69 protein-coding genes and 1 riboswitch are annotated in these 82,472 nt (G+C 72.6%); of the genes, 29 read left to right on the top strand and 40 right to left on the bottom strand.

Features of this window, described 5'->3' with window-relative positions:
• The first annotated feature begins 108 nt into the window (after positions 1-108).
• A complete protein-coding gene (locus ABZ860_RS23320; RefSeq protein ID WP_357223553.1) occupies positions 109-270 on the top strand; it encodes a hypothetical protein in 162 nt (53 codons plus the stop codon).
• Positions 271-297: 27 nt separating this feature from the next.
• Here the strand turns inward: ABZ860_RS23320 and ABZ860_RS23315 are convergent, their stop codons facing one another.
• From ABZ860_RS23315 to ABZ860_RS23280, 8 genes are all read right to left on the bottom strand, one after another.
• On the bottom strand, positions 298-1,044 hold the full coding sequence (locus tag ABZ860_RS23315; protein ID WP_357223551.1) for an SDR family oxidoreductase: 747 nt from the start codon (positions 1,042-1,044) through the stop codon (positions 298-300).
• A complete protein-coding gene (locus ABZ860_RS23310; RefSeq protein ID WP_357223549.1) occupies positions 1,044-2,525 on the bottom strand; it encodes an FAD-dependent oxidoreductase in 1,482 nt (493 codons plus the stop codon). Before ABZ860_RS23310 ends, ABZ860_RS23315 begins: the two co-directional genes overlap by 1 nt.
• Before the next feature lie 11 nt (positions 2,526-2,536).
• Positions 2,537-3,451, bottom strand: coding sequence for a VOC family protein (locus ABZ860_RS23305; protein WP_357223546.1), 915 nt, complete (start codon positions 3,449-3,451; stop codon positions 2,537-2,539).
• 156 nt (positions 3,452-3,607) lie between these two features.
• Entirely contained in the window at positions 3,608-3,946 is a 339-nt protein-coding gene (locus ABZ860_RS23300; protein WP_357223543.1) for a TraR/DksA family transcriptional regulator, read from the bottom strand.
• The gene (locus ABZ860_RS23295) at positions 3,933-4,766 is read right to left on the bottom strand and encodes a rod shape-determining protein (RefSeq protein ID WP_357223541.1); all 834 of its coding nucleotides are present in this window, start codon (positions 4,764-4,766) and stop codon (positions 3,933-3,935) included. The genes ABZ860_RS23300 and ABZ860_RS23295 overlap by 14 nt, the downstream gene beginning before the upstream one ends.
• Positions 4,763-5,122, bottom strand: a complete 360-nt coding sequence (locus ABZ860_RS23290; protein ID WP_357223538.1) for a TraR/DksA C4-type zinc finger protein — start codon at positions 5,120-5,122, stop codon at positions 4,763-4,765. The genes ABZ860_RS23295 and ABZ860_RS23290 overlap by 4 nt, the downstream gene beginning before the upstream one ends.
• 8 nt (positions 5,123-5,130) lie before the next feature.
• Positions 5,131-5,304: a hypothetical protein gene (locus tag ABZ860_RS23285; protein WP_357223536.1), complete on the bottom strand. Its 174-nt coding sequence runs from the start codon at positions 5,302-5,304 to the stop codon at positions 5,131-5,133.
• A 183-nt stretch (positions 5,305-5,487) separates the two neighbouring features.
• Positions 5,488-5,859 carry a hypothetical protein gene (locus tag ABZ860_RS23280; protein ID WP_357223535.1) on the bottom strand — a complete coding sequence of 124 codons (372 nt, stop codon included), beginning with the start codon at positions 5,857-5,859 and terminating at the stop codon, positions 5,488-5,490.
• A gap of 218 nt (positions 5,860-6,077) precedes the next feature.
• On the opposite strand from ABZ860_RS23280, the gene ABZ860_RS23275 reads away from it, so the two are divergent.
• Positions 6,078-6,524: a hypothetical protein gene (locus tag ABZ860_RS23275; RefSeq protein ID WP_357223532.1), complete on the top strand. Its 447-nt coding sequence runs from the start codon at positions 6,078-6,080 to the stop codon at positions 6,522-6,524.
• Between the two features lie 33 nt (positions 6,525-6,557).
• Positions 6,558-8,804 carry a protein translocase subunit SecD gene (gene secD / locus ABZ860_RS23270; protein WP_357223529.1) on the top strand — a complete coding sequence of 749 codons (2,247 nt, stop codon included), beginning with the start codon at positions 6,558-6,560 and terminating at the stop codon, positions 8,802-8,804.
• A 60-nt stretch (positions 8,805-8,864) separates the two neighbouring features.
• Here the strand turns inward: secD and ABZ860_RS23265 are convergent, their stop codons facing one another.
• Positions 8,865-9,587, bottom strand: a complete 723-nt coding sequence (locus tag ABZ860_RS23265; RefSeq protein WP_357223526.1) for a GH25 family lysozyme — start codon at positions 9,585-9,587, stop codon at positions 8,865-8,867.
• Between the two features lie 12 nt (positions 9,588-9,599).
• Positions 9,600-9,744, bottom strand: a riboswitch (cyclic di-AMP (ydaO/yuaA leader).
• Between the two features lie 351 nt (positions 9,745-10,095).
• Here ABZ860_RS23265 and uppS point away from each other — a divergent pair.
• Both uppS and ABZ860_RS23255 read left to right on the top strand, forming a co-directional pair.
• On the top strand, positions 10,096-10,821 hold the full coding sequence (uppS, locus tag ABZ860_RS23260; protein ID WP_357223524.1) for a polyprenyl diphosphate synthase: 726 nt from the start codon (positions 10,096-10,098) through the stop codon (positions 10,819-10,821).
• On the top strand, positions 10,818-12,296 hold the full coding sequence (locus tag ABZ860_RS23255) for an oxygenase MpaB family protein (protein WP_357223521.1): 1,479 nt from the start codon (positions 10,818-10,820) through the stop codon (positions 12,294-12,296). The genes uppS and ABZ860_RS23255 overlap by 4 nt, the downstream gene beginning before the upstream one ends.
• Before the next feature lie 33 nt (positions 12,297-12,329).
• On the opposite strand, the gene ABZ860_RS23250 is transcribed toward ABZ860_RS23255, so the two are convergent.
• The 7 genes from ABZ860_RS23250 to ABZ860_RS23220 form a co-directional block, all read right to left on the bottom strand.
• A complete protein-coding gene (locus tag ABZ860_RS23250) occupies positions 12,330-13,514 on the bottom strand; it encodes an acyl-CoA dehydrogenase family protein (protein ID WP_357223518.1) in 1,185 nt (394 codons plus the stop codon).
• Positions 13,515-13,522: 8 nt separating this feature from the next.
• Positions 13,523-14,545 carry a 4-hydroxy-2-oxovalerate aldolase gene (dmpG, locus tag ABZ860_RS23245; protein WP_357223516.1) on the bottom strand — a complete coding sequence of 341 codons (1,023 nt, stop codon included), beginning with the start codon at positions 14,543-14,545 and terminating at the stop codon, positions 13,523-13,525.
• A gap of 11 nt (positions 14,546-14,556) precedes the next feature.
• Positions 14,557-15,450, bottom strand: coding sequence for an acetaldehyde dehydrogenase (acetylating) (locus ABZ860_RS23240; RefSeq protein ID WP_357223513.1), 894 nt, complete (start codon positions 15,448-15,450; stop codon positions 14,557-14,559).
• Between the two features lie 19 nt (positions 15,451-15,469).
• Entirely contained in the window at positions 15,470-16,273 is an 804-nt protein-coding gene (locus tag ABZ860_RS23235; protein WP_357223511.1) for a 2-keto-4-pentenoate hydratase, read from the bottom strand.
• Positions 16,274-16,381: 108 nt separating this feature from the next.
• Positions 16,382-17,425: a ferredoxin--NADP reductase gene (locus tag ABZ860_RS23230; RefSeq protein WP_357223508.1), complete on the bottom strand. Its 1,044-nt coding sequence runs from the start codon at positions 17,423-17,425 to the stop codon at positions 16,382-16,384.
• Positions 17,426-17,445: 20 nt separating this feature from the next.
• Entirely contained in the window at positions 17,446-19,119 is a 1,674-nt protein-coding gene (locus ABZ860_RS23225) for an FAD-binding protein (RefSeq protein ID WP_357223506.1), read from the bottom strand.
• Positions 19,116-19,982 (bottom strand): alpha/beta fold hydrolase, encoded by an 867-nt coding sequence (locus ABZ860_RS23220; protein ID WP_357223503.1) that lies wholly within the window; start codon positions 19,980-19,982, stop codon positions 19,116-19,118. Before ABZ860_RS23220 ends, ABZ860_RS23225 begins: the two co-directional genes overlap by 4 nt.
• 232 nt (positions 19,983-20,214) lie before the next feature.
• On the opposite strand from ABZ860_RS23220, the gene ABZ860_RS23215 reads away from it, so the two are divergent.
• Entirely contained in the window at positions 20,215-20,787 is a 573-nt protein-coding gene (locus tag ABZ860_RS23215) for a flavin reductase family protein (RefSeq protein ID WP_357223501.1), read from the top strand.
• An 83-nt stretch (positions 20,788-20,870) separates the two neighbouring features.
• On the opposite strand, the gene ABZ860_RS23210 is transcribed toward ABZ860_RS23215, so the two are convergent.
• Positions 20,871-21,761, bottom strand: a complete 891-nt coding sequence (locus tag ABZ860_RS23210) for an IclR family transcriptional regulator (RefSeq protein WP_357223499.1) — start codon at positions 21,759-21,761, stop codon at positions 20,871-20,873.
• A 242-nt stretch (positions 21,762-22,003) separates the two neighbouring features.
• On the opposite strand from ABZ860_RS23210, the gene ABZ860_RS23205 reads away from it, so the two are divergent.
• Positions 22,004-22,930, top strand: a complete 927-nt coding sequence (locus ABZ860_RS23205) for an aminoglycoside phosphotransferase family protein (protein ID WP_357223497.1) — start codon at positions 22,004-22,006, stop codon at positions 22,928-22,930.
• Between the two features lie 133 nt (positions 22,931-23,063).
• Positions 23,064-24,749, top strand: a complete 1,686-nt coding sequence (locus ABZ860_RS23200; protein WP_357223495.1) for an alpha/beta hydrolase — start codon at positions 23,064-23,066, stop codon at positions 24,747-24,749.
• Here ABZ860_RS23200 and ABZ860_RS23195 read toward each other — a convergent pair.
• From ABZ860_RS23195 to ABZ860_RS23185, 3 genes are all read right to left on the bottom strand, one after another.
• The gene (locus ABZ860_RS23195) at positions 24,735-25,325 is read right to left on the bottom strand and encodes a TetR/AcrR family transcriptional regulator (protein ID WP_357223493.1); all 591 of its coding nucleotides are present in this window, start codon (positions 25,323-25,325) and stop codon (positions 24,735-24,737) included. The two genes, ABZ860_RS23200 and ABZ860_RS23195, sit on opposite strands and share 15 nt — an antisense overlap.
• A gap of 58 nt (positions 25,326-25,383) precedes the next feature.
• Positions 25,384-26,643, bottom strand: a complete 1,260-nt coding sequence (locus ABZ860_RS23190; protein WP_357223491.1) for a C39 family peptidase — start codon at positions 26,641-26,643, stop codon at positions 25,384-25,386.
• Positions 26,644-26,723: 80 nt separating this feature from the next.
• Positions 26,724-27,887: an acyl-CoA dehydrogenase family protein gene (locus tag ABZ860_RS23185; RefSeq protein WP_357223488.1), complete on the bottom strand. Its 1,164-nt coding sequence runs from the start codon at positions 27,885-27,887 to the stop codon at positions 26,724-26,726.
• 38 nt (positions 27,888-27,925) lie between these two features.
• Between ABZ860_RS23185 and ABZ860_RS23180 the strand changes: the two genes are divergently transcribed.
• Positions 27,926-29,014 carry an acyl-CoA dehydrogenase family protein gene (locus tag ABZ860_RS23180; protein ID WP_357223485.1) on the top strand — a complete coding sequence of 363 codons (1,089 nt, stop codon included), beginning with the start codon at positions 27,926-27,928 and terminating at the stop codon, positions 29,012-29,014.
• Between the two features lie 35 nt (positions 29,015-29,049).
• Here the strand turns inward: ABZ860_RS23180 and ABZ860_RS23175 are convergent, their stop codons facing one another.
• Positions 29,050-30,228 carry a steroid 3-ketoacyl-CoA thiolase gene (locus tag ABZ860_RS23175; protein ID WP_357223483.1) on the bottom strand — a complete coding sequence of 393 codons (1,179 nt, stop codon included), beginning with the start codon at positions 30,226-30,228 and terminating at the stop codon, positions 29,050-29,052.
• Positions 30,229-30,496: 268 nt separating this feature from the next.
• Here ABZ860_RS23175 and ABZ860_RS23170 point away from each other — a divergent pair, with 268 nt between their 5' ends.
• Together ABZ860_RS23170 and ABZ860_RS23165 are read left to right on the top strand one after the other, a co-directional pair.
• On the top strand, positions 30,497-31,339 hold the full coding sequence (locus ABZ860_RS23170; protein ID WP_357223480.1) for a D-alanyl-D-alanine carboxypeptidase family protein: 843 nt from the start codon (positions 30,497-30,499) through the stop codon (positions 31,337-31,339).
• A gap of 181 nt (positions 31,340-31,520) precedes the next feature.
• A complete protein-coding gene (locus tag ABZ860_RS23165; protein ID WP_357223477.1) occupies positions 31,521-33,098 on the top strand; it encodes a M28 family metallopeptidase in 1,578 nt (525 codons plus the stop codon).
• 77 nt (positions 33,099-33,175) lie between these two features.
• Here the strand turns inward: ABZ860_RS23165 and ABZ860_RS23160 are convergent, their stop codons facing one another.
• Positions 33,176-33,793, bottom strand: coding sequence for a lytic polysaccharide monooxygenase (locus ABZ860_RS23160; protein WP_357223565.1), 618 nt, complete (start codon positions 33,791-33,793; stop codon positions 33,176-33,178).
• A 294-nt stretch (positions 33,794-34,087) separates the two neighbouring features.
• Positions 34,088-35,014 carry a DMT family transporter gene (locus tag ABZ860_RS23155; RefSeq protein WP_357223474.1) on the bottom strand — a complete coding sequence of 309 codons (927 nt, stop codon included), beginning with the start codon at positions 35,012-35,014 and terminating at the stop codon, positions 34,088-34,090.
• Between the two features lie 152 nt (positions 35,015-35,166).
• Here ABZ860_RS23155 and ABZ860_RS23150 point away from each other — a divergent pair, with 152 nt between their 5' ends.
• The 12 genes from ABZ860_RS23150 to ABZ860_RS23095 all read left to right on the top strand — a co-directional run bounded on the left by ABZ860_RS23150 (position 35,167) and on the right by ABZ860_RS23095 (position 46,342).
• Positions 35,167-35,772, top strand: coding sequence for a TetR/AcrR family transcriptional regulator (locus ABZ860_RS23150; RefSeq protein WP_357223472.1), 606 nt, complete (start codon positions 35,167-35,169; stop codon positions 35,770-35,772).
• The gene (locus tag ABZ860_RS23145; RefSeq protein ID WP_357223469.1) at positions 35,769-36,920 is read left to right on the top strand and encodes an FAD-dependent oxidoreductase; all 1,152 of its coding nucleotides are present in this window, start codon (positions 35,769-35,771) and stop codon (positions 36,918-36,920) included. The genes ABZ860_RS23150 and ABZ860_RS23145 overlap by 4 nt, the downstream gene beginning before the upstream one ends.
• Before the next feature lie 83 nt (positions 36,921-37,003).
• A complete protein-coding gene (locus ABZ860_RS23140; RefSeq protein ID WP_357223467.1) occupies positions 37,004-38,335 on the top strand; it encodes an MSMEG_0569 family flavin-dependent oxidoreductase in 1,332 nt (443 codons plus the stop codon).
• A gap of 17 nt (positions 38,336-38,352) precedes the next feature.
• The gene (locus ABZ860_RS23135) at positions 38,353-39,180 is read left to right on the top strand and encodes an amidohydrolase family protein (RefSeq protein ID WP_357223464.1); all 828 of its coding nucleotides are present in this window, start codon (positions 38,353-38,355) and stop codon (positions 39,178-39,180) included.
• Between the two features lie 37 nt (positions 39,181-39,217).
• The gene (locus tag ABZ860_RS23130; protein WP_142562294.1) at positions 39,218-39,733 is read left to right on the top strand and encodes an MSMEG_0572/Sll0783 family nitrogen starvation response protein; all 516 of its coding nucleotides are present in this window, start codon (positions 39,218-39,220) and stop codon (positions 39,731-39,733) included.
• Positions 39,734-39,737: 4 nt separating this feature from the next.
• Positions 39,738-40,802, top strand: a complete 1,065-nt coding sequence (locus tag ABZ860_RS23125) for an MSMEG_0568 family radical SAM protein (protein WP_357223461.1) — start codon at positions 39,738-39,740, stop codon at positions 40,800-40,802.
• Positions 40,803-40,808: 6 nt separating this feature from the next.
• Positions 40,809-42,230, top strand: a complete 1,422-nt coding sequence (locus ABZ860_RS23120) for an MSMEG_0567/sll0787 family protein (RefSeq protein WP_357223458.1) — start codon at positions 40,809-40,811, stop codon at positions 42,228-42,230.
• The gene (locus ABZ860_RS23115; RefSeq protein ID WP_357223456.1) at positions 42,227-43,069 is read left to right on the top strand and encodes a carbon-nitrogen hydrolase family protein; all 843 of its coding nucleotides are present in this window, start codon (positions 42,227-42,229) and stop codon (positions 43,067-43,069) included. Before ABZ860_RS23120 ends, ABZ860_RS23115 begins: the two co-directional genes overlap by 4 nt.
• Entirely contained in the window at positions 43,066-43,902 is an 837-nt protein-coding gene (locus tag ABZ860_RS23110) for a carbon-nitrogen hydrolase family protein (protein WP_357223453.1), read from the top strand. Before ABZ860_RS23115 ends, ABZ860_RS23110 begins: the two co-directional genes overlap by 4 nt.
• Positions 43,899-44,981, top strand: a complete 1,083-nt coding sequence (locus ABZ860_RS23105; protein WP_357223451.1) for an MSMEG_0565 family glycosyltransferase — start codon at positions 43,899-43,901, stop codon at positions 44,979-44,981. The genes ABZ860_RS23110 and ABZ860_RS23105 overlap by 4 nt, the downstream gene beginning before the upstream one ends.
• Positions 44,982-44,990: 9 nt before the next feature.
• Entirely contained in the window at positions 44,991-45,617 is a 627-nt protein-coding gene (locus ABZ860_RS23100) for an HAD family phosphatase (RefSeq protein WP_357223449.1), read from the top strand.
• Complete coding sequence (locus ABZ860_RS23095) at positions 45,617-46,342, top strand: VOC family protein (RefSeq protein WP_357223446.1); 726 nt, start codon at positions 45,617-45,619, stop codon at positions 46,340-46,342. The genes ABZ860_RS23100 and ABZ860_RS23095 overlap by 1 nt, the downstream gene beginning before the upstream one ends.
• A 7-nt stretch (positions 46,343-46,349) precedes the next feature.
• Here the strand turns inward: ABZ860_RS23095 and ABZ860_RS23090 are convergent, their stop codons facing one another.
• The 4 genes from ABZ860_RS23090 to ABZ860_RS23075 form a co-directional block, all read right to left on the bottom strand.
• Positions 46,350-46,925, bottom strand: coding sequence for an NAD(P)H-dependent oxidoreductase (locus tag ABZ860_RS23090; RefSeq protein WP_357223444.1), 576 nt, complete (start codon positions 46,923-46,925; stop codon positions 46,350-46,352).
• A gap of 140 nt (positions 46,926-47,065) precedes the next feature.
• Positions 47,066-48,349 (bottom strand): MFS transporter, encoded by a 1,284-nt coding sequence (locus tag ABZ860_RS23085; protein ID WP_357223442.1) that lies wholly within the window; start codon positions 48,347-48,349, stop codon positions 47,066-47,068.
• A gap of 366 nt (positions 48,350-48,715) precedes the next feature.
• Complete coding sequence (locus tag ABZ860_RS23080; RefSeq protein ID WP_357223439.1) at positions 48,716-49,855, bottom strand: acyl-CoA dehydrogenase family protein; 1,140 nt, start codon at positions 49,853-49,855, stop codon at positions 48,716-48,718.
• Positions 49,852-52,713, bottom strand: a complete 2,862-nt coding sequence (locus tag ABZ860_RS23075) for an indolepyruvate ferredoxin oxidoreductase family protein (protein WP_357223436.1) — start codon at positions 52,711-52,713, stop codon at positions 49,852-49,854. The genes ABZ860_RS23080 and ABZ860_RS23075 overlap by 4 nt, the downstream gene beginning before the upstream one ends.
• 798 nt (positions 52,714-53,511) lie before the next feature.
• Here ABZ860_RS23075 and ABZ860_RS23070 point away from each other — a divergent pair.
• Complete coding sequence (locus ABZ860_RS23070) at positions 53,512-53,991, top strand: Lrp/AsnC family transcriptional regulator (RefSeq protein WP_357223433.1); 480 nt, start codon at positions 53,512-53,514, stop codon at positions 53,989-53,991.
• Here ABZ860_RS23070 and ABZ860_RS23065 read toward each other — a convergent pair.
• The 5 genes from ABZ860_RS23065 to ABZ860_RS23045 all read right to left on the bottom strand — a co-directional run bounded on the left by ABZ860_RS23065 (position 53,966) and on the right by ABZ860_RS23045 (position 60,428).
• The gene (locus tag ABZ860_RS23065) at positions 53,966-55,504 is read right to left on the bottom strand and encodes a protein kinase (RefSeq protein ID WP_357223562.1); all 1,539 of its coding nucleotides are present in this window, start codon (positions 55,502-55,504) and stop codon (positions 53,966-53,968) included. The genes ABZ860_RS23070 and ABZ860_RS23065 overlap by 26 nt on opposite strands.
• Before the next feature lie 114 nt (positions 55,505-55,618).
• Positions 55,619-57,328: a hypothetical protein gene (locus ABZ860_RS23060; RefSeq protein ID WP_357223431.1), complete on the bottom strand. Its 1,710-nt coding sequence runs from the start codon at positions 57,326-57,328 to the stop codon at positions 55,619-55,621.
• A 27-nt stretch (positions 57,329-57,355) separates the two neighbouring features.
• Entirely contained in the window at positions 57,356-58,162 is an 807-nt protein-coding gene (locus tag ABZ860_RS23055; protein ID WP_357223428.1) for a carbohydrate ABC transporter permease, read from the bottom strand.
• Positions 58,159-59,142 carry a sugar ABC transporter permease gene (locus ABZ860_RS23050; RefSeq protein ID WP_357223425.1) on the bottom strand — a complete coding sequence of 328 codons (984 nt, stop codon included), beginning with the start codon at positions 59,140-59,142 and terminating at the stop codon, positions 58,159-58,161. Before ABZ860_RS23050 ends, ABZ860_RS23055 begins: the two co-directional genes overlap by 4 nt.
• A 14-nt stretch (positions 59,143-59,156) precedes the next feature.
• Entirely contained in the window at positions 59,157-60,428 is a 1,272-nt protein-coding gene (locus ABZ860_RS23045) for a sugar ABC transporter substrate-binding protein (protein WP_357223423.1), read from the bottom strand.
• A gap of 399 nt (positions 60,429-60,827) precedes the next feature.
• Between ABZ860_RS23045 and ABZ860_RS23040 the strand changes: the two genes are divergently transcribed.
• The gene (locus ABZ860_RS23040; RefSeq protein WP_357223420.1) at positions 60,828-64,385 is read left to right on the top strand and encodes a LamG-like jellyroll fold domain-containing protein; all 3,558 of its coding nucleotides are present in this window, start codon (positions 60,828-60,830) and stop codon (positions 64,383-64,385) included.
• An 82-nt stretch (positions 64,386-64,467) separates the two neighbouring features.
• On the opposite strand, the gene ABZ860_RS23035 is transcribed toward ABZ860_RS23040, so the two are convergent.
• Positions 64,468-65,046, bottom strand: a complete 579-nt coding sequence (locus tag ABZ860_RS23035; RefSeq protein ID WP_357223417.1) for a helix-turn-helix domain-containing protein — start codon at positions 65,044-65,046, stop codon at positions 64,468-64,470.
• Positions 65,047-65,247: 201 nt separating this feature from the next.
• Here ABZ860_RS23035 and ABZ860_RS23030 point away from each other — a divergent pair, with 201 nt between their 5' ends.
• The gene (locus ABZ860_RS23030; RefSeq protein ID WP_357223414.1) at positions 65,248-66,681 is read left to right on the top strand and encodes an MFS transporter; all 1,434 of its coding nucleotides are present in this window, start codon (positions 65,248-65,250) and stop codon (positions 66,679-66,681) included.
• A 27-nt stretch (positions 66,682-66,708) separates the two neighbouring features.
• A complete protein-coding gene (locus ABZ860_RS23025) occupies positions 66,709-67,596 on the top strand; it encodes an oxidoreductase (RefSeq protein ID WP_357223411.1) in 888 nt (295 codons plus the stop codon).
• A gap of 13 nt (positions 67,597-67,609) precedes the next feature.
• Here the strand turns inward: ABZ860_RS23025 and ABZ860_RS23020 are convergent, their stop codons facing one another.
• From ABZ860_RS23020 to ABZ860_RS22990, 7 genes are all read right to left on the bottom strand, one after another.
• Positions 67,610-69,304, bottom strand: coding sequence for an AMP-binding protein (locus ABZ860_RS23020; protein WP_357223408.1), 1,695 nt, complete (start codon positions 69,302-69,304; stop codon positions 67,610-67,612).
• A gap of 59 nt (positions 69,305-69,363) precedes the next feature.
• Positions 69,364-70,635 carry a TIGR02679 family protein gene (locus ABZ860_RS23015; protein WP_357223406.1) on the bottom strand — a complete coding sequence of 424 codons (1,272 nt, stop codon included), beginning with the start codon at positions 70,633-70,635 and terminating at the stop codon, positions 69,364-69,366.
• Entirely contained in the window at positions 70,632-75,068 is a 4,437-nt protein-coding gene (locus ABZ860_RS23010) for an SbcC/MukB-like Walker B domain-containing protein (RefSeq protein ID WP_357223403.1), read from the bottom strand. The genes ABZ860_RS23015 and ABZ860_RS23010 overlap by 4 nt, the downstream gene beginning before the upstream one ends.
• Positions 75,065-76,498, bottom strand: coding sequence for a DUF2398 family protein (locus ABZ860_RS23005; RefSeq protein WP_357223400.1), 1,434 nt, complete (start codon positions 76,496-76,498; stop codon positions 75,065-75,067). The genes ABZ860_RS23010 and ABZ860_RS23005 overlap by 4 nt, the downstream gene beginning before the upstream one ends.
• The gene (locus tag ABZ860_RS23000; protein WP_357223398.1) at positions 76,495-78,051 is read right to left on the bottom strand and encodes a TIGR02677 family protein; all 1,557 of its coding nucleotides are present in this window, start codon (positions 78,049-78,051) and stop codon (positions 76,495-76,497) included. Before ABZ860_RS23000 ends, ABZ860_RS23005 begins: the two co-directional genes overlap by 4 nt.
• Before the next feature lie 502 nt (positions 78,052-78,553).
• The gene (locus tag ABZ860_RS22995) at positions 78,554-79,414 is read right to left on the bottom strand and encodes a haloalkane dehalogenase (protein ID WP_357223395.1); all 861 of its coding nucleotides are present in this window, start codon (positions 79,412-79,414) and stop codon (positions 78,554-78,556) included.
• Positions 79,415-79,544: 130 nt separating this feature from the next.
• Positions 79,545-80,360 (bottom strand): NAD(P)H-binding protein, encoded by an 816-nt coding sequence (locus ABZ860_RS22990; RefSeq protein ID WP_357223393.1) that lies wholly within the window; start codon positions 80,358-80,360, stop codon positions 79,545-79,547.
• Between the two features lie 320 nt (positions 80,361-80,680).
• Between ABZ860_RS22990 and ABZ860_RS22985 the strand changes: the two genes are divergently transcribed.
• Together ABZ860_RS22985 and ABZ860_RS22980 are read left to right on the top strand one after the other, a co-directional pair.
• Positions 80,681-81,622 carry a sugar ABC transporter permease gene (locus ABZ860_RS22985; protein ID WP_357223390.1) on the top strand — a complete coding sequence of 314 codons (942 nt, stop codon included), beginning with the start codon at positions 80,681-80,683 and terminating at the stop codon, positions 81,620-81,622.
• A 37-nt stretch (positions 81,623-81,659) separates the two neighbouring features.
• Positions 81,660-82,469: a carbohydrate ABC transporter permease gene (locus ABZ860_RS22980; protein WP_357223388.1), complete on the top strand. Its 810-nt coding sequence runs from the start codon at positions 81,660-81,662 to the stop codon at positions 82,467-82,469.
• Positions 82,470-82,472 lie beyond the last annotated feature (3 nt).

Raw genomic sequence — 82,472 nt, 5'->3', positions numbered from 1 at the left:
ACAACCGCAGCCGCCAGTCGGGCCGCTTGTCGGCGACGATCGCGAAGGCCCGCACGAGCCGGTCGTACGACTTGCCGATCGGCCTCGCGCAGGAAGCTCGCGGGAGCGTTGCTCCCGGAGATCGACGAACTGATCGTCAAGGGCCACCCGGTCGTGGCCGGCGACGGGATCTCCGCGTTCACCGGGGCCTTCCGCCCCACGCTGTTCACTCCGGTGCGCAGTCGTTCCTTCGGCAACGGCGCCACCGTCACCTGGTGCGACCGGACATGACCGGCGTGACCGGGGCCGGGACGGCGGTCAGCTGTGCGAGCCGCCGTCCACGCGAACCTCGACGCCGTTGAGGTAGGCGCCGTCCGCCGAGGCCACGTACGCGATGGTCCCGGCGATGTCCTCCGGGCGGCCCGGCCTGCCCCAGAGGGGAAAGGTGCGCGCGTACCAGGACGTGTCCACGCCCGCGAACGTCTTCCGGTCGGCGGTCAGCGGCGTGGCGACCCCTCCGGGCGAGACCGGGACGACGCGGATCCGCCGCGACGCCAGCTCGGCGGCGAGGCTGATCGAGAACGACAGCAGCGCCCCCTTGGACGCGGCGTAGCCGGTCATCCACGGGTGCGCCTTCGTCGCCGCCGTCGAGGTGACGTTCACGACGACCCCGGTGCGGTCCGGGACGTGGGGCAGCACCTCCCGGCAGAACACGACCGGCGCGAACACGTTGACCGCGAAGATGTCCCTGTAGTCGTCGAGCCGCACCGACTCCATCGGAGTGACCCGCAGCACTCCGGCGACGTTGGCGAGCACGTCCACCCGGCCCAGGCGGGCGACGGCCGCGGCGGCGGCCGACACCACCGCCTCCTCCTGCGCCAGGTCGGCCTGATGAGGGACGAACCGGTCCGTCCCCGCCAGTTTCCCGGTCTCCGCGAGCCCGTCCTCGTCCCGGTCCACCGCGAACACCGTGGCGCCCTCGGCCAGCAGCCGCACGGCGGTCGCCCGGCCGATGCCGGACGCCGCCCCGGTGAGCAGCACGTTCTTGCCGTCGAACCGGTTCATCACGCCTCCTTGGCGACTGCGCGGCCGGCGCGGCGGCCGAAGAAGGTGCCATCGCCAAGAGAGGTGCCGCTGACATAACCCTCGCCGTGGATGCCGGAGGAGGCGCGTCCCGCCGCGTACAGGCCGGGGATCGGCCGTGCGGACTGGTTCAGCACCTCGCCGTCCACGGTCGTGCGCAGGCCGCCGAGCGTGAAGCCGGCGGCGCCGGTCCCCCTGCCCGCGCTGTCGCGGTCGCCCATGCCGAATCCCAGGCGCGGATCGGCGGCGGCGAACGGCCCCTTCAGCGGGCGCAGCCACTTCGGGTCCTTGTGGAAGTAGGGGTCCTCGCCGCGCTCGGCGTGCCGGTTGTAGACCGCGACGCTGTCCTCCAGCGCGCCCGGCGGCATGCCGAGCGACTCCTCCAGCTCGGCGAGGGTCTCGGCGACGAAGACCGGGCGCACGCCCCACAGGTCCCGTGCGGGGATGTCCTCGTAGCCCTCCTCGTCGGTGATCGCCCAATAGGGCCCGGGCTGGTGCCGTACGGCGGCGACGCTGAACAGGCCGGGGTAGACGTCCTCGTTGATGAAACGGCGGCCGAGGCCGTTCACGAGCATGCCGCGCACCAGCATCGCGGGCAGCGCGGTCATGGCGATCTGGACCTCGCCCATGCGGCGGGTGGCCGCGCCCAGCGCGGTGGCCATGCGGATGCCGCCGCCGTCGTCCAGGCCGTCGCTGACCTTGCCGTGCCCGAGCAGCACGGGCGCGTGGTCGGCGAGCATCTCCTCGTTGTCGACGAACCCGCCGGTGGTCAGCACCACTCCCCTGCGGGCGCGATAGGTCACCTGCTCGCCGTACCGGCGGGCCACCGCCCCGGCGACCCGGCCGTCTCGGTCGACCACGAGGGTGGCGGCGCGGGTGTCGGCGTGGCAGGCGGCTCCGGCCGCCCGCGCCGCCTGCGCCAGCGTGTCCATCAGCAGCCGGCCGCCCCAGCCCTCGACGGCGGGGCGGTGGCCGCGCGGCACCGGCCGCGCGACGGTGTTGTACGGCCAGGCGTTCTCCCCCAGCCACATCAGGCCGTCGGCTGTCGGGGGCATCCAGCTCGGCGCGTCGAACAACGACGCGTTGAACGGCACGCCCCTGGCCCGGAACCACTCGAAGTGCTCGACGCTGCCCTCGCAGTAGAGCCGCAGCTTCTCCTCGTCGGCGTGCGGGCCGAGCGCCGCCGCGAGGTAGGCGAACATGTTGCCCGGGTCGTCCTCGAACCCGCAGGCCCGCTGGATCGCGGTGCCGCCGCCGAGGTACAGCTCGCCGCCGGACAGCGCGGACGATCCGCCCGGCCCGCCCGCGCGCTCCAGCACCAGCACGTCCGCGCCCGCCGTGGCGGCCTCGTACGCGGCGGCCGCGCCGGCGCAGCCGAAGCCGACGACGAGCACGTCGCACTCGTGGTCGAACGCCGCGACGGAGGCCACGGGAATGGGCTCGACCGACGGCCGGGGAGTCATCGGCGGCTCGCTCACTTCTTCGGCACGAAGGTGGCCAGCGGCTCGGAGCCCGACCAGTCGTGGCCCCAGTAGCTGTCGGCGGTGATCTCCTCGGCCGTGTAGTACGTCTCGTCGACGAGCATGCCGTCGGTGCCGTACTCGATGTCCCAGCCGCCGGGGGCGCGGACGTAGAAGGACACCATCTTGTCGTTGGTGTGCCGGCCGAGGGTGGAGGAGATCGAGAAACCCGACCTGCGCACCCGGTCGAGCGCCGTGCCCACCGCGTCGAGGCTGTCCACCTCGACCATCAGGTGCACCAGGCCGGGGTCGCCGGCGTACCCGGCCGGGCAGATCGCGAGGCTGTGGTGACGCTGGTTGACGCCCATGAAGCGCACCCGCCGGTACGGCGGCTTCCCGCGGCCCATCTTGATGGCGCCCCGGGGCAGGAAGCCGAGCACCTCGGTGTAGAAGGAGACGGTCTCGTCCATCGCGGTGGTGGGCACCACCACATGGCCCATCCCCTGCGGGCCGGTGACGAAGCGCTGGCCGAGACCGGTGACGACCGGGCTGTGGTCGAGCACGGGGCCGAAGAAGACCTCGGCGGGAACGCCGGCGGGGTCGGTGAAGGCGATGACCGCCTCGGCGTCGCGCTCGGCGGACTCCTCCTCCGACAGCACCTTCACCGGTGTGCCGGACGCCTCGACGGCCCGGCCGACGGCGGCGAGCGCGAACTGGTCGCGCACCTCCCAGCCGACCGCGAGCACCCGGTCGGCGTCGCCGGGCAGCACGATGAGGCGCGCGCGGCGCTCGTCCATGCGCAGGTAGAGACCGCTCTGGTCCGGCCCGGACCCCTCGGCGAAGCCGAGCCCGTCGATGAGGAGTTCGCGCCAGCGCCCGATGTCACGCGTCTGGACCTTGAGGTAGCCGAGTCCTCGGATCTGCGTCACGTGTGCTCAGTCCAATCTGCCGGTCGGGGGGGCCGAGCGTCGATCCCACCGTGGCAGAGCCCGCGCCCGGCCGCCCCCGCCCCTCCCGCTGAGTGAGAGTCCCCGGCGGGCCCGCTCCGCACCGGCGGGCGGTGGCGGAGCGGGCGTGCGCCGGCCTCAGCGGGTCTCGTGGCGGCGCTGGCAGGCGATGCAGTAACGGGCCATGGGCCGGATCTTCAGCCGGCCGAACGGGATGACCGCGGTGCAGTCGGCGCATCGGCCGTAGCTTCCCTCCTCGATCCGCTCAAGTGCCTTGCGCAGCTCGGCGACCGCCCGCTCGGTGGCGGCGACGTCGGCGAGCAGGGCGAGCCTGGCGGTGTCGTCGTTGCCGCCGTCGACGGCGGCCCGCAGGTCGCGCAGCTGCACCTCGCGCCACTGGAGCTGCTCCTCCAGGTCGGCGCGCATCGCCTGCGTCTGCGGCTCGCTGATGGCGGTGAACTCGTCACTGGTGGTCATCGTCGACGTCCTTTCGTCCGATGGCAGAGGTGCCGGGAGTGCGGTGCTCGACCGTGGGCAGCAGGCAGGCCAGCCCTCTGACGGTCGCGTTGGCGGGATCGGGAGCGGGGCTGACGGTGATCCGCAGCTCCGCGCAGAGCCTGCGGGCCAGCTCCGGGTCGCGGGCGCCGCCGCCCGTGATCAGCAGGCCCTGCTGCCGGGCGGTGGCCCGCAGGGCGGCGGGAATGCGCGCGATCAGGTCGGCGACCATCGCCACGACGCGTTCCCGCGCGTACGGCGGGCAGCCGGTGCCCTCCGCCGGGTCGCCCACGGCGACCTGGACGGCGCCCGCGTCGGCGATCTCACCGGCGCGGATGACGACGGCCTCGGCGATGCCCGCTCCGGCGTCGAGCAGGAGCCGGGGTCTCGGGTCGGCGATGTCCACGCCGCAGCCGATCGCCGCGGCCAGCGGTTCCTCGACCATCGTCACCCGGCAGCGCGCGGCGCTGCTGACCGCCGCGTACGCGGCTCGCCGGTCCAGTCGCGAGGCCGCGACGGGCACGCCGAGCAGGACGTGGTGCAACGGCGGGTGCCGCTCGGTCACGGCGTCGCCCAGCGTCGTGCGGACCAGCCGGGCGCATCCCGGCATGTCGGCGACCATGCCGTGCCGCACCGGCCACTGGCGGGCCGTTCCCGGACCGCCGCACGCCGAAGGCCGCTCCTTGATCGCCGTGCTGCCGGACAGCAGCAGCCGGATCCGCGCGGTGCCGAGGTCGAGGGCCAGGGCCGTTCCCCCGCCTCTCCTCCCGTTGACACCGGGCATGCCGGTCGTGATCGTCATGCCGTCAACCGGGTCTCGCCGGCGCAGACGGCGCACAGCTGCACCTGCGGCGCGAGCCGGAGCCGGTCGAGCGGCAGGAACGCCTCGCATCGGGTGCAGGTGCCGTAGAGGCCACGATCCATCCGCTCCAGCGCCGCCTCGATCGCGGCGGCGTCGAGACGCGCCTGCCGTACGCGCGCGGCGGACGGACGGGCCCGGGCGGCGGACGGCGCCGCGTCGTACGGATCGCACAGCCGGGCCAGCTCGGCCCGGGCGGCGTGGAGCCGCTCCTCGAGCAGCATGCGCAGCTCGGACAGCTGCGCCGTGTGACGCCGGCACTCCTCCATGAGGAGGCGCGGCGACCTGATCTCTGCCATAAGCGGCATCACTCCAGGTGAGGGATGATGTGGCGCGCGAGCACGCGCGCCTCGGTGCACCGGTGCCGGTGCACGAGACGAGTACGCGGGGCGGGCCCGCGTGCGATGGTGGTGGTCAAGGGCTCGGAGAGCGGCCCCGCGGCGGCGCGCGCCACGACCGCCGGGGCGCGACGGGTGGTCACGCCGCCGGGCGACCGGGACGGTATGGCAGGGTGCGGTGCGCCAAAGCGGGCACCGCGTCACCGGTGGCGTCGCCCGGCGCGCCGGGCCGGCATGGCCGGAGACAGGGCCGGGGACGGGTCAGGCGCGCGACGACGAGGACCGGGACGATGCCGCGGATCCGGCGCGCTCCGAGCGAGCTCGGGTCACAGAGCCTGTGGCGGGCTGCGCGAGCCGGCGGTGCGATGCCCGGTCTGTTGCGGGCTGAGAACGATGTCCTCGTGGTGCCGGGCGTGCACCGGCGCGGAGACGGGAGCCGCCGGCGCGGCCGCCGCGGTGCGCGGCCGGAACGGGAACGGCAGATGCTCGGGACCGGCGGCGCCCGTCGGCAGGGTCGCCGACTGCGGCGTCCACGCTCCCGGCGTCCACACCTCGGCGGCGGCCTGCGGCGCGCGCTGGGCGGGATCGCCGCCATACCAGGCGGGCGTGGATGCGACCAGCGCGAGGGCGAGCATCAGCAGGCCCACCACCAACGTGAAGGCGGTGGACCCGCACGTGCCACGTCGTGAGGTCGCCATGAGACCGACCATAACCCACCTTCGCGAAACGGTCATCTGCGTTTCCCGTTGCCCGTTTCTCCCTATCGGTCCCTGCCCGATTTCCGCCATTCGTTGTCCGTACCCGTTCCCCGGTGCGGTTCCCCGTCCGCCCGGGTGCGTTTTCCGTTCTCCCTTTCAGTGCTACGGCGTGCGGCACCCGCAGGCGTGACTCGGTACGGTGGCCGGGAGACCGGGTCTTGTGGGAGGGAGGGAAGACGCGTGCGACACAGCTGACCGCCGCGCTGCTGCTCCTGCTGCACGCGATCTTCCTGACCTCCGGCGGCGTGCCGGCGTCCGCGTCCACGGTGGGAACGCCGTATCGCCCTGCCGTCCTCCATACGAGCCTTCACCAGGGTCCTCACCTCGCCGCGGGCCGTCCGGCGGCGGGAGAAGGCGCCCGGCTCACGGACACCCGGACATGCCCTCCGGCGCACGCGACGCGGCCGGCCCAGGGCGACCCGCCCCGGGTCCAGGCGGGCGCGGGCGGCCCCGGCGTGTCCGGCGGGCCGGTCGTGCTGCCCAACCCGGCGGCGCCGCCCGGCGGCACCCGGGTCACCCGGGCCGGGCCGCACCACGACGGCCTGCCCGCCCAGTGCCCGCGCCGGGCCGCCACGGCCCGCGCTCCTCCCTCCACGGCGTACTGAGACCTTTCCCACTCGTACGCCTGTGGAGGCTTCATGTCCCGTGCGCCCCTGTGGCGCGCGGTGGCGGCGCTCGCCGTCATCGCGACCTCACTTCTGCTCGCCCTCACCATGGCCCCGCGCCTCGGCCTCGACCTGCGCGGCGGCACCCAGCTCGTCTTCGAGACGAAGGACTCTCCCACGGTCGAGGCGGACGCCGACGCCACCGACCGTGCCCTCGACGTGCTCCGGCGCAGGGCGGACGCCCTCGGAGTCGTCGATCCCACCCTGGTCCGCTCCGGCGAGAAGCGGATCATCGTCGAGCTGCCCGGCGTGCTCGACCCGCGCGAGGCCGCCGCGGTCATCGGCAAGACCGCCCAGCTCAACTTCCATCCGGTGCTCGGTCCCGCGGAGGCCGGCGACAAGGACGCGATCGCCGACGAGAGCGGCCAGAAGCTGAAGCTCGGGCCGGTCGCGCTCAGCGGGGCCGGCGTCACCGACGCCGCCGCGCGCACCGACCCCCAGATGGGGCCCGGCTGGTTCGTCACGATCGACTTCAAGGAGCCCGGACCCTGGCGGGAGCTGACCGGGACGGCGGCCTGCGCCCCGGTCGGCGACCACAAGCGCCGCGTCGCCATCGTCCTCGACAACGAGATCATCTCCTCGCCGCAGGTGGACGAGTCGATCGCCTGCGAGGCGGGGATCCCCGGCGGCACCACGCAGATCACCGGGTCGTTCACCGCCCAGGAGGCGCAGAACCTCGCGGTGCTGATCAAGGGCGGCTCGCTTCCGGTGCCGCTGGACCTGGTCGAGCAGCGTACGGTCGGCCCGACCCTCGGCGCCGACGCCATCGCGGCGAGCGCCAAGGCCGGCGTCGTCGGCGTGATCTTGACCGCGGTGTTCATCGGCGTCGTCTACAGGCTGGTGGGCGTGCTGGCCGCGGTCGCGCTCGCCTGCTACGGCCTGATCTCGTACGCCGGGCTCGTGGCCATGGGAGCCACGCTCACGCTGCCCGGCCTGGCCGGGTTCGTCCTGGCGATCGGCATGGCGGTGGACGCCAACGTGCTGGTCTTCGAGCGGGCCAGGGAGGAGTACGGCGAGGCGCCCCGCCGGGGCCTCAAGGCGGCCCTCGACCGGGGCTTCAAGAACGCCTGGAGCGCGATCGCCGACTCCAACATCACCACCCTGCTCGCCGCGGGGCTGCTGTTCTGGCTCGCCTCCGGACCGGTGAAGGGCTTCGGGGTGACGCTGGCCATCGGCGTGCTCGCCTCGATGGTCTCGGCGATGCTGATCACTCGGGTGCTCACCGCCGCCCTGATCGGCAGGCTCGGCCCCCGGGCGTCCGGCATCGGCTCGATCGGCCGGGTCAGGACCTGGCTGACCCGGCGCGACCCCGACCTGATGCGCGGCAGGCGGCTGTGGCTCGCCGTCGCGGCCGGGCTGCTCGTGCTGGCGGGAGCCGGACTGGTCACCCGTGGGCTGAACTACGGGGTCGAGTTCACCGGCGGCCGGATCGTCGAGTTCGGCACGAGCAGACCCGTCGATGTCGCCACGGCGAGGCAGGCGGTGGCGGACGCCGGGTTCCCCTCGGCCGTCGTGCAGCGATCGGACGACGCGATCTCGGTGCGTACCGGGCAGATCAGCGCCGACGACGTGGTGCGCATGGAGGAGGCGCTCGACCGGCGCGTGGGCGAGGTCGCCAAGCAGCGCGACGAGCTCATCGGGCCGAGCCTCGGCGAGGAGCTGCGCCGCAACGCGCTCATCGCGCTCGCCGTCGCGCTCGCGGCGCAGCTCGCCTACCTGGCGTTCCGGTTCCGGTGGACGTTCGGCGCGGCGGCCGTGGCGGCGCTGTTCGTGGACGCGGCCGTCGTCGTCGGAGCGTTCGCCTGGATGGGCAAGCCGATCGACGGGGTGTTCCTGGCCGCGATGCTCACGATCATCGGCTATTCGGTCAACGACAAGGTCGTGCTCTTCGACCGGGTGCGCGAGCTGTGGCCGGTGCGGCGCGGGGAGCCGTTCGGCCGGGTGGTGAACACCGCGATCCTGCAGACCGTGCCGCGCACGGTCAACACCGGGCTCGGTGCGCTGTTCATCCTGGCGGCGCTGGCGGTGTTCGGCGGCGACTCGCTGCGCGACTTCGCCGTCGCCCTGCTGATCGGCATCGTCGTGGGGACGCTGTCGTCGTCGTTCGTGGCCGGGCCGGCGGCGATCGCGCTGGAGAGGCGCAACACCCAGCCGCCACCGGCTCCCGCCGCCCCGCGTGCCAGGCCCGCGCGGCGCGACGGCTCCGGCGCGGTGGTCTGACCGACCCGATCCGCCGGCATGGCCCCGGGGCGGGGACGTCCCCGCCCCGGGGCCGTGCCGCTACGGCCGTCCGAGCGCGCGCAACTGGGCGGGCGTCAGCGCGGAGACGTTCTGGTCGATGGGCGAGTCGGTGTACTGGTGGATCGCCCAGGACTTCCAGTCGGCGGGCGGCGTGATGTCGCCCGGGGCCTTGCTGTAGTGGGCCACCCAGAGGGGGTACTGGCCGAGGCCGCGGCCGTACTTGTCCGCGAAGTTCCAGCCGCTGTAGAACATCGGCCTGGTGCCGGTCTTGGCCGTCACGTACTCCAGCCAGGTCTTGGCCCACGTGTTGACGTGCTCGACGGACTGGCCGTCGGTGGCCTCCAGGTCGAGGACCAGGATGTCGCCCGGCTTGCTCGGCTGCGAGTTCACCACCTTGAGGAAGTGGTCGGCCTCGGCGATGGGGTCGTTGGAGGGATGGGCGAAGTGGTAGACGCCGCGGACGATGCCCTTCTTGGCCAGCTCCTGCCAGTGCCGGGGGAAGGACGAGTCGACCCAGGAGGTGCCCTCGGTGGCCTTGATGAAGCCGAACTGCGCGCGGCTGTTCATCCAGTCGTGGTCGGCCTCGTAGCCGGAGACGTCCTGGCCGTACGTGTGCGGGTTCGCGTAGGCGGGAGCGGGCAGGGCGACGGCCGCCGTGACGGTGGCGGTGGCGGCCGAGACCGCGAGGGTCGCCGCCACGAGGGTGGAACGCAGACGCCGGCGGGAGGGCAGGCTGCCGAGGGAGAGCCGATGGGTGGACATGTCGGGGTTGACTCCTTGCTTCCATGCCGCCTACCGGGTTAGCTGACGGGTTCGGGCAGGAAGTGCCCTACGGGCGCATCTGGGGGTCTGCGCGCCGATTCACCCCGAGAGAGTGGGTCCCCGGCTCCACGTGACGCGGATTCGGCGGCCGCGCGATCACCGCGCGGTCCGGGCAACGACACGGCAAGGGATATGACGGCGGAAGTCGGCCGGTACCCATGCCGTGTCCCCTAAAGGTACACACACCACCAGAATGGTGTAAACGGTACAAAACACGTCTTTACCTGGGCTGCTACCACCCCCGATCGCCCCGCCATGGGCCGAGTCCCGTGATCCTCTCCACGCGAAGTAAGGGCCGTGGCTACTAACGGTAAGTATCCATTCGGACACGTGTTGTGACAGGGTCGTCGCCGAGGGGGTCCTAAGACCCCGCGACGGTCTCGGAAAGGGTGTGAATGGGAGTCTTCCGCCGCGTCCTCGCCGCCTGCCCGACAGCCCTCACGGCGGAGTGAGAGGCATCCCCCGTCACGTGGCGTGCGTCATGGACGGGAACGGCCGGTGGGCCGCACAGCGGTCACTGCCCCGCACCGAGGGGCATCGGGCGGCCGAGGCCGCCGTGATCGATGTCATCGAGGCGGCCCATGCGGCGGGCGTCGAGTGGCTGAGTCTGTACGCCTTCTCCACCGAGAACTGGCGGCGCCCGGCCGCCGAGGTCGACCTCCTGCTGCGACTGGTGCGGCGCGCGATCCGCAAGCACGCACTGTCACTGCACACACGCGGAATCCGCTGCCGGTTCCTCGGGGTCGCCGACCCGCGGATCCCGCCCGCGCTGGCCAGGGACATCGCCGACCTGATGGCGCTGACCCGCGACAACCGGCGGATGACGTTGACGGTGGCGTTCGATCACGGCGGCCGCCGCGACATCGTCGAGGCCGCCCGGTCGCTGATCCGCGACGGGGTGCCGCCCGAGCAGGTCACCGAGGAGAGTTTCGCCCGCCGTCTGCCCCACCCCGACATGCCGGAGGTGGACCTGGTCATCCGCACCTCCGGAGAGCAGCGCATCTCCAACTTCATGCTCTGGCAGGTGGCCTACGCCGAATGGGTCTTTCCCCAGGTGCTGTGGCCGGACTTCCGGGCCGGGCACTTCTGGGAATGCCTGGAGATCTACCGGCGGCGCGACCGCCGGTTCGGCGCCGTACAGGCACCGGCCCCGACAGGAAAGGGATGTCAATGAGCGACGCCGCAGCCGCGGGACCCGACGCCGATCCGCTCGGCCCGGGATCGATGCTCCACCGGTTGACCCGGCAGACGCGCTGGGGACTGGTGGCGACCCGGGCGATCGTCCTGGAGGCCGCGCACCCGCAGATCGGCGCCGCGCTGATCACCAACTCGACCTTCGTCGCGCACCCGTGGAGGCGGCTGCGCAACACCGTGCTCAGCGCACAGCGGATGGTCGACCCCGACCCTCGGGTGCGGCAGCGGGAGGCGGACCGGCTCAACCGCCTGCACGCGCGGATCACGGGCACCGACGCCGAGGGCCGCCCGTTCAACGCCGCGGACTCCGAGGCGCGCGCCTGGGTGGTGGCGACGCTGTTCGAGTCCGCGGTCACGATGTGCCGGCTGAGCGGCGAGTCCCTCGACGGCCCCGCCCTGGACCGGCTCTACGCCGAGTTCCAGGCGTTCCTCGCCCTGATGGACCCCTACGGGGGCAAGCTTCCGCCCACGCTGCGGGAGTTCTGGCGCTACTACGCGTCGGCAGAGGAGCGGCTGGAGAACACCGAGGCGGTCCACGTCATCCTCGACCGCCTGTTCGCGCAGGTGCCCGCTCCCCCGCTGCTCCGCGACCGGCCGGCCGTGTGGGCGGCGGGCAGGGCGCTCGCCGGTCCCGCCGCCAGCGCGATCGTCGTGGCGTCGCTGCCCGAGTCGCTCCGCGCTCGCCTGGGGCTCGCCGAGTTGCCGGGCACGCGCACGCTGATGCACGCCGCCTACCTGTCCACCAGCCTCGCGACGCGTCTGCTGCCGGAGGCGTGGACACGGCTCGACACGGTCATGACCATGCTCGACCCGGCGTACACGCCGCAGCAGCGAAACGGCGACTCGCCGGCAGGGCTGCACGGGCTGACCGCGCTGACGGGGCTGCGCCGTGGTGTCGCGAAAGCCGGGGCGCTCCTGCGCCTCCTCACGCCCGATGCGGATACGGCGACGGCGACGACGGCCGACTCGACGGTGCGCTCCGCCTCGCGGTTCTTCTCCGAGGTCCTGGACCAGACCGGCGACGGCCACCTCGACTGGCCCGACCTCGCCGCGATGGCCCGGGAGATCGCCTCCCGTCTCGACGTGGACACCCAGGACGAGGACCGGCTGTTCGCCGCCTTCGCCGAGTGGTGGCGCGAGCTGCAGAAGGAGCTGGACACCGACGGCGACGGACGCATCACCGGCCACGAGTACGCCGCGGCCGCCGCCGCCATGGCCGGGCCCGCCCTCATCAGGATCGCCGAGGTCCTGTTCGACGTCACCGACACCGACGACGACCAGGTCATCGACGCGCGGGAATACCGGGCCCTCTTCCGCACGGCGTTCGACCACGACCCGGGCGGCGGCGACGCAGGCGAGCGGCTGACCCGGGGCGAGTTCGTCCGCCGGTTCCTGAGCTTCATGGCGGGCCGCCGGCACTCCGGCGCCTACGACCAGTTGTTCGCCCAGGCGTGACGGCATCGCCTCCGGCGCGAAGCGCGACCGACGTCAGATCATCGAGCGCATCGGCCCGTGCGGCGGCTCGATGCCGAGCTGGGTCAGCGCGGAGACGTGGAACACCGCCCCCGGCACGTGGATCGCGTGGGCCAGGCCGACGTGGGCGTCCCGCCAGAAGCGCTGGATCGGGTTGTCCACCCGCATGGCGTTGCCGCCCGACCGCGCCACGATCTCGTCCATCGCGCGCACCGCGCGCCAGGCCGCCTGGACCTGGGTGCGGCGGCCGACGGCGCGCTCGTCGAAGGTCACCTCACGGCCGGAGGCAACGATGTCGTACATGCGTGAGGCGTTGTCGAGCAGGGCCGCCCGCGCCGCCGCGATGTCGGCGGCCGCCTCGCTGATCGCGTACAGGACGTAGGGGTCGTCCTTGATCCTGGTGCCGGTGATCTGCACGCGGCCCTTCTGGTACGCCAGGTGGTGGGCCAGGGCGCCCTCGGCCATGCCGATGACCGAGGCGGTGATGCCGAGCGGGAACGCCGCGGAGAACGGCAGGTGGTAGGTCGGGTTGGTCAGTCCCGCTTCCTTCGCCTGGCTGCCGTCCACGACCTTGTTGAACGGGATGACCCGATAGCCGGGGACGAACGCGTCGGTGACGATGATGTCCTTGCTGCCGGTGCCGCGCAGGCCGACGACGTTCCAGGAGTCCTCGACGATCTCGTAGTCGGACCGGGGCAGGATGAGGTGCAGCGAAGCCGGCGGCTGGGCCATCGCGCCCTCGGCGTCGCCGAGCAGGCCGCCGAGGAAGATCCACTCGCAGTGGTCGGTGCCCGAGGAGAACTGCCAGCGGCCGTTGAAGACGTAGCCGCCGTCGACCGGCCGGGCGATGCCCATCGGCGCGTACGGCGAGGCGATCCAGGTGTCCTGGTTCTCGCCCCAGACCTCCTGCTGCACCCGCGGGTCGGCGAACGCCATCTCCCACGGGTGGATGCCCACGACCCCCGCCACCCAGCCGGTCGATCCGTCCAGGCCGGCGATCTTCATGATCGTCTCGGCGAAGTCGCGCGGGTGGAACTCGAAGCCGCCGTGGGTCTTCGGCTGGAGCATCCGGATGACGCCCGCCTCCCGCAGCACCTTGGCCGCCTGGTCGTCCAGCCGGCACAGCGCCTCGTTGGAAGGGCCGAGCGCGCTGATCTCGTCGGCCCGCTGGATGATCGCTTCGAGTACCGCATTGGCCATGGCTGATCTCACTTCTTCGCCGCGAGGGCGACTGCGATTTCGATGAGCTGGTCTTCCTGCCCCCCGACGAGCTTGCGGCGCCCGGCCTCGATGAGGATCTCGGCGCCGGACACGCCGTACTTCCTCGCCTGACGGTCGGCGTGCTTGAGGAAGCTGGAGTAGACGCCGGCGTAGCCCATCGTCAGCGACAGCCGGTCGAGCAGGCACTCGCCGTCCATGATCGGACGGACCACGTCCTCCGCGGCGTCGATGATCTTGAGGGTGTCGATGCCGGTGCGGATGCCGAGCTTGTCGGCCACCGCGGCGAAGGCCTCGACCGGCGTGTTGCCGGCGCCGGCGCCGAACCTGCGGGTGGAGCCGTCGATCTGCAGCGCGCCCGCGCGGACCGCGATGACGGAGTTGGCGACGCCGAGGCCGAGGTTCTCGTGGCCGTGGAAGCCGACCTGGGCGTCATCCCCCAGCTCGGCCACGAGCGCGGCGATCCGGTCGGCGGTCTGCTCCAGGATCAGCGCCCCGGCCGAGTCGACGACGTAGACGCACTGGCAGCCGGCGTCGGCCATGATCCGGGCCTGCCGGGCGAGGACCTCCGGCGGCCGGCTGTGCGCCATCATCAGGAACCCGACGGTCTCCAGGCCGAGCTTCCTGGCCAGCCCGAAGTGCTGGACGGAGATGTCGGCCTCGGTGCAGTGGGTGGCGATCCTGCAGACGCTCGCGCCGTTGCCGGCGGCCTCGCGGATGTCGTCCTGCACCCCGAGGCCGGGCAGCATCAGGAACGCGATCTTCGCGCGCTCGGCCGTCGCCACGGCCGCCTTGATCAGCTCCTGCTCCGGGGTGTGGCTGAATCCGTAGGTGAACGACGAGCCGCCGAGCCCGTCGCCGTGCGTCACCTCGATGACCGGCACGCCCGCGTCGTCCAGCGCGGCCACGATCGACCGCACGTGCTCGACGGTGAACCGGTGCTGCTTGGCGTGCGAGCCGTCCCGCAGGCACGAGTCGGTGACCCTGATGTCGAGGTCGGCGCTGTAGGGCATGGTCGATCTCCTTATGCCTGGATGCGCTGCGCGAAGCCCTCGCCGACCTTGGTGGCGGCGGCCGTCATGATGTCGAGGTTGCCGGAATAGGGCGGCAGGAAGTCGCCCGCGCCCTCGATTTCCAGGAACACGGCGACCCTGGCGAGCCCCCCGCTGACCGCCGTCGGGTCGTCGAATTGGGGCTCGGTCCGCAGGCGGAATCCGGGCACGTACGACGCCACGCTCGCGACCATCTCCCTGATCGACGCGGCGATCGCGTCGCGGTCGGCGTCGACGGGGATCGCGCAGAAGATCGTGTCCTGCATGAGCATCGGCGGCTCGGCCGGGTTGAGGATGATGACGGCCTTGCCCTTGGCGGCGCCGCCGATCGTCTCGATGCCGCGCGCGGTCGTCCTGGTGAACTCGTCGATGTTGGCGCGGGTGCCCGGGCCGGCCGACGGCGAGGCCACGCTGGCCACGATCTCGGCGTACGCGACCTCGGTGACCCGCGAGACGGCGTGCACGATCGGGATGGTCGCCTGGCCGCCGCAGGTGATCAGGCTGACGTTGGGCGCGTCGAGGTGGGCGCCGAGGTTGACCGCGGGCACCACGGCGGGCCCGAGCGCGGCCGGGGTCAGGTCCACCGCCTGAATGCCCAGCTCGCGATAGCGGGGCGCGTTCTCCCGGTGCACGGACGCCGAGGTCGCCTCGAAGACGATGTCGGGCCGCACGTCCTGCGCCAGGAGCCGGTCCACGCCCTCGGCCGAGGTGATCAGTCCCCGATCGGCGGCCCGCTTCAGCCCCGGGCTGTCGGGGTCCACGCCGATCATCCAGCGCGGCTCGATGTGCGCCGAGCGCAGCAGCTTGTACATCAGGTCGGTCCCGATGTTGCCCGAGCCGACGATCGCGGCGGTCGCCTTACTCATGGGAGTCCTCTTGTCCGGATCATTCGAAGCGCGCGGACACGGAGCCGAGCCCGGTGAACTCGGCGCGGAAGACGTCGCCGGGGCGCACGTCCACGGCCCTGGTGCAGGACCCGGGAAGAACGACGTGCCCGGCCTCGAGCTTGACCCCGAACGAGGCGACCTTCCTGGCCAGCCAGGCCACCGCGGTGGTGGGGTTCCCGAGCACCGCGCTCGTGTTGCCCCGGGTGATCTCGCTGCTGTCGTCGAAGGGGCCCTCACCGGAGTAGAGCACCGCCTCGATGTCCGTCAGGTCGAGCCCCTCCGGACGCACCCGCGCGTCGCCGAGGATCACCCCGGCCGAGGACGCGTTGTCGGCGATGGTGTCGGCCAGGCGAATCCGCCAGTCCCTGATGCGGCTGTCGATCAGCTCGATGCTCGGCACGACGTACTCGGTCGCGGCGAGCACGTCCTCCTCGGTGCAGCCCTCGCCGGGCAGGCTCGCCCCGAGCACGTAGCCGATCTCCAGCTCGATCCGGGGGTAGCAGTACCGCCCCGCCTCGATCGGCACGTCCTGCGACAGCACCATGTCGTCGAGCAGGTGGCCGTAGTCGGGCTCGTCCACGCCCATCATCTGCTGCATCACCGGGGAGGACAGCCCGACCTTGTGCCCGTACACGCGGGCCCCCGCCGCCAGGCGCCTGCGGATGTTCGCGAGCTGGATCTCATAGGCGTCCACCACGTCGATGTCCGAGTGGGTGTCGGTCAGCGGCTCGATCGGCGCCCGGTCCCGCTGGGCCGCCCGCAGCCGCCCGGCCACGTCCGCCCGCAGCACCTCGTCCAGCATCCCGTCCTCCTGAGTTCTCCGAGCGCGGATGGTCAAAGGGTCGCGTCACGGCCGCCGCGGCGCCCGCCCGCCTCCCGCTCAGTGGGAGCGCAACGGTTGTGCGCGAGGTCAGCCGTCGTAGGTGACCTTGAGCCGGTCGCTCAGCGGGATCGCCTGACAGGCCAGGATCAGCCCGTCGGCGAGGTCCCGCCGGTCGAGCACCGTGTTGCGCTCCAGCTCGACCTCACCCTCCAGCAGCACGCAGGCGCACGCGCTGCACGACCCCTCGCGGCAGGAGTACGGCGCGTCCAGCCCGGCCTCCAGCAGCACGTCGAGCAGCTTGCCGCCTCGCGGCCAGGCCAGGGTCCGCGTCTCGCCGTCGAGCTCGACCTCGACCGTGCTGGTGGGCCCGGAGGTGTCGAGCACGACCTCGGTCTCCGCGAACGGGTCGCCGGCCGGCGACTCGAACCGCTCGACGTGGACGCGCTCCGGCGGCGTCCCGTGCCGGGCCAGGACGTCGACTGCCAGGTCCATGAACGGCCCGGGGCCGCAGACGAACGCCTCCCGCCCGGCGTACGGCCGGGTCAGGCCGGCCAGGCCCGCCGCGGTCGGCAGGCCCTGCACCGACTCCAGCCAGTGGATCACCGTCAGCCGCTCGCCGTGCCCGGCGGCCAGCGCGACCAGCTCGTCCCGGAAGATCACCGAGTTCTCGTCCCGGTTGGCGTAGACGAGCACGACCGAGCCGGTCCCGCCCCGCAGGCACGACTTGAGTATCGACATCACCGGTGTGACGCCGCTGCCGCCCGCGAGCAGCAGCAGGTCCTCGTCGAGCGAGGCGGGGGTGAACAGCCCCGAGGGCCGCAGCACCTCCAGCACGTCGCCCTCGGTGACGTTGTCGCAGATCCAGTTGGACCCGTAGCCGCCCCGGGTGCGCTTCACCGTCACCTTGAGCTTGTCGTCGCACACGGGCGAACTGCTCAGCGAGTAGCAGCGCGCCGCGCCCTCGGGCCGCGTGGTCGGCACCCGGATCGTCAGGAACTGCCCGGGTTTGTAGGTGAGCCTGGCCGCGTCTCCCCCGGCGGGCTCCAGCACGAGCGAGTGGGCCTCGGCGGTCTCCCGGATCACCTCCACCACCCGCACCCTGAGCGATCGCGGCCGCGTCGTCTTTCCCACAGTTGGTTCTGCCACTGCGGTCACGTCCTGGCCGTGCTCGTCTTACGCGCGCGAAGGGCCGCGTGCCGCGCGGCGATGTAGCCGAAGACGATGGACGGGCCGATCGTGGCCCCCGGGCCGGCGTACTCGTTGCCCATCACCGACGCCGAGGTGTTGCCCGTGGCGTACAGGCCCTCGATGGGCGCGCCGTCGGCCCGCAGCACCCGGCTGTGCTCGTCGCACACCAGGCCCCCCTTGGTGCCGAGGTCGCCCACCTCGATCCGGAACGCGTAGTAGGGCGCCTCGTCGATCACGTCCAGGTTCGGGTTCTTCAGCGTCGGGTCGCCGTAGTAGCGGTCGTAGGCGCTGTCGCCGCGACCGAAGTCCAGGTCCTTGCCCGCGCGGGCGAAGCCGTTGAAGCGCTCGACGGTCCCGGCAAGCGCGTCCGCCGGGACGCCGATCTTGTCCGCGAGCTCGGCGAGGGTGTCCGCCCGGAACGCGATGCCCTGGTCGTAGAACTCCTGGGGGATCGGCATGCCCGGAAGGATCTGCGCGAAGGGGTAGCGCGCCCGCGCTTTTGCGTCCATCACGAACCAGGCGGGGACGTGCCCGCCGGCCAGTTGCTCGTGCACGAAGTTCACGTACGGCGCGGACTCGTTGGCGAACCGCCGCCCGTCCCCCGACACGATGACCGACGGCGGGATGCACCGCTCGGACACCAGCGGGATCGTCGCCCCCGCCGGGTGCCGTACGGCCGGCATCCACCAGGCGTCGTCCATCAGGTCGAGGGCCGCGCCCAGGCGCTCCCCGGCCAGGATGCCGTCGCCGGTGTTCTCCCGCGCGCCCATGCCGAAGTCGGGCCTGGCGCCCTCTGGCAGAAACCTCTCACGCAACTGGGGGTTGTGGTCGAAGCCGCCGGTCGCCAGCAGCACGCCGTACCGGCCGCGGACGCGGATCGTCCTGCCCTCGCGCCGGGCCACGATGCCGGTGACCACCCCGTTGTCGTCGGTGACGAGGTCGGTCATCGGCGTCTTCAGCCACAGCGGGACGCCCGCGTCCTTGAGCGCCATCCGCAGCCGCGCGACCAGGGCACGCCCGCCGGTGGCCATGTGACGGCGGCGGATCACGTTCGACGACACCCGCCAGGCCGCGACGACCGAGGCCCAGCGGCCGCGCCAGGTGCGCTTGACCATGGCCAGGTCGCGATAGTCCTTCGCCGTGATCCACAGGCCGAGCGGGCCCTTCATGCTGTTCGGCCGCTGATACCTCTCGTCCTCGCCGAGTTTCCGGGTGTCGAACGGCAGTGCCTCGATCGACCGGCCGAGCGGCCGGCCTCCCTCGTACTCGGGGTGGTAGTCGGCGTAGCCCTTCACCCAGAAGAACCGCATCCACCTGCTCTTCTCGAGCAGTTCCATCGCCGCCGGGCCGTTGTCGACGTACGCGTCCAGCCGGGCGGCCGGGACGCGGCCCTCGGTCAGCAGGTCGAGGTAGCGCCGGATCGACTCGCGGCTGTCGTCGTGCCCCCTCGCGCGCAGGGTCGGGTTGTTGGGAATCCAGATCCCGCCGCCGGAGATGCCGGTGCTGCCGCCGAACTTGGCACCCTTCTCGACCACGACGCACGACAGCCCGCTGTCGTGCGCGGTCAACGCGGCGGCCATGCCTCCGCCGCCGCTGCCGACGATGACGAGGTCGAACTCCTCATCCCAGCCGGTCACCGCTCGTCCTTCCTGGTGAGGAAGGCCAGCACGACGCTCTCCCACGCGGCTTTCTGCTCGATCATCACCCAGTGGCCGCAGTCGGGGAACACGTGAACCTCGACGTCGGGGATCGTCCGCATCGGCAGGAGCGCCATGTCGACGGGGCTGACCCGGTCGTCGCGGCCCCACGTGATCAGCGTCCTGGCCTTCAGCTGGTGCAGCATCGCCCAGTAGGGCGGGGCGTCCGACGTCGCGGCCGCCTTCTGACCGGCGGCGAAGGCGGCCTTGCCGTACATCCGGCGCGCGGCGGCGAGCGTCTCCGGCTCGGTGGCCAGCGCCCAGCGCTCCTCTATCAGCTCCTCGGTGACGAGGGCCGGGTCGTACACCATGGAGTGGAGCCACTGGACGAGCCGCTCACGGGTGGGCTCCTCGGTGAACTCCATCAGGAGCTTGAGGCCCTCGCCGGGCGAGGGGCTGAAGAGGTTGCGGCCGATGCCGCCGATGGTGACGAGCCGGCCGATCCTGTCGGGGTGGGCGAGCGCCACCTGCGTGCCCACGATCCCGCCCATCGAGTTGCCGATCACGTCGGCCTGCCGGAGCCCGAGCCCGTCGAGGAAGCGGATCACCGCGCCGTTCGCCGCGAGCATCGGATGCCGGTCGGTCGGGTCGCTGACCCCGAATCCGGGGAACTCCAGCACCAGGCAGCGGAAGTGCTCGGCGAACGTCGCCAGGTTGCCGCGATAGTTGCGCCAGCCGGTGACCCCGGGCCCCGATCCGTGCAGAAGCACCAGCGGCGGGCCCTGTCCGGCCTCGTGGTAGCGCAGCACACCCTGGTCGGTCGCGAGCTCCCGCAGGGTCGACTCGTAGGTCAGCTCCGTCATCGTCCGTCCCGGGTCGCAGGAGTGTCGGATTCCGTGACGCTAACTGGACAGGCGCCGCGAACAGGACGATCATCCCGATGAGCGAGACCCGGGCGGGCGGGCCCGGTGACCTGCTCGGACCGTGACCCCGCCCGCGCGCGGCTTCCGTTGACCGGGATCCCCGTGCGATCCGCCCACGAGGGGGTTTGTAAGTTCGTTACCTGAGGCACCGACACGCACGCGAGGTGAGTCCATGACCGCTGCACCCGCCGACCCCGAGTTCACCGAGGTGGCGCCTCCGACGCCGGCCGAGTTCCGGCGCGCGCTGGGCATGTTCGCGACCGGCGTGACCGTGGTCACGGGCCTCGACGACGGCGAACCGGTGGGCTTCGCCTGCCAGTCGTTCGCGTCGGTGTCTCTCGAACCGCCGCTGATCCTCTTCTGCGCCGACCACAAGGGCCGTGCCTGGCCGCGGATCAGGAAGTCGGGCCGCTTCTGCGTGAACGTCCTCGGCGAGGACCAGGTCGACATCTGCGGCCGGTTCGGCTCCAGCAAGGGCGCCAAGTTCGCGGGACTCGACTGGGACCTGTCGCGATGGGGCACTCCGGCGTTGCGGCAGGTGCTGCTGCGCGTCCACGGCGAGGTGCGCGACGTGCACGTCGCCGGCGACCACGACGTGATCATCGGCCACGTCCACGAGCTCGAACCCGTCGACACCGAGCAGCGCCCGATGCTGTTCTTCCGCGGCCGCTTCGGAATGGAGCAGGACGACCAGGCCGCCGCGCTCGGCCCCAACCTGTGGGGCTGGGGCGACCACTGGGGCTGAGCGCCCGCCTCCCCTCCTAGTGCGTGGGCATGCTCTGCCCATGACCGCGAGGGTGGTCATGGGCTGGTGAGCAGCGGGCCGGTTCAGAGCCAGTCGCCGTTCTGGCCGGCGGCGAGCAGGCGGTTCATGGTCTCGGGGGACCAGGTGCGGTCCGGAACGCGATGGACGGCCCGGGACCTGCGCCTGGAGCCCAGGCCGGGGAAGAGAGCGAGCGAGACCTGCCGCGCGGCGTCGACCACGAGCGGGGCGACCTTCTCCAGCGGCGTGCGGGCGTCGCCCACCAGGGAGATGCCGGCCACCGGCCCTTCGTGGCCGCGCACGGCCGCGGCGACGCAGGAGATGTCGGGGAAGCACTCCCCCCGCTCGAAGGCGAGCCCGCGGCGCTGCCGGATGCGGTTGAGCTCCTGGTGCAGCGTGCCGATGTCGCCGATCGTCCGGTTGGTATGGCGGCTGATGTGCCCGTCGATCAGCGCCTCGACCTGCTCGGGCTCCAGCCAGGCGAGGATCGCCTTGCCGAGCGCGGTGCAGTGGGCCGGGGCCCGTCCGCCGACGCGGGAGGGCACCGACAGGGCGAACCGGCCGCCGACCTTGTCGAGGTAGAACACCTCGGCGCCGTCGAGCACGGCGAGGTGGACGACCATCCCGGTCCTGATCTGCAGGTTGTGCAGCAGCGGCGCGGCGGCCTCCCGGATCTCTCCGTGGCTGCCGTCCCGGCCGCCGAGCCCGAGCGCCCGCTTGCCGAGGCTGTAGCCGAACGAGGTGTGGTCCAGCCAGTTCAGCCGTACGAGCTGGTCGAGGATGCGATGAGCCGTCGAGCGCGGGAGGTGGGTGCGGCGGGCCACGTCTTCGAGTGTGAGACGGGTGGAGCGACCGGTGAACGCGTCCATGATCAGCGTCATCCGCTCGACCATCGACAGCGGCAGCTCTCGTGGAGCGGGCGCCGTCGCCTCGTGCTCGGCACGGAGAGCGGTCATCACACCTCCCAAAACTGAAATGAATTCTTACTTCGGAATGTAGCAACGCATCATGACTCCGGAAAGGGGAGGAAAGGCATTCCCGTCTGTCGTCGCGTGTCCGGTTCCGGTCGGCGACTTCGAGGTTCTCCAGCCGCGCCAGGACCCTGGGTAGGGTGAGGGAATGCTTTGACGCCTGCCCGTTGATCGGGCCCCTCCGCGGTTCTCCTTCGCTCATCCACGGCTGACTCGAAGGAGAATCAATGACGACCTCATCCCGCATCGAGGTTCCCGCCGCGTTCGCCGCCTCCTACGGCGCGCGGGGCGCCGAGGAGCGCGCCTGGATCGCCGGGCTGCCCCGCTTGGGCGGCGAGTTCCTGGAACGCTGGGGGCTGCGGCCCGACGGCCCGGCGGCCCACGGCATGGCGTCGCTGGTCCTGCCCGTGCTCCGGGCCGACGGCACACCGGCCGTGCTCAAGCTGCAGCGGCTCCGGGAGGAGACCGCCGGCGTGGCCGCCGGACTGCGGGCGTGGAACGGCGACGGTGTCGTGCGCCTGCTCGACCATGACGAGCGGAGCGGCACGCAGTTGCTGGAACGGCTCGACGCCGCCCGGCCCCTGTCGTCGGTGGCCGACGACGTCACGGCCCTGCGGATCCTGGCCGAGCTGCTGGCCCGCCTGACCACGCTGCCCGCGCCCGAAGGCGTGCGGGGGCTGGCCGGGATCGCCGCCGCCATGCTCGACCAGGTCCCGTGGGCCGTACGCGCACTGCGCGACCCGGACGAGCGGCGGCTGGTGCGCGTCTGCGCGTCCGCCGTGACCGAGCTGGCCGGCGAGCCCGGCGACCGGCTGCTGCATTGGGACCTGCACTACGACAACGTCCTCGCCGGGGAACGGGAACCGTGGCTCGCCATCGACCCGGAACCGCTGGCCGGCGACCCCGGATTCGAGCTGCTGCCCGCCCTGGACAACCGGTGGGACGAGGTCGCGGCCACCGGTGACGTCGCCCGCGCGGTGCTGCGCCGCTTCGACCTGCTGACCGAGGTCGTCGGCCTCGACCGCGAGCGGGCGACCGGCTGGACCCTCGGCCGCGTGTTGCAGAACGCGCTGTGGGACGTCGAAGACGGCAAGACGGCACTGGACCCGGTGCAGGTCGCCATCGCCACGGCCCTGCTCACCCGCCGGGGATGAGCCGGACCTGTCAGGGGCTGCCGGGCGGCTTGCTCCAGCCACCCACGCCGTGACCTTTTCGTGACCTTGATAGCCTGCCTGCTCCGTAGGCCATCGGAGCAGGCCATCGGACGGTGCGTGGATCGGGGACCTGATGGGGGAAAGACGGCGGCTGCGTCTCAACGCGCCGCTGGACACGACCGGGATCGTCCTGGCCGCCACCTTCTTCTCCCTGTCCCTCACGCCGTCGCTGCTGCCCCGCCCCTGGACGCTGCAGGGGATCATCGCGGGCGTGCTCACCGCCACCGGTTACCTGGCGGGGGTGCTGGCCGCCGCACTCGTACGCCCGGCCGCGGCACGGATCCCGGCGCGGTGGCGGGCGGCGTGGCGCCGCAAGGGACGGCGGCGGGCCCGGCGCCTGGTCGCGACGTTCGGCTGCGGTCTCGGCGCGGCCTCGCTGGTCCTGGGCGTGCGCGCGCAGCGGGACATCTACGTGCTGATGGGACTGGACCCGCCGGAGCGACTCAACTACCTCGGCGTCCCGCTGATCGCGGCGGCCCTGTTCCTCGCCCTGCTGGCCGCCGCCCGGGCGCTGCGGATCGCCGCACGGGCGCTGGGCCGCTTCCTCGGCCGGTGGTTCCCCGCGACGGCCGCGCAGTTCGCCGCGGGACTCGGGGTGGGCGTGCTGGCCGTCTTCCTGACCGACGGGATCCTCACCGAGGCCCTGCTCAAGGGGGCCGACCACAGCTTCGCCGCGATCAACACCGAGACCGCCCCCGGCGTCACCCCGCCGGCGGCCGCCACCCTGTCGGGCGGCCCCTCCTCGCTGGTCTCCTGGGCGTCCCTCGGCCTGGAGGGCCGGGCCTTCGTCGCGGACGCGCCGACGGTGGGCGAGCTGAGCCGCTTCAGCGGGCGGCCCGCCGTCTCGCCCATCCGGGTCTACGCGGGGCTCGACTCCGCGGCGACCACACGCGAAAGGGCCGCGCTGGCCGTACGGGAACTGGAGCGGACCGGCGCGTTCGGCCGCAAGGTGCTCTGCGTGATCACGACGACCGGCACCGGCTGGGTGGACCCGCAGGCGGCGGCCGCCCTGGAGTTCATGTACGGCGGCGACACCGCGCTGGTCTCCATGCAGTACTCCTACCTGCCGAGCTGGCTGTCGTTCCTGGTGGACCGCGAGCGGGCCATGGCGGCCGGGCGCGAACTGTTCGACCAGGTGTACGCGCGCTGGTCGGTGCTGCCCGCCGCGCACCGGCCCGAACTGCTGGTCTTCGGGGAGAGCCTGGGGGCGTTCGGCGCGGAGTCGGCGTTCGGCGGCGACCGGGACCTGCGGGAGCGCACCGACGGCGCGCTGTTCGTGGGGCCGCCGGACAGCAGCGCGCTGTGGCGGCGGATCGTCGACGGCCGCGATCCGGGCAGCAGGGAGGCGCTGCCCGTCTATCGGGACGGCGAGACCGTGCGCTTCGCCAACCGCCCCTCGGACCTGAACCTGCCCGCGTCACCCTGGAACGCGCCGCGGGTCGTCTACCTCCAGCATCCCTCCGACCCGATCGTGTGGTGGACGCCCCGGCTCGTCCTCGCCCGGCCCGACTGGCTGGAGGAGCGGCGCGGCGACGACGTGCTGCCCTGGATCCGGTGGTATCCGTTCGTGACGTTCTGGCAGATCACCGCCGACCTGGTGTTCTCCCTCGACGCGCCGCCCGGGCACGGCCACGACTACGACGGCGAGGTGATCGCCGCGTGGGCGCGGATCGCGCCGCCGGACGGGTGGGACGACGCCCGGACCGCGGCGCTGACCACGCTGCTCGCGACGCGTACGTCCGGGTCAGACGCGCAGTGAGTCGAGCCAGCCGATCAGCCGGGCTCCCTCGCGCGTCATGATCTGGGGGTCGCGCAGGGCGTTGGCCAGCAGCGACATGCCCTGGTAGGCGCCCACCAGGGTCAGGGCGAGGCCGTCGGGCTCGGGCAGGCCGAGCTCGCGGAACTGTCGCTCGACCCAGTCGAGCAGCAGCCGGATGACCTTGCCCGCCTCCGCGTCCAGGCCGCCCTCGTCACGTTTGTCCAGCTCGGCGGCGAGCGTGCCGGTCGGGCAGCCGTACCGGGCCGCGAGGTCGCGCTGGCCGACCCACGTCTCCACGAGGCCCTTGAGCCGCTCCCGGGGGTCCGGCAGCCGCTCCAGCCGTTCGGTGAGGTCCCCCAGGTGGCGGGCGTGCTCGGCCAGCGCGGCGGCGACGAGCTCGTCCTTGGTCTTGAAGTAGTAGTACACGTTGCCGACCGGGACGTCGGCGGCGCGGGCGATGTCGGCGATGGTGGTGCGTTCCGCGCCCTGCCGGTGCACCACCTGCGCGGCGGCGGCCATGAGCCGCTGCCGCTTGGCGCTCGCGGCCCTCACCCGGGCACTGGTCGAGTCAGTCACCTGACTGACTATAGGAGGGCCGGGCCCGCGCCGTACACGGCCGGGCCCGGCGCGACCTCTACCAGTTGGCCGGCAGTCCCGGTGTGGTGGGGGGCAGGGGGCGGTTCTTCGGGTGGATGACGTACACGATCCCGCCGCTGCCGGTGCTGCGCAGCCAGACGTTCTCGAAGTTGGCCCGCGGGTAGACGTGGCGGACCGCGTCGTTGTCCGGGGAGGCGGGGTCGTTGGCGATCACGTCGCCGTCGGCGGTGAAACCGATGATGACCATGAGGTGGCCGTTGGTGCTGTATCCGGCGCCGGGCAGCTCCTCGGCCTTGAACGACTGCGAGGTGACGACCGGGATGCCGGCCCTGATCAGCCGCTCCATCTCGGTCAGCGAGCGGAGCCGGGTGACGAACCCCTCAAGGCCGTACCGTCCGGCGTACGCGGCGTTGAACGGCCAGTTGCCCGCCCCCTCGTAGGCGTAGTCGTAGGTGTATCGGGCGGCGTAGTCGACCTCGGGGTTGGGGTCGGAGGGGTCCACCCAGGCGGTGTCCTGCTTGCTGGGCCACTTGCCCCAGTAGCCGAGGACCATGGTGGTCGAGGTCGGGCTGCACCAGGCCTCTCCCCCGCCGTCCCACTCGGGGTAGTGGCCCTCGTGGACGTTCTGCGAGCGGCGGGGCACCGGCAGCTCGACGCCCCAGGCGATGCCGCCGGGGCTGACCGGGACGGTCGCCCGGTCGGGCACGGCGGAGGCCATCGCGCCGAGCGTGCGCACGACCGGGGTCACGGCCGAGCCCGGAGCGCGATACAGCGTGACGCGCAGCTGGTAGGAGGTGATCGCCTTGCCCGCCGCGGCCACGAACGTGTCCACCGAGACGGTGCCGTCGGCGTCCCGCTGCCCGGACAGCGACGTGCGGAGGATGTCCTCGTCGCCGTACGCCCAGCGGCCGAGCACGTACCACTTCGTCTGCCCGGCGGGGTGACGGCCGCGCATCTCGACCTGCAGCCAGCTGCCGGCGGGCACGTCGGCGTTCCAGGAGGCCACCAGCTCGGTGGCGGCGAACCCGATCGGCTGCTCGGGGCCGGTCCACCGGGCGTACTCCCAGGTCTTGGTGCCGAGCGCGTCGGTGTAGGAGATCGTGCCCTCGGGGGCGGCGATGGACAGGGTGCTGCCCGCCTTCACGCCCTCCCGAAGGCCGGGGCCGAAGTGGGCCCGCTGGTAGACGACGTCGACGGCGGACGGCGGGGGTTTGGTCACGGCCTCGGCGGCCGTGGAGGTGATGGTGAGGGATGAGGTCATCAGAAGGGCGGACAGGAACACGGTCAGCACGCGCATGGCTCACCTCGGGGTCTCGTCGGCGCCCTCGACGGTAGAGACCCCGCCCCGCCCGGCACATCGGCAGGAATACGTATCCGCTACCGGGGTTCGCGGGGCAGGCCGAGCACGCGCTCGCCGATGATGGTGCGCTGGATCTCGTTGGAGCCCGCGTAGATGGTGTCGGACCGGGAGAACAGGTAGAGCCGCTGCGCGTCGCTCAGGTCGTACGGCGGGCCGTCGGCGACCATGCCGGCCGCGCCGAGCACGTCCATCGCCAGCTCGCCGAGCTCGCGGTGCCACACGCCCCACACGAGCTTGGAGATGGACGACTCCGGGCCGGGCGCGCCCGCCGCGATGCCGGCCATCGTGCGGACGGCGTTGAGCCGCATGACCTCCAGGCCGATCCAGGAGCGGACGAGCCGGTCGCGCAGCAGGGGGTCGTCGACCGCGCCCGTCCTGCGGGCCAGCGCGATGATCGCCTCCAGCTCGCGGCGGAAGCCCACCTGCCGGCCGAGCGTGGCCACGCCGCGCTCGAAGCCGAGCGTCGCCATGGCGATCTTCCAGCCGTCGCCGGGCGCGCCCACGATGTTCGCGGCGTCCGTCACCGCGCCGTCGAAGAACACCTCGTTGAACTCGCTCGTCCCGGTCATCTGGACGATGGGCCGGATCTCCACCCCGTCCTGCCGCATGGGCACGAGCAGGTAGGACAGGCCCCGGTGACGCGCGGAGCCCGGCTCGGTGCGGCAGACCGCGAAGCACCAGTCGGCCTCCATGGCCAGGGAGGTCCACACCTTCTGGCCGGTGACCCGCCAGCGGCCGCCGTCCAGTTCGGCGCGGGTCTGCACGCCGGCCAGGTCGGAGCCGGCGTTCGGCTCGGAGTAGCCCTGGCACCACAGCTCCCGGCCGGCCACGATCGGCGGCAGGAACCGGGCGCGCTGCTCGTCGGTGCCGAACGCGATGATCGTCGGGCCGAGCAGGTTCTCGCCGATGTGGCCGACCCGGGCGGGCGCGCCGGCCAGCGCGTACTCTTCGTGGAAGACGACCTGCTCCTCGACGCTCGCGCCCCGCCCGCCGTACTCCTCGGGCCAGCCCAGACAGGTCCAGCCGGCCTCGGCCATACGCCGTTCCCAGGCCAGCCGCACGTCGAACGCCTCGTGCTCGCGGCCGGGCCCCCCGAGCCCCCGGGCGTGGGCGAACTCGCCCGACAGGTTGTCCTCCAGCCAGGCCCGCACCTCTGCCCTGAACGTCTCGCTCCCGCTCACGCCTGGCACTCTACCAAACAGTTGTTAGAATGATCGCCATGTTCACCACCGAGGAGCAGGAGGAGCTGCGGCGCACCGTCCGCGCCCTGCTGGAGCGCAACCCCCCCGCCCGCCCGGCGCCCGACGCGACGCCGGAGTACGACGAGACCGTCTGGCGGCTGCTCGCCGGCCAGGTGGGGGCCTTCGGCCTGGCCGTCCCGGAGGAGCACGGCGGAGCGGGCTTCTCCTATGCCGAGACGCACGTGGTGTGCGAGGAACTGGGCCGCGCCCTCGCCGCGGTGCCCTACCTGGGCTCGGCCGTCCTCGCCGCCGGCGCCCTGCTGGCGTGCGGCGCGACCGGCGACCTGCCCGGCCTCGCCGACGGCACCCGCGTCGGCGCGCTGGCCTGGGCCGAGGGCGGGACGTGGGACCCGGCGGCGATCCGCGCGCACGTGGCGGACGGCCGGCTCACCGGCGTCAAGGAGCACGTGCTCGACGGCGCGCGCGCCGACCTGTTCGTCGTGCCCGCCGCCACTCCCGAGGGCGGTCTCGGCCTGTACGCCGTCGACGCCGGCGCCCGGGACACGGCGGAGGGGAGCGTCAGGGTCGAGTCGCTGGTCACGCTGGACCGGACCCGGCCGCAGGCGCGCGTGGTCTTCGACGGCGCCCCGGCGCGGCTCCTGACCGCCGACGGGCACCGCGTGCTGGAGCACCTGCTCGCCGTCGCCGCGACCGCGCTGAGCGCGGAACAGCTCGGCGGGGCGTCGCACTGCCTGGAGATCACGCTGGAGTACGTGAAGACCAGGGAGCAGTTCGGCCGCCCGATCGGCTCGTTCCAGGCGGTCAAGCACCGTCTGGCCGACCTGTACGTGCTGGTCGAGTCGGCCAGGTCGGTCAGCTACGACGCGGCCCGCGCGCTCACCGAGGACGCCGCCGACCTGCCGGTGCGGGCCGCGGCGGCGCAGGCGTACTGCGCCGAGGCGTTCTCCACCGTGGCGGCCGAGACCATCCAGCTGCACGGCGGCATCGGCTTCACCTGGGAGCACGAGGCGCATCTGTACTTCAAGCGGGCTCACTCGGCGGCGAAGCTGTTCGGCGACGCCGCCTGGCACCGCGCCCGCCTCGCCCCCGCCGTCCTCGGCGGCTGACCGGCTCGTCCGCCGCCAGGGCGACGAACCGCGCCTCAGACCCGCTGGAGGATCGCGCCGGTGGCCAGCGCGCCGCCGGCGCAGATGGCGACCATCGCCGTCTCCTGGTCGCGCCGCTCAAGTTCGCCGATCGCCGCGGCGATCAGGCGGATGCCGGTCGCCCCGACCGGGTGACCGATCGCGATCGCGCCGCCGTTGACGTTGAGCCGGTCCTGATCGACGCCGTGGACCTGCGCGAACGACATGGGGACCGAGGCGAACGCCTCGTTGACCTCGAACAGGTCGATGTCGGCGATCTTCATGCCGGTGCGGGCGAGCAGCTTCTCCGCCGCCCTGACCGGGCCGTCGAGCAGGAACTCGGGCTCCGCCCCCACCAGGCACTGGGCCACGATGCGGGCGCGCGGGCGAATCCCGAGCTCACGGGCCCGCTCCTCGTCCATGAGCACGGCCGCGCTCGCGCCGTCGGAGATCTGCGAGGCGGTGCCCGCGGTGTGCAGGCCGCCGTCCAGGATCGGCTTGAGACCGGCCAGCGCCTCCATGCTGGTCTCGCGCAGCCCCTGGTCCTTCGCGACGGTCGTGGGTCCCGCGCCGCCGGAAGGGCCGCCGGACGGGCCGCCGGACAGGCCGGCGGGCACGGTCACCGGGATGATCTGCCCGTCGAACCTGCCCTCCGCCCACGCCCGCCCGGCGCGTTCCTGGGAGCGGAGCCCGAAGGCGTCGAGCCCCTCGCGGGACAAGCCCCTGCGGCGGGCGATCCGGTCGGCGGCCACGTACTGGGCGGGCATGTCGCGGTCCCAGGAGTCCGGCCTGGGCCTGCCCACGCCCTCGCCGATGTTGGCCCCGAGCGGCACCCGCGACATGACCTCGACGCCGCAGGCCAGGCCGGCCTCGATCACGCCCGCCGCGATCTGCGCGGCGATCAGGTGCACCGCCTGCTGGGCCGACCCGCACTGGCTGTCGATGGTGGTGACCCCGGTCTCCTCCGGCAGGCCCGCGTGCAGCCAGGCCGTACGGGTGACGCTGCCGGCCTGCTCCCCCGCCTGGGTGACGCAGCCGCCGACGACCTGCTCCACCAGGTGGGGGTCGAGGCCGAGGCGCTCCAGCGCCCCGCGTTGCGCCACGCCGAGCAACTCGGCCGCGTGCAGTCCGGAGAGCCATCCGCCCCGGCGCCCGAACGGCGTCCGCGCGGCATCGACGATGACCGGAGTTCCCATGCGCTCTCCCGTTCTCGTGTCGGTGTCGCCGTCATGGTGGCCCCCGCCCCGCGGCCGGCGGAGCGCGGTCCCGGTCAGCGGAACGGCTGCGACGGCGGCCGGCGGAGCCGGATGACGTCGCGGATTATCCAAAAAGCTCCCTGAAACCTCTTAAGTCACATGAGTCCGCCCGCTTTGCCGACATTTTGCGAACTTTCGTCTTAAGAGTCCGAATAACCATGGCACCCTGATTCGCATGTTCGCTCGGAAGCTTTCTCTTGGTGTCTCCATGGCCGCCTTTGCCCTGGTCACGGGGGTGGCGTCGCCGGCTCTCGCCTCTCCCGCCCTGGCCGCCCCCGGCCCGGCGCAGGCCCTTTCGACCCATGCGTACGCCGCGCCGCACGTGCACGGCCGGGCCGTCTATCTGTGGGACGCCACGACCGGGCAGGACCTGCTGGACAAGCGCGCCGGTGAGCGCATGCCGGTCGCCAGCCTGACCAAGATCATGACCGCGTACATCGTCCTGCGGGAGGCGAACCTCGACGACGAGGTGACGATCAAGCAGCAGGACGTCGAGTACGCCTGGGACAACGACGGCTCGACGGCCGACCTCGAGCCCGGCGACACCCTGCCCGTCCGCGAACTGCTGTACGCCCTGCTGCTCCCCTCGGGCGCGGACGCGGCCCACGCCCTGGCCCGCGTGTACGGCCCCGGCGTGCCCGGTTTCGTGGACAAGATGAACGCCACCGCACGCGAACTCGGATTGAACGACACCCTGTACGTCAACGCCGACGGGCTCCCGACATCCCGCGGCGACGGCTACTCCACGGCGCGCGACCAGGCCAGGCTCGCGGAGATCGCGCTGCGGAACCCGGTCTTCAAGAAGGTCACCTCGACCAGCGAGCACTCGACCGAGGACGGCCGGTACGACTGGTACAACACCAACCACATGCTCGGCCTGCCGGGCGCGATCGGCGTGAAGACGGGCTCCACGAACGCCGCCGGGTTCTGCCTGGCGTTCGCCGCCGACCGGGACGGCCACCGGCTGATCGGGATCATCCTCGGCGAGGACGTGGCCAGCCGCCGCTGGGACACCGCCGAGACGCTGCTCGACTGGGCGACCGACCGCTGAGTCCGCGTACGGCCCCGCGAAGGCTCGCAGACGAGGCGAGGCGCGTGCGCGCAATACCCGGGCGGGCCAGAAAACAGGGCCTTTCCGGATCGGTCAAACCCGGTTAGGTTCGCGATCAGTGTCCATCGGGGGCCTGACTGCTGGACCGTTCGGACCGTCATTGGACCCGAAGGAGAGCCCAATGCGCGCCTCGCTCGGCATGCGGGCCGCCGTCGCCACCGCGGCGTCCGCCCTCGTGCTTCCCCTCCTGCCGGCCGCGCCGGCGAACGCCGACCCCGACCCCGCCCAGATCGCGCAGACGGTGGTCGCGTCGGCGGTGAAGAAGCACCTGCGCACGCTGCAGGACATCGCGAACGCCAACGGCGGCACCCGCGCCGCCGGCACTCCCGGTTTCGCCGCCTCCCGCGACTACGTCGCCGGGGTGCTGAAGAAGGCCGGCTACACGGTGAGCCTGCAGGAGTTCGACTTCCCGTTCTTCCGGGAGAACTCCACCGCGGTCCTGCAGCGGACCGCGCCCTCCCCCAAGACGTACGCGCCCACCCCGCCGGACGGCAGCAGCGTCGGCGACTTCGCCACGATGACCTACTCGGGGTCGGGAGACGTCACCGGAGCCGTCCGGAACGTCGACCTCGTGCTGCCTCCGGGCCCCACGCCCAACACGTCGAGCTCCGGCTGCGAGGCCGCCGACTTCACCGGCTTCCCGGCGGGCGCCGTCGCGCTGGTGCAGCGCGGCACCTGCACGTTCCAGGTGAAGGCCGAGAACGCGCAGGCCGCGGGCGCGTCCGCGGTGATCATCATGAACGAGGGCCAGCCCGGGCGCACCGACACCCTGCAGGGCACGCTGGGCGAGCCCACCGTGCACATCCCCGCCGTGGGCGTGAGCTTCGCGGTCGGCCAGGAACTGTCCACCGCCGGGACGTCCGTGCGGGTGAAGACCGACACCATCAGCGAGATCCGCACGACCCACAACGTGATCGCCGACTCGCGGTGGGGCGACCCGAACAAGGTGGTGCAGCTCGGGGCACACCTGGACAGCGTGCCGGCGGGGCCGGGCATCAACGACAACGGCTCCGGCAGCGCGGCGATCCTGGAGGTCGCCACCGCGTTCGGCAGGATCCCGACCAGGAACAAGCTGCGTTTCTCCTTCTGGAGCGCGGAGGAGCTGGGCCTGCTCGGCTCCGAGCACTACGTCGCGAGCCTGTCCCCCGCCGACCTGGCGAAGATCAAGCTGTACCTGAACTTCGACATGGTCGCCTCCCCGAACTACGCCCTGAAGATCTACGACGGCGACGACTCCGACGCCACCGGCGCAGGACCCGGCCCCGAGGGCTCCGACGAGATCGAGAAGCTCTTCGAGAAGTACTTCGACACGCTCCGTCAGGGCCACAACGGCACCGACTTCGACGGACGGTCGGACTACGGGCCGTTCGTCGACGCCGGGATTCCGTCCGGCGGGACGTTCACCGGCGCCGAGGGCGTCAAGACACCCGAGGAGCAGGCGATGTTCGGCGGCACCGCCGGCCAGGCGTACGACTCCTGCTACCACCAGGCGTGCGACACCATCGCCAACATCAGCGACAGGGCGCTCGCGCTGAACACCGGCGCGATCGCCACCGCCGCGGCCGTCTACGCCTTCAGCCGCGACCTGCCCGGTCCGGACGTCCGCGGCACCACCGCGGCCGCCGCGCGCACCACCGCGGCCGGCGCCGGGTCCGCCGCGGCCCATGTGGGCGAGGCGCACGGCGCGCCCGCTCGGTGATCCCGCGCTGATCGGCATGCGGTAGCCGTACGCGAGCCCCGCCGGAGGACGTCCGGCGGGGCCCGCCTCCGGGGGCGTCAGGCCGTGAAGTTCACATCGCTGCACAGGAAGTACGCCTGGTCCATGTGCGAGGCCTGCCAGATCGTGAAGACGACGGCCCGGCCGGTGCGCCCGGACGTGCTGACGTTGATCGAGTAGTTCTGGCTGGGGCCGTACCGCCCGGTCTTGGTCAGCAGCTGCAGGTCGTTCCACGTCAGGGCCTGCCGGGTCGGGTCGAAGCCCGGCCGTGTGACGTAGACCAGGAAGTAGTCGGCGCCGTGGCTCGCCTGATCGTAAAGCTTGACGGTGAAGCTGTTGCGGATGTTCGTCGTCTTCCACGCGCCGACCGCGTCGAGCGAGTTGTAGCGGCCGCTTTCCGCGTGGCCGCCGCTGCACAGCTGGCCGTTCGGGATGGCGGCCTGGAAGTTGCCGCCGAGGCCGTTGCGGTAGAGGCCGTTCCAGTTCCACATGGCGTTCGGGTCGGCCTGCCACGCCTGCCAGCACATCGGGTCCTGCTGGGCCATGGCCGGGTTCTGGAAGTCGCTGCCCCAGCGCTGCCAGCAGCCGTAGTTGCGGGAGGCCGGGTCGACGACCGAGCCGTGGGCGAAGGCCGCGCCCGCCCAGGTGGTCAGGCAGGCCGCGGACGCGGACAGCAGGGCCGTGAGGCGAAACGCCCAGCGGCGGACGCGGGGACGTGAGTGGGTGTGCACTGTTGGGTCTCCATCTTCCGGTGGGGGGTTCCGGGCCAGATGGGGAGCGCTCCCGAAGGTTGCTGCGATCGTAGCTGACATGCGGGCGTCGGCAACCCTGACATGTCGAGTCGGAACTCCGGTGCGGGCCGGCCCGTCCCGGCGCGGCTCCCGGAGCGTCGGTCCCGACCTGGTCGTTCTTCCGGCGCGAGGGCCGCCGGTCGGCACCCCCGATGTCGTGTATTTTTCAGGCGCTCGCTTTCACATCCGGCCCTGCGTGGCCTGCTGCCCCTGCTCCGACTTGGCCAGGAACGGCGAGCGGCCGAGGATGACGATGCCCACCACGAGCGCCACCAGGCCGCCGACCTCCCCCGCGAGAGCCGGGGGATCGACACGCAGACGCTCGCCGAAGATCGCGACTCCCAGGACGATGCCGACGATCGGCTCGGTCGCGGTGGTGGCGGGCAGCGAGATCCGCAGCGGCGCGGCGTCGAAGGCGCTCTGGTTGAGCAGGATGCCGGTCCCCGCGATCACGGGCAGCAGATAGGGCTCCCAGGAGGTGAACAGTGCCGCCGGCCCCTGCGCCAGGGTCAGCAGGGACCCGCGGGTCAGCGCGTCCTGGAGGCCGTACAACGCTCCCGCGGCCGCGGCGAGCAGCATCGCCTTGGTCTGCAGGGGCGCCCGCAGCGCCACGGCGACCATGCCCGCGGCCACTCCCGACACGACCAGCACGGCGATCCACACCGCGGAGCCCGACGCCGGCATCCCTCCGCCCTCCGGGCGGCCGGCCAGGAGGAAGGCGGCCACGCCGCCGCTGACCAGCACCGCGCCCAGCCACTCCGCCGCGCCCAGACGCTCCTTGTAGAACACGGCCGCCGCGGCGAGGGCGAAGATGAGGTTGGTCGCCAGAAGCGGCTCCACGGTGGCCACGTCGGCACGCCGCAGGGTCAGAGCCCCGAGGACCTGCCCGCCGACCATCGTGGCGATCCCGGCCAGCCACACCGGCTTGCGCGCCAGGTCGAGCAGCAGGCGCACGTGCAGCATCTCGCCCAGCGGCTCGGTGTACGCGACGTGCTGCTGCGCGACCCAGCCCAGACCGAGGAGGGCCGCGGCCGCCAGGCCGAGAACCACCGTGACGATCACGGCGGCACGCCGCCCACCGGAGCCCTCGGCATCATGATCGGTCACTCCCCTCGGCGGCCGGGTCTCCCATGTCTCCGCCATCCCCCGCGACGGCGGCCTCATGTCCGGTGCTATGGTTTTGGGCAATCGTCCAAGTCGATCGCCCAAGGCGTCTGACCAAGGCGGTCGTACGAGAACCGAACGGAGCATGTGGGGAGATGGCGGAGGCGTCCGCGGACCGGGGCAGGACCACACGGCAACGGCTGCTCGGCGCGGCGGCGGCCCTGATCGCCGAGGCGGGCTGGAGCGGCGTCAGCACGCGGATGGTGGCCGAGCGGGCCGGGGTCGCCCCCGGAGTCGTGCACTACCACTTCGCGTCGCTGCCCGACCTGCTGATCGCGGCCTCGACCGGGGTCGCGCGCGCGATGCTGGAGGAGCTGACCGGGCGGCTCGGGGAGCAGCCCGACCCCGAGACCGGCGTCGAGTGGCTGCTGGGCGAGCTGTCCCGCTACACGGGAACCGACCCCGCCTCGCTGCTGATCGTCGAGATGTACCTGGCGGCCGCCCGGCTGCCCGATCTGCGCGACCTGCTACAGGAGATCGTCGCCGACTCTCGCGACCGCGTCGCCGCGTGGCTGCGCGAGCGCGGGAGCTACTCCGGCCGCCCCGGCGACGCCGAGGCGGCCGCCGCGGTCCTCGTCGCGGCGGTGGACGGCCTGGTGCTGCAGCGCGGGCTCGACCCCTGTCTCGACCTCACCGCTCTGGCCGGGCCGCTGCGGGCGATGGTGCGTAGGGACGGACACGAGGAGGGTGGAGGAACATGAGAGCGATCGTCTGCGGCGCCGGGATAGCCGGGACGGCCCTGGCCTGGCACCTGGAACGCGCCGGCTGGCAGGTCGAACTGGTCGAGCGCGCCCCGGCGTTCCGCGCGGTCGGATACATGATCGACTTCTACGGCCCCGGGCTGGAGGCGGCCGGGCGGATGGGGCTGCGCCCCCGGCTGGAGGAGGTCCGCCACCCCGTCCACGAGATCGGCTACGTCGACGGCTCCGGACGGCAGACCAGCCGCCTCGCCGTCACGGCGGGATTCGCCGAGGTGGTCAGCCTGCTGCGGGGCGACCTCGCCCGCGTGCTCGCCGAGCAGGTGCGCGCACCGGTCCGGTACGGCACGACGATCGCGGCCGTCAGGCAGGACGACGGGGGCGTCGAGGTCGAGCTGACCGACGGCACCCGGCACCAGGCCGACCTGCTGGTCGGCGCCGACGGCGTGCACTCACGGGTCAGGGAGCTGGTCTTCGGCCCCGAGGAGCGCTTCGTCCGCTATCTCGGCCATCACGTGGCCGCGTACGTGGTCGAGGACGAGGACCTCAGCCGGCGGATCGGTCCGCGCTACCGCATGCTGACCGTGCCGCATCTCATGGCCGGGGCCTACGCGGTGGGCGGCAATCGGCTCGCCCTGCTGTTCCTGCGCCACGAGCCCGACCCCGCCGTCCCCGCCGATCCGGCCGCCTCGCTGCGCCGGCACTTCGGGCGCCTCGGCTGGATCCTGCCCGAGGTGCTCGGCAGGTGCCCGCAGCCGCCGGAGCTGTACTACGACCAGGTGACGCAGGTCGAGGCGCCCCTCTGGAGCAGCGGCCGCGTGGTCCTGCTCGGCGACGCCTGCCAGGCGGTCTCCCTGTTCGCCGGGCACGGCGCGTCCCTCGCGGTGGCCGCGGCGTGGGTGCTCGCCGGCGAGCTGCGCGCGGCCTCCTCAGGCGACCCGTCCCCCGCCCTCGACCGGTACGCGGCGCGCATGCGGCCGGTCGTCGCCGACGTCCAGTCCTTCGGCCGCCGCTTCCTCCCCTGGATGGCTCCGTCCAGCCGCCTGCGCATCACGGCCCGCGACTGGCTGCTCCGGCTGGCCTCCCTCCCCGGAGCCGACCGGCTCTTCATGAACAATCTCAGCCCCGGCGGCCACCGCCTCATCAGCTGACGGATCGCGGGGTGACGTACCGGTAACGGATTTTTATTCCGGATGCCGTGGTCTGGTAATCGGGGCGGATTGAAGTGGCCGTCATGCAATCGGCGGCAGAAACCTGCATACCGCGGATCGCCGGAGTCCACTACCCGGTCGCGGTCGTCGGCGGCGGCCAGGCAGGGCTGTCGGTCAGCCACTGCCTGGGCCGGCGCGGCATCGAGCATGTCGTCATCGAAGCGCGGCGGATCGGCCACGAGTGGCGCGAGCGCCGCTGGGACTCCTTCTGTCTGGTCACCCCCAACTGGCAGTGCGACCTGCCGGGCTTCCCCTACCGCGGGCCCGACCCCGACGGTTTCATGGTCCGCGAGGAGATCGTCCGCTATCTGGAGGACTACGCCGCCTCCTTCGGGCCCCCGCTCGCCGAGGGCGTGCGCGTCACCCGCTTACGGAGGGCCGCGAGCGGGACGTTCGCGCTCTCGACCACCGCCGGGGACCTCACCGCCGACCAGGTCGTGGTGGCCACCGGCCCCTATCACGCGGCCGCCGTCCCCCGGCCGGCCGAGCGGCTGCCCGCGGGGATCACGCAGATCCACTCCTCGCGGTACCGCCGTCCCGCCCAGCTTCCCGAGGGCGAGGTCCTCGTGATCGGCACCGGGCAGTCGGGCTGCCAGATCGCCGAGGACCTGCATCTGGCCGGCCGCCGGGTCCACCTCGCCGTCGGGAGCGCGCCCCGGGTCGCCCGCTTCTACCGGGGCAGGGACTGCGTGGCGTGGCTGCACGACATGGGCCACTACGCCAGGAGCATCGACGAGTTCGACGACGCGGACGCCGTACGCCTGCGGGCCAACCACTACGTCACCGGGCGCGACGGCGGGCGCGACATCGACCTGCGGGCCTTCGCCCGCGACGGGATGCGCCTGTACGGCCGGCTGACCGGCGTGACCGGCACGACGCTGGAGTTCGCCGCCGACCTGAAGGACAACCTCGACCGGGCCGACGCGGTGGCCGAGGGGATCAAGGACGCCATCGACGCGTACATCGCCGCGCGCGGCATCGACGCCCCCGGCGAGCCCCGCTACGTGCCGGTGTGGGAACCGGGCGAGCCGGTACGCGCCCTCGACCTGGCCTCGGCCGGGATCACCTCGGTCATATGGGCGACCGGGTTCACCCGCGACCACCGCTGGATCGAGATCCCCGCCTTCGACGGCCGGGGCTATCCGATGCACTGGCGCGGCGTGACGAACTGTCCTGGGCTCTACTTCCTCGGGCTGCCCTGGCAGCACACCTGGGGCTCCGGCCGGTTCGAGGCGGTGGGCCGGGACGCCGAGTTCCTCGCCGGCCACATCGAGGCGTCCCGGCGGCTGGCCGACGTCTGCGGCGCGCTCACCGGCGCGCCCGCCGAGCTCTCACCCGCGCTGCCGGTCGGGTGAGTCCCATGGTCCACGACATGACCCGCGGCATGGTCTTCGACGCCCACCGGCACATCGGCGTGCTGCCCGCCCATCCCTTCTACGGCGGCCCCGCGGTGAGCCCCGACGTCACCGCGCGGGCCACGGTCAAGCAGCTGATCGCCGACCTCGACGCGGAGGGCACGGAACGCGCGCTGGTGCTGCCCAACTACGGCGTGCCCGACCCGGCGGTCGCCTTCGCCCTCAACGACCTCGTCCTGGAGGCGGCGCAGGCCGACGACCGGATCCGCGCCGGGCTGTGGGTCTCGCCGCTGCCCCGCGACGCGGAACGCACCGCCGGCGCCCTCGCCCTGGCGGGAGAGCGGGGCGTCCGGGCGCTCAAGCTCAGCTTCCTGCTCGGCGGGCGGCCCACCGACCCCGCCTGCCGTCCCGGCCTCGACCGGATCTTCGTGGCGGCCGAGCGCCACGGCCTGGTCGTCCACGTCCACACCTCACCCGGCGCCGCCTCGGACGTCGACGAGGTCGGGCACCTGGTCGAGTGGTACGCCGACCGCGTGCCGGTGCACCTCGTGCACTTCGGCGGCGGGATGAGCGGCCACATCAAGCTCGCCGGCTCCCGGTTCTTCGACTGGATCGCGGCCGGCAAACGCGTCTACACCGACCTGTCCTGGGCCATCGGCTTCGCGCCCTACTGGCTGGCCCGGGAGATCGAGCGGCGCGGCCTCGGGCACGACCGCGTGCTGTTCGCCAGCGACCAGCCGTGGGGCGACTTCGCGGGCGAGCACGCCCGGATGCGCGCCGCGGCCGGGGACGGGGAGCTGGGCGCGCTCGTCTTCCGCGGCACCTTCGCCTCCCTCTACGACTGACCCCCACTCGCCCCCCTGCAGCCAAAGGAGAGACACCATGTCCGTCGACATGACCGACCTCGAGAAGAAGAGCATCGAGGAGATCCCCCACCCGTCCCTGCCCGAGGGCTCCAGCATCTACGGCACGACCAAGGTCTTCCCCGACTACAAGGCCGAGAACGGCGAGTCGTACTTCACGCTCGTCCACGGCATCGCGCACGAGTCGTCGGTCAGTTTCGTGGCCGTGCTGCAGGCCACCCGGGCGCTGCGCAAGGGCTTCGAGACCGCCATCTACTTCTACGGCCCGGGATCGCTGAACTGCCTGGCCACCCGCGGCTTCCCGACGACCGGCAACTCGGCGTTCCCGGGCGAGCACAACATCAACAACCAGCTCAAGACGTTCATCGCCGAGGGCGGGAAGGTCTACTGCTGCCGGTTCGGCCTGTCCCTGCACGGCGCCCGCGAGGAGGACCTCATCGAGGGCGTGATCCCGACCCACCCGCTGGACGTGCAGGACGCGCTGATCCACTACGCCCGCAAGGGCGCCATCATCAACTCCACCTACCAGCTGTAGTGCCGTGACCGTCGATCTGCGGATCCTGACCCGCGCCGAGCTGGCCCTGCGCGGCGTGGCCTTCGACACGCCCGTACGGCGGCCGGACGGCGCGGGGCCCAGCGGCGACGGCCACGTCCTCGTCGACGGCGCCGGCGCGGCGCTGCCCATCGATCCCGGCAGCCCCTACACGGTTCGCGACGGCACGGTCTGGCTCGGCGAGCAGGACACCGGCGTCTCCCTGGTGCCCGTGCGGCGGCCGAGCTTCTACGACCTGACCACCGCCGATGGCGTGCCGTACCAGAAGATCGCCCGGCTGCACGGCGCGGACGTGCTCGCCACGACCGTCGTGCAGACGTGCGTCCGGTACGGCGAGGCCGACCGCTGCCGTTTCTGCACCATCGAGGAGTCGCTGCGGTCGGGCGCGACGGTCGCCGCGAAGACGCCCGCCCAGCTCGCTGAGGTGGCGGAGGCGGCGGTGCGGCTCGACGGCGTGCGGCAGATGGTGATGACCACCGGCACGACCACCGGGCCCGATCGCGGCGCGCGCACTCTGGCGCGGTGCGTGCGCGCTGTGCTGGACGCCGTGCCGCACCTGCCGATCCAGGTGCAGTGCGAGCCGCCGGGCGACCTGGCCTGGATCGGCGCGCTGCGCGAGGCGGGGGCCACCGCGATCGGCATCCATGTGGAGTCGCTGGACGAGGAGGTCCGGCGGCGCTGGATGCCGGGCAAGTCGTCGGTGCCGCTCGCCGAGTACGAGGCCGCCTGGGACGAGGCGGTCCGGGTGTTCGGACGCAACCGCGTCTCGACGTACCTGCTGGTGGGGCTGGGTGAGGACCCCGACGAGCTGATCGCGGGCGCGGGGCGCCTCATCCGGCGCGGTGTCTATCCCTTCGTGGTCCCGTTCCGCCCGATGCGGGGCACGCTCGCGGCCCGCGACGGGATCGGCGCCCCGGACGCGGGCCTGCTGACGTACGTCACCGAGGGCGTGGCGGTGCTGCTGCGCGCGGCCGGCATGCGGGGCGCGGACCAGGGAGCGGGCTGCGCCGCCTGCGGGGCGTGCGGCGTGCTGAGCGCGGCGGGCGGGTGAGGGCCGATGCACCTCGACGGCGACACGGCGCCCGACATCCTCGCGCTGCTCGGTGACCGCAGCACGCTGGCGCGCCGCCCGGCTCTCCGGATCGAGCAGGCGGCCGACGCCGCGACCCTCCGGGCCTACCGGCGGCTGCGGCACGAGGCGTTCGTCCGGGAGCAGGGGTTGTTCGAGAAGCACGACCTCGACGACAGGGACGACGATCCCCGCACGGTCACGCTGGTGGCCAGGGACGCGGCGGGCACGGTCGTCGGCGGCGTGCGGCTCGGACCGGCCTGCGACGGCCCCGACATCGGCTGGTGGACGGGCGGGCGCCTGGTCTCCGCGCGTGGTTCCGGGGGCGTGGGCGCGGCCCTGGTGCGGGCCGCGTGCGCCCGCGCCGAGGCGGAGGGCGTGCTGCGGTTCGAGGCGACCGTGCAGGTCAGGGCCGAGACGTTCTTCCGCCGCCTGGGCTGGACCCGCGTGCGGCCGGTGACGGTCGCGGACGCGCCGCACGTGCTGATGCGTCACCCGATCGGCCGGGTCGCGGCCCACGCCGCGGCGGCCAAGTCGGCGCTCGGGCCGCTGCTCGCCGCCCTCGCCGGGCAGGCCCCGCACGCCCTCGGCGGCCCGGGTTTCGTCGGCGACGACGGAGCGCCGGTGCCCGGTGGCGACCTCGTCGCCGCCTGCGACGCGATCGTGCCGTCCATGGTCGAACGCGACCCGGAGTGGGCCGGCTGGTGCTCGGTCCTGGTCAACCTCAACGACCTGGCCGCGATGGGCGCCGCCCCGGCGGGGCTGCTCGACGCGCTCGCCGCGCCCGACACCGCGCACGCCGCCCGGGTGCTGGACGGCCTTGCCCGGGCGGCCCGCGCGTACGGGGTGCCGGTGCTCGGCGGGCACACACAACTCGGGGTGCCGGCCGCGCTGTCGGTGACGGCGCTGGGCCGCGCCGCGCGTCCCGTGCCCGGCGGCGGCGGACGTCCCGGCCACGCCGTGCGCCTCACGGCGGACCTCGGCGGCGGCTGGCGGGCCGGCTACCGGGGCCGCCAGTGGGACTCGACCACCTCCCGGCGTACGGACGAGCTGCGGGCGATGCTCGGCGCGGTCGCGGCCGGCCGCCCCGCCGCCGCCAAGGACGTGTCGATGGCGGGGATCGCCGGCACGCTCGGCATGCTGGCCGAGGCGAGCGGCTGCGCGGCCGTGCTGGACGTGGCCGCGGTGCCGCGTCCGGCCGCCGCCTCCGTGGGCGACTGGCTCACCTGCTTTCCCGGCTTCGCGATGCTCACGGCGGACGAGCCGGGGGCACCCGCGCCCGCGGCGGGGCCGGCCGCCTCCGCGGTGTGCGGGGAGTTGACCACCGGCAGCGGCGTCTCGCTGCGCTGGCCCGACGGACAGGTCACGGAGGCCGTCGGCGGCCCGGTGACCGGATTGGGGACCGCGTGAGCGCCCTGCGCATGGCGGCGGTGTCCGCTGCATTCGGCCGCGACCTCGACGAGGACTTCGCGATCGTCGAACGCCTCGTCAAGGAGGCCCGCAACGCGAACGTGCGGCTCCTCGCGCTGCCCGAGGCGTGCCTCGGCGGCTACCTGCTCAGCCTCGACGGCGACGCCGCGGACGCCGGGCCGCCCCCGCTCGCCGTGGACGGCCCCGAGATCCGGCGGCTGGCCGCGCTGGCCGGCGACATGGTCGTGGTCGCGGGCTACTGCGAGGACGGCGGCGACGCCCGCTACAACAGCGTGGTGTGCGTCAGCGGCGACGGCGTGCTGGGCAACCACCGCAAGGTGCACCAGCCGCTCGGCGAGAACGCCAGCTACGCCTCGGGCGACGGCTTCCGCGCCTTCGACACGTCCGTCGGCAGGATCGGCATGATGATCTGCTACGACAAGGCGTTTCCCGAGTCCGCCCGCGCGCTGGCCCTCGACGGCGCGCAGATCGGGGTGTGCGTGTCGGCCTGGCCGGGCTCGCGGACGAACGCGGCGCGTGACCTGGAGCGTGACCGCTGGAAGCGCCGCTTCGACCTGTTCGACCGGGCGCGGGCGCTGGAGAACCAGATCGTGTGGCTGTCGGCCAACCAGGCGGGCACGTTCGGGTCGCTGCGCTTCGTCGGCAGCGCGAAGGTCGTGGATCCCGGCGGCGAGATCGTCGCGGCGACGGGCGTCGGGCCGGGCATGGCGGTCGCCGAGATCGACGTGCCGGGGGCGCTGGAGGCCGCGCGCCGGTCGATGGGCCACCTGCGCGACCGCCGGCCGGAGACGTACGGAACGGCGGGGCACGCGGCGTGACCGTTCTGCGGATCGCCGCGGCGGCCGCCCGCTTCGGCCGCGACCTCGCCTTCGACCTGGCCCGCATCGCCAAACTGATCGACGACGCCCGCGCCGCGGGCGCCCGGCTGCTCGTGCTGCCCGACGCCGCGCTCGGCGGCTACCTCGCCGACCTGCGCAGGCCGGACCCCGACACGCTGCCACCCGCGCTGAAGCCGGACGACCCGTTGATCGCGCGGGTGGCGGCGCTGGCCGCCGAGATGGTGGTGTGCGTCGGATTCTGCGAGGACGGCGGCGACGTCCGCTACAACGCGGCCGTGTGCGTCAGCGGCGACGGGGTGCTCGGCCTGCACCGCAAGGTGCACCTGCCCGCGGGCGAGACCGCGGCCTACGGCCCGGGTGACCGCTTCGACGCCTTCGACACCCCGGCCGGGCGGATCGGCATGCTGATCGACTACGACAAGACCTTCCCCGAGTCGGCCCGCAGCCTCGCGCTCGACGGCGCGCAGATCCTGGCCTGTCTGTCGGCCTGGCCCACCAGCGTCACCAACCGCGCGCCGCGGATGGCCCAGGACCGGCAGTCCCGACTGTTCGACCTGTACGACCAGGCGCGGGCCGCCGAGAACCAGGTCGTGCTCGCCTCCTCCAACCAGACCGGGGTGATGGGCGGCATGCGGTTCCTGGGGCAGGCCAAGGTCGTCGGGCCGGGGGGCGACGTGCTCGCCCGCACCTGGTCGAAGGCCGGGCTGGCCGTGGCCGAGCTCGACGTCGCCGCCGAGATCGACCGCGCCCGGCGGATCCTCCATCACCTCGGCGAGCGCAGGGCCGACGTCTACCGGGAGGCGCGCGGGTGAGAATCGCGCTGCTGAGCTACTCGACCAGGCCCCGCGGCGGGGTCGTGCACACCCTCGCCCTCGCCGAGGCGCTCGCGGCGGCGGGACAGCACGTGACGGTGTGGACGCTCGGCCGGGGCGGCGACTCGGGGTTCTTCCGCCCGGTCGATCCGGCCGTGCGGCTGCGCGTCGTGCCGTTCTCCGACATCCCCGCAGAGGGCGTCGGCCCGCGGGTGCTGCGGTCGATCGCGGTGCTGCGCCGGGCGTTCGCCCCGGAGGCGGCCTCGTACGACGTCGTCCACGCCCAGGACTGCATCAGCGCCAACGCGGCGGGCCGGTGCGTGCGCACCGTCCACCACGTGGACCACTTCACCACGCCCGAGCTGACCGCCTGTCACGAGCGCGCCATCGTCACGCCGTACGCGCACGTCTGCGTGTCGCAGGCGGTGGCCGCCGAGCTCGCGGCCGGGTGGGGCATCACGGCGACGGTGATTCCGAACGGCGTCGCCTACGAGCGCTTCGCGTCCGCCGATCCGGTCGCCGCCCACATGTGGCGCACGCAGCTCGGGACGTACGTGCTGACGGTCGGCGGCATCGAGCCGCGCAAGGGCTCGCTCGACCTGCTGGAGGCGTACGCGCTGCTGCGGGAGGCGCGCCCGGACGTCCGGCTGGTGATCGCCGGAGGCGAGACGCTCTTCGACTACCGCGACTACCGCGCGCGGTGGGAGGCCCGGGCGGCGGAGCTGGGCGCCGAGCCGCTGGTCCTCGGGCCGGTCGCCGACGCGGACCTGCCGGCGCTCGTGGCGGGCGCCGCCGCCTTCGCCTTCCCGTCGGTGAAGGAGGGCTTCGGCCTCGCCGCGATGGAGGCCCTAGCCGCGGGCGTCCCTCTGGTGATGCGCGATCTGCCGGTCCTGCGTGAGGTCTTCGGCTCCGCCGCGCGCTTCGCCGTCAGCCCCGCCGGGCTCGCCGCCGAGCTCGCCGACGCCCTCGCCTCCGCCGATCCCGGCAGGCGTACGGCGGGCCGGGCTGTCGCCGCCCGGCACACCTGGCGGGCCGCCGCCGAACGCCACGTCGCCCTGTACGAGTCGCTCGCGTCGTAGGCTCGGACCATGGTGGCCAGAGCGTTCGACGCGGTGCTGTGCGACTTCGACGGCGTCCTGAAATTCCAGGATCTCGAGCAGCAGGCGGAGATCGAGCGCGCGTACGGGGTCGAACCGGGGACCGTGGCCCGGGTGACCGGCGAGTCGGCGCTGGTGGTCCCGGCCCTGACCGGGCTGGTGACCCGCGAGGAGTGGCTGGCCTCGGCCGTTCCCGTCCTCGCCGGGCTGATGGGCTCGGCCGCGCGGGCGAGCGCGCTCACCGCCGACTGGCTGGCCGCCCGCACCTGGGCGGACGAGGAGGTGCTCGCGCTGCTCACGCGGGCGCGCGCCCGCGTCCCCGTCGTGCTCGTCAGCAACGCCACCTCGGAACTGGCCGCCCACCTGCGCGAGCTGGAGCTGCACGACGCCTTCGACCACGTCGTGAGCAGTTACGACGTGGGGGTGGCCAAGCCCGACCCGCGGATCTTCCGGATCGCCGCCCGGCACGCGGGCGTGCCGCCGGAGCGTTGCCTGTTCGTCGACGACCGGGCCGAGAACGTCGACGCGGCGCGGGTGCTCGGCATGACCGGGGTCGTCTACCGCGCCCCGGCGGACCTGGAGACGGCGCTGCTCCCGCTGTTCGAGGAGGCTTTCTGATGGCGGTGCGGCGGGTGCTGGCCTTCGTGGACCGGCCACGCGAGCGGTTCGAGCAGGCGGCGGCGTTCTGGACCGCGGTCACCGGCACGCGCCTGTCCTCCCGCCGGGGCGACGACGGGGAGTTCGCCACGCTGCTGCCCGAGTCCGGCGACGCCTGCGTCAAACTCCAGGCGGTGGGCGACGGAGGCGGCGCCCATCTCGACCTGGAGGTGGACGACGTCCGGGCCGCCGTGGCCGGGGCCGAGACGCTCGGCGCGACCGTCGCCGCCGACCACGGCGACTGGGCTGTGCTGCGCTCCCCCGAGGGCAGGGACTTCTGCCTCGTGCCCGGGGAGGGGGCGGCGCGGCGGCCGCCCGTGTTCGCAGGCACCCGCCTCGACCAGGTCTGCCTCGACATCGCGCCCGACGCGTACGAGGAGGAGACGGCGTTCTGGGCGGCGCTGACCGGCTGGCCCCTCCGCCAGGGGTCGCTGCCCGAGTTCGCGGTGCTGGCGATGCCGGGGATGCCGGTGCGGATCCTCCTGCAGCGGCTCGGCCGGGGCCCCGGCCGGTCGGCCCACGTCGACCTGGCCTGCGCCGACACCGACGCCGCTCGCGCACTGCACGAGCGGCACGGCGCGGAGTTCGTGGCGCGGGGGCGGCGCTGGATCGTCATGCGCGACCCGGCCGGCGGGGTCTACTGCCTGACGGAGCGCGATCCGGAGACCGGCGCGCTGCCCGCGTGAGCGCCCGTCAGGCGGCGGGGCGCAGGTGCCGCAGCGCGGTGGCGAGCCGGGCCAGTTCGGCCACCATCGCGTCCGCCGCCGCGTTCATCGTGTCGTTCGGCTGCAGCCGGCCCTCCTCGTCGAGAAGCTGGGCGACGAAGGGGATGGAGACCGCCTCGAACACCGGCACCATCTTCAGCGTGGTGACGACCTGCTTGAGCATCTGCACCGCCCGCGTGCCCGCGGAGACGCCGCCGTAGCTGACGAACCCGACCGGCTTGTACTGCCACTCCTGGTGCAGGTAGTCGAGGGCGTTCTTCAGCACGGCGTTGAAGCCGTAGTTGTACTCCGGCGTGACGAACACGAACGCGTCGCCGCGCTCGACGGTGGCGCTCCACTCCTTGGTGTGCTGGTGGACGTACTGCCGGAGCCGGGGGTGGTTGGGCTCGTCCATGAACGGCAGACCCACCTCGGCGAGGTCGACGAGCTCGACCTCGAAGGCGTCCTGGGCCACCGCGCGCTCGTGGAACCACTCCGCGACCGGCAGCCCCGCACGGCCCGGGCGGGTGCTCGCGATGACGATCTGCAGAACAGGCTTACCCATAATTCCCCCCAAAACAGTCATAAGCGGATATAACCCGCTTAACAGTACGCTGTGATCGATGAGAACACCGACCGGGGTGTTTGGCTTCCCGCAGTCCGCTCGGCCTGCCGCTTCACAATCCGCTGCCTATCGGATGCCGGTCACGCGGTGTCGGCCTCGGACAACGCCTCGGATGTCATGGTCCGCAGGAACGGGATGATGATCAGCATGGCGGCCACGGCGAAGACCGCGAAGGCCGTCCGCATGCCGAACCACTCGGCGAGCAGGCCCACCAGTCCGGCCCCCAGCGGCATGGCGCCCCAGCTGAAGAGCCTGGCCGCGGCGTGGTAGCGGCCGAGCATGGAGCTGTCGACGAGGCGTTGGCTGATGGTGCGTGCGTTCACCGTCCACAGGATGCCGCCCATGCCGCCGAGGAAGGCGCCGGTGGCCACCACCCACAGGTCGGTGGAGAAGATCGGGGCGGCCACCATGGCCACGGTGCCGACGAGGTCGGCGAACATCGACCAGCGGCGGCCGAGCAGCCGGTTGACGCGGGTGACCGTGAGCGCGCCCACCAGGCCGCCCACGCCGAGCGCGCTGACCAGGATGCCGTACTCCCGGGCGTTGAGGTGCATGAGCGAGGTGGCGACCAGGGGCATGAGGGCGAGCCATGCCCCCCAGCACGCACACAGAACGGTCAGCGCGAGCGCCATCAGCCGCAGCACGCGCTGCCGCCACAGGAAACCGATGCCTTCCGCGATGCGCTGGTTGACCGAGCCGGTCGGCCGCCCGTCGTCCTGGCGCGGCCGGAAACGGCCGACGAGGAGGACCAGGATCAGCGTGCCGATCAGATAGCCGGCGCCGGTCCAGCCCAGCGCCACACTGATGCCGGCGGTGACCAGGAGCCCGCCCACGAAGGGCCCGCAGAACTCGTTGCACACGGTTTCCGCACCTGCCAGCCAGGCGTTCGCCCGCTCCTGCGCGGCCGGTTTGACCGCGGAGGGGACGAGCGTCGCGGCGGAGGTGAGGGCGACGACCTCGGCGACGCCCAGGACGAGACCCGCGATGTAGAGGGCGGGGAGGGTCACCGCGTCGCGCAGGGCGAGGGTCAGGAGGACGGCGACGACGAGGATCCGGGCGCCGTCGGCCAGCCACAGCAGCCGGCGGCGGTCGAAACGGTCCACCAGTACGCCCACGTGCAGTGCGATCAGCAGCCACGGCAGGCTGAGGGTGAGGCCGACCCCCGCCACCTGTGCGGGCGAATCGGTGAGCGGGATCGCCGCCAGGGGCAGGACGACCTTGGTGACGCCGTCGGCCAGGTTCGTGATGGCGGTGAACGCCACCAGGACCGCGGTGTTGCGTGTGCTGCGGTCAGGTGTGGCGGCCCGTGTCGCCTGCCGCACCGGCTCCCCGTGCGATACCCGCGCGTCGAGCACGTCATCCATATCGGTAACCCCCTAAACACGTTTGATGGTTACTATGTCATGGCGTCTCCCCGTCGTACAGTTACGATCACTTCGTCCAGGACTTCTGCTCGCCGCTGGAGCAGTCGAGCCGTCAGCGCGCGGCAGGGCTTCGATCGTCAGCCGCGACGAACACCGACCCGAACAAGCCGCTTGGCCGCCCCAACGGCTACCTCAGCAAGGCCGAGTTCACCGATAGCAGGGTCAAGGCCGACAAGGCGGGCAGTGTCGAAGTGTTCGAGGACGCGCTCAACGAGATCGTCGAATAGCTCCGGAAACGAGGCCCGGCCCCACGACGAAGAGCCCCGCTTCCCAGCACAGGGAAGCGGGGTTCGAGCGTGTCAGGAGCTATTTGGCCAAGTGCCTGCTGATGACGAGGCGCTGGATCTGGTTGGTGCCCTCGAAGATCTGCATGATCTTCGCCTCGCGCATGTAGCGCTCGACGCGGAACTCGCGCGTGTAGCCGTATCCGCCGAAGACCTGGACCGCGTCGGTGGTGACCCGCATCGCGGTGTCGGTCGCGACGAGCTTGGCGACGCTGGCCTGCCTGCTGTACGGCAGGCCCGCGTCGCGGCGGCGGGCCGCGTCGAGGTACGTCGCCCGGGCGCAGTCCACGCCCGCCGCCATGTCGGCGAGCAGGAAGCCGAGCCCCTGGTGGTCGATGATCTTCTTGCCGAACGCCTCGCGCTCCTTGGCGTACGCGACGGCCTCGTCGAGCGCGGCCTGGGCGAGACCGACGGCGCAGGCCGCGATGCCCAGCCTGCCGGAGTCGAGCGCGCCGAAGGCGATGGGCAGGCCTTGGCCCTCCGCGCCGATGAGCCGGTCGGCGTCGATCAGCACGCCGTCCCAGTGGGCGGTCGTGGTGGGGACGGCGTGCAGGCCCATCTTCTCCTCGGGACGGCCGAAGGTCAGGCCCTCGGCGGCGCCGGGGGCGAGGAAGCAGGAGACGCCGCGCGGGCCCGAGTCCGTGCGAGCGAACAGCGCGTAGAAGTCCGCCCGGCCGCCGTGGGTGATCCACGCCTTGGTGCCGGTGATCCGGTAGCCGCCCTCGGTCCTCTGGGCCTTGCAGGCCAGAGCGGCGGCGTCCGACCCGGCCTGGGGCTCCGACAGGCTGTAGCCGCCGACCAGCCGCCCGGCGAGCATGTCCGGCAGCCAGCGTTCCCGCTGCTCCGGCGTGCCGTACACCGCCAGGGGCAGGCACGACAGCGTGTGCACGCTGACCGCGACCGCGACGGCGGCCCACCGCGCGGCCAGCTCCTCGAGCACCTGGAGATACACCTCGTACGGCTGGCCGCCCCCGCCGTACTCCTCCGGGTAGGGCAGGCCGAGGAGCCCGGCGGCGCCGAGCGTGGCGAACAGCCCCTCGGGATAGGTCTCCGCGCGCTCGTGCTCGTCGACGCGGCGGGCGAGTTCCTTGTCGGCGATCTCACGGGTCAGCTCGATGAGGTCCCGGGCGTCCGGGCCGGGCAGCAGACGGTCGACGGTCACGATGACTCCTGGAGGACGGGCTCGTTCAGCTCGGCGAGAAGGGTGGCGGCGCGGTCGCGGAACTCCGCGACACGGGCGAGCTTGATGTCCTCGTACCCCCGGATCAGGTCCGGCAGGGCGGCGATCTCGGCGACGGCCGCGGCGGTCACCGGGGTGAGCCGGTCGAGCGCGCGCCTCACCAGCTCGCGGTACTCCACGACCAGCGTACGCTCCACCCGGCGGACGGCGGCGTGCCCGAACACGTCGAGCGCGGTGCCGCGCAGCACGCGGGCGGCCCGCAGCCCGCGGAACACGACGCCGGCGGACCGGCGCAGCCTGATCTTGCGCGTGACGCCCATCGCCCGCAGCAGCGGCGGGTGCAGCAGCACCGACACGACGGCGCCGGGGCCGAACTCCTGCTCGCGCCGGGCCCGCTCCACCGGGTCGAGGTGCAGCCGGGCGACCTCGTACTCGTCCTTGTACGCCATGAGCTTGTGCAGCCCCCGGGCGTACGCGAGCCCGATGCGCATCCCGGCCTCCTCCCCCGCCCGCTCGGCGGCCAGCGCCGCCACCCGGCGCACGTCCCTGGCGTACGAGCGGGCGTAGGCCGCGTTCTGATAGCCGGTCAGATCGGCGACCCGTACGGCGAGGGTCTCCTCGAGCGCTCCGGTCCCCGCGGCCTCCCGCAGGGCGGCGCCGTCGACCGCCACCGCGGGCGGCGCGGGGGGCACCGCGGCCCGGAACACGGCCTCGCGGTCGATCGCGGCGGCCCGCCCCCAGCGGAAGGCCGCCAGGTTCTGCTCCACTGCAGCCCCATTGAGGCGGATGGCCCGCTCGATCGCGTCCGCCGAGATCGGGATGCAGCCGTGCTGGTAGGCCGCGCCGACGAGCACGAGGTTGGCGGGCATGTGGTCGCCGAACAGCGCCTCCGACAGCGCTCCGGCGTCCAGGTGGAGGCCCGCCTCGGGCACGGTGGCCGACGCGATGCGGGTGATCGCGTCCTCGGCCCCGGAGAGCGCGGCGCGGCCGGTGACCATGGCGGCCGTCGGCACGATCGCGGTGTTCACGACGGCGACCGTACGCTCCGGCGAGGCGACGGCGAGGGTGTCGTCCGCGGCGGCGCCGAGCACGTCGAAGCAGACGAGGACGTCGGCGGTGCCGCGGGCGGCGCGGACCGAGCCGGTGATCGGCCGCGGGGAGATCCGCACGTCGCTGACGACGGGACCGCCCTTCTGCGCGAGCCCGGTCTGGTCCAGGCCCGCGGCGTGCAGCCCGTCGAGGTGGGCGGCCATCTGCAGGATCTGCGAAACGGTCACCACCCCCGTGCCGCCGATCCCGGGCATCCGCAGCAGCACCGAGCGCTCCGGGAAGCGCGGCGCCGGCTCGGTCAGCGCCACGGGCGGCTCGGGCACCGTACGCGAAGGCGCGGAGCGAGGCTCGACGAGCAGGAACGACGGGCAGTCGCCCTTGAGGCAGCTCAGGTCGGAGTTGCACGACGCCTGGTGGATGCGGGTCTTGCGGCCGAACTCGGTCTCGACCGGCTGCACCGACAGGCAGGTGGACGCGTCCCCGCAGTCGCCGCAGCCCTCGCACACGCGCTCGTTGACCACCACCCTGGCCGGCGCCGCCGGCAGCTTGCCGCGCTTGCGCAGCCGTCGTTCCTCGGCGGCGCAGCGGTCGTCGTGGATCAGCACGGTCACCCCCTCGACCGCGGCGAGCTCCTGCTCCGCGACCGGGAGGTCGTCGCGGTGCCGTACGGACGCGATCGGCGCCAGCCCGGCGCCCCGGTAGGTCTCCGGCTCCGGCGTGGTGACCACGATTCTGCGCACCCCTTCGGCGGCCAGCCACCGCGTCAGCGCCGGGACGTCGAGGCGGCCCTCGGCGCGCTGCCCGCCGGTCATCGCGACCGCGTCGTTGTAGAGCAGCTTGTACGTCATCGAGACGCCGGCCGCGACGGCGGCGCGCACGGCCAGCGAACCGGAGTGGTGGAAGGTGCCGTCGCCGAGGTTCTGGGTGAAGTGGCGGTCGGAGGTGAAGGGGGCCAGCCCGAACCACTGGGCGCCCTCGCCCCCCATCTGCGTCATGCCGACCTGCCTGCCGCGTCCGTTCCCGTCCAAAGCGATCATGGCATGGCAGCCGATGCCCGCGCCCACCAACGTGTCGTCGGAGGCGCGTGTGGAGGCGTTGTGCGGGCAGCCCGAGCAGAAGTACGGCGTGCGGGCGGCGACCAGGGGGAGCATGCGGCGCCTCGCCCGGGTGGAGGACGGCGCCTCCGGCTGGGCGGGCGACAGGACGGCCGCCTGCCGGGGAAGGCGGTCCGGGCCGAGGCAGGTGGCGAGCGCCCCGGCCACGTCCTCGGCCCCGAGCGCGCCGCGCGCCGTGAGCAGTTCCCTGCCGATGACGTCGGGGCGCTGCCCGGTGTCGTACAGCGCCTGCTTGAGGTGCCCCTCCAGGAACGGCACCTTGTCCTCGACCACGAGCACCCGGTCGAGCCCGGCGGTCATGGCGGCGAGGTCGTCGTACGCGACCGGGAACGGCATGGCGAGCCGGATGAGCCGCAGGCCGAGGTGGTCCATGGCGGCCTCGTCCAGGCCGAGGTCGGCCAGGGCGCGCAGGACCACGGCATAGGAGGTGCCGGAGGCGAGCAGGCCCGTCGTGGCCCGCGGCGCGTCGTGGGTCACCCGGTTGAGGCCGTGCGCGCGGGCGTACTCGCGGGCCAGGCCGAGCCTGCGGGTGAGCATGTCGTGCTCGGCCTCGAGCGAGGCCGGGCCGACCAGGGTGGGCGGCGCCCCGCGGTCGGCGCGGTCCGGCACCGGGACGCCGGACCGGATGCTCTCGCGCAGCGATCCGAGGTCGACGGTGGCGGAGGCGTCGGCCACGTCTGCGACGATCTTGAGGCCTGCCCACAGGCCGGTGGCCCGCGCAGCGCCACCGCGTGCAGCCCGAGTTCGACGACCTCCGCCACGGAACCGGGGGCGAGCAGCGGCATCGACAGGCTCTGGCACATCGGCTCGCAGGAGCTGGGCACGGTCGACGACTTGCTGCCGGGGTCGTCGCCGATCCAGGCCACCGCTCCGCCGAGCGGCGCGGTGCCGGCGAGGTTGCCGTGCCGGATCGCGTCGGCGGCCCGGTCGAGCCCCGGGTTCTTCCCGTACCAGAACCCGGTCACCCCCTCGTGCCTGCGGCCCGGCACCTGGGCGAGCAGCTGGGTGCCCGCGACCGCCGTGGCGGCGAGCTCCTCGTTGAGGCCGGGCCGGGCCACCACCCCCGCCTCCTCGAGGAACCGCGCGGCCCTCGCCATCTCCAGGTCGACCCCGCCCAGGGGCGAGCCGGGATATCCGGAGACGAAGACCCGCGTGTCCAGGCCACGGGCGGCGTCGAGGCGGCGCTGCTCCAGGGTCAGCCGCACGAGGGCCTGGACGCCCGAGATCAGCACGGTGCCGTGCTCGGCCGCGTACTTGTCGTCGAGCGAGACGGGAGGCGGGGACGCGGGCGGAGACACGGGGCGAACCTCCTGAGTTCTGGGGGTGACCCACAGCACACCAACGCCCCGGGCGTGCGCGCAAGCATCGCGCGGGAAACGACCGGCAAGACGCAAAAAGATGGCGCAGTCCGCCTTGGACGCTACTGTTCTTTGCGCTGCGCCAGCTGGACAGGCCGGGAAGAGGGAGCACGCCATGGCGGAGATCGACGACATCGACCACCGGCTGCTGCGCCTGCTGCGCGAGGACGGGCGCAGGACCTTCTCCGAGATGGCCGCCGAGATCGGCCTGTCGGTGGCCGCGGTGAAGCGGCGTTTCGACCGCCTGCGGGAGATCGGCGTCATCACGGGCTTCACGGTGCGGATCGACTACGCCAAGCTCGGCTGGGGCATCGAGGCGTTCACCGAACTGCGCTACCCCGGCACGACCCCGGTCGGCAAGATCGTCCGTACCGCGACGGACGTGCCGGAGGTGCAGGAGGTGTTCACCATCGCCGGCGACCCGGACGCGCTCATCCACGTCCGCGTCCGCGACCTCGGGCACCTCCAGCAGGTCATCGACCGGCTGCGCCGCGCCGGCGACGTGACCGGCACCAAGACCCTGCTCGTGCTCGGCTCGTGGACCCGGGACGTCGGGCCGGTCGAGGACCTCAGTCGTCGTCCTCCCGCGCGCTGAGGGCGGTGGCGTTCAGGAAGTCGACCAGCGGGCCGTCGGCGAGCTTGCCGGACTCGTGCGCCTGCCGCAGCTTGACGAGCAGGTCGCGGACGCGCCGCACGGCCTTGTCTCCCCTGCCCCGCCCCCTGGACATGTCCCTGGCCGTCTTGCTGATCGCCTCGTGGGCCTCGCGGGCCAGCCGCGGCTCGATGCCGCCCCGCCTCTCCTGCTCCTGCACGGCCCGGTCGAAGGCGGCCAGCCACTCCTGATAGCTCCGGTAGACGCGGCCCCCGGACGGCGTGGGAGACGGCTTCGGGGACGGCCTGGGGGACGGCGTCCTGGACAGCCGGGGCGCCGGACTGGGCGAGACCTTCCGCACCGGGGCGGATGACGCATCGGCGGGGGTGGCCCCCGGCGACTGTGCCGCGACCGCGGGTTCCGCCTGCCCGCCGCCGTCGGACAGGGCCGCCACCCCGATGGTGACGGCGGCGAGCCCCGCCACCGCGGCGCCGAGCCTGATGAGCGTGCGCCGCTCGGGCGACGCCCCCACGGTGCGGCCGGCAGGAACGCCGGGCGGCGGGGCGTCGAGCAGCGCCGTGTCGCCCGCACGCGCGGCGCCCGCGTAGGACGCCCGCGACGGGGGCGGGGTGGGCGGTCCCGCCTCCCACGCCGGCCTTCCGGTCACCTCCGGCGGCATCCCGGCCTCCCGCGCCGAATGCCCCGGGGAGAGGGCGACGGCCGCCAGGATCCGGCGCGCGGCCTCCGCGTCGGCGGGCCGAGCGGCGGGGTCCTTGGCCAGCAACGCCATGATCAAGCGCTCCAGCTCGGCGGGGATGCCGGGACGGTGCCGGCTGGGCGGCACCGGGGCCTGGTGGATGTGCTGATACACCAGCTCCGGGGCCGACCCGGTGAACGGCGGGTGCCCGCACAGCAGCTCGTAGCAGACGCACCCCAGCGCGTAGAGATCGCAGGCGGGCCCGCCGCCCCTGCCGTCGATCTGCTCCGGAGCCAGGTAGGCGGCGGTGCCGACGACGGTGCCCACCATGGTGAGCCGCGCCGCCTCGGTCGCCACCTGGGCGACGCCGAAGTCGACCACCTTGAGCACGCCGCTCGATGTGAGGTGCAGGTTGGCGGGTTTGACGTCACGGTGCACGACCCCGGCGCGGTGCGCGGCGTCCAGGCCCGCGGCCGCCTGGCTCATGAGGTGGCACGCCTCCGCCACGCCGTAGCGGCCCCGGTCGAGCAGCTCGGCGGCCAGGCTGCGACCGGTGAGCAGCTCCATCACCAGGTAGGGCCGCGCGTCCTGCTCGCCCACGTCGAGCACCGTCACCACGTTCGGATGGACGACGCGGGCGGAGGCCCGGGCCTCGCGGGCGAAGCGCTCCCGCGAGGCGACCCCGGCGACCTGCGGCGTGAGGATCTTCACCGCCACGGGCCGGTGCGCCCGCAGGTCCCGGCCCCGCCAGACCTCGCCCATCCCGCCCTGGCCGATCAGCTCCTCAAGCTCGTAACGACCGCCGAGCGTGGACGGCATCACGTCCCGCACCTCCCCCTGGCCACTCGCGCCCGATGATCGGGAGCCAACCTATCCTCTCGGGAAGGCCGGGCGGGAACGGGCGGACTGCTTCGAACCGGTTCGACAGCAGCGCTACGCAGGCGTCCGCGGTCGGATCGAAGCCGCCGTGCCCGCCGTCCGTGCCCGCCGTTCGGCGGCGGCGGCGAGGATGAGGTAGGCACTGGCCGTCCAGGTGTAGGCGCGGTCGCGCAGCCCCTCGCCGGTGCGCGCGTCGAAGTTCTCCGCGAAGCCGGACCGCTCGCACAGCCCCCGGAAGCGGGCGCTGATCTCGTCGGCCAGCCCGACGTGGCCGGCGCGGCGCAGGCCGTCCTCGATGAGCACGGTCGAAGGGGCCCAGATGGGTCCCCGCCAGTAGCCGTCGTCCTGGTAGTGCTCGGACGCGGGGTGCTCGGTGGCGGGCCCGAACGCGGTCAGGTGCGAGGCGATGCGTGCGGCGAGCGCCGTGTGCACCGGCTCGGGGAGCTCGTCGCCGAGCACGATGGGCATGAGGTCGAGCAGGCTGGAGCTCGACCAGGTGCGCCCCGAGTGCGCGCCGCGGGCGACGAACCGGTCCCCCGTCCACAGCTCGGCGAGCAGCGCGTCGCGCATCCGGTCGGCGGCGCCGGACCAGTGGGCCGCCGCGGCCGGGTCCGGGGCCCGGCGGGCCAGCTCACGCATCTGCAGGACGAGGAAGGCGGCCAGGTCGGCGGTCTCCACGACGCGTTCGGGGTCGAAGGTGGTGGCGTTGTCCCAGCCGCTGTCGTTGCCGTGCTGGTAGTGCGGCAGTTCGCGGCCGGGGACGCGCCGCGCCGTGAGCCAGAAGGTCGTCCAGCGTTCCAGCAGCCGGTAGACCTCCTCCGGCTCGGCCGCCTCCGGGAGGCGGTGCAGGGCCCAGCCGTGGATGGGCGGCTTGACGAAGTTGTAGAGGATCTCCGAATGGGTGACGGAGTCGGGCAGCGCGCCCGCGTCGTCCTGGTGGTCGAAGGGCAGCCGGAACTGGTCCCATGCGAGGCCGGGCAGGCCGTCGGAGAGGGCCATGGCGTTGAAGCAGTGGTCCCAGCTCCACACCTTGTCCATCCAGTGCTTGGACATCAGCACGGCGGGCCGGGCGACGAACCCGGCCGGGCGTACGGTCGCCGACCACAGGACGTAGGCGGCCAGCTCGGCCGCGGGCGTCCGGTCGCTGCGCCAGGGCGCGACCGCCGCGGTGAACGCGTCGAACTCGGCCCGGGCCGCCTTGGCCACCTCCTCGAAGGCGTCCGTGGGCGTGTAGGGGGCGCGAGCGGTCTCGTACTCCTCGACGGCGATCTCCCACTCGCCGCTCAGGACGACGCCCCGTTCCGCGGTGCCGAGCGCCTGCGCGCCCCGCGCCTCGGCCCGCCCGTCGAGCACCGTGATCCGGTAGCGGCGGCCGGTCTGGTAGACGGTGAAGACGAACGATCCGTCCGCCGGATCCTGGTAGAAGTACGGACCGCTGAACGGCGTCAGGACGGGGTCGGCGGCAAGGAGGTTCAGCCCGAGGCCCCGGCCGCGCAGCCGCACCGTGTCGGCGTTCTCGTACGCGAGCTCGATCCGGCCGTCCGCGCCGCTCCAGGTGAGCTGGTGGGGCGTGGCGGTGACGTCGCTCTCGGCGGACGGCGCCAGCCGCAGGATCGGATGCATGCCGGTCTGGTGGGAGACCAGATGCACGTCCCGCGCGTAGGTCTTCTGGGCGACCACCGGCGAGAAGCCGAACCAGGAGCCGCGGTAGCTGAACGGGATTTCCCGCAGGGAGAACACCGGGCCCGAAGCGGCGACGGTCATGAAGAGGGGGTCCCTTCTCGAAAAGGCTCAGTCTTTGACGGCGCCGGCGGTGACGCCTGCGGCGACGTAACGCTGGGCGACGATGAGCAGAACGGTGGCGGGGATGGATGCGACCACGGCGGTGGCCATGATGGCGTTCCACTCCTGGTTGTTGTTGCCGATGTAGTGGTAGATCCCCAGCGTGATCGGCTGATGGGCGCCACCCTGGTCGAGGGTGGAGGCGAAGACGAAGTCCGACCAGGCCCACAGGAACGCGAACAGCGACACCGTGATGAGCGAATTACGGGAGACCGGCAGCACGATCGAGACGAACGCGCGCATCACCCCGGCGCCGTCCACCCGGGCCGCCTGCAGCAACTCCTCGGGGATGCCGGACATGAACGTGGTGAGGATCAGCACGGCGAACGGCACCGCGAGGGTGGAGTCGGCCACGATCAGCCCGGGGACGGTGTTGAGCACGCCCGTGGTGAGGAAGATGGCGTAGAAGCCCATCGCCATGATGATTCCCGGGATCATCTGCGCGATCAGCAGCACGAAGCTCAGCACGCCGCCGCCGCGCGGGCGCAGCTTGGCCAGCGAGTACGCGGCGGGAGCCGCGACCAGCAGGGTCAGCACGACGGTGCCCAGCCCGACGACCAGGCTCACCCCCAGGTAGGGCAGCTGCCGCTCCAGCACCGCCCGGTAGCCGTCCAGCGTGCCGTGGACGGGGAACCAGTAGGGCGGCGACTTGCGCATGTCCTGGTCCCGCGTGAACGACACGTTCACCATCCAGTAGACCGGGAACAGCATCACGGCCGTCAGCGCCAGCCCGACGGCGGTCTTGAGCCGCCTCATGACACGGCCTGCCGTCGTTGCACGCGGATGTAGACGAGCCCGAAGGCGAGCGCCATGAGGATCAGCAGGTTGCCCACCGCCGCGCCGGGGCCGAAGGACGGCACGAGGTTGCCGAAGCCGAGCCGGTAGGACCAGGTGGCGAACGTGGTGGAGGAACCGCTCGGGCCGCCCTTGGTCATGATCCAGATGATGTCGAACACCTTGAGCGTGTAGACCAGCCCCAGCAGGACGGTGATCGCCGACACGGGCCGCAGCAGCGGGAAGGTCACCCGCCAGAACCGCTGCCAGGCGCCGGCCCCGTCCAGCGCCGCCGCCTCGTACACGGCCGAGGGGATCGCCTGCAGGCCGCTGTAGAGCACGACCAGGTTGAACGGGATGCCGATCCAGACGTTGGCGATGGTCACCGACCACAGCGACCAGTCGGGGGAGGTCAGCCAGTTGACCGGGCCGAGGCCGACCCAGCTCAGGGCGGCGTTGACCACGCCGGAGTCGCTGTTGAGCATCCACGACCAGGTCGAGGCGGACACGATCAGCGGCAGCAGCCACGGCACCAGGAACAGCGCGCGCAGCGTGGCGGACAGCCGGAAGTTGCGGCTGAAGAACACGGCCAGGGCGAGCCCGATGGCGAACTGGAAGGCCAGCGACACCACCGTGAACACGATGGTGTGCCACAGCGCCGGCGCGAAGGTGGCGTCGGCGAACACCTTGGCGTAGTTGGCGAAGCCGGCGAACGGCGCGTCCCCCTGCACGAACGAGCGCACCGTGTAGTTGCGCAGGCTCAGCTCGACGTTGCGATACAGCGGGTAGGCGTAGAAGACCAGCAGGTAGACGACGACGGGGGCGAGGAACGCCCACGCCGCCCACTGCCCTGTCGCCCGCTGTCCCTGCGCCCGCTTCCCCGGCCGGGTGCGTGCCGCCCGGCGCTCCCGCCCCTGAGCGGGGACGGAGGCGCGGGCGGCACCCACCGGCGATCGCGTCACTCGGCTCATGCTCATTACTGGGTCGCGCTCGCCGCCGCCGACTGCGCCGCCGCCATCGCCTCCTGCGGAGCCTTGGAACCGCTCAGCGCCGCCTGCACGGCGCCCCACATCGGCTCGGAAATCTTCGGGTACTTCGTGCCGAGGTTGTCGCTGGTGCGGCCCTTGGCCGCCTTGACCGCCGCCACCCACACCTCGAGCTCCGGGTTCGCGGCGACCTGCTTGCCCTGCACCGCTTCCGTCGGCGCGATGTACGACAGCGTGGTCGTGGTCGCCAGGGAGTTGTCGGTGCTGGTCAGACAGCTCACGAGCTTCTGGGAGGTGGCGTAGCGTGCGGTGTCCGACTGCACCGGGATGCTGACGAACTCGCCGCCGGTCGGGGCGGGCGCGGTGCCGCCGCCCTTGGCGGGGATCGGGATGATGCCGTAGTCGAAGCCGGTCTTCTTGGCGTTGGCGAGCTGCCAGGTGCCGTTCTCCGCGAAGGCGTAGTCGCCGCCGGCGAACTCCTGCCAGCTCGTGGTCTGGGTGTTGTTGATGACCGAGTTGGGCGCGTAGCCCTTCTTGAGCCAGTCGGCCCACAGGGCCACCGCCGAGACGCCTTCGGGCGAGTCCAGCTTGGTGAGGTTCGCGCCGGAGCCCCAGAACCAGGGCAGGAACTGGAAGCTGCCCTCCTCGGTGCCGATCGCCGAGAACGTGATGCCCTTCTTGCCCGCCGCCTTCACCTTCTCCAGGGCGGCGGTCAGCGACGCCCAGTCCTTCACCGCGGCCGCGTCGACCCCGGCCTTCTTCAGCACCTCCTTGTTGTAGTAGAGCGCGAGCGTGTTCGCCCCGATCGGGACCCCGTACGTCTTGCCGCCGGCCTGGCCGGCCGCGAGCAGGTTCGGCGCGATCGAGGAGACGTCGAGCTTGTTCTCCTCGGTCGTCGTCAGCACGCCGGCCTCGGCCAGCGTCGAGACCACGGGGTTGTCCACGATCAGGACGTCCGGCGAGTTGCCCTGCTGGGCGGCCAGCAGCGCCTTGTTCGTCAGGTCACTGGTGTCGTAGCCGGTCCGCTCGACCTTCACCCCCGCCTGGGTGCCGCACGACTCCAGCAGCTTCACCCAGTCGGAGCTCTTGTCGTACTGGGGGTACGGATCCCAGATCGTGTAGGTCCCGCTTCCGGCGGCCTGGCTCGGGCTCGCCGAGCCGGCGCCGTCCGACGGTGACGAGCAGGCGGCGAGCCCGGCGGCGGCCGCGAGGACCGCCGCACCCATCCCGGCCGCACGCCGGCCGCTTGACCCTGGTCTCATTGACGTGACCTCCACTGACAGCGTTACGCGCCTGTATCCGATCCGAGTCTTTCGATCCGAGTCTTTTCGATCGGGGTCGAACCGATTCGGCGAATCGGTTCGCTGACGATAGGCCCGGTCCCTCGCACTCGTCAATGGGATTCGCGGCACGATTTGCAGAGACATCTGCAGTGTCCGCCGTGACAGCGAGATGACGATGACGTGCCGGGCGGGTTTCCAGTCCTTGACCATCTCGCAGCAGCCCGCTTATCGTCCAGTCGAATCGATTCGCCGAATCGATTCGACTCTCGAGTCCACTACACCCCTCACTCCCCCCGATTGGGACAGCGCATGGCCGTACCCTTGTCCGGGCGAGCACGCAGGCTCGTGCCTCACGCCGTTCTCGCCTCCGCCCTCACGATGACCGCGATCCCTCTCGCCGCCTTACCGGCACTCGGCGCCGCCGCACCGGCACTCGTCCTCCACTACGACTTCGAAGGCGACCTGTCGAGCGGCGTCGTCGAGGACCGCTCCCCGTCCGGTCTCGACGGAGCCCTGGCCAACCCCGGCGCGGCCAAGGCCGCCGCGGGTCCCGACGGCAGCCAGGCCCTCTCGCTGCCCGGCGGGCCGACCGGCTCGGCGACCGCCCCCTACGTGACGATCCCGAACGGCCTGTTCCGCGACCGCCACGCCATGACGGTCTCCACCTGGCTGAAGTGGGCGGGCGGCGCCGACTTCCAGTGGGTCTACAACCTCGGCAGGGACGCGGGGACCGCCACCTTCGTCACCCCGTCCTACGCCGGCGACGCCACCACGAGATCGTCCATCAAGCCGGTCAACGGCAGCGCCGAGGTGGGGGTGCCGGGCGCGCAGAAGCTGCCGACCGGTCAGTGGGTCAATCTCGTCACCACGATCGACGGCAGGACCCTCACCTACTACGTGAACGGCGTGGCCATCGGCAGCGCCACCGCCCAGATCGACCTGGCCGCGGTGATGCACTCCGACCGCAACAGCACCTCCGGCTTCCTGGGCAAGGCGTTCTGGGGTGGGCACCCCTTCCTCGCCGGCGACCTTGACGACTTCCGCGTCTACGACGCCGCCATGGACGCCGAGCAGGTCGCGGAGCTCGCCGGAGACCACAAGGCGACTCTCACCAAGGTCGAGCAGACCTCCTTCGAGATCACCACCTACCCGGGCACCGCGCCCGCACTGCCCGCGACCGTCGACGCGCAGTTCTCCGACGGCATCCGCCGGGGCGTGCCGGTCACCTGGGAGGCGGTCGACCCGGCCGATTACGCCAAACCGGGCCGGTTCACCGTCAAGGGCACCGCGTACGGGACCACGGTCGAGGCCACGGTCAAGGTCGTCGCGAACGACCTGACCATCGACCTCGGCACCGAGACCGGCGCCTTCCACGGCGGCGCGTCGGGCACCCTGTACGGCGTGTACGGCGAGGGCGTGCCGACCTCCAACCTCCTCGAGGGCATGCGGCTGCGCACGGTCGCGACGAAGGCCCAGGACGGCCCGCAGCACCCCGGCGCCGACGCGCTGGAGGTGGTCAAGCCGCTGGCCGACAGCACCGGCGGCGACGTGTACATCTACATGACCGACATCTACCGGGGCTTCCCCTACCAGTGGCCGGGCGACACGCCGGAGGCCAGGCTGAACGACTTCAAGGCCAAGATCGCCAAGCAGGTCGACCAGGTCCGCGCGCTCGACCCGAAATATCAGGACCACATCGTCTTCGTGCCGTTCAACGAGCCCGAGGGCAACATGTTCGGCACCGGCGCATGGAGCTACAACAAGATCAGTTGGCTGAGCGACCCCCAGTACTACTTCAGGGCCTGGGACGAGGTCAACGCCCTGATCAAGGGCAAGATGCCGAAGGCCAGGATCGCCGGCCCCAACACCAGCGTCCTGTACGACCAGGTGCAGGGCTTCCTGCGGCACGCCGTGCAGGCGGGGACGGTTCCCGAGGTCATGACCTGGCACGAGCTGGGCGACCCGGCCCGCATCCGCACCAACGTGGCGAAGTACCGCCAGTGGGAGCAGGCCATCTTCACGGGCACTCCGTATGAGGGCAGGCAACTCCCGATCAACCTCGACGAGTACGCCTTCAACTACCACACCTCGGTGCCCGGCCAGATGGTCCAGTGGGCCTCGGCCATCGAGGAGTCGAAGGTCGACGCCGACATCGCGTACTGGAACATCGACGGCAATCTGTCCGACTCGGCGGTGCAGGCGAACCGCGGCAACGGCCAGTGGTGGCTGCTGCACGCCTACGGCCAGATGACCGGCAACACCGTCAAGGTCACCCCGCCGCGGCCGAACGTCAGCTACACGCTGCAGGGCGTCGCGACGCTCGACAAGGCCAAGGCGCAGGCCCGCGCGCTGTTCGGCGGGGCGTCCGGTCTCGTCGGCATCCACTTCGACGACGTCGACACCGCGCTGTTCGGCAGCACGGTGCACGCCCTGGTCCAGGAGATCCCGTGGACCGGCCAGATCGGCGACTCCGCGCAGCCCCGCGTCGTCGCCGAGCTGAACCAGAAGGTCACGGACGGCACGGTGACCTTCGAGTTCGGGTCCGCGCTGCCCGCGTTGAAGGAGTCGTCGGCCTACCAGATCATCCTCACCCCCGGCGAGCACGCCGCCTCCGGCACCCCGGCGACCACGCTCTGGCAGGCCACGTACGAGGCGGAGGACGCCGGCCACACCGGCGCGGGGTACAGCCGCAACGGCCCCGAGGGCACCCCGTCCGACGTCGGCAAGTTCTACACCTCCGGCGGCTACGACGTCGGCGGGCTGCGCACCGGCTCCGACGTCACGCTGAACTTCACGGTGTCGGTCCCGCAGGACGGCACGTACGACCTGTCGGTCTTCGCGAACTCGCTGAACACCTACAGCGGGGTTCAGGAGCAGGGCCCCACCAACGTTTTTCTCCGGGTCGACGGCAAGGATGAGCGGGAGCTCCACCTTCCGCTCGCCTACAAGTGGGTGGTCTGGGACCACACCGACACGAAGGTCACGCTGTCCAAGGGCGACCACACGATCACCCTGGCCGCCAGGAGCCTTGACGGCACCCGCGCCACCAAGGGGGACGCGATCGTCGACAAGATCGACCTCTCCCTCGCCAACCCGGCCGCGAGCGAGGCGATCTACGAGGCCGAGTACGCCACGCTCGACGGCGCGCGCACCGGCTACAGCGAGAAAAAGGTGTCCGGCTCCGGCGTGGCCGACCTGCGCAAGGGACAGTCGGCCACGTTCTGGGTCTACTCGCCCGGCGACGGCGAGTCCACGTTGGGCGTCGACCTGCGCGGCGGCGGCAAGGGCACGCTGACCGTCAACGGGCAGGACATCGCCGAGCCGTCCGGATCTTCCCAGATCAAGGCGTTCCTGTCCGGCGGCGTCAACAAGATCACATACACCGCCCGGACGGGCAGGGTGCGGCTGGACCGGCTGCGGGCCGAGAAGACCGAGGGCGCGCTCACGCAGACCTGGTATGAGGCCGAGTCCGCCCACGTCGCCGGCGCCGCCAAGGTGGCCGCCTATCCGCTGGCGAGCGGCGGGAAGGCCGTCACCGACATCGGCGGCGCCCCCGGCGACGCCGGCACGCTGACCTTCGACGTCACCGCTCCCAGGAACGGGACGTACGCACTGACGGTTCGCTATTCCAACCCCGAACAGTCCCCCGCGTCCCACTACAACCCCGACCCGCTGGCCCGCCACGCCGAGATCTCCGTCAACGGCGCCACACCGCGGCGGGCCTGGTTCCCCCACTCGTTCCACGCCGACAACTTCTGGGAGCTGACCATCCCCGTCCCGCTCAGGAAGGGAGCCAACACCGTCGCCTTCGCCTCGCGAGAACTGCCGAACTTCGACGGCGACACCTACATCTCCGAGACCTTCCCGGACATCCTGCTCCGATCGAAGTACGCCCCGATCATCGACAAGATCGCGGTGACGCCCCTCGCCGGGTAAGCCGATCCGCACGTAACAGGCCGGGCACATCAGCCGGGCGGGGCCGTCGGCCCCGCCCGGCTTCCTGCTTTTCCCCCAGAGTTCAGGCCGGGCGGGCCCGGACGCCGTCGAGGGCCATGCGCAGCACCCGCTCACGCTGGTCGTCGTCGACGAACCCGCCCCCGGTGATGCCGGAGATCATCCGCAGGACGTCGTCGAAGGTCACGTCGCCGCGGACCTCCCCGGCCTCCCTCGCCCGGTCGAACAGCGGCTCCCCCGCCGCATACATCGCGGTCCGGCTCGACCGCATCATCTCCGAGTCGCGGTTGAGCGCCTCGTAGATGGCCCGTTTGGTGGCCGCGTAGTCCACGAACCGGCGCAGCCATGCGGCCAGGGCCTCCCACGGCGGCAGGTCCGCGACCTGCCCCGCGGCGCCGCACAGTTCGTCGATCTCGTCCAGGTAAACGCTGTCGAACAGGTCCTGCCGCGTCGGGAAGTTGCGGTAGAGCGTGCCGATGCCGACACCGGCGCGCCGGGCGATGTCCTCGAGCGAGGCCGCCGTGCCGTGTTCGGCGAACGCCTCCCGCGCGGCCGCGAGCAGCGCGTCGAAGTTGCGCCGGGCGTCGGCGCGCTGGGGGCGTCGCACCCTCGTCCGGGGGCCTTCGGCCGCCTTCTCCTTCACCGGTCTCCTCCCGAGGTTGAACCGGAGGCATACCTCCGCTAATGTGGAGGCACGCCTCGACTTTAGCAGGCGGGCGATCGCGTTCGCGTCTTCCCTGTCGACACCGCCCTGATCGTCGTCTTCGTTTCACGCCGTCCCGTGGCCGGGGCGGCGTCACCGGCGCGCCTCGTCGCGCGGGTTCCTCCTGTCGAAGGATGTCCGATGTCACGCACCACCTCGCCGCAACGGCTGACCTTCCTCGCGCTGGCAGCCGCCACGGCCTCGTTCTCCATGCTGCAGTCCCTGGTCAGCCCCGTGCTGTCCACCATCCAGCACGACCTGCACACCGGGCAGAGCACGGTGACCTGGGTGCTCACCGCCTGGCTGCTGTCCGCGTCCGTCGCCACGCCGCTGATGGGCCGCATCGCCGACATGATCGGCAAGGATCGCACGCTGCTCGTCGCCCTGGCCGCCATCGCGCTCGGCTGCCTGGTCGCCGCCATCGCCCCCAACGTCGGGGTGCTGATCGTCGGCCGGGTCGTCCAAGGGCTCGGCGGGGCCGTGTTCCCCGTGTCGTTCGGGATCGTGCGCGACGAGTTTCCCGCCGCCCGGGTGCCCTCGGTGGTCGGCATCCTGTCGGCCGTCATCGCCGTCGGCGGCGGCGTCGGAATCGTGCTCGCCGGGCCGATCGTCGACGCCCTCGGCTGGCGCTGGCTGTTCTGGATCCCAGCGATCATCGTCGTCGCCACCGCGTTCCTGGCCTACCGCAACGTTCCCCGATCCCCGGTGCGCACGCCGGGCCGGGTCAACTGGGCGGCCGCGGCGCTGCTGTCCGGATGGCTGGTGGCGCTGCTGGTCCCGCTCAGCGAGGCGTCCGCCTGGGGCTGGGGTTCGGCCGCCGTCGTCGCTCCGCTCGCGGGCGCCGCGGTGCTGTTCGCCGCGTGGATCACGGTCGAGCTGCGCTCGCGCGACCCTCTGATCGACATGCGCATGATGCGGCTTCCGGCCGTGTGGACGACCAACCTGGTGGCGCTGCTGTTCGGCGCCGGCATGTTCGCCTCGTACGCCTTCCTGCCGCAGTTCATGCAGATGCCGGCGGCCGTGACGGGCTACGGCTTCGGATCGAGCGTGACCGAGGCCGGGCTGCTGATGCTGCCCATGCTCGTCACGATGGCCGTCGCCGGGACGGTGAGCGGCCCGCTCTCCCGCGTCGCCGGGGTCAAGGCCCAGCTCGTGTGGGGATGCGCGCTCGGCGCGCTGTCGAGCGCCGGCGTCGCCCTCTGGCACGACCGGCCCTGGCAGCTCGCCGTCGCGACCGCCGTGTTCGGGCTCGGTCTCGGCCTGGCCTACGCCTCGATGACCAACCTGATCGTGCAGAGCGTGCCGGCCGGCCAGACCGCCGTCGCCGGCGGAATGAACACCAACATCCGCACCATCGGCGGCTCCATCGGCACCGCCGTGATCAGCTCCGTGATCACCGGACACCTGCGTCCCGACGGCCTGCCGTACGAGTCGGGCTTCACCACCGCCTTCCTGGTGCTGGCCGTGACGCTGGCGGCCACCGTCGCCGTGGCCCTGCTGGTCCCGGGTGCGCGCCGCCGCACGGCGCCCGCCGCCGAGGCGGCCGCGCGGGTCCCGGCGGGCGCGGCGCGCTGAGACTCGACTGAAAGGAAACGACACATCATGCAGAGGACATGGCTCATCACCGGCGCGTCCCGTGGTCTGGGACACGCGCTGGCCCGGGAGGTGCTCGAACGCGGCGACCGCCTCGTGGCCGGCGCCCGCCGGCCGGAACGGCTGGACGACCTCGTCCGGGCCCACGGCGACCGGGCGCGCGCCGTCGCGCTGGACGTCACCGACCCCGAGGCGGCGCAGCGGGCCGTACGGCTGGCCGTCGAGGAGTTCGGATCGCTGGACGTGCTGGTGAACAACGCGGGGTTCGCGAACTCCTCGCCCATCGAGGAGACCTCCGACGAGGACTTCCGGGCGCAGTTCGAGACCAACCTGTTCGGCGTCGTCACCATGACCAGGGCCGCGTTGCCGGTGCTGCGCGCGCGGCGGTCGGGTCACATCCTGCAGATCGGCTCCGTGGGCGGCCGGGTCGGGGGCACTCCGGGGCTCGGCGCCTACCAGGCGGCCAAGTTCGCCGTCGAGGGGTTCTCGGAGGTGCTGAACAGCGAGGTCCGGCCGCTCGGGATCACCGTGGTGATCGTCGAACCCGGCGGGTTCCGTACGGACTGGGGCGGCTCGTCGATGCGCATCCCGCCGGTGGGGGCGGACTACGAGCAGACCGTCGGCCGGGTCAACGCCTACCGGCGCGCGGTGGACGGCGCCCAGCCGGGCGATCCCCGGCGGGCGGCCAGGGTGATCGCCGGGCTGGTCGACGTGGACGACCCGCCGCTGCGGCTGCTGCTCGGCTCCGACGCGCTGCGCATGGCCGAGCAGGCGTCCCGCTCCCGCATAGCCGAGGCGGAGCGCTGGGCCGCCGTCAGCCGGTCGACCGACTTCGACGGCGTCGTGGGGCTGACCGAGGAGCCGGTCGCCCGTCTCCTCGCGCACGGCGCGCGGTGACGGTCCGGCCGGGTCAGGCGCGCAGCTCGGGGAACTGGTCGTCCCGCCACTCGCCGGACGGCGGGGCGCCGGCCTGCGCGGCGTCGCTCTCCCTGGCCCGCAGCTCGACCCGGCGGATCTTCCCCGAGATGGTCTTGGGCAGCTCGGCGAACTCCAGCCGGCGCACCCGCTGGTAGGGCGCGAGCCTCTCGCGGGCGTGCCGCAGGATGGCCGCGGCGGTCTCCCTGTTCGGCTCCCAGCCCGCGGCCGGCACCACGTACGCCTTCGGGACGGCGAGGCGGATCGGGTCGGGGGCGGGCACGACCGCCGCCTCCGCGACGGCGGGATGCTCGATGAGCACGCTCTCCAGCTCGAACGGTGAGATTTTGTAGTCGGACGCCTTGAACACGTCGTCGGTGCGTCCCACGAACGTGATCGAGCCGTCGGCGTCCCTGACCGCGACGTCGCCGGTGTGGTAGAGGCCCTCGGACATGGCCCCCTCCTCACCGTCCAGGTAGCCGGTCATCAGGTTGACCGGGCGGGCGGCGAGGTCGAGGCAGATCTCCCCCTCGTCCGCCGGCCGGCCGGTCACCGGATCGACGACGACGACCGGGACGCCGGGAAGGGGGCGGCCCATCGAACCGGCCTTCACGGGCGCGCCGGGCGTGTTGGCGATCAACGCGGTCGTCTCGGTCTGGCCGTACCCGTCGCGGACGGTCAGCCCCCACGCCCGCTCCACCTGGGCGATGACCTCGGGGTTCAGCGGCTCCCCCGCGGCGACCGCCTCGCGCAGGCTGCCCGGGCCGCCGCCCAGGTCGGCCTGGATGAGCATCCGCCAGACCGTGGGCGGCGCGCAGAACGTGGTGACCCCGGCGCGGCGGATCTGCCCGAGCAGGGCGGCGGCGTCGAAGCGGGAGTAGTTGTGCACGAACACGGTCGCCTCGGCGTTCCAGGGCGCGAAGAAGCAGCTCCAGGCGTGCTTGGCCCAGCCGGGCGAGCTGATGTTGAGGTGGACGTCGCCCGGCCGCACCCCGATGAAGTACATCGTCGTCAGGTGCCCCACCGGATAGGACACCTGCGTGTGCCGGACGAGCTTGGGCCTGCTCGTCGTGCCGGAGGTGAAGTACAGCAGGAGCGGGTCGCCGGGAGAGGTCCGGGCCTCGAACGGCTCGGGTTCCGCCACCGTGTAGGCGTCGGTGTAGCGCAGCCAGCCCTCGGTCTCGCCCACGCACACGCGGCCGTACTCCCCCGGGACTCCGTCGAACTTGTGCGTGTCGGCCGCGTTGGCGATGACGTGCCGGACACGACCTCGCGCCACGCGGTCGGCGAGGTCCGCCGCGCCCAGGGCGGTGGTCGCCGGCATGATCACCGCGCCGAGCTTCATCACGGCCAGCATCGACTCCCACAGCTCGACCTGGTTGCCGAGCATCAGCAGCACGTGGTCGCCCTTGCCGACCCCCTGGGCGGCCAGCCAGGCCGCCACCTGGTCGGAGCGGCGGGCCATCTCGTCGAAGGAGTAGCGCCGCTCGGATCCGTCCTCCTCCACGATCCACAGCGCCGTACGGGGGTTGCCCCGGGCGATCGCGTCGAACCAGTCCGTGGCCCAGTTGAACCTGTCGCCGAAGACCGGCCAGGCGAACTCGCGTGCCGCCCGCTCGGGCTCCTCCCTCAGGCGGAGCAGCAGGTCGCGGGCTTCCCGGAAGACATGGGTGCTGGTCGTCTCGCTCACGGTGACTCCTTCGTCGCGCAGGCCACGCAGGTCAACGTACGACCGCCCCTCGCGCCGTGTCACCCCCGCAGGTCCGCCAGCAGGGAGTCGGCGACGGACTCCTCGTAGACGGCGCTCCCCCGCTCGCGCATCGCCTCGGCCAGCGCGGGGTCCCAGGGCGTCGGCACCGCCCGTTCGGAGAGCCGGAGGTGCTCGTCGCCCTCGGGGAGGTCGCCGAGGTGCGCGAGACCGGCGAGGTAGTCGGCCGCGGTCATGCGCCACAGCTCCGCGCCGTGGCGCCGTGCGGCGACACCGGCCATGTCCACTCCCGGCCAGTCGAAGTCGCCGTGGTACCGCAGGCGGGCCCCGCCCTCTACGGCGAGCGCCGCCAGCCGGTGGAAGGCCGTCGACGGGCGCCCCTCAGTGCAGACGAGGGGCGGGCACTGCGGCCCCAGCTCGGCCGCCGCGCGCCGCAGGACGGCCGGGTTCTCGCAGACGTGGACCACCGGAGCGCGCAGGACGACAGGGAAGGTGTTCAGCTGGTGGAGGGTGACCTGGAACGGCGCGCCGAAGCGGGCGGCTCCGGTCAGCCACTCCCCAAGCCCCTCGCCCTCCGCCGGCAGGTTCAGGACGAGGATCCGGCTGGCGAGGTCGTCGACGACCACCTCATGGCGATCCCACAGGTCGCGGCGCTCCTCCGCAGAGCCGGGAGCGGGAACGCCGGCGCGCATCGCCAGGGCACGCAGGACCAATGTCGACAGGGTGCCCGGATGGTCGAGGGCTTTCGGATGGTGGGTGATCTTGGCGGCCAGCTCGGCGAGGGTGACCGGCAGGCAGCCCTCGGTCCGCGCCTCCAGGAACTCCAGGACGCGGGCGGCCCGCGCGAGAGCCCCGGCCGTGCGCGAACGGCCGGCCAGCCTGCTGACGGTGCCGTCGCGGCTCACCTCGTCGAGCCACTCGCGGTACCACTCCGCGCTCTCGTACAGCGGGCTCTCCTTCGCGGGCCGCAGGGCGTCACCGCGGGCAGCGAGGGCGCGGGCCGCCTCACGCGGCCGGTTGCGCAGCGGACCGCCGATCGTTTCCAGCAGCGCGGCGAGGGTGAGCCCGGTGCCGGCGCGTACGACGGCGTCGAGTTCGCTCAGTGTCACGCTCATGTGCTTGACGCCCGGGTCGCGGTAGTCGCCGGTGATGCCGATGATCGCCTTGCGCTCCGCCTCGTCGGGATTGCCGACCCCGACCGGCGGTCCGTCCAGGCTGCCGCCGTTCTTCTCCAGGCGGCGCCGCGCGGCGCGGAACAGGCGCTCGTATTCCGCTCCCCGGTAACGCTCCACCGCCTCCGAGGCCGACGTCATATCGCGACCTCCACGTCGTCGGGTTCCTCGTCGCCGTCGGCGGCGAGGAGGGTGCCTTCGGCGATGGCGGGGGCCCGGCGGCTCGGCCGGAAGCCCAGCAGCGTCTCGGCCAGCTCCTCGTTGCCGGAGAAGCCGGCGTCGGCGTCGATGGTCTGGGCGCCGTCCCAGAGCATCAGCATCGCCGACACGGCGTGGGCGCTCTTGTCGTGGTGCATGTCGTAGTGCGCGGCCATCGGCACGGTGTCGAAATGGACCCACAGGTCGTGGCCGGTCATGAACAGGTCGAGGCCGAACTTCACGGTCAGGCCCAGCAGCTCGGGCTTGTATCGGTCGTCGATGCCGGCGAACGCCTCGTCCAGCGCGATCACGCGCGGGCACGTGGGCTTGGCGGAGGAGTAGAGGGCGTTGGCCGCGGCGAACAGCGGGAGGTGGATGGCCGCCGACTTCTCCCCGCCCGACATCTCCTCGTGCTTGGCCCGGGTGAGCTTGACCTCCTTCTCCCCCGGCACGGCGAGCACCAGCTCGAAGCCGTACCAGCTGCGGTAGTCGAGCACGTCGGCCAGGGCCTGCCGGTACGTGGCACGCGGATGGGCGGCCCGGTAGTCGCGGATCATCTCCCGCAGCAGGCCGCGCAGCTCGCCCAGCCCCGCCGCGCCGAGCCCCTGCGCGTCCCGGTCGAGGAGCCGCGACACCGCGATCTGCCGGTCGTTCAGCCGGTCGGAACGGCCCCACCGGATGCCGATCCTGGTGCCGGACGACATGGGCCGCGACCGGGTGTCCTCGTTCATCCCGCGCACCAGGTCGCGCGCGGTGCGGACCCGGTCGTGCACCTGCTGGGCGAGCGCGGTGAGCAACTCGTCCTCCAGCACCGTCCGCTCCCGCTCCTCCAGCAGCAGCCCCTGCTCCGCGACGCGGTCGGCGACGCGCCGGGCGAACGCGGCGACCGGATTACGTCCGCCCTCGTCGCTGACGTAGACCATGACGACGCCGGTGGGATCGTGCTCCAGGCGGTAGTCCTCCGCGCAGCCGTCGAGTGCGTCCTGGAACGTCCGCAGCGAGGCCGACAGCCGCCCGGCGGTGTTCTTGAGCGCGCTCTCCCCCGGCACGCGAATGTCCGCCATCTGCGCGGCGAAGGCGTCGAGCAGCGCGGCCACGTCTCCCGGCAGCACCCGGCCGACCAGGGCGGCGGGGTCCGGCGGCGGTCCGCCGGAGTGGGCGGACAGTTCCGCGGCCACCGACGCGGCCGCCTCCGCCGGCTCGGGCCAGCCGACATGCGCGGGCCACGGCGCCGTCACCGTGACGCCGAGCAGCGGGCGTAACTCCGGGTGCGCGTACGGCCCGAACGACGCGACATGCTCGAACAGGTGCCCGAGCGCCTGGCCCAGGGATGTCTGGCCGTGTTTGAGGTCGTTCTGGGCGACGATCAGCGTCTCGTTCTCCCGCGCGGCCGTGGCGGCGTGCTCCTCGCACCTTTCGCGGACCTCGGCGAGGCGGCGCTCGGCCTCGCCGATCTGGGCGAGCACCTCGCGCAGCGGCGCGTCCAGGGCCTCCTCGCCCGCCCTGAGCTCCTCGACGTCGGCCCGGTGCTCCCGTTCCTTGTCCTCCAGAGCGCGGGTGTCCGCGCCATGCCGCTCGCGCTGCCGGGCGATCGCGGCCTGGCGGGACGCGAGGTCCCGCTCCTCGGCCGCGGCCCGCTCGCGGCCGTCGTGCAGCCGCTGCGCCGTCGTGAGGAAGTCGTCGACGGCCCGCGCGACCGCGTCGACCTCCGGTTGGGCGACGGGCATGCTCCGCTCCGCCGCCACCTGCCGCAGCCTCCGGCGCGCCGCGTCGACCTGGGCCACCGCGGCGTCGAGTTCGCGGCGGCGGTCCGCGAGCGCCGACCGCGCCTGGGCCAGCAGCGCGGACTCCTGCGACACGCGGGTGACCGCCTCGACGACCGCCGTCGCGGACGGAAGCTCCCGCCGGGCCCGGGCGAAGTCCTCCAGGCGGCGGTTCGCGCGCGCCAGGTCGCGCTCGGCGTCCTCGTGTGCCCGGGCCGTCTCACCGATCGTCTCGTCATATTCGGCGAGCCTGGCCGCGCGGCGGCCGGCCCGGTTCGTGGCCCCGATGTACTCGGGCGACGGCTTGGGCAGGGCGCCGACCAGGAGCCCGAGGCCGAACTGGGCCCGGCCGGTCACCGTCGGCGCCGCTCCCCCCTCTTGACGCCGGTAGGGCGTGATCGTGTCGGAGACCGCGACCGAGCTCAGCAGGTCCGCGATGACCGCCGCCGGCACCAGGTCCTGCTCCTCCGGCACGAGGACGTCGGCGAGCGTTCGGCCGGACGGACGGCTGTCCTCGGGGAGCGGGACCAGGTAGCCGTCGGATTCCAGGACCTCGACGGCGTCGAGGGTGTGCCGTGCCTTCGGGTGCACCCAGGCGGTCAGCAGTCCCGCGCCGTACAGAGCGCCTTCGAGGCCGGCCGCCTGCTTCTCGTCGAGGCCGTCGGCGAACCGGACGAGCCGCCACAGGGGCGCCCCCGGCCGTCCGTCGCGGTCCGCCGTCCGGCGGTCGTCGTGCGGCGGCGCCTCATCGCGCTCCGCCGCGATCTCCTCCCGCTCGCGGCGCAGGCGGACGAGGTCGGCGGCGAGGTCGCGCACTCGTGCGGACAGGCGTTCGGCGGACCTGGCCGCCTCGGTCCGCCGTTCCTCGGTCCGCACGCTGTAGACCTCGGCCAGGGACGGCGCCCCGGCGTCTCCCGCGTGGGCGAGGGCCTCGGCCAGCGCCTCCACGTCGGCAGGCCCCGCCACCGCTTCGTCATCCCGCAGGTCCACGTGCTCCGTGCGCTGGTGTTCCGTGCGCTCGTGTTCCCGGCTCGCGTCCCCTGGGCGCTCGTGCCCTGGGTGCTCGTGCCCTGGGTGCTCGATCTCCTGGTGCCCGTCTACCGGAGGTTCCGGCGAGCGGGCCCAGCGGACGGCCCAGGCATCGAGGGCCTCCCGCGCGAGGCGGCGCGCCGCCGCCAGCGCGGCGTCCGCGGCCTCGCACCGCCGTTCCCGTTCCTCGACGTCCTTGTCCGCCTTGTCCTGGTCGGTCTCCGCCCGCAGGCGGTCCCTCTCCGCCCCGGACACTCTCGCGATCTCGTCGCGGACCTTCGCGACGTCGTCGCGGCGGGCGGCGGCGCGTGCCCTCGCCGTCGTGAGCAGGTCCTCCCCCGTATCGGCCGGGCCGTCCCCGTCATGGCTGACGCCGGCCCGCTCGGCCGCGTCGGCGAGGTCCGTGGCGTGGCGGACGATCGCCGCCCGGGCGCCTTCCAGCCGCTCCGCGAGCTCACCCGCCTCGCCTTCAAGGGCGGCCAGGTGCTCCGCGCCGTCCGCCAGCCGGGCACGCTCCCGTTCGATCTCCTCGCCGGTCTTGACGACCTGACGGCGGCGCAGTTCCAGCTCGCCCCGCGCGCGGTAGGCGTCGTCCGCGCGAAGGGCGGCGAGGCGGCGCTCCAGCCCCTCCCGCTCGGCCTCGGCCGCCGCGGCGGCCGCCGCCGCGTTCTCGCGTGCGGCCGCGGCCCCCTTGCGCGTCTCCTCCGCCCGCACGAGCGTACGGGCGTGCTCCACCGCGCCGTCCATCTCGCTCTGGATCCGGGCGAGCCGGGCCTTCGCGTGGGTGCGCAGGTAGGCCGTGTAGTCGGTCAGGAACGCCCGCACGGCCGAGTCCGCGGCGGCGAAGTCGTCGAACTGCTTCTGGACCGCCGCCAGGTTCTCGAAGTCGCGCGCCGCCTGGTCGACGAGCTCCTCATCGAGGGGGCTGAGACCCGACGTGAGCGTGCCCGAGACCTTGTCGGGGTCGAGGTCCTTGGCCAGCAGCGGCCGGCGCAGCGCCAGCAGCAGGTCGAGGAGCTGGGTGTAGCGCTCCCTGCCCAGCCCGAACAGCCGGGCGTCCACCGCGTCGCGATACTGCGTGGCGGTCTCGCTGTGCGCGTCCGGACCGAGGACGGCCTTGAGCTGCCGCTCGGTGAGCGGCCGGGAGTCGGGCGCCAGCAGCCCGAAGTCGACGCCGAGGCGCTTGTCGGTGACGAAGAACGAGGTCCGCACCCCGTCCCTGTGCCGGTGCGCGCGGATGCCGATGACGAGAGTGACGGTCTCGTCGGTCGGCGCGGGCTCCGCCCCGATCTCCCGGCGGGCGAACTCCATCCACACATAGCCGTACTCGGCCTCCTGCCCCCGGTAGAGCAGGTTGGACTTCATCGTGCGGTTCTCGCCGCTGAACGGGTCGAGCCGCCGGGCGTCCGCCACCCCGTCGAGGATGAACGGGAAGAGCACCTCCAGCGCCTTGGTCTTGCCCGAGCCGTTGTGCCCGCGCAGGACCAGGCGCCCGTCGGCGAAGGCGAACTCCTCGTCCACGTAGTCCCAGACGTTGATCACACCGGCCCTGCTGGGACGGAACCGGTCGGGCGGCGGCGTCATCGCTCCTCCTCCTGTGTGGACGAAACCTCCCGCATGGGCGGACCTTGCAGGGGCGGGCCCTTCCGCGTGGCCGGCTCCGGCAGCGCCACCAGCGCCAGCTGGCCGCCCGAGGTCCGGGTGGGCAGGGCTGCCCGGATGTTGCGGTACCGCAGCGCGGCTGGCAGAACCAGCACGCCGCCGGGCACCGGCCTGAGCAGCATCAGGTCCGCGAGAAAGCCGACGACGGCGTCGAGCAACCCGCGGGGGTCCTGCTGCCAGCTCGTGGTGAACGAGGCCGCCCCGAACTCGTCGTACAGCTCGGCCGTCATCGTCTCCAGGCGGCTGCGCTCCACGAACGGCGCCTCGGCGGGCGGGGACCTGTCGCCGGACCGCTCGGCCTCGGGCGGGAACCAGGCGAGCTCGGCGACGACTCCATCGCGGGGCAGGCCCGCGTCCATCCGTGCCACGAGGCCGGCCTGGTCGTCGGCGAGCGCGGGCACGGGCAGCGACTCCGGCACGTGCTCGGGGTCCTCCAGCAGGTCGGCGATCTTCGCCAGCAGGAGCCCGGCCGCCCGGCTCACCGCGTTGCCCCGGCCCGGGAACGGCCGGTCGGTGAAGACGCCGCCCGGGTCGGCGAGCATGACGCCCTCCGCGCGCCGTTCCAGGACCAGGCCGGTGAACCGGACCAGGTCCTCGGCGAGACCCGGGGCGCGCAGCGCGTCGGCCACCTCGGGCTCGACGTCCGCGTAGTACACCACGGGGAACTCGACGAGCAGCCGCCGCGCCCTGCGGGCCGGGTTCGAATACGGCGGCTCGTGCACCAGGCCGGCCGCGCTGCCGAGGTGCTGGACGGGCCGGGCCGGCTTGAACAGCACCGCGCAGATGTCGTGGTCGATGTCGTACAGCGCGTCGCCGCGTTCGGTGTCGCGCGCCCACCACTCCAGGCTGCCGTCGGACAGCCGGAGCGCCCCGCGGTCCACGAGCCAGCCCAGCACGTCGACGATGGCCGCCTTGTGCGATCCGATCGCGGGGTCGAAGCCGAGGCCGTCGATGGAGTTGGCCAGCGGCGTGAAGATCCGCACCAGGTCCGCCAGGCTGATCTCGATGCGGGAGCGCTGGAACGACCCGAGGACCAGGCACAGGTAGGCCAGCCTGCGGCGGTCGAACGGCTTGCCCTTGCGCGAGAAGATCGATTGCTGGGTGTCGTCCAGGACGTCGAGGCGGCGGACCAGCCGCACGTGGTGGGTCGTGGCGATCAGCGTGTAGCCGAGCAGCTCGCGGAAGTCGCGCGTCATCTCGTCGGCCCAGCGCAGCACCTGGTCGAGCACGCCGGGCCGCGGCCGCTCCTTGGTGATCAGATCGCAGGTCAGCACGCGGCGGACCGCCTGCTGGTAGGAGCCGAGGTCGGCGACGGAGACGCCGGCGGCGGACCGGGCGCGCGGACTCGTCACCTGGCACCCCCTGCCTTCGAACCAGTCCCCGAGCCTGTCACCGGCGTCCGCCCGGCGATCTCGACCCGGAACCCGGGCAGGTGGAGCAGTCCCTGCGCGGTGCGCACGGCGCTTCCGGTGTCGCTCGGCACGAGCCGGATCATCACGGCGTCGTCGGCGCCGGAGCCTCTCTTGAGGCGACCGGCGACGACCGTGCGTCCCTCCAGCGCCCGCGTCATCAGCTTCAGCAGGACCCGGGTCTCGGACTCGTCGAGCACCCGCCCGTGCGCGCCCAGCTCCGCGAGATGGCCGGCGGCCGCCCGCTCCGCCGCACGCTCCGCGGCCTGCTCGCGACGCAGCGCCGCCCGCGCCCCGGGATTGCCGCGCACCGGAGCGGGCACCCCGGTGGTGGGCGCCTTCCCGCTGCGGAAGAGCGTGACCGACACCTCCACCCCCGGCGCGTCCCACCAGGTCGCCCTGGGCGAGATCTGTTCGGTGTCCTCGTGGGCGGCGCCCAGGTGCCGCGCGCTGCGCAGGTTGAACGCCGCACCCATCAGGGCGTGCGCGGCGCCCTCGTCCGGCGCGTTCCACACCCATTCGGCCAGATGCCGGAGCTGGCTGGCCCGGTTGACGCCGCCGCGCTGCGCCTCGGAGATCTGCCGCAGCAGCGCGATCACCCCCGACACCGCGATGCGCGTGGCGTTGCGCAGCTCCCCGGCGCGGGACTCTTCCGGCCCCTGGGGAGCGAACCACGCCCGCAGGACGGACCAGCGGCGGCGCCAGTCCTCCAGCCGCTCGTCCCGTTCCATGAAGGGCCGCTCGTCCGCCGCCGCCGCACGGTCGAGCAGGGAGGCCAGGCCGCTCGCCTCGACGTCCCGTACGGCCATGGCCAGGCGGGGCAGGTACCGGTCGAGCTCCGCCATGAACTCGGACATGTGCGTCAGCAGGGCGTTCTTGTAACGCAGGAACGTCTCGGGAGAGGCGTCGGTGGACCGGATGATCTCGCCGAGCGTCACGTGGAAGTGCGCGGACCGGCGGCCCATGTCCTCCATCACCGAGTCCAGCCGGGACAGCCGGCGGTAGACCTGCTCGCCCTCCCCCGCGCGGTTGGCCACCGCGAGCGCCTTGAGGTCCTCCAGGATGTCGGAGAAGACCAGCCGCGACAGGTTGGCGTCCTGGATGCGGGCCGCGAGCAGTCCCTCGACGGAGGTGTAGGCCCAGTAACCGAGCTCGCTGAACTGGTAGACCGACTGCCTGTTGCGGTAGCGGACGAGGTTGCCGGCCCGGGACGCGTCGTCGAACCGGTGCACCACCCCGTCGTCGTACAGCGCGTCCAGCCGGTCGCGCAGGTTGCCGTCGAACGTGGGGACCTCGTCGTGCAGCCGGGCCAGCTCGTTCAGGGCCGCCTGCACCTCCCCGGCGTCCACCTGGACCTGGTGCACCTCCCGCAGCCGGTCCATCGCCCGCAGCACCCAGAGGTAGGCCACATGGTCGTCGCGCCTGGTGAAGTTGAACAGCCTGAACCGATCGCTGATCGCGAGCGAGTCGAGGTCCAACGCCCTGCGGTCCGCCATCCGGTCCCCCCGATCCGTGTCACGGGTCCGTGTCACCGATCCGAGGCACAGATCCGTGTCGCACCCGCCCGATCGCGGAGTCCCGCCCGCAACCAGAGGCGGACGGGGCTCCGCGTGCCGAGAAGACCGTATTGGAGGGCACCGACAGTTGCGACCTGCGCGGGGCAGGGGCCGGTGGCCTCAGCTCACGGAAACGGAGTAGCTGTTGGCGCGGAAGTCCATGCCGCCGCTCGACGAGGTGATCTCATAGCCGAGCCGGTTCACGTTCCGGCTGACGTTCGGATAGGACTTCACGCCGCCGGTGTGGGGGGTTCGCCCCCGGCGTCGAAGCGCTTCGACGTCATTTCGACGGTCCGAAACCTTCTCGACGCCGGGAGTGGGGTCACAGTAGGACCGCGCGCACATCGAGGAAACCCCGGCGGGAAAACTTCTCCGACCCCCCGGTCAAGCCCACCTCGGCCCGAGGCGCGCGGGAAACTTGCACGCACAGGACGCCCAGGTGTCACCGGAGCCCGTGCGCCTTCGCCCAGTCCGCGACGGCCGCGGCGATCAACTCCGGGTGGTCCTCCGGGGTATGGTGCCCCGCGACCTCGTCGAACCGCCGGATCTCGAGGCCGGCCATGGAGGCCGCACACCAGTCGATCATGTCCTGGTGCACCATCGTGCCGGGTCCGGGCGCGAAGGCCAGCAGGAGCTTCGGCACCTGCGGGCTGGCGGCCAGCCACGCGTCGTACGCCTCCACGCGGGCCACCACGTCGGCGGGCTCACCGCCCAGCGGCATCGAGCGCGCCCATCGCAGCAGCGGCAGGCGGCTGTCCCGCGTCGGGTACGGCCGGCGATAGACGGCCAGATCGCTCTGGTCCATGGGGGTGGCGACACTGCCCGGCAGCCCCGGTTCGATGAAGACGTTGTCGTCCAGGATCATCTTCTCTCCGACGCCGTCGGTCTTGATCGCCGCGAACAGCTCCCGGCCGCCTTCGGGGAACTCCTCCCAGGTCATCGGCTTGACGATGGCCTCGGTGAAGGCGATTCCCCGCACCCGGCCGGGATGACGGGCGGCCCAGTCGAAGGCCAGTGCGCCGCCCCAGTCGTGGCCCACGAGGACCACGTCGTGAAGGCCGAGGGCGTCGAACCAGGCGTCCAGGTAGCGAGCGTGGTCCGCGAACGTGTACGCGATGTCGGGCTTGCCGGAACCACCCATGCCGATCAGGTCGGGGGCCAGCCGGCGGCCCTCGCCGACCGCGGGGATGACGTGCCGCCACAGGTGGGACGAGGTGGGGTTGCCGTGCAGGAAGACCATCGGCGCCCCGGAGCCGGTGTCGCGGTAGTGGATGGTGGAGTCGAGAACGTGCTGAACGGGCACGAGAGGGGTCCTTTTCAGATGTTGAGGTGCAGAATTCGGTCGACCGCAATCTCGATGACGACGCGGCCGGGCGGGTTGGGCGGGGCGGCGCCGTCGCGTCCGGCGTGGCGACGGACCACCTCGATCGGGCTCATCGGAAGGCGGCGGCGTTGCGGCCCGCCCAGTCGGCGAAGGACCGGGGAGCACGGCCGAGGATGCGCTCGACGTCCGGGCTGACCTGCCGCTCGGCGTCCAGCGGCTCCCCCAGGATGGCGAGTGTCCCCTCCACCACCTGCTCGGGCATGAACTGCAGCATCTGTGCCCGGGCCTCCTCCCGGGTCTGCTCGGCGAACCGCACCGGCGCGCCCAGCGCGGCGCCGATCGCCGCCGCCCGTTCCCGCGGCGTGGTCGGCGCGGGACCGGTCAGCTCGTAGACGCGGCCGGCGTGCCCGCCCTCGCGTAGGACGGTCGCGGCGACCTCGGCGATGTCGGCCGGGTCGATGGTCGGCAGGCCGACGTCGCCGAACGGGGCGGCGGCCGTACGACCGCCTCGGATGGACTCCGCCCAGGCGTAGGCGTTGGAGTGGAAGCCGCCGGGCCGCAGGATCGTCCACTCCAGGCCGGACCGGCGCACCGCGTCCTCGAATGCGGCGGGGTGGCGGTAGAACTCCGGCCTGGTCCCCGCCCCCTGCGAGGACAGCAGGACGACACGCCGGACCCCGCCGGCCCGGGCCGCGCCGAGGATCGCCTGCGGGTCCTGACCCGCCACCAGCAGGAACAGCGCGTCCGCGCCGTCGAAGGCGTCCTTCAGCCCGGCGGGGTCGTCCAGGTCGCCTCGCACCTGCCGTACACCCGCGGGCAGTTCGGCGGTCCGCCGGGAGACGGCGGTCACCCGCTCACCCGCTGCGGTGAGCAGCTCGACCAGCCGGCGTCCGACGTTTCCGGTGGCACCCGTGACCACGATCATGATTGGGCTCCTTCTGAGTTAGATGACTGACTGAGAAGAAAGGTAGCGACACATCGGCCACTTGTCGATACCAAGTCAGTTGACCGACTGAGGAAAGGCGAAGAGCTGGGCCGTCGCCCCAGCGAACCGGCGGCGGCCGGCCCTTACGTCTACTGAACGGAGCCTGCACTGAACGGAGCCTCGCCCCGGCGAGTGGCGTACTCGCGGCCCCCCGGGGCGATTCCTGCGTCACGAACACTTGACGACTCGGATGTTATCGATAACTCTTCTCTCCATCACCTGAGCCCTCCGGATACACCGGTGGCATATGGAGAACGAATGTGACCGATAACATCACTTACGCCCAGCCCGTTCGAGGCCATCGCCGGGCGGAGCGCCGGCTCGCGACGCGGCTTCGCCCCGTCGCCGAGGCATACGCCCTGCTCGCGCCGAGCCTCGCCGGCTTCCTGCTGTTCCTGGTGGCGCCCATCTTCGGCGTGGCGGCGCTGAGCCTGTTCGACTGGAACCTGATGGGCGCGCCCTCGTTCGTCGGACTGGACAACTACCGCGAGCTCGCCGCCGACTCCGAGGTCTGGCGGGCCGTGCTCAACACGATCTACTACGTGGTGCTCAACATCCCGGCGCAGACCGTGCTGGCGCTGCTGCTGGCGCTGGCGCTGAACCGGCGGATGCGCGGCGGCAAGGTGCTCCGGGTGGTCTTCGTGCTGCCCTGGATGGCCATGCCGGTGGCGCTCGGCATCATCTGGTCCTGGGTGTTCGATCCGAGATACGGAGCGGTCAACCAGCTGCTGGGCATGGTGGGGATCGACGGCCCCAACTGGCTCACCGACCCCGCGTGGGCCATGCCGGTGATCGCCTCGGTGAACGTCTGGCAGTACACGGGCTACACGATGCTGATCCTGCTGGCCGGGCTGCAGGCGATTCCCCACACGCTGTACGAGGCCGCGGCGATCGACGGCACCACGCCGGTGCAGCGGTTCTTCATGATCACCCTGCCGCTGCTGCGGCCGTCGCTGTTCTTCGTGCTGGTGACGAACACGATCGGGTCGTTCCAGATCTTCGACACGGTCTTCGTGATGACCCAGGGCGGTCCTGGCGGCGCGACCGACGTGCTGAACTTCCACATCTACCAGCAGGGGTTCCAGCTCTTCCGGTCCGGCTACGCATCGGCGCTGGCGATGGTGCTGTTCGCGCTGATCCTGCTGGTCACCGCGGTGCAGTTCCTCTACTTCCGCAAGCGCACCGTCTACGACTTCTCCTGATGACCCCGATGAAGAGGACCCAGATGAAGGGGACCCGATGAAGAGGATCGCTCTGTATCTCGCGCTCTTCGCGGGCGCCGTGGTCTCGGTCGCGCCCTACCTGATGACGTTGAACTCGGCGTTCAAGGAACCCGCGGAGGTGCTCACCTCCCGCGCCTGGGAGCCCGCCTTCCCCGTCACGCTCGAGAACTTCGCCCAGGTCTGGTCGCAGTACGACATGGCCGGCTTCCTGCTGCACTCGCTGATCTACGCCGGGGCCGTCACGGCCGGCCAGGTCGTCTTCAGCACGATGGCCGCCTACGCCTTCGGCAGGATGTCGTTCCCCGGCCGCGACGCGCTTTTCTGGGGCTACCTCGCGACGATGATGGTGCCGCAGATCGTCACCCTGGTCCCGCTCTTCCTGATCATGCGGGAGTTCGGGCTGATCGACACCTATCTCGGGCTGATCCTGCCCACCGCGTTCGGCACGCCGTACGGGATCTTCCTGGTGCGGCAGTACTTCCGCACGATCCCCAGGGACCTGGAGTCCGCCGCGCGCATCGACGGCGCGGGCACGCTGACCGTGCTCGTCCGGGTGCTGCTCCCGCTGAGCCGGCCGATCCTGGCCACCCTCGCGACCATCACGTTCATCACGACCTGGAACACGCTGCTGTGGCCGCTGATCGTCACCAACGGCGACGCGACCCGGGTGGTCACGCTCGGCATCTCGGCCATGAAGGGTCAGTACTCCTCCCAGTATCACCTGATCCTGGCCGCCGCCGCCCTCGCGCTGCTGCCGCTCGTCGTGATCTTCCTGCTGTTCCAGCGGCACATCGTCCGTTCGATCGCCCTCACCGGGCTGAAGTAACCA

Source organism: Microbispora sp. NPDC046973, assembly GCF_040644495.1.
Classification (GTDB): Bacteria; Actinomycetota; Actinomycetes; order Streptosporangiales; family Streptosporangiaceae; genus Microbispora.
The sequence above is the reverse complement of the archived record's forward strand: the minus strand, read 5'-3'. Positions and strand labels throughout refer to the sequence as shown.

Coding starts and splice junctions, on each gene's coding strand:
- ABZ860_RS23255 (WP_357223521.1), top strand. CDS start 10,818: ATGAGCGACGCCGCAGCCGCGGGACCCGACGCCGATCCGCTCGGCCCG.
- ABZ860_RS23040 (WP_357223420.1), top strand. CDS start 60,828: ATGACCGCGATCCCTCTCGCCGCCTTACCGGCACTCGGCGCCGCCGCA.
- ABZ860_RS23220 (WP_357223503.1), bottom strand. CDS start 19,982: ATGACGGAGCTGACCTACGAGTCGACCCTGCGGGAGCTCGCGACCGAC.
- ABZ860_RS23085 (WP_357223442.1), bottom strand. CDS start 48,349: ATGGATGACGTGCTCGACGCGCGGGTATCGCACGGGGAGCCGGTGCGG.
- ABZ860_RS23205 (WP_357223497.1), top strand. CDS start 22,004: ATGACGACCTCATCCCGCATCGAGGTTCCCGCCGCGTTCGCCGCCTCC.
- dmpG (WP_357223516.1), bottom strand. CDS start 14,545: ATGCCCTACAGCGCCGACCTCGACATCAGGGTCACCGACTCGTGCCTG.
- ABZ860_RS23045 (WP_357223423.1), bottom strand. CDS start 60,428: ATGAGACCAGGGTCAAGCGGCCGGCGTGCGGCCGGGATGGGTGCGGCG.
- ABZ860_RS23295 (WP_357223541.1), bottom strand. CDS start 4,766: ATGACGATCACGACCGGCATGCCCGGTGTCAACGGGAGGAGAGGCGGG.
- ABZ860_RS23210 (WP_357223499.1), bottom strand. CDS start 21,761: ATGACCGCTCTCCGTGCCGAGCACGAGGCGACGGCGCCCGCTCCACGA.
- ABZ860_RS23280 (WP_357223535.1), bottom strand. CDS start 5,859: ATGGCGACCTCACGACGTGGCACGTGCGGGTCCACCGCCTTCACGTTG.
- ABZ860_RS23310 (WP_357223549.1), bottom strand. CDS start 2,525: ATGACTCCCCGGCCGTCGGTCGAGCCCATTCCCGTGGCCTCCGTCGCG.
- ABZ860_RS23265 (WP_357223526.1), bottom strand. CDS start 9,587: ATGTCCACCCATCGGCTCTCCCTCGGCAGCCTGCCCTCCCGCCGGCGT.
- ABZ860_RS23095 (WP_357223446.1), top strand. CDS start 45,617: ATGGCGGTGCGGCGGGTGCTGGCCTTCGTGGACCGGCCACGCGAGCGG.
- ABZ860_RS23240 (WP_357223513.1), bottom strand. CDS start 15,450: ATGAGTAAGGCGACCGCCGCGATCGTCGGCTCGGGCAACATCGGGACC.
- ABZ860_RS23055 (WP_357223428.1), bottom strand. CDS start 58,162: ATGAGGCGGCTCAAGACCGCCGTCGGGCTGGCGCTGACGGCCGTGATG.
- ABZ860_RS23140 (WP_357223467.1), top strand. CDS start 37,004: ATGCAATCGGCGGCAGAAACCTGCATACCGCGGATCGCCGGAGTCCAC.
- secD (WP_357223529.1), top strand. CDS start 6,558: ATGTCCCGTGCGCCCCTGTGGCGCGCGGTGGCGGCGCTCGCCGTCATC.
- ABZ860_RS23025 (WP_357223411.1), top strand. CDS start 66,709: ATGCAGAGGACATGGCTCATCACCGGCGCGTCCCGTGGTCTGGGACAC.
- ABZ860_RS23190 (WP_357223491.1), bottom strand. CDS start 26,643: ATGCGCGTGCTGACCGTGTTCCTGTCCGCCCTTCTGATGACCTCATCC.
- ABZ860_RS23100 (WP_357223449.1), top strand. CDS start 44,991: ATGGTGGCCAGAGCGTTCGACGCGGTGCTGTGCGACTTCGACGGCGTC.
- ABZ860_RS23315 (WP_357223551.1), bottom strand. CDS start 1,044: ATGAACCGGTTCGACGGCAAGAACGTGCTGCTCACCGGGGCGGCGTCC.
- ABZ860_RS22980 (WP_357223388.1), top strand. CDS start 81,660: ATGAAGAGGATCGCTCTGTATCTCGCGCTCTTCGCGGGCGCCGTGGTC.
- ABZ860_RS23170 (WP_357223480.1), top strand. CDS start 30,497: ATGGCCGCCTTTGCCCTGGTCACGGGGGTGGCGTCGCCGGCTCTCGCC.
- ABZ860_RS22990 (WP_357223393.1), bottom strand. CDS start 80,360: ATGATCGTGGTCACGGGTGCCACCGGAAACGTCGGACGCCGGCTGGTC.
- ABZ860_RS23175 (WP_357223483.1), bottom strand. CDS start 30,228: ATGGGAACTCCGGTCATCGTCGATGCCGCGCGGACGCCGTTCGGGCGC.
- ABZ860_RS23090 (WP_357223444.1), bottom strand. CDS start 46,925: ATGGGTAAGCCTGTTCTGCAGATCGTCATCGCGAGCACCCGCCCGGGC.
- ABZ860_RS23165 (WP_357223477.1), top strand. CDS start 31,521: ATGCGCGCCTCGCTCGGCATGCGGGCCGCCGTCGCCACCGCGGCGTCC.
- ABZ860_RS23215 (WP_357223501.1), top strand. CDS start 20,215: ATGACCGCTGCACCCGCCGACCCCGAGTTCACCGAGGTGGCGCCTCCG.
- ABZ860_RS23130 (WP_142562294.1), top strand. CDS start 39,218: ATGTCCGTCGACATGACCGACCTCGAGAAGAAGAGCATCGAGGAGATC.
- ABZ860_RS23030 (WP_357223414.1), top strand. CDS start 65,248: ATGTCACGCACCACCTCGCCGCAACGGCTGACCTTCCTCGCGCTGGCA.
- ABZ860_RS23060 (WP_357223431.1), bottom strand. CDS start 57,328: ATGACCGTCGCCGCTTCGGGCCCGGTGTTCTCCCTGCGGGAAATCCCG.
- ABZ860_RS23070 (WP_357223433.1), top strand. CDS start 53,512: ATGGCGGAGATCGACGACATCGACCACCGGCTGCTGCGCCTGCTGCGC.
- ABZ860_RS23120 (WP_357223458.1), top strand. CDS start 40,809: ATGCACCTCGACGGCGACACGGCGCCCGACATCCTCGCGCTGCTCGGT.
- ABZ860_RS23000 (WP_357223398.1), bottom strand. CDS start 78,051: ATGGCGGACCGCAGGGCGTTGGACCTCGACTCGCTCGCGATCAGCGAT.
- ABZ860_RS23135 (WP_357223464.1), top strand. CDS start 38,353: ATGACCCGCGGCATGGTCTTCGACGCCCACCGGCACATCGGCGTGCTG.
- ABZ860_RS23010 (WP_357223403.1), bottom strand. CDS start 75,068: ATGACGCCGCCGCCCGACCGGTTCCGTCCCAGCAGGGCCGGTGTGATC.
- ABZ860_RS23015 (WP_357223406.1), bottom strand. CDS start 70,635: ATGACGTCGGCCTCGGAGGCGGTGGAGCGTTACCGGGGAGCGGAATAC.
- ABZ860_RS23065 (WP_357223562.1), bottom strand. CDS start 55,504: ATGCCGTCCACGCTCGGCGGTCGTTACGAGCTTGAGGAGCTGATCGGC.
- ABZ860_RS23150 (WP_357223472.1), top strand. CDS start 35,167: ATGGCGGAGGCGTCCGCGGACCGGGGCAGGACCACACGGCAACGGCTG.
- ABZ860_RS23300 (WP_357223543.1), bottom strand. CDS start 3,946: ATGACCACCAGTGACGAGTTCACCGCCATCAGCGAGCCGCAGACGCAG.
- ABZ860_RS23200 (WP_357223495.1), top strand. CDS start 23,064: ATGGGGGAAAGACGGCGGCTGCGTCTCAACGCGCCGCTGGACACGACC.
- ABZ860_RS23290 (WP_357223538.1), bottom strand. CDS start 5,122: ATGGCAGAGATCAGGTCGCCGCGCCTCCTCATGGAGGAGTGCCGGCGT.
- ABZ860_RS23145 (WP_357223469.1), top strand. CDS start 35,769: ATGAGAGCGATCGTCTGCGGCGCCGGGATAGCCGGGACGGCCCTGGCC.
- ABZ860_RS23235 (WP_357223511.1), bottom strand. CDS start 16,273: ATGCTGGACGAGGTGCTGCGGGCGGACGTGGCCGGGCGGCTGCGGGCG.
- ABZ860_RS23180 (WP_357223485.1), top strand. CDS start 27,926: ATGTTCACCACCGAGGAGCAGGAGGAGCTGCGGCGCACCGTCCGCGCC.
- ABZ860_RS23250 (WP_357223518.1), bottom strand. CDS start 13,514: ATGGCCAATGCGGTACTCGAAGCGATCATCCAGCGGGCCGACGAGATC.